General features: G+C 71.9%; 94 protein-coding genes and 1 pseudogene (2 of these 95 cut by a window edge). 44 read left to right on the forward strand and 51 right to left on the reverse strand.

All coding sequences use genetic code 11. The annotated features are described in order from the left end of the window. From J5X75_RS15525 to J5X75_RS15550, 6 genes are all read right to left on the reverse strand, one after another. A protein-coding gene (locus J5X75_RS15525) for a DUF881 domain-containing protein (RefSeq protein ID WP_208468105.1) crosses the window boundary here: on the reverse strand, positions 1 to 560 show its beginning. Its footprint begins 931 nt before the window's first position; only the first 560 of its 1491 coding nucleotides appear in the window; the start codon lies at positions 558 to 560; the stop codon falls past the left edge of the window. A 7-nt stretch (positions 561 to 567) separates the two neighbouring features. Next, the gene (locus J5X75_RS15530) at positions 568 to 900 is read right to left on the reverse strand and encodes a small basic family protein (RefSeq protein WP_183219036.1); all 333 of its coding nucleotides are present in this window, start codon (positions 898 to 900) and stop codon (positions 568 to 570) included. Next, on the reverse strand, positions 897 to 1850 hold the full coding sequence (locus J5X75_RS15535; RefSeq protein WP_208468106.1) for a DUF881 domain-containing protein: 954 nt from the start codon (positions 1848 to 1850) through the stop codon (positions 897 to 899). The genes J5X75_RS15530 and J5X75_RS15535 overlap by 4 nt, the downstream gene beginning before the upstream one ends. 172 nt (positions 1851 to 2022) lie before the next feature. Next, positions 2023 to 2625, reverse strand: coding sequence for a cardiolipin synthase ClsA (gene clsA / locus J5X75_RS15540; RefSeq protein WP_208468107.1), 603 nt, complete (start codon positions 2623 to 2625; stop codon positions 2023 to 2025). A 1123-nt stretch (positions 2626 to 3748) separates the two neighbouring features. Beyond that, the gene (locus J5X75_RS15545) at positions 3749 to 5707 is read right to left on the reverse strand and encodes a VWA domain-containing protein (protein ID WP_208468108.1); all 1959 of its coding nucleotides are present in this window, start codon (positions 5705 to 5707) and stop codon (positions 3749 to 3751) included. Between the two features lie 5 nt (positions 5708 to 5712). Continuing rightward, complete coding sequence (locus J5X75_RS15550) at positions 5713 to 7143, reverse strand: sigma 54-interacting transcriptional regulator (RefSeq protein WP_208468109.1); 1431 nt, start codon at positions 7141 to 7143, stop codon at positions 5713 to 5715. Between the two features lie 78 nt (positions 7144 to 7221). Between J5X75_RS15550 and J5X75_RS15555 the strand changes: the two genes are divergently transcribed. Beyond that, on the forward strand, positions 7222 to 8037 hold the full coding sequence (locus tag J5X75_RS15555) for a PhzF family phenazine biosynthesis protein (RefSeq protein ID WP_208468110.1): 816 nt from the start codon (positions 7222 to 7224) through the stop codon (positions 8035 to 8037). Here the strand turns inward: J5X75_RS15555 and J5X75_RS15560 are convergent. After that, positions 8030 to 9796: a Xaa-Pro dipeptidyl-peptidase gene (locus J5X75_RS15560; protein WP_208468111.1), complete on the reverse strand. Its 1767-nt coding sequence runs from the start codon at positions 9794 to 9796 to the stop codon at positions 8030 to 8032. The two genes, J5X75_RS15555 and J5X75_RS15560, sit on opposite strands and share 8 nt — an antisense overlap. A gap of 54 nt (positions 9797 to 9850) precedes the next feature. On the opposite strand from J5X75_RS15560, the gene J5X75_RS15565 reads away from it, so the two are divergent. Next, the gene (locus J5X75_RS15565; protein ID WP_208468112.1) at positions 9851 to 11473 is read left to right on the forward strand and encodes an ABC-F family ATP-binding cassette domain-containing protein; all 1623 of its coding nucleotides are present in this window, start codon (positions 9851 to 9853) and stop codon (positions 11471 to 11473) included. A gap of 108 nt (positions 11474 to 11581) precedes the next feature. Here the strand turns inward: J5X75_RS15565 and J5X75_RS15570 are convergent, their stop codons facing one another. From J5X75_RS15570 to glgA, 5 genes are all read right to left on the reverse strand, one after another. Next, positions 11582 to 12118, reverse strand: coding sequence for a P-loop nucleotide/nucleoside kinase family protein (locus J5X75_RS15570; protein WP_208468113.1), 537 nt, complete (start codon positions 12116 to 12118; stop codon positions 11582 to 11584). A 739-nt stretch (positions 12119 to 12857) separates the two neighbouring features. Beyond that, on the reverse strand, positions 12858 to 13238 hold the full coding sequence (locus tag J5X75_RS15575) for a hypothetical protein (RefSeq protein WP_238488115.1): 381 nt from the start codon (positions 13236 to 13238) through the stop codon (positions 12858 to 12860). Between the two features lie 1187 nt (positions 13239 to 14425). Next, positions 14426 to 14773: a hypothetical protein gene (locus J5X75_RS15580; RefSeq protein ID WP_208468115.1), complete on the reverse strand. Its 348-nt coding sequence runs from the start codon at positions 14771 to 14773 to the stop codon at positions 14426 to 14428. A 982-nt stretch (positions 14774 to 15755) separates the two neighbouring features. Further along, on the reverse strand, positions 15756 to 17369 hold the full coding sequence (locus J5X75_RS15585) for a glycoside hydrolase family 10-like protein (protein WP_208468116.1): 1614 nt from the start codon (positions 17367 to 17369) through the stop codon (positions 15756 to 15758). Further along, entirely contained in the window at positions 17366 to 18574 is a 1209-nt protein-coding gene (gene glgA / locus J5X75_RS15590; protein ID WP_307798098.1) for a glycogen synthase, read from the reverse strand. The genes J5X75_RS15585 and glgA overlap by 4 nt, the downstream gene beginning before the upstream one ends. A gap of 74 nt (positions 18575 to 18648) precedes the next feature. Here glgA and J5X75_RS45455 point away from each other — a divergent pair, with 74 nt between their 5' ends. Both J5X75_RS45455 and glgC read left to right on the forward strand, forming a co-directional pair. Further along, on the forward strand, positions 18649 to 20856 hold the full coding sequence (locus J5X75_RS45455) for a putative bifunctional diguanylate cyclase/phosphodiesterase (protein WP_208468117.1): 2208 nt from the start codon (positions 18649 to 18651) through the stop codon (positions 20854 to 20856). 87 nt (positions 20857 to 20943) lie between these two features. Beyond that, entirely contained in the window at positions 20944 to 22176 is a 1233-nt protein-coding gene (glgC, locus tag J5X75_RS15600) for a glucose-1-phosphate adenylyltransferase (RefSeq protein ID WP_208468118.1), read from the forward strand. Here glgC and J5X75_RS15605 read toward each other — a convergent pair. From J5X75_RS15605 to J5X75_RS15630, 6 genes are all read right to left on the reverse strand, one after another. Next, positions 22173 to 22679, reverse strand: a complete 507-nt coding sequence (locus J5X75_RS15605; RefSeq protein WP_208468119.1) for a hypothetical protein — start codon at positions 22677 to 22679, stop codon at positions 22173 to 22175. The two genes, glgC and J5X75_RS15605, sit on opposite strands and share 4 nt — an antisense overlap. A gap of 335 nt (positions 22680 to 23014) precedes the next feature. Continuing rightward, positions 23015 to 24028 carry an AraC family transcriptional regulator gene (locus J5X75_RS15610; protein WP_208468120.1) on the reverse strand — a complete coding sequence of 338 codons (1014 nt, stop codon included), beginning with the start codon at positions 24026 to 24028 and terminating at the stop codon, positions 23015 to 23017. A 10-nt stretch (positions 24029 to 24038) separates the two neighbouring features. After that, positions 24039 to 24410: a phospholipase gene (locus J5X75_RS15615; protein WP_208468121.1), complete on the reverse strand. Its 372-nt coding sequence runs from the start codon at positions 24408 to 24410 to the stop codon at positions 24039 to 24041. Next, positions 24407 to 25798 (reverse strand): DUF4331 domain-containing protein, encoded by a 1392-nt coding sequence (locus J5X75_RS15620; RefSeq protein WP_208468122.1) that lies wholly within the window; start codon positions 25796 to 25798, stop codon positions 24407 to 24409. The genes J5X75_RS15615 and J5X75_RS15620 overlap by 4 nt, the downstream gene beginning before the upstream one ends. 33 nt (positions 25799 to 25831) lie before the next feature. After that, positions 25832 to 26113 carry a hypothetical protein gene (locus J5X75_RS15625; protein ID WP_208468123.1) on the reverse strand — a complete coding sequence of 94 codons (282 nt, stop codon included), beginning with the start codon at positions 26111 to 26113 and terminating at the stop codon, positions 25832 to 25834. Between the two features lie 103 nt (positions 26114 to 26216). Beyond that, positions 26217 to 27101 (reverse strand): lytic polysaccharide monooxygenase, encoded by an 885-nt coding sequence (locus J5X75_RS15630; protein ID WP_208468124.1) that lies wholly within the window; start codon positions 27099 to 27101, stop codon positions 26217 to 26219. Positions 27102 to 27222: 121 nt separating this feature from the next. On the opposite strand from J5X75_RS15630, the gene J5X75_RS15635 reads away from it, so the two are divergent. Further along, positions 27223 to 27591 carry an FKBP-type peptidyl-prolyl cis-trans isomerase gene (locus J5X75_RS15635; RefSeq protein WP_208468125.1) on the forward strand — a complete coding sequence of 123 codons (369 nt, stop codon included), beginning with the start codon at positions 27223 to 27225 and terminating at the stop codon, positions 27589 to 27591. A gap of 184 nt (positions 27592 to 27775) precedes the next feature. Here J5X75_RS15635 and J5X75_RS15640 read toward each other — a convergent pair whose 3' ends face one another. Together J5X75_RS15640 and J5X75_RS15645 are read right to left on the reverse strand one after the other, a co-directional pair. Next, positions 27776 to 28657 carry a hypothetical protein gene (locus J5X75_RS15640; RefSeq protein ID WP_208468126.1) on the reverse strand — a complete coding sequence of 294 codons (882 nt, stop codon included), beginning with the start codon at positions 28655 to 28657 and terminating at the stop codon, positions 27776 to 27778. A gap of 43 nt (positions 28658 to 28700) precedes the next feature. After that, entirely contained in the window at positions 28701 to 28910 is a 210-nt protein-coding gene (locus J5X75_RS15645) for an RNA-binding S4 domain-containing protein (protein ID WP_183219058.1), read from the reverse strand. Positions 28911 to 29009: 99 nt separating this feature from the next. On the opposite strand from J5X75_RS15645, the gene J5X75_RS15650 reads away from it, so the two are divergent. After that, on the forward strand, positions 29010 to 29801 hold the full coding sequence (locus J5X75_RS15650) for a DUF1775 domain-containing protein (RefSeq protein WP_208468127.1): 792 nt from the start codon (positions 29010 to 29012) through the stop codon (positions 29799 to 29801). A gap of 252 nt (positions 29802 to 30053) precedes the next feature. Here the strand turns inward: J5X75_RS15650 and J5X75_RS15655 are convergent, their stop codons facing one another. Next, the gene (locus tag J5X75_RS15655; protein ID WP_307798099.1) at positions 30054 to 30977 is read right to left on the reverse strand and encodes a DHH family phosphoesterase; all 924 of its coding nucleotides are present in this window, start codon (positions 30975 to 30977) and stop codon (positions 30054 to 30056) included. Positions 30978 to 31184: 207 nt separating this feature from the next. Between J5X75_RS15655 and zwf the strand changes: the two genes are divergently transcribed. Together zwf and J5X75_RS15665 are read left to right on the forward strand one after the other, a co-directional pair. Beyond that, positions 31185 to 32678, forward strand: coding sequence for a glucose-6-phosphate dehydrogenase (gene zwf, locus J5X75_RS15660; protein WP_208468129.1), 1494 nt, complete (start codon positions 31185 to 31187; stop codon positions 32676 to 32678). Positions 32679 to 32836: 158 nt separating this feature from the next. After that, positions 32837 to 33190: an STAS domain-containing protein gene (locus J5X75_RS15665; protein WP_229806805.1), complete on the forward strand. Its 354-nt coding sequence runs from the start codon at positions 32837 to 32839 to the stop codon at positions 33188 to 33190. Between the two features lie 7 nt (positions 33191 to 33197). Here the strand turns inward: J5X75_RS15665 and J5X75_RS15670 are convergent, their stop codons facing one another. From J5X75_RS15670 to J5X75_RS15695, 6 genes are all read right to left on the reverse strand, one after another. Then, a complete protein-coding gene (locus tag J5X75_RS15670; protein ID WP_208468130.1) occupies positions 33198 to 34241 on the reverse strand; it encodes an ROK family protein in 1044 nt (347 codons plus the stop codon). A 127-nt stretch (positions 34242 to 34368) separates the two neighbouring features. Then, positions 34369 to 35613 (reverse strand): multiple monosaccharide ABC transporter permease, encoded by a 1245-nt coding sequence (gene mmsB, locus J5X75_RS15675; RefSeq protein WP_208468131.1) that lies wholly within the window; start codon positions 35611 to 35613, stop codon positions 34369 to 34371. Beyond that, entirely contained in the window at positions 35610 to 37145 is a 1536-nt protein-coding gene (gene mmsA / locus J5X75_RS15680) for a multiple monosaccharide ABC transporter ATP-binding protein (RefSeq protein WP_208468132.1), read from the reverse strand. The genes mmsB and mmsA overlap by 4 nt, the downstream gene beginning before the upstream one ends. A 73-nt stretch (positions 37146 to 37218) precedes the next feature. Then, the gene (chvE, locus tag J5X75_RS15685) at positions 37219 to 38346 is read right to left on the reverse strand and encodes a multiple monosaccharide ABC transporter substrate-binding protein (RefSeq protein WP_372450886.1); all 1128 of its coding nucleotides are present in this window, start codon (positions 38344 to 38346) and stop codon (positions 37219 to 37221) included. Between the two features lie 25 nt (positions 38347 to 38371). Beyond that, the gene (gene araA / locus J5X75_RS15690; RefSeq protein WP_208468133.1) at positions 38372 to 39856 is read right to left on the reverse strand and encodes an L-arabinose isomerase; all 1485 of its coding nucleotides are present in this window, start codon (positions 39854 to 39856) and stop codon (positions 38372 to 38374) included. A 357-nt stretch (positions 39857 to 40213) separates the two neighbouring features. Beyond that, positions 40214 to 41197 (reverse strand): LacI family DNA-binding transcriptional regulator, encoded by a 984-nt coding sequence (locus J5X75_RS15695; RefSeq protein WP_208468253.1) that lies wholly within the window; start codon positions 41195 to 41197, stop codon positions 40214 to 40216. 168 nt (positions 41198 to 41365) lie between these two features. Here J5X75_RS15695 and J5X75_RS15700 point away from each other — a divergent pair, with 168 nt between their 5' ends. The 6 genes from J5X75_RS15700 to J5X75_RS15725 all read left to right on the forward strand — a co-directional run bounded on the left by J5X75_RS15700 (position 41366) and on the right by J5X75_RS15725 (position 45899). Beyond that, positions 41366 to 42787: a DUF2252 domain-containing protein gene (locus J5X75_RS15700; RefSeq protein ID WP_208468134.1), complete on the forward strand. Its 1422-nt coding sequence runs from the start codon at positions 41366 to 41368 to the stop codon at positions 42785 to 42787. A gap of 25 nt (positions 42788 to 42812) precedes the next feature. Next, on the forward strand, positions 42813 to 43220 hold the full coding sequence (locus J5X75_RS15705; protein ID WP_208468135.1) for a pyridoxamine 5'-phosphate oxidase family protein: 408 nt from the start codon (positions 42813 to 42815) through the stop codon (positions 43218 to 43220). 3 nt (positions 43221 to 43223) lie between these two features. After that, positions 43224 to 44186, forward strand: coding sequence for a pirin family protein (locus J5X75_RS15710; RefSeq protein ID WP_208468136.1), 963 nt, complete (start codon positions 43224 to 43226; stop codon positions 44184 to 44186). Positions 44187 to 44223: 37 nt separating this feature from the next. Then, entirely contained in the window at positions 44224 to 44727 is a 504-nt protein-coding gene (locus J5X75_RS15715; RefSeq protein ID WP_208468137.1) for a hypothetical protein, read from the forward strand. Positions 44728 to 44817: 90 nt separating this feature from the next. After that, the gene (locus tag J5X75_RS15720; protein WP_208468138.1) at positions 44818 to 45435 is read left to right on the forward strand and encodes a DUF6292 family protein; all 618 of its coding nucleotides are present in this window, start codon (positions 44818 to 44820) and stop codon (positions 45433 to 45435) included. A 26-nt stretch (positions 45436 to 45461) separates the two neighbouring features. Beyond that, positions 45462 to 45899 (forward strand): hypothetical protein, encoded by a 438-nt coding sequence (locus tag J5X75_RS15725; RefSeq protein WP_238488118.1) that lies wholly within the window; start codon positions 45462 to 45464, stop codon positions 45897 to 45899. Positions 45900 to 48422: 2523 nt separating this feature from the next. On the opposite strand, the gene J5X75_RS15730 is transcribed toward J5X75_RS15725, so the two are convergent. Further along, positions 48423 to 49922 (reverse strand): hypothetical protein, encoded by a 1500-nt coding sequence (locus J5X75_RS15730; protein ID WP_208468139.1) that lies wholly within the window; start codon positions 49920 to 49922, stop codon positions 48423 to 48425. 2895 nt (positions 49923 to 52817) lie between these two features. Between J5X75_RS15730 and J5X75_RS15735 the strand changes: the two genes are divergently transcribed. Continuing rightward, positions 52818 to 54125 carry a hypothetical protein gene (locus tag J5X75_RS15735; RefSeq protein ID WP_208468140.1) on the forward strand — a complete coding sequence of 436 codons (1308 nt, stop codon included), beginning with the start codon at positions 52818 to 52820 and terminating at the stop codon, positions 54123 to 54125. Here the strand turns inward: J5X75_RS15735 and J5X75_RS15740 are convergent, their stop codons facing one another. The 8 genes and pseudogenes from J5X75_RS15740 to J5X75_RS15775 all read right to left on the reverse strand — a co-directional run bounded on the left by J5X75_RS15740 (position 54126) and on the right by J5X75_RS15775 (position 63928). Next, on the reverse strand, positions 54126 to 55148 hold the full coding sequence (locus J5X75_RS15740) for a GGDEF domain-containing protein (RefSeq protein WP_208468141.1): 1023 nt from the start codon (positions 55146 to 55148) through the stop codon (positions 54126 to 54128). It lies immediately after the preceding gene. Positions 55149 to 55213: 65 nt separating this feature from the next. Further along, complete coding sequence (locus tag J5X75_RS15745) at positions 55214 to 56398, reverse strand: ABC transporter permease (RefSeq protein WP_208468142.1); 1185 nt, start codon at positions 56396 to 56398, stop codon at positions 55214 to 55216. Continuing rightward, positions 56394 to 57065 (reverse strand): annotated as a pseudogene (locus tag J5X75_RS15750) (ABC transporter ATP-binding protein); the annotation flags it as partial. The gene J5X75_RS15745 and the pseudogene J5X75_RS15750, both read right to left, overlap by 5 nt. After that, the gene (locus J5X75_RS15755; protein WP_208468144.1) at positions 57062 to 58444 is read right to left on the reverse strand and encodes an efflux RND transporter periplasmic adaptor subunit; all 1383 of its coding nucleotides are present in this window, start codon (positions 58442 to 58444) and stop codon (positions 57062 to 57064) included. The pseudogene J5X75_RS15750 and the gene J5X75_RS15755, both read right to left, overlap by 4 nt. A gap of 312 nt (positions 58445 to 58756) precedes the next feature. After that, the gene (locus J5X75_RS15760) at positions 58757 to 61597 is read right to left on the reverse strand and encodes an AAA family ATPase (protein ID WP_238488120.1); all 2841 of its coding nucleotides are present in this window, start codon (positions 61595 to 61597) and stop codon (positions 58757 to 58759) included. Continuing rightward, complete coding sequence (locus tag J5X75_RS15765) at positions 61594 to 62265, reverse strand: hypothetical protein (protein ID WP_208468145.1); 672 nt, start codon at positions 62263 to 62265, stop codon at positions 61594 to 61596. Before J5X75_RS15765 ends, J5X75_RS15760 begins: the two co-directional genes overlap by 4 nt. Positions 62266 to 62442: 177 nt before the next feature. Then, positions 62443 to 63198: a L,D-transpeptidase family protein gene (locus J5X75_RS15770; RefSeq protein WP_238488122.1), complete on the reverse strand. Its 756-nt coding sequence runs from the start codon at positions 63196 to 63198 to the stop codon at positions 62443 to 62445. A 154-nt stretch (positions 63199 to 63352) separates the two neighbouring features. Continuing rightward, on the reverse strand, positions 63353 to 63928 hold the full coding sequence (locus J5X75_RS15775) for a CAP domain-containing protein (RefSeq protein WP_208468146.1): 576 nt from the start codon (positions 63926 to 63928) through the stop codon (positions 63353 to 63355). A gap of 301 nt (positions 63929 to 64229) precedes the next feature. On the opposite strand from J5X75_RS15775, the gene J5X75_RS15780 reads away from it, so the two are divergent. From J5X75_RS15780 to J5X75_RS15815, 8 genes are all read left to right on the forward strand, one after another. Then, positions 64230 to 64607, forward strand: a complete 378-nt coding sequence (locus tag J5X75_RS15780; protein ID WP_208468147.1) for a hypothetical protein — start codon at positions 64230 to 64232, stop codon at positions 64605 to 64607. A gap of 169 nt (positions 64608 to 64776) precedes the next feature. Then, positions 64777 to 65247, forward strand: coding sequence for a chemotaxis protein CheW (locus J5X75_RS15785; RefSeq protein ID WP_208468148.1), 471 nt, complete (start codon positions 64777 to 64779; stop codon positions 65245 to 65247). Continuing rightward, complete coding sequence (locus J5X75_RS15790; protein WP_208468149.1) at positions 65244 to 66608, forward strand: CheR family methyltransferase; 1365 nt, start codon at positions 65244 to 65246, stop codon at positions 66606 to 66608. The genes J5X75_RS15785 and J5X75_RS15790 overlap by 4 nt, the downstream gene beginning before the upstream one ends. Further along, a complete protein-coding gene (locus tag J5X75_RS15795; protein ID WP_208468150.1) occupies positions 66605 to 67126 on the forward strand; it encodes a chemotaxis protein CheW in 522 nt (173 codons plus the stop codon). Before J5X75_RS15790 ends, J5X75_RS15795 begins: the two co-directional genes overlap by 4 nt. Continuing rightward, a complete protein-coding gene (locus J5X75_RS15800; protein ID WP_208468151.1) occupies positions 67123 to 68592 on the forward strand; it encodes a methyl-accepting chemotaxis protein in 1470 nt (489 codons plus the stop codon). The genes J5X75_RS15795 and J5X75_RS15800 overlap by 4 nt, the downstream gene beginning before the upstream one ends. Next, complete coding sequence (locus tag J5X75_RS15805) at positions 68592 to 70652, forward strand: hybrid sensor histidine kinase/response regulator (RefSeq protein ID WP_208468152.1); 2061 nt, start codon at positions 68592 to 68594, stop codon at positions 70650 to 70652. The genes J5X75_RS15800 and J5X75_RS15805 overlap by 1 nt, the downstream gene beginning before the upstream one ends. A gap of 73 nt (positions 70653 to 70725) precedes the next feature. Continuing rightward, positions 70726 to 71793, forward strand: a complete 1068-nt coding sequence (gene cheB / locus J5X75_RS15810) for a chemotaxis-specific protein-glutamate methyltransferase CheB (protein WP_208468153.1) — start codon at positions 70726 to 70728, stop codon at positions 71791 to 71793. Then, entirely contained in the window at positions 71790 to 73766 is a 1977-nt protein-coding gene (locus tag J5X75_RS15815; protein WP_208468154.1) for a response regulator, read from the forward strand. Before cheB ends, J5X75_RS15815 begins: the two co-directional genes overlap by 4 nt. Positions 73767 to 73769: 3 nt before the next feature. Here the strand turns inward: J5X75_RS15815 and J5X75_RS15820 are convergent, their stop codons facing one another. The 3 genes from J5X75_RS15820 to J5X75_RS15830 all read right to left on the reverse strand — a co-directional run bounded on the left by J5X75_RS15820 (position 73770) and on the right by J5X75_RS15830 (position 79533). After that, the gene (locus J5X75_RS15820) at positions 73770 to 76121 is read right to left on the reverse strand and encodes an N-acetylmuramoyl-L-alanine amidase (protein WP_208468155.1); all 2352 of its coding nucleotides are present in this window, start codon (positions 76119 to 76121) and stop codon (positions 73770 to 73772) included. A gap of 149 nt (positions 76122 to 76270) precedes the next feature. Next, a complete protein-coding gene (locus J5X75_RS15825) occupies positions 76271 to 78769 on the reverse strand; it encodes an FtsX-like permease family protein (RefSeq protein WP_208468156.1) in 2499 nt (832 codons plus the stop codon). Continuing rightward, positions 78766 to 79533 (reverse strand): ABC transporter ATP-binding protein, encoded by a 768-nt coding sequence (locus tag J5X75_RS15830; protein ID WP_208468157.1) that lies wholly within the window; start codon positions 79531 to 79533, stop codon positions 78766 to 78768. The genes J5X75_RS15825 and J5X75_RS15830 overlap by 4 nt, the downstream gene beginning before the upstream one ends. Positions 79534 to 79672: 139 nt before the next feature. Between J5X75_RS15830 and J5X75_RS15835 the strand changes: the two genes are divergently transcribed. Both J5X75_RS15835 and J5X75_RS15840 read left to right on the forward strand, forming a co-directional pair. Then, positions 79673 to 80839 carry a sensor histidine kinase gene (locus J5X75_RS15835; protein WP_208468158.1) on the forward strand — a complete coding sequence of 389 codons (1167 nt, stop codon included), beginning with the start codon at positions 79673 to 79675 and terminating at the stop codon, positions 80837 to 80839. After that, entirely contained in the window at positions 80836 to 81474 is a 639-nt protein-coding gene (locus J5X75_RS15840; protein ID WP_208468159.1) for a response regulator, read from the forward strand. Before J5X75_RS15835 ends, J5X75_RS15840 begins: the two co-directional genes overlap by 4 nt. 6 nt (positions 81475 to 81480) lie before the next feature. Here J5X75_RS15840 and J5X75_RS15845 read toward each other — a convergent pair whose 3' ends face one another. Continuing rightward, complete coding sequence (locus J5X75_RS15845; protein ID WP_208468160.1) at positions 81481 to 82479, reverse strand: sulfotransferase family protein; 999 nt, start codon at positions 82477 to 82479, stop codon at positions 81481 to 81483. A gap of 226 nt (positions 82480 to 82705) precedes the next feature. After that, positions 82706 to 83617: a DMT family transporter gene (locus tag J5X75_RS15850; RefSeq protein ID WP_208468161.1), complete on the reverse strand. Its 912-nt coding sequence runs from the start codon at positions 83615 to 83617 to the stop codon at positions 82706 to 82708. A 70-nt stretch (positions 83618 to 83687) separates the two neighbouring features. Here J5X75_RS15850 and J5X75_RS15855 point away from each other — a divergent pair, with 70 nt between their 5' ends. Beyond that, positions 83688 to 84602, forward strand: coding sequence for a LysR family transcriptional regulator (locus J5X75_RS15855; RefSeq protein ID WP_208468162.1), 915 nt, complete (start codon positions 83688 to 83690; stop codon positions 84600 to 84602). Here the strand turns inward: J5X75_RS15855 and J5X75_RS15860 are convergent. Genes J5X75_RS15860 through J5X75_RS15870 form a run of 3 tightly spaced genes read right to left on the reverse strand, consistent with a single transcriptional unit; the run spans position 84592 to position 86458 of the window. Beyond that, positions 84592 to 85107 carry a GNAT family N-acetyltransferase gene (locus tag J5X75_RS15860; RefSeq protein ID WP_208468163.1) on the reverse strand — a complete coding sequence of 172 codons (516 nt, stop codon included), beginning with the start codon at positions 85105 to 85107 and terminating at the stop codon, positions 84592 to 84594. The two genes, J5X75_RS15855 and J5X75_RS15860, sit on opposite strands and share 11 nt — an antisense overlap. A 56-nt stretch (positions 85108 to 85163) precedes the next feature. After that, positions 85164 to 85700, reverse strand: a complete 537-nt coding sequence (locus tag J5X75_RS15865; RefSeq protein WP_307798101.1) for a DUF305 domain-containing protein — start codon at positions 85698 to 85700, stop codon at positions 85164 to 85166. Between the two features lie 17 nt (positions 85701 to 85717). Continuing rightward, a complete protein-coding gene (locus J5X75_RS15870) occupies positions 85718 to 86458 on the reverse strand; it encodes a lytic polysaccharide monooxygenase (protein WP_208468164.1) in 741 nt (246 codons plus the stop codon). A 101-nt stretch (positions 86459 to 86559) separates the two neighbouring features. Here J5X75_RS15870 and J5X75_RS15875 point away from each other — a divergent pair, with 101 nt between their 5' ends. The 3 genes from J5X75_RS15875 to J5X75_RS15885 are packed head-to-tail and all read left to right on the forward strand — an operon-like array spanning position 86560 to position 87629. Then, positions 86560 to 86901: a VOC family protein gene (locus J5X75_RS15875; RefSeq protein ID WP_208468165.1), complete on the forward strand. Its 342-nt coding sequence runs from the start codon at positions 86560 to 86562 to the stop codon at positions 86899 to 86901. Positions 86902 to 86930: 29 nt separating this feature from the next. Then, positions 86931 to 87233, forward strand: a complete 303-nt coding sequence (locus J5X75_RS15880; protein ID WP_208468166.1) for a DUF1905 domain-containing protein — start codon at positions 86931 to 86933, stop codon at positions 87231 to 87233. A 9-nt stretch (positions 87234 to 87242) separates the two neighbouring features. Further along, a complete protein-coding gene (locus J5X75_RS15885) occupies positions 87243 to 87629 on the forward strand; it encodes a RidA family protein (protein WP_208468167.1) in 387 nt (128 codons plus the stop codon). A 1215-nt stretch (positions 87630 to 88844) separates the two neighbouring features. Here the strand turns inward: J5X75_RS15885 and J5X75_RS15890 are convergent. Then, positions 88845 to 90293 (reverse strand): helix-turn-helix domain-containing protein, encoded by a 1449-nt coding sequence (locus J5X75_RS15890; protein WP_208468168.1) that lies wholly within the window; start codon positions 90291 to 90293, stop codon positions 88845 to 88847. Between the two features lie 128 nt (positions 90294 to 90421). On the opposite strand from J5X75_RS15890, the gene aceA reads away from it, so the two are divergent. Together aceA and aceB are read left to right on the forward strand one after the other, a co-directional pair. Next, positions 90422 to 91705 carry an isocitrate lyase gene (gene aceA, locus J5X75_RS15895; RefSeq protein ID WP_208468169.1) on the forward strand — a complete coding sequence of 428 codons (1284 nt, stop codon included), beginning with the start codon at positions 90422 to 90424 and terminating at the stop codon, positions 91703 to 91705. A 28-nt stretch (positions 91706 to 91733) separates the two neighbouring features. Continuing rightward, positions 91734 to 93359: a malate synthase A gene (gene aceB / locus J5X75_RS15900; RefSeq protein ID WP_208468170.1), complete on the forward strand. Its 1626-nt coding sequence runs from the start codon at positions 91734 to 91736 to the stop codon at positions 93357 to 93359. Between the two features lie 58 nt (positions 93360 to 93417). Here aceB and J5X75_RS15905 read toward each other — a convergent pair whose 3' ends face one another. Next, positions 93418 to 94059, reverse strand: coding sequence for a 4a-hydroxytetrahydrobiopterin dehydratase (locus J5X75_RS15905; protein WP_208468171.1), 642 nt, complete (start codon positions 94057 to 94059; stop codon positions 93418 to 93420). A gap of 33 nt (positions 94060 to 94092) precedes the next feature. Between J5X75_RS15905 and J5X75_RS15910 the strand changes: the two genes are divergently transcribed. Genes J5X75_RS15910 through J5X75_RS15920 form a run of 3 tightly spaced genes read left to right on the forward strand, consistent with a single transcriptional unit; the run spans position 94093 to position 97482 of the window. Continuing rightward, positions 94093 to 94380, forward strand: coding sequence for a hypothetical protein (locus tag J5X75_RS15910; protein ID WP_208468172.1), 288 nt, complete (start codon positions 94093 to 94095; stop codon positions 94378 to 94380). 46 nt (positions 94381 to 94426) lie between these two features. Beyond that, positions 94427 to 96169, forward strand: coding sequence for a HEAT repeat domain-containing protein (locus J5X75_RS15915; protein ID WP_208468173.1), 1743 nt, complete (start codon positions 94427 to 94429; stop codon positions 96167 to 96169). Then, the gene (locus tag J5X75_RS15920) at positions 96166 to 97482 is read left to right on the forward strand and encodes a hypothetical protein (protein WP_208468174.1); all 1317 of its coding nucleotides are present in this window, start codon (positions 96166 to 96168) and stop codon (positions 97480 to 97482) included. The genes J5X75_RS15915 and J5X75_RS15920 overlap by 4 nt, the downstream gene beginning before the upstream one ends. 86 nt (positions 97483 to 97568) lie before the next feature. Here J5X75_RS15920 and J5X75_RS15925 read toward each other — a convergent pair whose 3' ends face one another. From J5X75_RS15925 to J5X75_RS15935, 3 genes are all read right to left on the reverse strand, one after another. Then, positions 97569 to 101084 carry a hypothetical protein gene (locus J5X75_RS15925; RefSeq protein ID WP_208468175.1) on the reverse strand — a complete coding sequence of 1172 codons (3516 nt, stop codon included), beginning with the start codon at positions 101082 to 101084 and terminating at the stop codon, positions 97569 to 97571. 171 nt (positions 101085 to 101255) lie between these two features. Next, positions 101256 to 101975 carry a phosphatase PAP2 family protein gene (locus tag J5X75_RS15930; protein WP_307798102.1) on the reverse strand — a complete coding sequence of 240 codons (720 nt, stop codon included), beginning with the start codon at positions 101973 to 101975 and terminating at the stop codon, positions 101256 to 101258. A 10-nt stretch (positions 101976 to 101985) separates the two neighbouring features. Continuing rightward, a complete protein-coding gene (locus J5X75_RS15935) occupies positions 101986 to 102666 on the reverse strand; it encodes a phosphatase PAP2 family protein (protein WP_208468176.1) in 681 nt (226 codons plus the stop codon). A 112-nt stretch (positions 102667 to 102778) separates the two neighbouring features. On the opposite strand from J5X75_RS15935, the gene J5X75_RS15940 reads away from it, so the two are divergent. Further along, positions 102779 to 104986, forward strand: a complete 2208-nt coding sequence (locus J5X75_RS15940) for a putative bifunctional diguanylate cyclase/phosphodiesterase (protein ID WP_307798103.1) — start codon at positions 102779 to 102781, stop codon at positions 104984 to 104986. A gap of 376 nt (positions 104987 to 105362) precedes the next feature. On the opposite strand, the gene J5X75_RS15945 is transcribed toward J5X75_RS15940, so the two are convergent. Next, a complete protein-coding gene (locus J5X75_RS15945; RefSeq protein ID WP_208468177.1) occupies positions 105363 to 106808 on the reverse strand; it encodes an ATP-binding protein in 1446 nt (481 codons plus the stop codon). Between the two features lie 92 nt (positions 106809 to 106900). Here J5X75_RS15945 and J5X75_RS15950 point away from each other — a divergent pair, with 92 nt between their 5' ends. Together J5X75_RS15950 and J5X75_RS15955 are read left to right on the forward strand one after the other, a co-directional pair. Beyond that, a complete protein-coding gene (locus tag J5X75_RS15950) occupies positions 106901 to 107086 on the forward strand; it encodes an antitoxin (protein ID WP_208468178.1) in 186 nt (61 codons plus the stop codon). Between the two features lie 116 nt (positions 107087 to 107202). Beyond that, positions 107203 to 107760 carry a hypothetical protein gene (locus J5X75_RS15955; RefSeq protein WP_208468179.1) on the forward strand — a complete coding sequence of 186 codons (558 nt, stop codon included), beginning with the start codon at positions 107203 to 107205 and terminating at the stop codon, positions 107758 to 107760. Between the two features lie 36 nt (positions 107761 to 107796). Here J5X75_RS15955 and J5X75_RS15960 read toward each other — a convergent pair whose 3' ends face one another. After that, positions 107797 to 108720: an alpha/beta hydrolase family protein gene (locus tag J5X75_RS15960; protein ID WP_208468180.1), complete on the reverse strand. Its 924-nt coding sequence runs from the start codon at positions 108718 to 108720 to the stop codon at positions 107797 to 107799. Between the two features lie 314 nt (positions 108721 to 109034). On the opposite strand from J5X75_RS15960, the gene J5X75_RS15965 reads away from it, so the two are divergent. The 7 genes from J5X75_RS15965 to J5X75_RS15995 all read left to right on the forward strand — a co-directional run. Next, entirely contained in the window at positions 109035 to 110156 is a 1122-nt protein-coding gene (locus tag J5X75_RS15965) for an ABC transporter substrate-binding protein (RefSeq protein WP_208468181.1), read from the forward strand. A gap of 25 nt (positions 110157 to 110181) precedes the next feature. Continuing rightward, positions 110182 to 111045 (forward strand): ABC transporter permease, encoded by an 864-nt coding sequence (locus J5X75_RS15970; RefSeq protein ID WP_307798104.1) that lies wholly within the window; start codon positions 110182 to 110184, stop codon positions 111043 to 111045. Further along, on the forward strand, positions 111033 to 111800 hold the full coding sequence (locus J5X75_RS15975) for an ABC transporter permease (protein WP_307798105.1): 768 nt from the start codon (positions 111033 to 111035) through the stop codon (positions 111798 to 111800). Before J5X75_RS15970 ends, J5X75_RS15975 begins: the two co-directional genes overlap by 13 nt. Further along, positions 111797 to 112810: an ABC transporter ATP-binding protein gene (locus tag J5X75_RS15980; protein ID WP_208468183.1), complete on the forward strand. Its 1014-nt coding sequence runs from the start codon at positions 111797 to 111799 to the stop codon at positions 112808 to 112810. Before J5X75_RS15975 ends, J5X75_RS15980 begins: the two co-directional genes overlap by 4 nt. A gap of 114 nt (positions 112811 to 112924) precedes the next feature. Beyond that, complete coding sequence (locus J5X75_RS15985; RefSeq protein WP_208468184.1) at positions 112925 to 114325, forward strand: cellulase family glycosylhydrolase; 1401 nt, start codon at positions 112925 to 112927, stop codon at positions 114323 to 114325. A 171-nt stretch (positions 114326 to 114496) separates the two neighbouring features. Next, on the forward strand, positions 114497 to 114865 hold the full coding sequence (locus J5X75_RS15990; RefSeq protein ID WP_188126094.1) for an ArsR/SmtB family transcription factor: 369 nt from the start codon (positions 114497 to 114499) through the stop codon (positions 114863 to 114865). Further along, positions 114862 to 115343, forward strand: the 5' portion of a protein-coding gene (locus J5X75_RS15995) for an SRPBCC family protein (protein WP_208468185.1). The gene runs 157 nt beyond the window's last position; 482 of the gene's 639 nt are visible here — the first part of the coding sequence; the start codon lies at positions 114862 to 114864; its stop codon lies beyond the right edge, outside the window. Before J5X75_RS15990 ends, J5X75_RS15995 begins: the two co-directional genes overlap by 4 nt.

Here is a 115343-nt window from a genome sequence, read left to right on the forward strand (position 1 = left end):
GCGTCCACCGGCGCCGTCGTGAACTCGTCCCCCCACGCGGTCGTCGCCGTGGTCGTCGTGGGCTCGTCGCCCGGCGCGGTCAGCGCTGTCGTGGGCTCGTCGCCCGGCGCGGCCAGCGTTCTTGTGGGCTCCACCGGCGCGGCCAGCGGTCTCGTGGGCTCGTCGCCCGGCGTGGTTCGCGCTGTCGTGGGCTCGTCGCCCGGCGCGGCCAGCGTTCTTGCGGGCTCCACCGGCGCGGCCAGCGGTCTCGTGGGCTCGTCGCCCGGCGTGGTTCGCGCCGTCGTGAACGCGTCCACCGGCGCGGTCGACGCCGTTGTGGGCTCGTCGCCCGGCGCGGTCAGCGCCGTCGTGGGCTCGTCCACCGGCGCGGTCGGCGCCGCCGTGGTCGTCGTCAGCTCGTCGCCCGGCGCGGTCAGCGCTCTCGTGGGCTCGTCGCCCGGCGCGGTCGGCGCGTCGTCGCCCGCCGGGGACGGCCGGGTGGCCGGATCGTCCTCCGTGACGGGCACGGTGGAAGCGGCCGCGGTCTGCGCCCGCGACCGGGTCTCATCAGGCTCGATCATCTAATTCCTATGCCCGGAACAGGTGACGTCGGATCGCCGCGACATTACCGAAGATCCGCACGCCGAGCACGACCACGACACCCGTCGACAGCTGACCGCCCACACCGAGCTGGTCACCGACGTACACGATCAGGGCGGACACCAGCACGTTGGAGATGAACGAGACCACGAACTGCTTGTCGTCGAAGATCCCGTCGAGCTTGGCCCGCACCCCGCCGAACACCGCGTCCAGCGCCGCCACCACCGCGATCGGCAGGTACGGCACCAGTTCCAGCGGCACCGACGGCTCGTACAGGATGCCCAGGAGAACACCGGCGAGCAGAGCGAGTACGGCGATCATCGGCCGCCTTCCGTGGAGGAACCCGGCGCCGGCGACCCCGGCCCGGACGACGAAGCGGAGCCCGACGGCGCGGGCGCGATGCTGGGCACGGCCGAACGGAGCTGGAACTCGGTCGCCGCCTCCAAGGTCACGTCCTTCACCTCGGCGGCCTTGAACGAGATCCCGTACCGCCCGGACAGCGTCTCGAAGAACTGCCCGGCATAGCCCGCGCGGAAGTCGTCGGCGAGCTCGTCCGGCCCGATCGCGACCACCTCGTACGGTGACGCCACCGGCCGGATGTCGACCAGGATCGCCTCGCCCGCCTGCCGGATCCGGGACGTCGCGGTCAGCCGCTGCCCGTTGATCATGATGGCCTCGGCGCCGGCCTCCCACAGCGCGTTCGCCGCCAGCTGCAGATCGGTGTCCTTCACCTGGCCCTCGGTACGCCGTTCCCCGGTCACCGCGTCCACCGACGTCGGCCCGTCCACCAGCGTGATCTTCGCCCCCGAGCCGCGCACCCGCGACATCCCGGTGACCGCCTCCAGATCGCGCAGCTCGGCCAGCGCCGCACCGCCCAGAGCCCGGTCCCGCAGCGCGGCGACCTCGTCCGCGAGCCGGTCGGCCTGCTCCCGCAGCCGATCGGTCTCCTCCCGGCGCTTCTGCACCTGGGCGATCAGCGAGTCCCGCGCCACGGTCCGGGCCGGCTCCTCGGCGACCGTCTGCCGGTAGGCCACCACCAGCAGAAACCCGATCACCACGAGGGTCAGCGCCGACGACCCACCGGCCAGCGAGCGCCGCCAGCCACGCCGCCCACCCTCGGCGGCCCGCCGCGCGGCGGCGTCCTGATACCCCGGATCGAGCGGATTCTGGAACAGCGCCGTGAGAAAGTCCGGTCCGTAGGTCCGCTTCCCCGCCGACGCACCGTCCGGATCCGGGCCACCCGCCGGAAGATACGAGGGCGGGAGGCTCACGACACGCCCTCGACGCCGCACCTCACGACGCGTCCTCCCCGTCGGCGCGCAGCAGGCGCACAGCCAGCACGGCCGCGCTCGAACTCGGCGCCGCACCTCACGACGCGTCGTCCACGTCGGCGCGCAGCAGGCGCACAACCAGCACGGCCGCGCTCGAGCTCGGCGCCGCACCTCACGACTCGTCCTCCGCGTCGGCGCGCAGCAGGCGCACGGCCTGGATCAGGTAGAGCACGGCCGCGCACCAGTAGAGTCCCAGCGCCCACCAGGCCAGCCCCCAGCCCACCGGGGTCGCCCACCAGGCCAGCCCCGGCGACGCCTTGCCCAGCAGAATGATGGGGAACGCCGCGAGCAGTAGGAACGTCCCGGTCTTGCCCACGTAGTGCACCGGCGGCGGACCGAAACCGTGCCGCCGCAGGATGAGCAGCGCCACCCCGAGCACGGCCTCACGCATCAGAAGCGCGATGGTGAACCACAGCGGCACCACCTCACGCACGGTGAACCCGATCAGGGTGGCCAGGATGTACAGCCGGTCCGCGAACGGGTCCAGCAGCTCCCCGAGCCGGCTCACCGAGTTCATCCGGCGGGCGACGTATCCGTCCACCCAGTCGGTGGATCCGCCCACGGCGAGCACGACCACCGCCGCCAGGTCCTGCTCGGCCACGAGCAGCAGATAGAGGAAGAGCGGCACCCCGAGCAGCCGGATGAAGCTGATCACATTGGGCAGGGTCCAGATGCGGTTGGAGGTCTCGATGGACGGCGCAGGCTGCTGCGACATCGCGACTTCCTCTCCCCCTCGGCCGAGGCCCCCGCCCTGGCTCGCGCACAAGCCCCGAACGCACGAACGGGCCGCTCGCCGAGCAACTATAACCAGCCGCGTTCCCCAACCCGACACGCAGTCACGCTGGCCACACCCGCTAACCCATCCTAGGAGGCTAGCTCATTGCCTTCCACCATCTCGGCCGGACACCCCGCCCATCCCCTACGCAATCTCAGAAGAGCCATCCACCCTCAATTCGCACAGCCTGACTCGCCGTGTTTCCGCCATGCCGCGTGCTTTGCTGCTCGGCACCCCTCCCTCCTCGATCTTGGACGTTTCACCACCCGCGGCGGTGTGCACCCGTCCAAGATCGCACCGACAGGCGGTGGCGCCCATCGGAATTGCAGAGGGGTGGCGGGTGCCCTGCGACGTTGCGGAGCAATGGGTGCCCATCCGAGATTGCGGAGGGGCGGTAAATGCCTGCCCAAGGCGCTTTGCTGCTCGGCACCCCTCCCTCCTCGATCTTGGACGTTTCACCACCCGCGGCGGCGTACACCCGTCCAAGATCGCGCCGACAGGCGGTGGCGCCCGCCCGAATTGCAGAGGGGTGGCGGGTGCCCTGCGAAGTTGCGAAGTGATGAGTGCCCGTCCGAGATTGCGGAGGGGCGGTGAGTGGCCTGTCCGAGATTGCGGAGGGGCGGTGAATGCCTGCCCAAGGTGCTTTGCTGCTCGACACCCCTCCCTCCTCGATCTTGGACGTTTCACCACCCGCGGCGGTGTGCACCCGTCCAAGATCGCGCCGACAGGCGGTGGCGCCCGTCCGAATTGCGGAGGGGTGGCGGGTGCCCTGCGAAGTTGCGGAGCAATGGGTACCCGTCCGAGATTGCGGAGGGGCGGTGAATGCCTGTCCGAGGCGCTTTACTGCTCAACACCCCTCCCTCCTCGATCTTGGACGTTTCACCACCTGCGGCGGTGTGCACCCGTCCAAGATCGCGCCGACAGGCGGTGACGCCCGTCCGAATTGCGGAGGGGTGGCGGGTGCCCTGCGAAGTTGCGGAGCAATGGGTGCCCGTCCGAGATTGCGGAGGGGCGGTTGGTGGCCTGTCCGAAATTGCGGAGGGGCGGTGGGTGCCCCGCCGGGTCAGTGGGAGTGGCGGCCGCGGCGGGCGCGGACGTAGTCGTCGATCACGTAGCGGCCCAGGTCGGCGGCGTCGGGGCTGAAGACGCGGCCGCCGTTGCGCTGGGCGATCGCGCCGACGAAGCGGCGCAGGCCGTCGTCCTCGCCGAGCATGAAGACGTTGAGGGTGGCGCCGTACCGGGTCAGCTGGTCGACCTCGCGGACGGTGGCCTGGACGGTCTCCGGCAGCGGCGGCCACCAGAACACCGCCTCGCCGTCCTCCTCCAGGTGGGCGGTGGGTTCACCGTCGGTGACGACCAGGACGACCGGTTCGGCGCCGGGGTGGCGGCGCAGGTGGCGGCCGGCGATCTTGAGGGCGTGCTGGAGGTTGGTGCCCTTCTCGATGGTCGGCTCGATGGCGGCCAGCTCGCCCTGGGAGAGGGTCTGCGCATACTTCCCGAAGCCGACGATCTGGAGCGCGTCCTGCGGGAACCGGGTGGCGACCAGGTGGGACAGGGCCAGGGCGGTCTGTTTCATCGGGCCCCAGCGGCCGTCGGCGTACATCGAATAGGAGAGGTCGACGCAGAGGGCGACCGCCGCGGAGGCCCGGCGTTCGGTCTCGGCGATCTCGAAGTCTTCCGGCTCCAGGCGGACCGGAAGGGTCGCCGCGGAGGCCGAGGCGGCCCGGCGGCGGACCGCGTTGCCGATGGTCCGCACCACGTCGAGGGGCTGATCGTCGCCGAACTCCCAGCGGCGCGAGGAGCCGATCAGGTCACCGGCGGCGCCGGCGTCGCGCATGTCGTGTTCGCCGCGCCGGCCGGCGATGTCGGAGAAGATCGCCGAGAGGGCGGTCTGGCCGAGGCGGCGCAGCGCCTTCGGGGAGAGGGTGAGGCCGTCCGCGTCGCGCTGGACCCAGCCCTGGCGGCGCAGTTCGCGTTCCAGTTCGCGGAGCCGCCGCAGGTCGTCGGCGGCGCCCCGGCCGAGTTGGCGTTCGACCGCCTCGACGTCGACGTCGTCGAGGGTGGCGCCGGGATGGTCCTGGCCGAGTTGCTCGATCAGCTCGTCCAGGTCGGCGATCTCGCCGAGCGCCGACGCCGCGTCGCCGTAGCCGAGGTCGCCGGGGCCGCGCATGCGTTCGCCGCGGCCCCAGTTTAAGTTCGGCCGCAGGGTGCGCAGGTTGTCGGTGAGCTGGGCGAGCTGCCCGTGCAGCGGTCCGTCGCCGAGGGCCTGCCGCATCAGCTGCTCCAGCTCCTCGCGCTGTTGCGGGCTGAGCGAGCGCATCAGGCGTTCCGCGGCGGCGGCCTGCCGGGCCAGCGAGTCGATCAGCTCGTCGACGTTGCGGGGATCGTCCGGGAAGAACCGGCCGTGGCGGTCCATGAAGTCCCGGAACGCGTCGGTGGTGTCCTCGCCGCGGGCGTGCCGGCCGAGCAGGTCGTTGAGGTCGTCGAGCATGGCCGAGACGTCGGTGAGGTCGCCCTCCTGGAGGGCCTGTTTCATGCCGGCGAAGCGCTGGGCGACGACCTCCTGCCGCAGTCCGGCGAGGATCTGCTGGTAGATCTGCCGCGCTTCGGGTGACGCCCACTGATAGTCCGACAGTTCGGAGACCGCCTGCGACACCGAGCGGGGCAGGCTGTCCAGCATCGCCTCGTTGAAGCGGGCCTCGTCGTCGTCGCGGGCGGCGAGCGCGTCGCGTTCGGCGGCGAGGGCCTGGTCCAGCGCCTGCCGGGCCCGGGTGACGGTGCCGTCGAGGTTGCCGCGGCGCAGCGCCTCCCGCCGCAGCCGGCGGGCCCGGTCCATCAGGGAGTCGAGCCCGCGGCCGTCGCGCGGGCCGCTGCGGATGAGGTCACGCAGCGCGTCCCGCAGGCTGTCGCCGCGCAGGACCCGCTCGCCCATGGCGTCGACCGCCGCCCGTACGTCGTACGGCGGCGCGAGCGGATCGGGCCCGTCCCGCCAGGCCCCGTAGCGGAAGACATTGCCGGGCACGGACCTCAGCTCCCGTAGATGGTGCGGCCGTCGTCGGTCAGCTCCTTGGCGAGCCGGCGGGTCAGGTGCAGCCCTTCCAGCGCGAACTCGATGCCGGACGCCGCCTGCCCGGGGCTCGGCGCGTCGCCCAGCCCGAGCCGGGCGAGCACCTTGGCCAGCCCCGGCACCGTCCCGATCTGCCCGAGCAGCTCCTCGGCGCTGACCAGGTCACCGGTCTCGATGAGGGCGCCCTCGGCGACCAGGTCGGTGAAGCCGGACAGGTCGAGACCGGCGAGCCGGGCCCGGAACGTCTCGGCGGTGGCGACCCGCAGCAGGTGGCCGAGGATCTCGGTCTCCCGGCCCTCCTCGCCGCTCTCGAACTCGACCTTGCCGCGCAGCGTGGAGGTGACCGACACGGCGTCGCAGATCCGGGCGACCGCCTCGCGTTCGCCGCGCAGCCCGGCCCGGCGCAGCGCGGACGCCGCCACGGTCTCGGCCGCGGCGATCGCGAACCGGGCCGACACACCGGATCGCGCGTCCACCGACGGCGACTCGCGGACCGCCCGGGTGTAGCGGGCCAGCACCTCGACGAGGTGGTCGGGCAGGGACGCGACGAGTGCCGCCTCCTGCCGGATCAGGGCGGTCTCCAGCTCCAGGTCGACCGGGTAGTGGGTGCGGATCTCCGCGCCGAACCGGTCCTTGAGCGGGGTGATGATGCGGCCGCGGTTGGTGTAGTCCTCCGGGTTGGCCGACGCCACCAGCAGCAGGTCGAGCGGCAGCCGCAGTTGGTAGCCGCGGACTTGGATGTCGCGTTCCTCCAGCACGTTGAGCAGCGACACCTGGATCCGCTCGGCCAGGTCGGGCAGCTCGTTGACGGCGAAGATGCCCCGGTTGGTGCGCGGCACGAGGCCGAAGTGGATGGTCTCCGGGTCGCCCAGGGCGCGGCCCTCGGCCACCTTGATCGGGTCGACGTCGCCGATCAGGTCGCCGACGCTGGTGTCCGGGGTGGCGAGCTTCTCCCCGTACCGTTCGGAGCGGTGCAGCCAGGCGACCGGCAGGAGGTCGCCGGCCTCGGCGGCCAGCCGCCGGGAGGCGGGGGTGACCGGATGGTACGGATGCTCGTGCAACTCGGATCCGGCGATGTAGGGCGTCCACTCGTCGAGCAGGCCCACGAGCGCCCGGATGAGACGGGTCTTGCCCTGGCCGCGCTCGCCGAGCAGGACCATGTCGTGCCCGGCCAGCAGCGCGCGCTCGACCTCGGGCAGAACGGTGTCGTCATAGCCGACGATGCCGGGGAAGCGCGGCTCGCCGGAACGCAGCCGGGCCAGCAGGTTGTCGCGGAGCTCTTCTTTCACCGGACGGAACTGGTGGCCGGTGGCACGCAGCTCGCCCACGGTGCTGGGCAGATCGGCGGGTGAGGTCACCGAACGAACGCTACTCCGGAGATCCGACGGCATCGACTGTGCGCGCCGACACATCCAGGCGCGCGCGATTGGCTCTGGTCACCGTCGGCTGCCGCGCGGCAGGCTCGTCGCATGACGGAGATCCTTCGGTACGCGGCCTTCACCCTCGATCCGGCCGGCGGCAACCCGGCCGGGGTGGTCCTGGACGCGAGCACGCTCAGTGACGCCCGGATGCAGCGGATCGCGGCCGAGGTCGGGTTCTCGGAGACGGCGTTCGTGACCGCGGCCGACGGCGACCGCTACCGGGTGCGCTATTTCAGCCCGCTCGCCGAGGTGCCGTTCTGCGGGCACGCCACGGTGGCGACCGCGGTGGCGCTCGGCCCCGGCGAGCACGTCTTCACGACCAACGCGGGTGACGTGCCGGTCTCCGTCGACGAGGCCGGGGTGGCGACCCTGAGCAGCGTCCGGCCGCGGGTCGCCGACCTGAGCGGGGCGGATCTGGCGGCGCTGCTCACGGCGTTGCGCTGGGACGCCGGCGACCTTGATCCGGCGCTGCCGCCGCGGGTGGCGTACGCGGGGGCGTACCATCCGATTCTGGCCGTGACCAGCCGCGAGCGCCTCGCCGAGCTGGACTACGACGTGCCGGCGCTGACCGCGCTGATGACCGCGCGCGACTGGACCACGGTGCAGCTGGTGTTCCGCGACTCCACGGAGACGTTCGACGTGCGCGACCCGTTCCCGGTCGGCGGGGTGTACGAGGACCCGGCCACCGGCGCGGCGGCCGCGGCCCTCGGTGGCTATCTGCGGGAGCTGGAGCTGGTTCCGGCCGCCGCCGAGCTGCTGCTGCGGCAGGGCGACGACATGGGCCGGCCGAGCCGCGTCACCGTGCGCCTGGTTCCCGGGAACGAGGCGGTCCTGGTGAGCGGCCCGGCCGTCCCGATCAGCTGATCCGCAGGCCGGCGCCGGAGACGCCGACCACGGTTCCGGACGGGTACCGCAGGGTGTGGTCACGGTCGGTGGAGATCAGCACGAGGCCGATCCGGTGCCCGGCCGCGAACACGTGGTCGGTGGTCTGCAGGTCCCAGCGGAAGGTGTAGGTCTTCCCGGGGCGGATCGGTGTGGTGTGCGCCGGCGAGAACCGGTTACGCACATCGATCCAGCCACGGGTGACGATCTCGTACGGGGTCGTCGCCGTCACGTACTCCCGTTTGGCGAAACACCCGGGATCGCCCTCGATGCCCGGCCCGATGCAGTCGGTCTCGGCGAGCGTCCGGGTGCGGACGAACCGTTCCGCCTCCCCGTAGTCGACGAGCAGCGCGGTCAGGTACGGGCTGTCGCCGTCCAGCGAGGCCCGGACCGTGACCTCCGGGGTGCCGGTGAGCCGGGTCTCCGCGGCGAGTGGCCCGGTCAGGTAGGCGATGCGGTTCGGGTCGGCGGCGTCCGGCGCGTCCGCCAGGCTCTCGGCGGTCCGGGACGTGTCGTCGGTGAACGTCTGCCGCTCGCCCGTTCCGAAGTGGAACGAGGTGGGCCGCAGCGGCCAGGTCCGCGAGGTCACCCAGTGGTTCGGCGCGGTCTCCACGTCGGCGACCGGCTCCCGCATGATCCCGGTGTCGATCCGGTAGAGCCACTGGTCGAACCACCGGTGCAGGGTGGACAGCCACTCGGTGCGCCGGATGTTGAACGGGTCGGTGTGCGCGGCCTGGTGCAGCCAGATCTTGCGGGGAACGTTCCGCTTCGACAGCGCGTCCCACCACTGGCCGGCCTGCCCGGTCCGTACGTTGAAGTCGTGCAGCCCGTGCACCAGCAGCACACTGGCCCGCACCTTGTGCACGTCCCGCAGGTAGTCCCGCTCGGCCCAGTAGGCGCTGTAGTCGCCGGTCTCCCGGTCCTGCTCCCGTTCGATGTCCGCCATGACGTCCGCGCAGACCTCGGGATTCTCCCTGGTCAGCACGGCCTTGGCCAGAACGTCGGTGTCCTCGCCCTGGAATCCGCCGGGCGCCACCACCCCGCCGTTGCCGCGGTAGTAGTCGTACCAGCTGGAGATCGCGGCGATCGGCACGATCGTCTCCAGGCCGCGTACGCCGGTGGCGGCGACCGCGTTCGGCAGGGTGCCGTTGTAGGAGACGCCGATCATGCCGGTCCGGCCGGTGGTCCAGCCGGCCGTCACCGGGGCGCCGGCCGCGTCGAACGCCGGGGCCCGGCCGTTCAGCCAGTCGATCACGGCCTTCATGCCGAGCGTCTCGTTCCGGCCGCCCGATGTGGGGCAGCCGGTCGAGCCGCCGCTGCCCAGGCTGTCGGCGAACACCACGGCGTAGCCGCGCGGCACGAAGTAGTTGTCCAGATAACCGGCGAAGGTGATGGTCTCCGCCCGGTTCGCGTCGATCGATCGCTGCGACGACAGGCTGCCGTCGCGGTCGATGTCGTCGTGGTTGGGCACGTCGTTGAGGCCCGCGTAGTACGGGCTCGGCTGGAAGATCACCGGCACCTTCGTGCCGGTGGCGGGCCGGATGATCCGCACGGCGACCCGGTCCGGTTGCCCGTCCGAGTCGCTGTCGACCGGGGCCTGCACCCAAACCTGCTCCCGGATCGCGGTGGCGTAGTCGTGGACCGGTCGGGTGCCGGTCGCGGCGTGGGCCGGGGTCGCGGCGATGACCGCCGACCCGGCGAGAACGACGAGGAGCGCGAGGCTCCTGGCAAGCAGTCGCATCGCCACACCGTATCGCCATCCGTCGATTTCCAGGAGGGCCTAGAATCGTGCCTGATGAGCGCCACAATGATCGCCCGCGACCTCGCCGCGGGACACGGGGACCGCACCCTCTTCGACGCACTCGACCTCGTGGTCGCGCCCGGTGACGTGATCGGGCTCGTCGGCGTCAACGGGGCGGGGAAGACCACGCTCCTTCGTACCCTCGCGGGTTTGATCGCCACCGAGAGCGGAAGCGTCTCGCTCAGCCCGCCCACCGCCAACGTCGGATATCTGCCGCAGGAACGGGAACGGCGCGCCGGCGAGACCGTGCGGGAATTCCTGGGCCGGCGCACCGGGGTGTCCGCCGCGCACGCGGCGATGGACGCCGCCGCCGCCGAACTCGCCGAGGGAGAACCCGGCGCCGACGACCGGTACTCGGCCGCGCTCGAACGCTGGCTGGATCTCGGCGGCGCCGACCTCGAGGACCGGATCGCCGAGACCGACCTCGGCTTCAGCGCGGACCTGCCGATGACCGCCCTCTCCGGCGGCCAGGCGGCCCGCGCCGGCATGGCGTCGCTGCTGCTCAGCCGCTACGACGTCTACCTGCTCGACGAGCCGACCAACGACCTCGACCTGGACGGCCTGGCCCGTCTCGAATCGTTCGTGGCCGGGCTGCGCGCGGGAGTCGTGGTGGTCAGCCACGACCGCGAATTCCTCACCCGGACCGTCACCAAGGTCCTCGAACTCGACCTGGCCCAGCGGCAGGTCCGCCTCTACGGCGGCGGCTACGCCTCCTACCTCGACGAGCGCGAGCGGGCCCGGCGGCACGCCCGCGACCAGTACGAGGAGTACGCCGACAAGAAGGAGGACCTGCTCGAACGCGCCCGCACCCAGCGCGCCTGGATGGACAAGGGCGTGCGCAACGCCCGCCGCAAGGCCACCGACAACGACAAGCACGTCAAGGCGTTCCGCGGCGAGACCAGCGAGAAACAGGCGGCCAAGGCCCGCCAGACGGAACGCCTGATCGAGCGGCTCGAGGTGGTCGAGGAACCCCGCAAGGAGTGGGAGCTGCGCATGGAGATCGCCGCGGCGCCACGCGCGGGCGCCGTCGTGGCCACCCTTCGCGAGGCGATCGTACGACGGGGAGCGTTCACTCTCGGCCCGGTCACACTCCAGATCGACTGGGCCGACCGGGTCGCCATCACCGGTGCCAACGGCTCCGGCAAATCCACGCTGCTGGCCACCCTGCTGGGCCGGATCCCCCTCGACACCGGCGACCGCCACCTCGGCCCCGGTGTGGTGATCGGCGAAGTCGACCAGGCCCGCGGCCTGTTCCTCGGCGACGAACCCCTGGCGGTCGCGTTCGGCGCGGCCGTACCCACCTGGCCGGACGCCGACGTCCGCACCCTTCTGGCCAAGTTCGGCCTCCGCTCCGGCCACGTGCTGCGCCCGGCCGCCACCCTCTCCCCCGGCGAACGCACCCGGGCCGCGCTGGCCCTGCTCCAGGCGCGCGGCGTGAACCTGCTGGTCCTCGACGAGCCCACCAACCACCTGGACCTGCCGGCCATCGAACAGCTGGAGTCGGCGCTGGCCTCCTACACCGGCACCCTGCTACTGGTCACCCACGACCGCCGCATGCTGGAGGCGGTGGCCACCAACCGCCACATCGAGGTCACCGACGGCAAGGTCACCGCCTGACCCCTCCCGTAGCGGCCGGTCATGTCGCTCAGGTGGCCGGCCCGCCGGCCGGTGATCAGGCCCTCCTGCTCGCCGCCGTTGCCGCCCTCCATGTCGCGCCGCCCTTCTTCACGGCGCCTTCCGGGGGACGACGGCGGCGTCGAGCACTCCGGCCAGCACCGCGGTCACCGGCCCGGTGGCGTCGATGATCGTCGCCCCGTAGGGCTGGTAGAGCTCCGTCATGCGCGGATTCCAGTCCAGCGCCGCCCGGAGCTCCTCGGGATGCCGTCCGAAGCTGTTCGTCGTACGGGTGGCGAGCCGATGGCGGAGGGTGGATTCGTCGATCACCAGGCAGACGATGCGGTCGAAGAGGTCACGAACGTCCGCCTCGTTCTCCGCCGATCCACACAGGAACGCGACGCCGGACCGCGACTCTTCGGCGAGGCTCTGCACGCGCTGACGGTCGATCGCCCAGCCGAACCGGTCGAGCCACCCCTCCGGAACCGGATCCGGCGGATTCACCACCACCTCGCCCGTGACCCGGTCGAACCAGCGGCAGAAGCCGTCCTCATCGGCGTCGAACGCGACGTGGCCACGCACCCGCAGCATCCCGCATATCGTCGACTTGCCGGCGCCCGAGTTGCCCGTCACCCACACCAGCGTCACGCCGCCAGCATAGATGTCGACGGATAGCCCCTCGCGTCACCTGTTTCCGAAGCTCTCCGCCCACTTCCCGGCCTCGTTCGTCAGCCACCCAGAACCTCGCCCGGCCACGGCTCGTCCGGGGACTGTCCGGACAGCCACTGACCTTGCCCAGCTGACCATCAGTGCCGACTCGGAAGTCGGCTATCGCCGCAGCTCACGCCTTGACCCGCGCACCGGCACTCAACCGCATCGATCGACGACGTCATCTCGACCGCGCCCGACAGCCGACCTCCACGCACGGCACGGGCGCCGCAAAAGGGACACGGATGGCTGGCTCGCCCGCTCCGAACAGCACCCTCAGCACCAGCCGGACAACATCAGCCGCAGCGCACAGCCAGCCTTGCCCCGCCCTCCCCGCCCGAGTGCTGAACATCCCCAAGACGGCGGGTCTCGTTTCACAGCCGAGCGGGAATGGCTGATGCCCGGTCGCTCCCATTTTTCGCCCTTCCCGCGTCGGCTCACATGGGAAAAGGCCGACGGCGGGGATTTTCTCCGCCCTTCACCGAGTTCTGGCCAGATTTCTCATTAGGAAACCACCCGGGCAGCGCGACGCCGTAACCATTTCGGCGGGCGTGCCCAACAATCCGGTTACCGTTTCGTGGACAGAGCCTTCAACGGGTGGCCATCCGCTACGGGCCATGCCGGCTGAGAACGCCCAGTGCCGTTGATGGCTACAGGCACGCCGACTGCGGCACCCACATCACGAGCGACGACGGTGACTCTGGCGTCGAGGGTTGCGGTGGATGCCGTGACGGGGGCTCTTTCCAACGCAACTGGGGACCGGGGCCGAGACCAGCTCGGGCGGAACCAGCCCGGACGGGACCAAACCGGGCGCGACCAGCCCGGACGAGACCAGCCCGGACGAGACCAGCCCGGACGAGACCAGCCCGGACGAGACCAGCCCGGACGAGACCAGCCCGGACGAGACCAGCCCGGACGAGACCAGCCCGGACGAGACCAGCCCGGACGAGACCAGCCCGGACGAGACCAGCCCGGACGAGACCAGCCCGGACGAGACCAGCCCGGACGCGACCAAACCGGGCGCGACCAGCCCGGACGGGACCAAACCGGGCGCGACCAAACCGGGCGCGACCAAACCGGGCGCGACCAAACCGGGCGCGACCAAACCGGGCGCGACCAAACCGGGCGCGACCAAACCGGGCCGGAACCAGGCCAGGGTCGGAACCGGGGCCGAAGACCGGGCCAGGGCCGGGTTTCCGGCGAGGCTCCGAAACCCACACAGGACTCCGCCCGCGACCATCGGGCCTGTGTGGATCTCTTCGGCTGGCCGCGGATGCTGAGCCAGCTCGGCCGCGACGGCTCTGATTGCCGACCGGAAACTCTCGACTGACCATGGCCGCTGCTCCAACCCGACCGCCACCGCCCTGAGGACCAGCCAGAACCCCACGACAGACCACGACCGCCGCTCCAACCCAGCCGCCACAACCCTGACGACCAACCAGAACCCCACGACAGACCACGACCGCCGCTCCAACCCGACCGCCACAACCCTGACGACCAACCAGAACCCCACGGCCAGGCGTTGACGGGTCGGCCATCGGGTGCGACGGCGAGATCACAGCGCTCGGCCTGTGGAGTGACCTCGGCCTGGGTGGTGCGGTTGCGGATGCGTGGGGGGACCTGGCTGCGGTGGACGGCCTCCGACCGTCCGGTGCGCGCCGGGCGGGAGGCTGCGGCCGCACAGCGGGAACGACCGGCTGCGCGGCGGATGCGGTAGGCACAGCGGGACGGCCCGGGCCGGCGGGGGTCGGCGAGGCGGCGTTGTTGCCGCGGAGGCGGCGAAGCTTTTCGGCGTGGCGGCGCTCGAGGCCGAAAGCGCGACGCCGCTGTTGTATGCGACGAAACTCCTCCCTCTCGGGAGAATAATTGCGCGCCTTCGCCGGATCACGCATCTCCGCGATCTGCGTCCTACTGAACAGCGATCCCTGCCCCATGAATAGATTTTTCCGCGACCCGATCGCGAAGTGTAAGCGGATGATCATGCCATCCTTTTTAACCAGCGCATTGAGAACCGTGTCACCGCGATGAATAGAATTGAAACAATAGCCGGAAACTGGCGAGAAGGGATCCATGTCGCGATTGACCCATTCGGCGCCCTGATCGAGGGCACATGGCGGTAGGGTCGAGAGGACGAGGTTGTCGTTCTCATTCTCGGTGGAGTGCGTTGATGCCCGGTCGCTGGCCGCCCGGTTCCCGCGCGGCGGTGATGCGGCCCGGCGCGGGCTCGTGCCGAGAGCGGTAGGCGGTTCAGGTCAAGAGAATCAGCGCCGCTTCTGCCAGCTTCCTGACGCGATCCCATTCCGCACGATCGGCCAGGGCATCGATGTGCCACAGACTCGCGTTCGGGTCACCGCTCATCGCACCGAGCTGATCATCGAGCAGAGTCGATGCCGGCATCGCCGTGTCGTTCAGCCAGCGGCGCTCGACGAAGGTCGGCGCCAGCCGGAAACCGTCGTCGAACTCCAGTGCGAGCTCTTCAGCCGACGGAGCGGCGCCAATATTTTCAAGCCATGCCACCTGCGCATCGGCTTCCGGGGCAAGCACGGCGACACTACGCACGAACGCGACAGCGAATCTCGGGCCCGGTTCGTTCACGAGATCATCCTAGTAATCGTGTCGGTCGATGCCGGTCTCCGATCACCGCCGAGGAGGTCCTGCCCCGGGTTCGAAGTGGACAGGATGGCGGCGGTCGACGGGCCGGAAGCGGTGAACCGGCCTGCCGCCGCTCATCGACCGGCCGCGGTGACCGACAGAGCGCATGCCGTCGGTGAGTCACACCGAACTCGCGGTGGACAGCCGCATGCGAGCGAACCACCGGTCATCTCGACCAAGCCAGGTCCGGCGAAATCAACCGGACGGGGAACGATGCCGCCTACCGAGGGGACGGCGTCATCGACGGGCTGACCGGGGCAGCCTACGGACGGGCGACCGACTGACCGGGGCAGCCTACGGACAGACGACCAGCTCACCGGGGCAGCCAACGGACAGACGACCAGCTCACCGCAGCAGCCAACGGACAGACGACCAGCTCACCGCAGCAGCCAACGGACAGACGACCAGCTCACCGGAGCAGCCAACGGAAGAATGACCGGCTGACCGGGGCAGCCAACGGACGGACGACCGGCCTGCGCGCTTGCAACGCCAGGGCTGTTCGGGTGAGGGCGGCGCCGAGGACGTTGTGGAATACGCCGGCGGCCTCGCGGACTCCGCTGTTCGTGATTGGTTGCGGGAGTTCGGGGGCCGGCACGACGACGATGCGGGACGAGTGTGGCGACGACCGGCCTGCGGACGGTGAACGTCAGGCCGACCGCGAATATGGGATGAAGCGGACCATGTCGAGGGTGGCCTGCGCGTCGATGGAGTACGGGTCAGGTGAGGAGGCCCGGGTTCGCCTGATGGAACTCCGGCGTCCGGCTGCGGCTGCGGCTGCGGCTGCGGCTGCGGCTGCGGCTGCGGCTGCGGAGACGGTGGTCGGCACCAGGAACGCTGTTCCGCGGAGCTGATTGAGCGCGTACGCCGTCACCACGCCGGCCGCGCCCGCAGCACCGCGGTCTCGGTGGTGAGACGTTGGAAGGGGTCAGCCGGTGGTGTGGAACGGGGCGCTCAGGGTGCCCTCGTTGGCGGATCGGTCCAGGCCGCTCAGGCAGTAGGTGACCGGGCCGGCGGGAGGTTTCGGGTCCACCACGGGGGTGCCGGCACGACCGGTCGCGATCAGGGTCGCGTCCTTGTCACCCGTACGATAAAGGGCCCAGCTCGCGCCCTCGGAGGCCGCAGCCGTCCGCAGGGTGATCCCGCCGGCGTCGCGGGTGGCCCCGGTGATGCGTGGCGCCGTGGGCGGCGAAGCCGGCAGGCGCGACATGACCGGCGGCAGGGCGGGTGACGCGTAGTGCCTGGTGGTGTACCGGGTGACCGCGCCGAGCCGGTCGGCACGGACCTGCTTGGCGTTGTAGTGGATCTGGCCCTGGACGCCGTACCGGTCGTTGAGGGTCAGTTGTTTGTCGATCTGGGCGGGGTCGCTCCAGTCGCCCTTCTCGCCGATCCGGTAGTCGGCGATCCCGATGTAGAGCTGCACACCGGTGCCCTTGACCGTTTTCGCCCACCAGGGCAGCACCTTGGCGTAGTCGGCCTTGTCGAAGCCGATGGTCCAGTAGAGCTGCGGGACGATGTAGTCGAGCCAGCCCTCGCGCACCCATTTCCGGGTGTCGGCGTAGATGGCGCTGTAGCTCTCCAGGCCGTTGGTGTCGGAGCCCTCGCCGCCGTTGCGCCAGATGCCGAACGGGCTGATCCCGAACTTGACCCACGGTTTGATCTCGGCGATCCGCTGTTTCATCTCGCGGACCAGGGTGTCGACGTTCTCCCGCCGCCAGTCGGCCCGGCTCATGCCGTTGCCGTACTTCGCGTAGGAGGCGCCGTCGGGGAAGTCGGCGCCGCCGCCGTCGCCCGGGTACGGGTAGAAGAAGTCGTCGAAGTGGACGCCGTCGACGTCGTACTTCTGGACGGCCTCCAGCATCGCGTCCTCGACGAACCGGCGGGCCTCCGGGTTGCCCGGGTCGTAGTAGAAGCGGCCCTTGGCGCCGGCCGGATGCGCGATCCGCCACTCCGGGTGGACCACCAGCGGATGGTCGGCGGGCAGCTTGGTCAGGTCGGTGCCGGCGCCGGACGGGGCGAACTGGGTGCCCCGGTACGGGTTGAACCAGGCGTGGAACTCCAGGTTGCGGGCGTGCGCCTCGTCGACCATGAACGCCATCGGGTCCCAGCCGGGATCGCTGTCGTCCAGCTTGCCGGTCAGCCAGTTCGACCAGGGGGCGTACGCGGACGGCCAGAACGCGTCACCGCTGGGCCGGACGTGCACGAAGATCGCGTTGTGGTGTTTCGCCGCGGCCAGGTCGAGCCATTGCCGGTACTCGGCCTTCACCTGCTCCTGCGGGAGGCCCGGCCGGCTGGGGAAGTCGATGTTGTAGACCGTGGTGAGCCACATGCCGCGCAGCTCACGCGGCGCGCTGACCGGAAGGGTGCCGCAGCGGCCGGCCTGGACCGGGGCGGGCGCCTGCGCCACGGCGACCGGGTCCCCGGCCTCGGGTGCCTGGTAGAAGGCGGCCCGGACCAGGCCGAGACCGAGGACGGCGACCGCGAACAGGACGGTGGCGGACAGCAGCGCCACCCAGACGGGTGGCCGGCGGAGCAGGCTCACCGCACCGACCGGTAGATCTCGAGGGTGTCCTCGGCTATCCGGGACCAGCTGAACCTCTCCACGGCGCGGCGGCGCCCGGCCTTGCCCATCCGCTCGGCCAGCGCCGGGTCGGTCAGCAGCCGGGTCAGGGTGGCGGCCAGGTCGGCGACGAATCGCTCCGGGTCGACGGGCGTGCCGGTACCGTCTTCGAGCTGCTGGATCGGCACCAGCAGGCCGGTCTCGCCGTCGGCCACCACCTCGGGGATGCCGCCGGTCGCGGTGGCGACCACCGCGGTCTCGCAGGCCATCGCCTCCAGGTTGACGATGCCCATCGGCTCGTAGATCGACGGGCAGACGAACACGGTGGCGTGCGTGAGGACCTGGACGACCTCCTGCTTGGGCAGCATCTCCTGCACCCAGACCACCCCGTGCGGGTCGCGGACCGCCCGCAGCTCGCGCGCCAGGTCGGCGACCTCGGCGGCGATCTCCGGGGTGTCCGGCGCGCCGGCCAGCAGGATGATCTGCGCCTCGGCGGGCAGCTCACGGCAGGCCCGCATCAGGTACGGAAGGCCCTTCTGCCGGGTGATCCGCCCGACGAACACGACGCTCGGCCGGCCGCGGTCGATGCCCAGCCGGTCGACCACGTCGGTCCCGGAAGACGGCGCGTAGAGGTCGGTGTCGATGCCGTTGTAGACCACATGGATGCGGTCCGGATCAACCGAGGGGTACGCCTTGAGCACGTCCCGCCGCATTCCGCCGGACACCGCGATGACGGCGTCGGCGTTCTCGATGGCGGTGCGTTCGCAGTACGAGGACAGCGCGTACCCTCCGCCCAGCTGTTCGGCCTTCCACGGGCGCAGCGGCTCCAGACTGTGCGTGGTCAGCACGTGCGGCACGCCGTGCAGCAGCTTGGCGGTGTGGCCGGCGAAGTTCGCATACCAGGTGTGGCTGTGCACCACGTCGGCGCCCTCGCAGCCGGATGCCATCGCCAGGTTGACGCCCATGGTGCGCAGCGCCGCGTTGGCGCCGGACAGTTCGGCGGGTTCCGGGTAGGCGGTGACGCCCGGCTCGTCGCGCGGCCCACCGAAGCAGTGCACCCGCACGTCGGCGAGCCGGCGCAGGTCACGGGTCAGGTATTCGAGGTGGACCCCGGCGCCCCCGTAGACCTCCGGCGGGTACTCACGGGTGAGCAGGTCAGCACGCAGGCGGGTCGAGGAGTCCGTCACGAGTCGCAAGCTTAGCGCCCGGATTGGACCGGGGCCGCACCCGAACGGCAACCGCGCGCGGGTGCACTGGCCCGATGCCCATCCGGTCCCCCCACCGTCGTCAGGCCTGGCAGTACCTGCTGGCCGGCGGCCTCGCGACGGTGCTCGCCCTGCATCTGCTGGGCGTCGGCGCCGCCTGGCTGATCCCGCAGGCGGCCGGAACCGTGATCCTCTGCCGGGCCGCCCGCCGGCACCGTTGCGGCTGGTGGCTGATCGCCGCGGCCGGCATCGCGGGTCTGCTGACCTCCGCCTGGTGGACGGTCCGGGCGGCGACCGGCGCCCCGCCGCCGCACACCACCCCGATGGGCCTGTCGCTCGCCCTCCAGTACGCCCTGCACGCGGCCGGGGCCGTGCAGCTCACCCGCGGCAAACGACCGGGATCGGCCGCCGAGTCCGGCGCCGTGGTCCTCTGCCTGGCGATGATGGCCTGGTCGTTCATCGTCCTGCCGTACCTGGGGGAACCCGGCTACCAGCAGGTCGACAACGCCCTGGTGATCCTCTACGGGGTGCTCGACCTGGGGATCCTGGCGGCCCTGCCGCTGACCGCGCGCCGGCGGCCGCTGCTCGCCGCCGGCGGTGCCGTGCTGCTCGCCGCGCACCTGGTCTACGCGGCTTCCGGCGGCCAGGGCACGCCGCCGCTGCTGCCGGGCGGGTGGCCGCACCTGGTCCAGCAACTGTGGTGGGTGCTGACGGCGGCCGCCGCGCTGCACCCGGCGGCGGCCCAGCCGGCCGTCACCGGGGAACGGGCCGGGCGGGCCGGGCTGATCGGCATGTACGTGACGGTGGTGGCCGCCCCGCTGCTGCCGGCCGTCGCGAACCCGAGCGCCGTCGTGGTGGTCCCGGCGGTGCTGACGGCCGCGCTGTGCGGGCTGCTGATGCTGCGGGTCGGCCTGTCCAGCCGGCTGGCCGAGCGGCGGGCCCGGCAGATCGGGGCGGCCCTGCACGAGCAGCGGGTCCTGCAACAGCGCCTGGCGTACCGGGCCGGGCACGACGCGCTGACCGGGCTGGCCAACCGGGATCTGCTGCTCGATCACCTGGGCCGGGCCGCCGCCGGGGACCACCCGTACACCCTGATTCTCTGTGGGCTGGACGGGTTCAAGGAGGTCAACGACACGTACGGGCACGCGGTCGGTGACACCGTGCTGCGCCAGGCGGCCGGCCGGCTGCTGCTGTTCGCCCCCGAGGTGGACCTGGTGGCCCGGCTCGGCGGCGACGAGTTCGGCCTGCTGGTGACCGAGCCGGTGGACACCGGCGAGCTGGCGGGCCGGGTGATGGCGGCGATCGCCTCGGCGCCGTTCGTGGTCGGCGAGCGGTGGATCCCGTTGACCGCCCGGGCCGGGGTCGCGGACGGCGTACCGGGAAACGACGCCGTGCTGGGCGACGCCGACCTGGCCCTGCGCGCCGCGAAGCAGGCGGGCGGCGCGCGGCTGGCGCGGTTCGACGAGACGCTGCGCGCCGAGCAGAGCGAGCGCGCCCGGATCGCCGCCGGCCTGCGGCAGGCGCTGGCCGACGACGGCCTGTTCATGCACTACCAGCCGGTGGTGGACACCGCGACCGGCCGGATCCAGGGGGTGGAGGCGCTGATGCGCTGGCGCCGCGGCGACGAGATCGTCCCGCCCGGCGTGTTCATCCCGGTGGCCGAGCAGACCGGGCTGATCGGCGCGCTCGGCACCCGGGCGCTGCGGCTGGCCTGTGCCCGCGCCGCCGGATGGTACCGGGAGCACGGCCTCTATCTGACCGTGAACGTCTCCACCCACCAGCTGCGCGACCCGGGCTTCGCCGCCGGGGTGCGGGAAATCCTGGCGGAGACCGGACTGCCGCCGACCGCGCTGGTGCTGGAGATCACCGAATCGGTGCTCATCGACGCCGCGGACACCTCGGTGCTGTCGGCGCTGCGCGTGGACGGGGTCCGGATCGCCATCGACGACTTCGGCACCGGGTACTCGTCACTGGCCTACCTGCACACCCTGCCGGTCGACATTCTCAAGATCGACCAGTCCTTCATCCGCCGGCACGGTGACCCGCCACAGCCCCAGGACGTGAGCCTGACCAGGGCGATCCTGGAGCTGGCCCGCAGCCGGGGACTGATCGCGGTGGCCGAGGGGGTGGAGACCGCGGTGCAGGCGAACCTGCTCCGGGAGCTGCGCTGCCCGCTCGTGCAGGGCTTCCACTTCGCCCGGCCCTGCGCCGCCGAGGGGATCGACGCGCTCCTCCGGGAGGCGGCCCGGGTCCCGGCGGCCTGACCGGCAAGCCGATTGCAGCGGGCGCAAGATATTTCGAACCGCCCTTTCGGGTGGCGCGGGGGCGGCCGGAATATTAGCGTCCTTCCCATGGCTGTCAAGGTGCTTGCGATCGTCCTGGCCGGTGGTGAAGGCAAGCGCCTGATGCCCCTCACGGCGGACCGCGCCAAGCCCGGAGTGCCCTTCGGCGGCATCTACCGCATGATCGACTTCGTGTTGTCCAACCTCGCGAACGCGGGGTATCTGAGGATCGTCGTGCTGACCCAGTACAAGTCGCACTCCCTGGACCGGCACATCTCCAAGACCTGGCGGATGTCCACGCTGCTCGGCAACTACGTCACCCCGGTCCCGGCCCAGCAGCGGCTCGGCCCGCGCTGGTTCGCCGGCTCCGCGGACGCGATCTACCAGAGCCTCAACCTGATCAACGACGAGTCGCCGGACTACGTGATCGTCTTCGGCGCCGACCACATCTACCGGATGGACCCGAAGCAGATGGTCAACGACCACATCGCCTCGGGCGCCGCGGTCACCGTCGCCGGGATCCGTCAGCCGCTGTCGCTCGCCGACCAGTTCGGCGTGATCGACGTCGGCGCGGACGGCAAGCGCATCCGCGCCTTCCGGGAGAAGCCGAAGGACGCGCAGGGCCTGCCCGACTCGCCCGGCGAGGTGTACGCGTCGATGGGCAACTACGTCTTCACCACCCGGGCCCTGTGCGAGGCCGTCACCGCCGACGCGCAGAACCCGGACAGCAAGCACGACATGGGCGGCAACATCATCCCGATGCTGGTGGAGCGCGGCGAGGCGAACGTCTACGACTTCCGCGACAACGACGTGCCCGGCTCCACCGAGCGGGACCGCGGCTACTGGCGCGACGTGGGGACGCTCGACTCGTTCTACGAGGCCCACACCGACCTGATCGCCACCCTGCCGATCTTCAACCTCTACAACCACGACTGGCCGATCTTCACGAACTACGGCTCCTGGCCGCCGGCGAAGTTCGTGCACGGCTACGACGACCGTCAGGGCCGCGCCCTCGACTCGATGATCTCGCCCGGCGTGGTGATCTCCGGCGCCCTGGTCGAACGCTCGGTGATCTCACCGAACGTCCGGGTCAACTCGTGGGCCCACGTCGACGGGGCGGTCATCATGGAGGGCGTCTCGGTGGGCCGGCGCGCGGTGATCCGCAACGCGATCATCGACAAGAACGTCGTCATTCCGGAGGGCGCCCAGATCGGCGTCGACCTCGACCGCGACCGCAAGCTCTACACGGTCAGCGACAACGGCGTGGTGGTCATCGGCAAGGGCCAGCGCGTGGAGCTCTAGGCGGTCCTCGAGTAGCGGTAGCACTGCCAGAGGCCGCCGACCTCCTCGGCTTCCAGCCGGCTGTCGTTGTACCGTCCGATGCAGAGGGCTTTGACGTCCAGCTTCTCGCGGCACTGCCAGGTGTCGCCACGAAGCTCGGCGGCGGCCTTCGCCCGGTCACCCTTCGCATGCGTTTCCGCGCAATAACCGAGCATGTCGCTGATGCCGCCGAGCTGCTTCCGGCCACTGATACATAACCCGCTCTTGGGATTTCCCAGGTCCTGGAGCACGAGTTTCGGATCACTTTCTTCCGGAAATTCCCTCTTGCAGGCGGCGTCCAGGTCCACTTCCGAACGACAGCTTCCGCCGGTCGGACTTTCGTCGAATTTCCGGTCGCCGCAGTGGCTCTGGAAGTCGACACCCCCGACGATCACCTTGCCGAGCGGTTGCTCCTCGTCATCGCTACAGCCTGAGACACCGAACAGCGAAAGTGTCAGAACAACTCCGGACAGAGCAGTTTTCACAAATGTGTGCCGTGGCTTCACGTGATTTCTCTCCCCATTGCCGCCGCCGGAACAGGCGGCTCAGCCCGGACGTCAGAATGGCCCGGCGAATCCCGCAACGGCAATAGCGGAAAGGAGAATCACCCGATCTCACGACCCCCGCACGGGGTGGTCGGGAAAAGCATTTTAAAGGATGCCGTCAACCAGTGAATCCTCGCAACGGGTGGAAGGCCGACCCGCGCATCAGCCCGGCGGTCGCCTCGCTGCCGGGAGTGGGCAGACGGTCGCGCGGCTCGGCGGAACGGGGAGGATTCGGCGGGGACGCTCCACCCCGTACCGGAAAATGGTTTGAAGGGTCAGCGGCGGTCGCGGAGCGTTTGGGAGGGGGTCTCGCCGAAGCGGGTGCGGTAGGCGCCGGCGAAGCGGCCCAGGTGGGTGAAGCCGTAGCGGTAGGCGACCTCGCTGACGCTGACCTGGCCGGGGTCGGAGCGGCACAGTTCGGCGTGGACCGCGTCGAGGCGCAGGCGGCGCAGGTAGGTGAGCGGCGGCATGCCGACGTGCTGGCGGAACGACTCCTGCAGGACCCGGACGCCGACGCCGGCCAGCGCCGCCAGATCATGGATCGTGTAGGCCCGCCACGGCTCGGCGTGCATGGCGTCGAGGGCCCGTTTCACCGTGCGTGGCCGGTGCGGGCCCCGGAATCCGGCGGGCTCCTCGCCGTAGGGATGTTCGACGGTGAGCGCCAGGCCGCTGACCACCATGTCCCGCCAGCGGGCGGCCATCCGCGGACGGCTGGCCAGGGTGTCCGGTTCGCGTAGCTCGGTGAGCAGCAGCCGGACCATCGCCGCCCAGGTCCGGCCCGGGCCGTCGACCAGGTCGAAGGTGGCGCCCAGCGGAAGCGGGGAGATCATCCGCTGGTCGAGGGCGGCGTCCACCTCGCGTTCCAGGGCGGCCCGCTCCACCTTGACGCTGATCAGCCGGCAGGAGCCGGGCCAGTCGACCTCGATGTCACCGGTCGGCCGGAACACCACGGCCCTGGTCGGATCGGCCAGGACCACGGCGCCGCGATGCCGGGTGCGCAGCATGCCGGTCAGCGGGACGAGCACGTGGTACGCCGTCTCGAGCGCCGCGATCGAGATCCGGATGTCGGTGCCGTAGCCGACCTCGCCGAGCGTGATCGGGCCGAGCACCGCCACATCGGCCTGAAACTGGAACCGGCCGGGGTCACCGACCGGTTCGATCCGCAGCGGTCCGTAGTACAGGTTCCGGCAGAAGGCGCTGGCCTCGTCCACATCGGTGGTGCGCAGGCTGATGTGAACCGGGACGTCCGCGCCCGGTGCCGCCGGGCCCGGAGACCGACCGCCTGCCATGGCGTCCAGATTAGACCGCCACCGGCCTCCGACCGGGAACCAGATTCGCCGGCCAGGTGACCTCGGCGACCGCGCCGCCACGGACTTCTACCTGGGTGAGCGGGGTGTCGTCGTCTTGCCAGACCACGTAACGGCCCTCCGGCAGGCTGTCGATCACCACACAGAAGGTGACACCGGAGCTGACATAACGGGCGCGGACCGCGGCATGCGTACGGGCGCCGGTGTCCCCCACCGGCGACACCTCGATCTCGTGGCCGAGCAGCTGGGCCGGCGTGTGGATGATCATCGCGCCGATCCCGCCGCCGATGTTCAGCATCACGGTGCCCTGCCCGGACGGCGCGTACGTGTGGTGGTGGTGCGGGTGCCCGTGGCCGTGGCTCATGAGGGGTTTCCGAATCCGTCGAAGGGGGTGCCGAGGAAGGGGAACTTCTTGAGCAGGCCGGCGCTGGCGTCCTTGATGCTCAGGCCCTGTTCGACCAGAGCGGCCGCGGCGTCCGGCTTGAAGTCGGCGTTCACCAGCGGGACGGTGACGCCGGCGATGGCGCGCAGCGAGATGGAGACGACGTCGTCGGCGATCCGGCGGCCGTTGGGGAAGCCGGCCAGGTCACCGCCGAGCAGGCCGAACTTGTTCTCCTTGGCGGCCGGTTCGATGGCCGTGTTCAGCCGCAGCATGTCGGCCTGGAGCGCGCCGGTGTTGTTCTGGAAGCCGTCGATCAGGCCGTCCGGGATACCGGTGAGCAGGATGGCCAGCAGGTCGGCGCGCGGCTCCTTGGTCTTGTTGAGCTCGGCCAGCTTGTCGAACAGGCCGGGGTAGAGCACCGGCAGGAGCGCTCCCAGCTCCGGCGTGGCGACGAACTCGGCGAACCGCTTGTCCTCGCTCGGCGGCAGGCTGTTCCACTTGTCCTTCTCCGCCATCGGCACGATGACCTCGTTGAACAGCGGGTTGCCGAGCCGGGAGACCTGCACCTGCGGGCCGACCACCACGTCGCCGTCGCCCTTGTTGCCGCGGACCTCCACCTGGCGGCGGCTGGCCGACGTCCACACGCCGATGACCGCGCCGGCGTCCTTGGCCCGGACCCGCTTCTTGCCGTCCCGGCGGACCATGTGCAGCGGGATCTGCAGCGCGATGCTGTGCACGTTGGTCTTGTCGGTGGCGTTGACCGCCTTGCCGGCGTAGTTGAACAGCTGCGAGCCGACCAGGTGCTTGTCCTGGAACGGGCGCAGCGTGCCCAGGTCGAAGATGGCGCCCAGGTCGACGAAGAACGCGTCGGCGCGCTGGCCGGCGAAGACCTTCTCGCCGGACTTCAGCTTGTGGACCGCGTCCTCGGCGAGCTTCTCGTAGTCCGGGATGGAGATCTTGCCGACGTTGCAGGGCGGGCACGGGAGCTTGCCGGCCAGCACCGTGCTCTTGCCGTGCTTGTCCACCTTGGTGACCGAGTAGAACTGGCGGCGGTTCCAGTTCTCGTCGTCCAGCGACTTGATCTGGCCGGTGTTGTAGAGGAACGTCTTGTCGTTGCGCAGTTCGGTACGGAACCGGAACTGGTAGGTGATGTCCGGGCGGGCGTCACCGTTCGCGTCGATGTGGATCTCGTACAGCACGTCGTCGCCGAACTCGAAGAAGTTCGGGCCACTGGCGGGGATCTGCAGCGGCACGTAGTTGGCGATGATCGTGACCGTGTCCGGATCGTCGGGGCTGACGAACGCGTACAGGTCGGAGCTGTCGGCGACCGGGTCCTTGCTGATCTCCGGCGCTTCGCGGTGGGAAGACATGTTCGGGGAATCTCCTGTCGAAACGGCGGAAGGTCAGCGTCCGGCGGCCTTGAGCAGGCTCTTCGCGAGGCTCTTGTCGGTGATCGTCTTGCGCTTCTCACCGGTGAAGACGTCGATCGTGCCCTTCTTCGCGTCGACCAGCGACAGGATCAGCGGCGAACCGTCGCCGTCGCCGCCGCTCGAGGACTCGCCGGCGAGGCTCAGCCCGGCCACCGAGACGGCGGAGACGCCGACGCCGGTGGCGGCGAGGGCCAGGACCCGGCGACGCGACAGCCACGAGGTACGGGACTGCGCGCGGTAACGAACACGACTCATGCTTGGCCTTTCGTCGTTGGGGGGCCTGACAGGCGGTGCATCGTCGACGCCCGTCAGTACGAGATCCACGAGCGGGCGGTTCAAACCTTTTTGACGAAACGGCTCAATGGATCTCCCGGCGGCGCGGGCGGCGGACGACGGCGACGAGAACGACCAGGAAGATCGCCAGGAGGGCACCGCCGATGAGCCAGTGGCCGAGTGTGCGGCGGCCGTCGGTGGGTTGATCGGCGGTCAGGACCAGTGGTGTGGCCGACGGCTCGGCAGGCGCTTCCACCGTCGCCTCGGCCGAGGGCTCGACCGACGGCTCCACCGAGGACTTTATGTCCGCTTTTTTCGTGACTTTTGCGGATGGGGTGGCGGACGGGGACGGGGCCGCCGCCACCGGGAAGGCCAGGTCGGAACACGAGTAATAGGTGTCCGGAGTGCTGCTCGTCTCCCACACCACGTAGAGGATGTGCCGCCCGCTGCGCCGGGGCAGCGTCACCCGCATCCGGTACGACCCTCCGGTCAGCGGCGGATCCTTGATCTCGGTCAGCTCGGTGAGGTCGGCCCACGTCAGCTTCCGCTCCGGCGAGTACCCCGGCCGGGTGAGATAGAGACGGAACGAGCCCTCGTGCGGAATGGTTCCCCGGTACGAGATCCGGAGCTTCTCCCCCGAGCGCACCGCCGTCGACGGGAAGTCGTCGCGGGCCAGGTCGAGCCCGCGGTAGGCGTCGATCCCGCCGCTGCACAGCTTCCCGTCCGGCACCCGCTCACGGTCGTCGTCCACGTTCGCGAGCCGCAGGTTGTCGTACGCCCCGAGGAACCCGCCGGTGGCCTTGAGCGCGGCCTTGCAGGCCGCGGTGTCGCGTTTCGTCCCGTTCCCGGCGCACGCGGCGCTGCGGCTGATCGGTGTGATCGGCGACCCGTGCGCCAGCGCGGGCGCCGGCACGAACGGCACGGACACGACGGTGAGCAGGCCGGCGAGGGCGAGACGGCGGACGAACATCAGATCTCCCGGGTACGGCGGGGACGGTGCCACCCGGGAGTACGGCTTTCGGGCACTGCTCGTTCAGCGGTGATCGACCTGTGATTGCATGGCCGAGTCCGGTAAGACATCTGGAGGATTCATGAGCAAGCCCGACGTCGGCCCCGTCCCCGACTCCCCCGCCACCGAACTGGTGATCGAGGACATCGTCGAGGGCACCGGCCCGGAGGCGAAGCCCGGCGAGTTCGTCAGCGTCCACTACGTGGGTGTCGCGCAGTCCACGGGCAAGGAGTTCGACGCCTCCTGGAACCGCGGTGAGCCGTTCGGCTTCCGGGTCGGTGGCCAGCAGGTCATCGCCGGCTGGGACCAGGGTGTGGCCGGCATGAAGGTGGGCGGCCGCCGTCGCCTGGTGATCCCGCCGCACCTGGGTTACGGGGCGAACGGCGCGGGCGGCGTGATCAAGCCGAACGAGACCCTCGTCTTCCTGGTGGACCTGCTCCAGGTCCACTGACCCGGTCTCGCTCGCCGGCGGCCGCCTCCCGGTGGCCGCCGGCGAGTGTCGTCTCAGGCCCTCGGCGCTCGCGGGGCGTCGCGCTCGGGCGCCGGGGCGGGTTCGTCACGGCGGGGCTCGTCACGGGGGTCACGGGAGGGCACGCCACCGGTCCGCACGACCTCCACGCCCTCCTCGATCGGGGTCATGCCTGCCTCAGCAGGGAATCGCAGCCGGTCTCCTCGGGCAGCAGCGGCCGGAACCGGACCTGCCACTTCTTTCCGGCGGACTCCCACGGCGTACGCTCGTTGGCCTTGTCCGCGGCGGCCCAGACGGCGTCCTTCGCCGCACCCTCGACGGTCAGGCAGTTGATCTTGAGTTGTTCGTTGAGGTAGCCGCCGGGCAGATCGGGGCCGGGCCAGCGGACCGGGGAACCGCCCGCGCCGTCGCCGGTGTCCTGGTAGGGCTGGGCCAGCACCGCCACCCGCTCCGCCCGGTACGGCTTCGGCGCCGGGCCGGTCGAGCCGGCGAACTCGGCGTCCAGCTTCTCGAGGAAGCCGGCCAGCCGTTTGCGGGCGGCGTTCTGCTCCTTCGTCAGCGCCCCGTCGTCGGGACGGGCCTCGCTGAGGGCCATCACGTCGACCACCTGCTCGCCGCCCGCGGTGACGACGCTGATCCGGGTGCTCGGCGCGTCGGCGACGCCCGGCATGCCGAAGTCGGTGCCGGTCTTCACGCCGGCCGCGACCGCCTCGGCGATCAGCTCACGCAACCGCTCCGGGCCGAGCCGGACCTCCTGGAGGTTGGGCAGCGCCTGACCGGGATAGATGAGCGGAGCCGGGCCCTCGCTCAGCAACCGTCCGTCGGCGTAGGCGGTGAACCGCGGAAGGCGGGAGGGGATGGTCTCGGCGGGCACGAAGCCGCCGCGGTACTCCACACGCAACGCCACCTGCTTGGAGTCGGCGGAGGCGGCGGTGCTCTCGACGACCGGCGCGCCGGCGGTCGTGTCGCCGGCGGCACCGGGCTGGGCGCACGCGCCCAGCAGCAGAAGGGGAACGGCGGCGGTCAGCAGGCCGCGGTTTCTGTTCATGACGGGTACGACGAGGCGCACGCCGTCCGGGTTCCGGCCCCGCTCAGGAAACCACCCGCGCCCGGCGGCCGAGCACCTCGACCACGTCACCCGGATGAAGCTGCCGGCCCCGCCGCAGGTCGACCTCGCCGTTGACGGTCACGTCCCCGGAGGCGATCAGGACCTTGCCCTCCCCACCGGTGTCGATGAGATCGGCCAGCTTGAGGAACTGGCCGAGCCGGATCATGTCGCCGTCGATGGGCACGTCACGCATACCTTCATCATCCACCGGCCGAGATCGCGGAAAACTCTTGGGTGGGCGTTGAACCATCGGGGCCGGTGATCCGAACTACATGTCGTGAGGCTTATCCGGATGGCCCGCCGTGCGGGCGCGCTGACCACTGTGACCACCGCCGGTGTGCTGGCGCTCGCCGGCCCGGCCGCGGCCGACGTGACGGTGAGCCCGCCCAGCGTGCCGCAGGGCGCGGGGGCGAACCTCAGCTTCCACGTGACCAACGAGGGCACCGCGCCGGTGACCGAGGTGACGCTGAAGATACCGGCGGACACCCCGGTGGCCGAGGTGTACCCGCTGTCGGTGAACGACTGGGCGCCACGGATCACGTACCGGAAACTGAGCCAGCCGCTGACCACGATCCACGGCGGCACCCCGGTGTCCGAGGCCGCCGACACGATCGTCTGGCTCGCGGTGAACGGCACGAGGATCGAGCCGGGCAAGTCCGCCGACCTGACCGTGGCGCTGGGCCCGATGCCGGCGCTGAGCTCGATGCGGTTCACCGTGGCGACGAAGTACGCCGACGGCAAGGCCGGTCCGGTCATGCCGGGCACGGTGACGCTCACCCCGAACGACGGGACCACCCCGGTGTCGCACCACGATCAGGGTTCCGGCGCGACCGGGACCTCGGACACCGAGGAAGCCCTGTTCCGGCAGCTCGCCGAGCAGGCGCAGGCGGGCCCGTCCTGGGTCACCGTCTCCGGCTGGCTGGTGGCCGGGCTGGTGCTGCTCGGCGCCGGATGGGTGCTGCTGCGCAACCGGCACCGGGCCACCGAGGACGAGCCGGGCGAGCCCGACGAGACGCCTTCCGGTGACGACGAGTCCGCCGAGAAGGAGCCGGTCGCGGCCGGAAAGTGGAGTTACAAGGGCTGAGACTCCCACCAGCAGGCCGGGCCTGCGGTTTGGGAAGATGAGGATTGTTCACGACGGCGGAGACGACGTGGGCCGCTCGCGGGCCGCGGAACTCGAGGCAGGTCGTGAACAGTCCTCACCTCACGCGGGTGGGCGTGAGGTTCGTCGTGGCTAGCGCGTGGGGCGCGGAAACCACGACCGGCGGGTGGGGCCCGGGCAAGGCCCGTGATCCGCGTGCTGTACGGGCGGGGCCTCGCGGCCCCGCCCGTACGGTCAGACCGGCACCACCCGCTCCGTGCGCAGCGCGTCGATGATCTCGCGTTCCACCCGTTCCGACTCGTCGTGCGGGACCTGGCAGGTGCCGGCCGCGAGGTGCCCGCCGCCGCCGTAGCGCAGCATCACCGAGCCGATGTCCACCGGGGAGCTGCGGTCCAGGATCGACTTGCCGCAGGCGAAGACGGTGTTGAGCTTCTGCCGGCCCCAGATGATGTGCACCGAGACCCGGGCCTCCGGGAAGAGCGCGTAGACCATGAACCGGTTGCCCGCCTCGATCACCTCCTCGTCGCGCAGGTCGACGACGACCACGTCGCCGTCCAGGCGGCAGACCCGGTGCAGCTGTTCGACGAAGCGGGCCGAGCACTCGTGGAAGAGCTGCGCCCGCTCCACCACGTCCGGCAGGGCCAGGATCTCGTGCACCTCGTTGTGCTCGATGCAGGCGTCGATGAGCTGCATCATCAGCTGGTAGTTGGAGATCCGGAAATGGCGGAACCGGCCCAGACCGGTCCGGCTGTCCATCAGGAAGTTGAGCAGCGTCCAGCCGGTCGGGCTGAGGATGTCGGTGAGCGAGTAGTCGGCCGAGTCGGCCTGGTCCACCGCGCGCATCAGCTCGTCCGACACCTTCGGGAACCGCTCCCGCCCGCCGAAGTGGTCGTAGATCACCCGGGCCGCGGACGGCGCCTCCGCGTCGATGACGTGGTTGCCCAGGCCCTTGGTGTTGCGCAGGGTCTCGGAGTGGTGGTGATCGAAGACCATGCTCGCGCGGGCGTCGTACGGCAGGTTCGTCAGGATGTCCCGGTCGGTGACGTCGACGACGCCGTCCTGCACGTCCTTGGGGTGCACGAAGAGGATGTCGTCGATCATGTCGAGATGGCGGAGCAGGACGGCGCACACGAGCCCGTCGAAGTCGCTTCTGGTCACCAGCCGGTACTTCACAGGGTCCCCCTCGGTTGCCAGACCATTGGCACCAGTTTGCCACTTTTTTCGCTATCGCCCTCCCGGCATCGACGTACGGACGTGTTCACCGCCACGTTGTCCCGCTTTCCAGGAAGCGAATGAACCCTGCGAGGGCCCTCGGCCGTAAGGTTCAGTCGGACGGTTACGACCCGGTCGGAGGACTCGCAGAAGATGGACCACGCACCTCAGCTCATCCAGGAGCGCAGCGCGCCGCCAGCCACGCTGGTGATCTTCGGCGCCTCCGGCGACCTGACCCGCCGCAAGCTGCTGCCGGCGGTCGAGAATCTGGCCCGCCACGGCCGCCTGCCCGACCAGTTCGCCCTGGTCGGCGTCGCGCGTACGCCGATGACCGACGACCAGTTCGCGGAGAGCGCGCTGGGTGGCCGCAGCCTCGCCGACAAGCGCCAGCTCGCCGGCGGCGTGCGCTACGTGGCCGGCGGCTACGACGACCCGGAGACCTACAAGCGGCTCGCCGAGACGCTGGACGAGCTGGACGCGGTCCGCGGCACCGCCGGCAACCGGCTGTTCTACCTGTCCACCCCGGCGGGCGCGTTCGAGCCGGTGATCAACGGGCTGGCCGGCGCCGGGCTCAACCAGCCGCGCGAGGGCTCGTTCTCCCGCCTGGTCATCGAGAAGCCGTACGGGCGGGACCTGGCCACCGCCCGCGAGCTGGACGGCGTGGTGCACAGCGCGTTCGAGGAGCACCAGGTCTTCCGGATCGACCACTACCTGGGCAAGGACACCGTCCAGAACGTTCTGGCGCTGCGCTTCGCCAACTCGATCTTCCAGCCCATCTGGGACCGCTCCTGGGTCGACCACGTGCAGATCACCGTGGCCGAGACCCTCGGCGTCGGCACCCGCGGCGGCTTCTACGAGCACGCCGGCGCGATGCGCGACATCGTGCAGAACCACGTGCTCCAGGTCCTGGCCCTGGCGCTCATGGAGCCGCCCGCGTCGTTCGAGGCCGAGGGCCTGCGCAACGAGAAGGTGAAGCTGCTCCAGGCGATCCGGCTGCCCACCGACCGGGACATCGCCGACGCCGCCGTCCGCGGCCAGTACACCCGCGGTGGCACCCGTGAAGAGCTGATGGCCGGCTACCGCGAGGAGGTCGGCGTCGACCCGCTGTCGCGCACCGAGACGTACGCGGCGATGCGCCTGAACGTGGACAACTGGCGCTGGGCCGGGGTGCCGTTCTACGTGCGTACCGGCAAGCGGCTGCCGGCCCGGCTCACCGAGGTGGCGCTGCAGTTCCAGCGGCCGCCGCACCTGCCGATCCCGGACGACCAGCTGACCGGCCTCGAGGCGGACGCGCTGATCCTGCGCATCCAGCCCAACGAGGGCATCTCGCTGCGCTTCGGCGCCAAGGTGCCGGGTCACTCCTTCCGGGTCCGCACGGCGAGCATGGACTTCTCGTACGACCAGACGTTCGTCGAGGAGTCCCCGGAGGCGTACGAACGACTGCTGCTGGACGCGCTGATCGGTGACGCGTCGCTGTTCATCCGCAGCGACGAGGTGCAGCAGTGCTGGCGGATCGTCGACCCGATCATCGAGCACTGGGCGAAGGACAACTCGCCGATCCCGACGTACGAGGCGGCGTCCTGGGGCCCGACCGACGCGGACCGGCTGATCGGCCGCAACGGGCGCAAGTGGCGAAACGCCGCCTGACCGGCGGAACCTGCGGGTGACGGCGGGCTCGCATAGGGTGGTCATCATCCTCGATCGCTGAGCCCGCTCCAGGAGGGTCATGCAGAACCCACATCGAGTTGCAGGGGCCGCAGCTCAGCGCCCTGGCCTCAACCGTTCTGAATGATCCTCCTGGCCCGATGGAAAGACAGACGCATATGCAGGTCTCGGTCGCGCACCATCCACCGAACACGGCCGTGCTCGTCCTGCGCGGATCGCTCGACATCGACACCGCGCCGGCCCTCAAGGCGAACCTCAGCCGTCTCGTCGAGCGCCCCGCCCCACGGGTCGTCGTGGACGTCTCCGGTCTCGACTTCTGTGACTCGATGGGCGTGGGCGTCCTGGTCACCGCGCACGGGCGAGCCGCCGAACGGGGTGGCTGGGTCCGTCTGGCCTCCCCGTCCGGTTTCCTTCGCAGGCTCTTCGACACCCTCGGGCTCAGCGACTACCTGCCGATGTTCCCCGACGTCGCGGCCGCCCTGAAGGAGGAGTGAACCGGGCCTATCCGGCGATCACCGCGTTGAGGGCGGCCACCGCGGCGCCCCGGGAGCCGGCCATGTCCCGGTCCGGGACCAGGGCGAAGGTGGCCACCGCCTTCTGCTCGTCACGCAGGCTGGTGCTCTCCCGCACGGTGTTGAGGAACCACTGCCGGAAGTGCGGGGCCGCCTCGACCACACCACCGCCCAGGAAGTAGGCGGCCGGGTCGGTGAAGTTCGCCGCGATGGTGAACAGCTTGCCGATCGCCTTGGCCTGCTGCCCGAACACCGCGAGCGCCATGGCGTCGTCCTTCTCGGCGTACCCCCGCAGGGCCTTGGCGGCGGCGCTGATCGGCTCGCTCGCCAGCGGGTGCTCCGGGAACCGGGTCAGCCAGTAGGGCAGCAGGTTGTTCTTGATGCCGGTCAGCGAGGCGACGCTCTCCACGTCGCCCTCGAAGCCGCAGTTGCACCGCGGGACCGGCTGGTCGTCCTCGAGGACGCCGTGCAGCGGGATCTGCACGTGGCCCAGCTCGCCGGCCATCCCGGCGGCGCCGCGGACCACCGCGCCGGCCTCGACCACACCGCCGCCCAGACCGGTGCCGACGATCGCGGAGACCGACGAGTTCGCCGCCGCGGCGGCGCCGAAGTGCTGGTGGTGGGCGTAGAGGGCGGCCGCGTTGCCGTCGTTGTTGTAGACCACCGGCAGCCCGAGCCGGGCCTCCAGGGCGCCGCGGATGTCGAAGCCGTGCCAGGACACGTGGTTGAAGTTGGTGGCGCCCTTCGACGAGATCACGCCGTTGGCGCTGGCCGGGCCCGGGGTGTCCAGGCCGACCGCGCGAATTAGCGAACGCGGTGTCCTGGTCAGCTCGAGGATGCCGGTGAACGCGTCGGCGAGCGCCTCGACGGCCGACTCCGGGCCGTCCAGCACCCGGCTCGGGTTCTCCACCAGGTGGTCGACGAGGAACTGCCCCGTGGCGTCGAGCACGGTGGCGTTGTTGCAGGTGCCGCCGTTGTCCAGCCCGACGACGGCCCAGGAGGACGGAGTGCGTACCGATTCAGCCTGATCCACGGTCCTGAGCCTAGGGCCTGGCCGGGGATCACCCAAGCATCAAAGGAGGCCGGCGCTTCTCCCAGGAAGCGCCGGCCTCTCATCCGTCCCGGTTCAAGGCCCTGCACCGGGACGGCGTGTATCTACCTCAGCGGGCGCCCGCCGTGCGGCGCTTCGACCAGACGTCGAAGGCGACCGCGGCCAGCAGCACCGCGCCCTTGACGAACATGACCGTCTCGGTCTGCCAGCCGAGCAGGCCGGCGCCGTTGTTGATCACACCCATGATCAGGCCGCCGGTGATGGCGCCGACCACCTTGCCGACACCGCCCTGGACCGCGGCGCCGCCGATGAACGCGGCCGCGATGGCGTCCAGCTCGAAGCTGTTGCCCGCGGTCGGGCCGGCCAGGTTGAGCCGGCCGGCGAAGATCAGGCCGGCCAGAGCGGCGAGCACACCCATGTTGACGAACAGCCAGAACACCACCGACTTGACCTTGACGCCGGAGAGCGTCGCGGCCTGGAGGTTGCCACCGACCGCGTAGATCTGGCGGCCGAAGACGGCCCGGTTGGTGATCAGGGTGTAGCCGACCACCAGCAGTGCCAGCAGGACGAGCACCCAGGGCAGGTTGCGGAACCGGGCGAGCTGGATGACCAGGAACATCACCAGCGCGGCCGGGACGACGACCTTGACCGAGAACAGCCACGCCGGGTCGACGACCTGGTTGTAGCGGATCCGGCCGGCGCGGGCCCGGTACTGCACGATCGCGATACCGGCGACGACGGCCACGCCGACGATGATGCTGAACAGGTCGGCGCCGCCCAGTGGGCCGAGGCCGATGTTGCCGAGGAAACCGGGGATGAAACCGTTGGCCAGCGTCCGGATCTCGTCCGGGAACGGGCCGATGCCCTTGTTGCCGAGGATCATGTACGTGACGGCGCGGAACAGCAGCATGCCGGCGAGCGTGACGATGAACGCGGGGATGCCGAAGTACGCCACCCAGTAGCCCTGCCAGGCGCCGATCAGCGCGCCGAAGATCAGCGTCGCCAGGATGGCGAACGGCCAGGGCACATCCCATTCCACCATCAGGACCGCGGCGAACGCGCCGGTGGCCGCCACCACCGAGCCGACCGACAGGTCGATGTGGCCGGCGATGATGATCAGCACCATGCCGATCGCGAGCACCAGGATGTACGAGTACTGCACGATGATGTTGCTGAGGTTCTGCGGCGCCAGCAGGTCGCCCTCGGTCGCCACGGTGAAGGCGACGACGATCAGCGCGAGCGCGATGTAGATGCCGCTCTGCTTCAGGTCGAAGTTGACCTTGCGGGGCGCCTGCCCCTGGGGAGAGGGCCCCTTGCCTGGCTGCACGCCGGTGCTGGTGGGTGCGGCGGTCACGGCGCCACCTCCTGTACTTCCTTCGTCATCAGGGTCATCAGGCTTTCCTGCGTGGCTTCGGCGCGCGGCACCTCGCCGGTGATCCGGCCGGCCGAGAGGGTGTAGATGCGGTCACAGATCCCGAGCAGCTCGGGCAGCTCGGACGAGATGACCAGGATGGCCTTCCCCTCGTCGGCGAGCCGGTTGATGATCGTGTAGATCTCGTACTTCGCGCCGACGTCGATGCCGCGGGTCGGCTCGTCGAGGATCAGCACGTCCGGATCCGTGAAGATCCACTTGGAGAGCACGACCTTCTGCTGGTTGCCGCCGGAGAGCTTGCCGGTGATCGCCTCGACGCTGGGGGCCTTGATGTTCATGCTGGCCCGGAACTCGTCGGCGACCTTGTACTCCTCGTTGCCGTCGACCCAGCCGGCCTTGGCCAGCTTGCCGAGCGCGGCTGCGGAGACGTTGCGCTTGATGTCCTCGATCAGGTTCAGGCCGAAGCGCTTGCGGTCCTCGGTGGCGTACGCCAGCCCGTGGTCGATCGCCTCGCGCACGCTACGGGCCTGGATCTCCTTACCGTCCTTGATCAGGCGGCCGGAGATGTTGACGCCGTAGGAGCGGCCGAAGACGCTCATCGCCAGCTCGGTACGGCCGGCGCCCATCAGTCCGGCCAGGCCGACGATCTCGCCGCGGCGCAGCGTCAGGTTGGCTCTGCGGACCAGGGCCCGGTCGGGCTGGGTGGGACTGTAGACGGTCCAGTCCTCGATCCGCAGCGCCTCGGGGCCGATGGTCGGCTCGTGCTCCGGGTAGCGGTGCTCCATGTCGCGGCCCACCATGCCCGAGATGATCTTGTCCTCGGTGAGGTCCGCGGTCTCCGCGGTCCAGATGGTCTTGCCGTCCCGCAGGATGGTGACCCGGTCCGAGATGCTCATGACCTCGTTGAGCTTGTGCGAGATGATCACACAGGTGATGCCCTCGTCACGCAGGCCGCGCAGCAGGTCGAGCAGGTGTGCCGAGTCCTCGTCGTTGAGCGCCGCGGTGGGCTCGTCGAGGATCAGCAGCTTGACCTCTTTGGACAGTGCTTTGGCGATCTCCACGAGCTGCTGCTTGCCGACGCCGAGCTGAACGACGGGCGTGACCGCGGTCTCCGAGAGACCGACCCGGCGCAGCAGCTGGTCGGCCGCCGCGTTGGTCCGGTTCCAGTTGATCCAGCCGTTCTTGGCCTGCTCGTTTCCGAGAAAAATGTTCTCGGCGATGGAAAGATTCGACGCGAGCGCCAGTTCCTGGTGAATGATGACGATGCCGCGGTGCTCGCTGTCGCGGATCCCGGAGAACTGGCAAGGCTCGTTCTCGAACGAAATGTCGCCCTCATAGGTGCCGTGCGGATAGACGCCGGACAGCACCTTCATCAGGGTCGACTTGCCGGCCCCGTTCTCCCCGCAGATGGAGTGGATCTCTCCCCTGCGTACTTCCAGGTTGACGTCCTGCAGCGCCTTGACGCCCGGGAACGTCTTGGTGATGCCGCTCATCCGCAGGATCGTGTCGGTCATGGGGACCCTCCTATTGGGCCGCGGGGGAGGCCGCGCCCCGCCCGCTGGGGTCGGGCGGAGCGCGGAGCCCGGATCACTTCAGCTGGTCGGCCGTGTAGTAGCCGCTGTCGACCAGTTCCTTCTGGTAGTTGTCCTTGGTCACGATGACCGACTCCAGAAGCATCGCCGGAACGACCTTGACGCCGTTGTTGTAGTCCGTGGTGTTGTTGGTCTCCGGGGTCTTGCCCTTGAGGATGTCGTCCGCCATCTTGCCGGTGGTCTCCGCCAGCTTGCGGGTGTCCTTGTAGATGGTGGAGTACTGCTCACCCGCGATGATGGACTTGACCGAGGCGAGCTCGGCGTCCTGGCCGGTCACGATCGGGTAGGGCTGCGACGCGGTGCCGTAGCCGCCCGACTTCAGGGCCGACAGGATACCGATCGAGATGCCGTCGTAGGGCGAGAGAACGCCGTCGACCTTCGCACCGCCCTTGTAGGTGGAGGTGAGAAGGTTCTCCATGCGCTTCTGAGCGGTCTCCGGGTCCCAGCGCAGGGTCGCGACGGTCTCGAAGTCCTTCTGGCCGCTCTTGACGACGAGGACGCCCTTGTCGATGTACGGCTGGAGGATGCTCATCGCGCCGTTGAAGAAGAACGTCGCGTTGTTGTCGTCCGGCGAACCGGCGAACAGCTCGATGTTCAGCGGGCCCTTGGCGCCGGCGTCGGAGCCGTCCGCGTTGACGACCTTGAGGCCGGTCAGCAGAGAGGTGGCCTGCTGAACGCCCACCTTGAAGTTGTCGAACGTGGCGTAGTAGTCCACGTTCGGGCTCTTGCGGATGAGGCGGTCGTACGCGATGACCTTGATGCCCGCCTGGGCGGCGTTCTCCAGCTGGCTGGTGATCGCCTCGCCGTCGATGGACGCGATGATCAGCAGCTTGGAGCCCTTGGTGATCTGGCTGTCCAGCTGCTGGGTCTGGGTCGGGATGTCGTTCTCGGCGTACTGCAGGTCGACCTTGTAGCCGAGGCCCTCGAGCTGCGACTTGAGGTTGTCGCCGTCGTGGATCCAGCGCTCCGACGACCGGGTCGGCATGGTGATGCCGACCAGGGCGCCCGCGTTGTCACCGCTGGAGGCCTGCTTGTCGGTGGTCTTCTCGGCGTCGCCGCAGGCCGCCATGGTGGCGGTCAGCGCGGCGGCGGTGAGAACAGCCGCAATCCGGGTTAATTTCACGGTGGATCTCCTCTTTGAGACGGTGTTACAGGGGGCGAGCCAGGCGGTGGTACGCCTGGTTCCAGCGCACCCGGTCGAGAAAATCGGCCGGGGTGGTGCGCTCATCGATCAGCAGAAGCTCGGTCTGCGCCATTTCGGCGAAGTCACGCAGGGTCTCCGCGCCGACCGCCTGCGTCAGCACGGTGTGGTGCGGTCCGCCGGCCGTGATCCAGCACTCGGCGGAGGTGGACAGCGAGGGCGCGGGCTTCCACACGGCGCGCGCCACCGGCAGGTGGGGCAGCGGCTCGTCCGGAGCGATCACCTCGATCTCGTTCGCGACCAGGCGGAACCGGTCACCCATGTCGGCCATGCCCATGACCACCGCCGGGCCGGGGGCCGCGTCGAAGACCAGGCGCACGGGGTCCTCCCGGCCGCCGATCCCCAGCGGATGGATCTCGGCACGCGGCTTGGCCGACGCGATGGACGGGCAGACCTCGAGCATGTGCGCGCCGAGGATCTTAGGCTCACCCGGACCGAAGTGGTAGGTGTAATCCTCCATGAATGAGGTACCACGTCCGGTTCCGGAACCCATCGCCTTCACCGTGGCGACGAGCACCGAGGTCTTCCAGTCGCCCTCGCCGCCGAAGCCGTACCCGTCCGCCATCAACCGCTGCACGGCCAGGCCGGGGAGCTGGCGCAGACCGCCGAGGTCCTCGAAGTTGGTGGTGAAGGCGCCGAAGCCGCCCTCGGTGAGGAACTGCCGCAGGCCGGCCTCGATCCGGGCGGCGTAGCGGAACGACTCCAGACGCTCGCCGAGCAGCTCGGGCGCGATCTCGAAGGCGTCGCGGTACTCGGCGATCAGCTTGTCGATCTCCGCGTCCGCCACCCGGTCCACGACCGCGACCAGGTCGTTCACCCCGTACGTGTTGACCGAGACCCCGAAGCGCAACTCGGCCTCGACCTTGTCGCCCTCGGTGACCGCGACGTCGCGCATGTTGTCGCCGAAGCGGGCCAGGCGCAGACCGCGCAGGTGCTGCAGACCGGTGGCGGCGCGGGCCCAGGCCTCGACGCGCTCGACCACGGCCGGGTCGGACACGTGCCCGGCGATCACCTTACGCGGCACACCGAGGCGGGCCTGGATGAACCCGAACTCCCGGTCGCCGTGGGCGGCCTGGTTGAGGTTCATGAAGTCCATGTCGATGGTCGACCACGGCAGCGACACGTTGTGCTGGGTGTGCAGGTGCAGCAGCGGCTTGCGCAGCGCGTCCAGCCCGCCGATCCACATCTTGGCCGGGGAGAACGTGTGCATCCAGGCGATGATGCCGATGCAGTCACGATCCGCGTTCGCCTCGAGCATGACCTGCTTGATGGCGCCGGAGTCGGTGAGCACCGGCTTGCCCACGATCTCGGCGCTGACGCCGGCCGCGGCCAGGGTCCGCTGGATCTCAGCGGACTGGTCGGCGACCTGCTGGAGGGTCTCCGGGCCGTAGAGATGCTGGCTGCCGGTCAGGAACCAGATCTGCGGGTTCATCGTGTTTCCTCGGTTCTCTCGAAATTCAGCGGGCCTCGGGCACGCCGCAGGCATCACGCTGAGTATTTGTCACACAGGGACCGCCGCACGCTGAACGCGTCAATGATCTTAGCCGGGCAGGGCAGGCCTCACGGCGGAGTCTGTCACCGAGAGTGGGCGACACCGCACAACCTGTACGGTCTGTGGACATTGCCTGTACCTCCGATGGGCGGCCGGCGCGGTGGCGGCGGCCACATCCCGGCGGAGAATCCCAGTGTTATCGCTAACAAAAGACCTGTCAACGGCGCTCGGCAACAACGAGGTAACAGCTCGGCAATCAGGCCGGACGGCCGCCGGAAACAGGGGCCGGACGACCCCTCAGGCAGGGCGCGACACGCTCTCCCGGACGATCAGCTGAGGCGGTACGACGATCTGGTGCGCCGTGCCGGCGTCGTCCCGCATCTGGCCCAGGAGCAGGCTCAACGCGGCTCTCGCCACGTCTCCGAAGGCCTGCCGGACGGTGGTCAGCGGCGGGATGAAGTAGGCGGCCTCGGGCACGTCGTCGAAACCCACGATGCTGACGTCGTGCGGCACCCGGCGGCCCCGCTCGTGCAGCGCCCGCAGGATGCCCAGGGCCAGGTGATCGTTCGCCGTGAAGATGGCCGTGACCTCGGGCATCCGGGCCAGCATCTGGCCGGTGCGGTAGCCCTCGGCGGCGGACCAGTCGGCCGACAGCAGCGGCGGCACCTCGGCGCCCGCCTCCAGCAGCGTCTGCTTCCACCCCTGGATGCGGCCGGCCGAGTCGAACCAGTCGGTCGGGCCGGACACGTGCCACACCGTCTCGTGACCGGCGTCCAGCAGGTGCCGGGTCGCCGCCCGGGCCCCGGCCACCTGGTCGACGGTGACCAGCGGTCGGCCGCTGGCCGGGTCGCCGTCGATGAACACCACCGGCACGTCGCCGGGGATCTCGGCCAGCGCCTCGGCGGCCGACGCCACGTTGGCGATCACCACCAGCCCGGCCACCCGCTGGTCCAGATGCCGGTCCACCACCGCGGAGATCGAGGAGCGGTCCAGCTCCCGGACGCTGCCCACGCTCACCGCGAAACCGGCGTCCGCGGCGGCCTGCTCGAACTCGGTCAGCATCGAGGCCGGCCCGTACAGCGTGCTGTTGCGGGCGACCACGCCGATCAGCTGGGACCGGCCGGTGACCAGGGCCCGGGCCGCGCGGTTGGGCCGGTAGCCGAGCTCGGCGATGGCGGCGCGGACCCGGATGCGGGTCTGCTCCTTGACATTGGGATGATCGTTGAGGACACGCGAGACGGTCTGATGGGAGACACCGGCCAACCGGGCCACATCCGTCATCGCCGGGCTACGGCTGGCCTTGTCCACTTGCGCACCTCGTCCGATCCGGTTCTGATGGAGCGTAACGCCGAACCGCCACTGGCCCGCGTCGCAGAAATGTTATCGATAACATCCGCTTTTCACGAGCCCCACGCGGACGATCTTCGCCGACACGTACGCTCGGCAGCGATGGAACCAGCAGTGACGATCAACGGGCCGGGTGTGCTCGGCAGCCTAGCGGACGAGGGATTCACCTCACTTCGCCGGGCCGCCGCCCCGCGCGCCGAACGCTACGAGACAGGCCGCGGCCTGCGCGAACGCTCACCCCGCTCGGAGATGGCCCACTGGCGGGCGCCCGACCGCCGCCCCGATCCGGTACGCCAGGTGATCGCCTCCCACGAGGGCCGGCTCGACCACCTCGTCCCGGTGCGGATCGGGCGCATGATCGTCTCCCCGTACTCCTTCCTGCGCGGCACCGCCGGCCTGATGGCCGACGACTTCGCCGCGCTCCCCTCGACCGGCATCGCCCCGGTCATCTGCGGCGACGCCCACCTCGGCAACTTCGGCTTCTACGCCTCGCCGGAGCGCGAACTGGTGTTCGACCTCAACGACTTCGACGAGGCGCACACCGGCCCGTGGGAGTGGGACCTGCGCCGGCTCGCGGTGAGCGTGCACGTCGCCGGCCGGGTCAACGGCTTCCGGGAGAGCTCCTGTTCGGACGCCGTGGCGCACTGCGTCGAACAGTACCGTGAGCAGATCGGATATCTCGCCGATCAGCCGTTGCTGGCCCGCTCGTTCGACCAGCTGGACGTCGACGGGATGCGCTCGCACGCCAGCCGGGCCAGCTTCCGCGACGAGATCGAGCGCGCCGCCCGGCGGGCCCGGCGGCGCACCAGCGACCGGGCGCTGCCCCGCTTCACCGAGCGGCACGACGGCACCGCCCGCCTGGTCGAGGAGCCGCCGCTGATCACCCGGCTGCCGGAGCGGGAGCACGAGCAGCTCGCCGAGGCGCTCGACGGCTACCTCAACACCCTCAAACCGCACTGGGCCCGGATCCTCGGCGGCTACCGGATCGTCGACATCGCGCACAAGGTGGTCGGCGTCGGATCGGTCGGGCTGCGGGCCTACGTCGCCCTGTGCGAGGGCAGCAGCAGCGACGACGTGGTCTTCCTCCAGCTCAAGCAGGCCCGCCGGTCGGTCGTGGCGAAACACCAGCACGGCGACCTGGCCTGGCACCGGCACCAGGGCCAGCGGGTGGTCGAGTACCAGCAGGCGCTCCAGACGGTCAGCGACCCGCTGCTCGGCTGGACCACGGTCGGTGAGCACCAGTACTACGTGCGCCAGTTCCGCGACATGAAGGGCGCCATCCTGATCGAGGACATCAACGCCGGGGCGCTCGCCGACTACGCGGGCATCTGCGGTTCACTGCTGGCCAAGTCGCACGCCCGGACCAGCGGGGCGTCGATGATCGCCGGCTACGTCGGCAGCGGTGACAAGCTCGACGAATCGCTCAGCCGGTTCGCGAAGGCGTACGCCGATCAGGTCGAGGCGGATCACGCGGCGCTCACCCAGGCGGTCCGCCGCGGCCAATTGCCGGCGGAGCCGGCATGACGATCGACTTCTTGGAGGTACGCCCGTGAGCGGCTCGATTCCGATCGGCTCCCCCGCACTGGCCGAATTCTGGACCGAGCGGCACCTGTGCACCCTCACCACCCTGCGCGCCGACGGATCACCGCACGTGGTGGCGGTCGGCGCCACCCTCGACCCGGGCGCCGGGCTCGCCCGGGTGATCTCCTTCGACACCTCCACCAAGGTGCGCAACGTCCGGCGCGGGCAGCGCCGGGTGGCGATCTGCCAGGTCGACGGCCGCCGCTGGAGCACGATCGAGGGCCTGGCCGTGGTCCGCGACGACCCGTCCTCGGTCGCCGAAGCCGAACGCCGGTACGCCGGCCGCTACCGCGTCCCCCGGCCCAATCCGTCCCGGGTCGTCATCGAGGTGGCGATCACCCGCATTCTCGGGTCGGCGTCGCTACTACCCTCGTAAGGCATGAGCACCTCGCTGTACGCCGCGGAACCCAGCCCGGTCGGTGAGCCGGACAGCGTGCTGCTGCCCGGCCACGACGTGCCGCTCGGGCGGTACACGACGGTGCGCCGCCTGCTCCCGCACCGGGAACGGCGGATGATCGGCGCCTGGTGCTTCGTCGACCACTTCGGGCCCGACGACGTCAGCGGCCGCCCCGGCATGCAGGTCCCGCCACACCCGCACACCGGTCTGCAGACCGTCACCTGGCTGGTCGAGGGCCTCATCGAGCACCGTGACAGCCTCGGCAGCCACCAGTTCATCGCGCCCGGCCAGCTCAACCTGATGACCTCCGGGCACGGCATCGCCCACTCCGAGTACACGCCACCCGACCACCCCGACGGCATGCACGGGCTGCAACTGTGGCTCGCCCTGCCGGAGGAGGCCCGGCACGGCGCCGCCCGCTTCGAACACCACGAGAACCTGCCCACCCACCGCGACGGCCCGATCACCGTGACCGTCGTGATCGGACGATTCGGCGACCTGACCTCGCCCGCCCACGTGCACTCGCCGCTGACCGGGGCCGAGCTGCACTACGCGGCCGCGGCCACGCACACGGTCGGCCTGGAGCCGTCCTTCGAGCACGGGGTGCTGGTGATGTCCGGGACGGCCACCGTCGACGGGACGGTCCTCGAACCCGGGTCGCTGCTCTGTCTCGGCTCCGGGCGTACCTCGCTGGATCTCGACGTTTCCGGGCCGGCGCGGCTGTTCCTGCTCGGCGGCGAGCCGTTCGACGAGCCGCTGGTCATGTGGTGGAACTTCGTCGGCCGCAGCCACGAGGACATCGTCCGGGCGCGGGAGCAGTGGATGGCCGGTCTCGGCGCCGAGCGCTTCGGCTTCGTGGGTGGTTGCGCGGCCGATCCGCTTCCGGCTCCCGAGCTTCCGACGGTACGGCTGAAGGCGCGCGACCGGCACGGCCGGACCCACTGAGCTTTACTCTCCGGCGGGACGTTGCCATGATCACCCGATGACGCCCGCCCGACTCCTCACGGCGCTGGCCGGCGTCCCCGGTCTGCACCCGCGCGCCGACCAGCGGGTCCCCCCGATCATCACCTGGGACGACGGGCCCTGCGGACGGACCGCCACGGCCGCCCTCACCGCCGCCGGCTTCCGGGTGAGCGAGCCGTTCTGGGCCGGCGGGCTGGTCGACACCCGCGACCCGGAACCCTGCGTCTTCCAGCGGGTGCTGCGCCCGGAGACGGCCGCGCTGCTCTACCTGCACGGCGCCGAACCGGACACACCGGACGGTGACCGCGCCCTGGCGCTGCGGGTCTTCGCCACCGACCTGCCCGGCGGGGGCCACCTGCCCGGCGACCCGTCCGAACAGCTCGCCGTCCACCTGCTGGTCGGCGAGGCGGGTGACGCCGACTACGGCGGGGACGCGCTGTTCACGCGGATGGGCGAGGCGGTGCGGGCCACTTTCGGCGGCCGCGCCGGCCTGCTCGACATCGTCCGCCGGGCCGCGATCTGATGCCACCCTCGCCCACCCGGCCGCAAACCGCGGCCGTTCTCACCCGCCCGGCCGGGATCTGATGCCGCCCGTCGCCCGCCCGGCCCTGCGATGAGCGGGCTGGCGCACGCCGGTTACATCCGGGCGGTGGCCGCGGCGCTGGAGGCCGCCGGGGTGCCGGTCGCTGACTGGCGTGCCGACGACGGCGTGCCGCGCGACGGCTGGATCCCCTTCGATCTGGCCCGGCAGGTCCAGCTGCACGGACGGCCGGTCTGGGACCACGACGAGGCCGGGGCCGGATGGTCCGAGGAGGATGGTTGGCATCTACTCACCGTCGACGACCCCGGTGGCCGCGACATCCGGGTGGATCGTCCGCTGAACGTGGCCACGGTCGCCGCGCCGTCCTCGGTGGCCCGGGCCGTGACCGAGCTGGCCGGCATTCGGACCGGCGGGCCGGGTGGCATTCAAACCGGCGGGCCGGGCGGCATTCGGACCGGCGGGCCGGGCGGCATTCGGAGCGGCGGGCCGGGCGGCATTCGGACCGGTGGGCATTCCGCCCACGGGAGCCCGGAGGGCGGTGATCCCGGAATGCGGGAGGTGGACGCCGACTTCCCGGGCCGGCGGGCGGGCACCGGGGATCCCGCCTTCGAGGCGGCTCTGCGCCGATATTCGGCGGGTCGCACAAAGTGCGTTGACGGGTGGCCGGACGCGGCGGAAGGTCGAGGGTAGAACGACGACCTCCGACGGAGGACCCCGTGACTCTCGTCGACGCCAGCCGGATCATCCTCATCTTCGCCGCCCCGGCCGTCGTGGTGGCCGCGGTGCGTCATGTGCCCCGAGGCTGCGCCGTCCTCGCCGACCGCTGGCGACAGCGGCGACCGGCCGAACCGGCGCCCTACGGCCCACCGATCGAACGGCTCGCCGCCGACCTGCGGCGCCTGCTGCGCCTGCACGGGGAACTCGCCGCGTCGGCGCACGCCGCGATGTCCGCGCATCGGGTGTGGGCGGTGGAAGCGGCCATCGGCGCCCGCGCGATCGAGGCGGCCACCGCGCTCGGGGTGCCCCATCCGCATCCGTCCCGGGCGGCGGCGCTCACCCGTACCGAATTGTCGTCGATCTTGACCCTTTTGGCCGAGGCCGGCCTGGTGTTGCCGGCCCGGGTGGGCGGATTCACCACCGACGGGCGGTTCTGAAAGCAGGGGCGGCGGCGGGCCTGCACCCACCGCCGCCTCCGTCCCGGCCGGCCTGGGAAGGAGAAGACCACCGGCCGGGAATCCCGGGAACGAAGCACTCAGGGGCGGGGGGGGGGGGGGGGGCGGGCGAGGACCCCCCCCCCCCCCCCCCCCCCCCCCCCACCCACCCCCCCCCCCCCCCCGGGGGGGGGGGGGGGGGCCCCCCCCCCCCCCCCCCCCCCCACCCCTCAGCCCGGCAGGCGAAGTCACCGGCCGGAGGACGGAAGGGGGCGCCATCCATGGGCCGGTCTTGGGGGCGACAGTCGCCGACCGGGAGATCTCGGTGGTGATCGGGGACGGTGGCAGGCAGGGAGGAGACCCGCCACCGTCCGCCGGCCCGTCGGCCCCGGTCCGTGCGGACCCACGGACCGGGCGCCGGGCATGCGGCGGCCACCCGCATCGGGGGGAGAGGAGTGGCCGCCTGCCGGAGAAGGTCTGACCGGTGTGCGCCGGGGAGGACGGCGACGGGAGATGGGCTCCCGCCGCCGCCTCCTGCCCGGCCCCGTGCCGAACCGCCAACCGCGGAGGAGACGAGGGGGGCGTCGTCTCCGCGGAGATCGCTCACGGGCAACGGTGCGGCCGCCAGACTGGGGGGCGGCGGCCGCCGGCCGGGAGGCCGAGGGAACTCGGGCCCGGGCGGTGGCCCGGGAGATCAGGTCGTGGAAAAACCGCCGAGGACGTCGTTGGCCGCAGCGGGTCGCCCGGCAGAACCGGGCGCCCCACAACCGTGCCAGGCGGAAAGTCCTTGATCCGCGAAAGTCCAGAGTGGCCTTCGACACTTCGGGGTCACCTGTTCAGGGTCAACCACAAGTTCTTAGCTCTCCTGAAAGGGAGCTTAAAAGGTTCTTAAGTCGTCACGCGCGCCGTCACCCCTCAGGAGCGACCCCCGTTGATAGCGGCAGGCCCCGCCGAGCGCTTCCGAACAACCTGATAGTCACTGCTCAAACCGTTGAACCGGGCAGGTCCGCGAGACGTATACCCCGGTGATCGCACTATCCCGGCGGGCTGCGGCGCCGGGGCGGTCAACGCTCGCGGGCCGTCCGCGAGGCCGGTGACGGGGCTCCGCAGAGCGGTGGCGCACTTCGCAAATCCGTGGTTAACCTTCCACATCCACCACGTGGCAGGCGTTGATCGCGGAGGGCGAGGGGCGGGCACCGGGGTGCGGAGGTGGGACAGCATGAGGACGGTGGCACGGATGCGGTGTCGGGGCGAGGGGACCCTCCCCAGCCGATCTGGGACCGCGTCATGAGCTTCGAAGACGACGAGTACTGGGAGGACGAGTACAGCGAGTACTCGTTCATGCCCAGTTCCGCGGTCATGCAGGAGAAGCACTACACCAAACGTACGGTCCCCGACCCGGTCATGCCGACCCGCCGCCGGCCCGGAGGCGCCGACGAGGTCGCCGCACAGCGGGCGAAACGGACCGCCTTCGACAGCGAACGGCCGAGCTGGCTCAACGATCCCGACTTCGAGCCGATCGACACCTCCGTCGACAACCTGGTCGGCGACGACTTCGACGACGTCGACTTCAACCGCCCCGAACTCGGCGTCGACTTCGACAAACCGGACTTTCCGATCATCGACCCGGCGGCCCGGCCCGATCTGCGCCGCGGCGCCGCCCCGCAACGCCGTGGGCCCGACCGTTACGACCGCACCGCGGACGAGCGCCGCGACCGGCGCGCCGATGACCGTGAGCCGGGGCGGCCTTCGGGTGGTCGCTCCGATGAGCGGCCGGGCGGTCGTTCGGAACGGCGCCCGGACGGGCGTTCTGGACAGCGCTCCATGGGTGGTTCTGAGCAGCGTTCTGACCAGCGTTTGGATGGGCGCTCGGACCAGCGTTCGGACGGACGCTCGGACCAGCGTTTGGATGGGCGCCCGGAGCGGCGCGACGGCCGGTATGCCGAGCCGCGTTACCGAGACGAGGCGCCCGGCGGCCGGGACGGCTACGAGCGTGGATACCGGGATGAATGGGATGAGCGCAGGCAGCCCTCCCGCCGGGATCGCGACGACCGCCGTGAGCCCGCCCGCGCTGACTGGAACGAGCCGGGACGCGACGACCGCCGGGACCCCCGGGCCGATCGGGCGGGTTCGCGCGACGGCCGGGACCCCCGCGACCTGCGCGATTCTCCCGACGTCCGCGGCACACGGGACCCCCGCGACCTCCGCGATTCTCCCGACGTCCGCGGTACACGGGACCCCCGCGACCTCCGCGATTCTCCCGACGCCCGCGGTACACGGGACCCCCGCGACCTCCGTGACTCCCCCGACCTCCGCGGGTCACGAGACTCCCGCGAACTGCGCGACTCCCCCGACATCCGGGGCGCGCGCGACGCTCGGGATACATCGAACATTCGTGGCGAACAGGACACTCGCGACCTCCGGGACTCGCGCGATCCGCGGCGTGGCGAAGGTCGCGAGCCGGTCCGTGCGGACTGGGCGGATCCCGCTCGCCGCGAAGGCGGCCGTTCCGAGTGGGCCGAGCCGTCACGGGACGAGCGCCGCGACAGCCGTCCGCCGCGCGACGACCGGCGCGGCCGGCGGGCCGTCGAGATCGGACCGAACGAGCTGTGGGGCGACGACGGCGACCTCGGCCGGGAGCGTGCCGCCGAGCCGGTCCTCGAGGACGGGCGGCCGGGCGTCGGACGGACCATCGAGCTGGGCGCCGACGAGTACTGGGAGGAGCCCGCGGCCTCGCGGGGCAACGTCACCGAGATCGACCCGGAGCGACGGCGCGGGCCGGCTCCGGCGTCTCGCAACGATCGTGGACGCGCCGCCCAGACCTGGGACGACGACGACTTCGGGCCGATCCGGCCGCCCGGCGGACGGCGCCCGCGGCGCGACGAGGCGCCGCACCGCGACGACCTCGCGGTCACCGGGCGTGCGCAGGTGCCGGCTGCGGGTGCGGAGGATCCGTACGAGTCCTACCGGCCGGACGGGGAGCGCCACGGCGCCCTCACGGCAGGCACGGAGGGCCGCCCCGCCCTCGCACCGGACCAGCGTCCCGCCGCCCGCGATTCGGGCGACCGCCGCCGTCCCGACAGCCAGGACTCGGGCAACCGCCAGCGTCCCGAAACGCAGGCACCGGGCGACCGCCAGCATCCCGGCACACAAGCTGCCGGCGACCGGACACGCTCCGGCATGCAGGGACCCGGCGACCACACACGTCCCGGCGTGCAGCAACCCGGCGACCACACACGTCCCGGCGTGCAGCAACCCGGCGACCACACACGTCCCGGCGCGCAGCAACCCGGCGACCACACACGTCCCGGCGCGCAGCAACCCGGCGACCACACACGTCCCGGCGCGCAGCAACCCGGCGACCACACACGTCCCGGCGCGCAGCAACCCGGCGACCGGACACGTCCCGGCGTGCAGCAACCCGGCGACCGCCAGCATCCCCACACACACGCGGCCGGCGACCGGACACATTCCGGCATGCAGGAACCCGGCGACCGCCAGCATCCCGGCACGCAAGCGGCTGGCGACCGGGCGCATTCCGGCACGCCAGCGGCCGATGGGGCACGTCCCGGTGTGCAGGAGGCCGGTGACCGGCAGGGTTCGGGGGCGCAGGGGTCCGGAGACCTCCGGCAGTCCGGGACCGGGGACGCCGGCGATCCGCAGCGGGCCGCCGGGCTGGAAGTGGGCGACGGGCAGCGTTCCGGGAGTTGGGACGCGGACGGTCAGCGTCTGGCGGGTGGAGCCTGGGCGAACGGTCTCGGCGCTGCCGCCCCGGGTGTGAGTGGGAACGAGACGTCCGGATCCGGCGCGGGCCGGGCGGACGATGGGCGCGGGCAGGTTGGGTCCGGGGTTCCCGCGCAGGGCGCCGGGGCCGAAACCGGGCGTGGCCTGCCGCCGGCCGCCAGCGAAGCTACGGTGCGTGACGGTCGGAATGCCCGGTCGTACCCGGCGGAGTCCTACCCGGACGATTCCGGTCCGATCCCGGCAGGGGCTCGCGGGCAGGCGCCTTCGGAGTCGGGTGGTCAAGCTGCGACGGCCGGTTCCGGCGACACGGGCTCCGCGGACGCGCCGCGCGAAGGCAACGAACGGCGGGGCGAATCCTGGCGGTCGAAGGTGGTTCGTCTTCTGCCCGGTCAGCGCCGGGCGGCCGCGAACAACCCCACCGAGCCGACAGCCGACCTGACCGACCGCGGGCGCGGCCCGAACGGGTCCGCCGCCGCACCGGCCCAGGAGCCGCACGCTCACGGTGCCGGGCAGGCCCCGCGGGTTCCGGCCGCCGAACAGGGTCAGCCGGCCTACGGCACGGTGCCGGGCGTTGAGCGCCACGGCTCCGGGGACCAGATCCGCTCCGGCATGGAGGACGGCGGGAACCAGCCGGGGGCCGGAAGCGGACGGGACACGGACCGGCCGGATTCGAACAGCGGGCACGGCATGGGCCAGCCGGGTCCGGGCAACGGGCGCGTGGGAGGGGTGCCGGAAAGCGGGTACCCCGCGGGGCAGCCCGGTTCAGCCGGTGGACGGCCCGGTTCAGCCGGTGGGCAGCCCGGTTCAACTAGTGGGCAACCCGGTTCAGCCGGTGGGCGGCCCGCGGGTCGGCCGCCCGTGGGTCACGGTCCGGGTGGGCATCGCGCGGACTCCGGAAACGGGCGGGGAGCCGGCGAAGTCGGTTCGGACGCGATGGGCGCCGGGGCCGAGGAGACCAGGGACCTGCGGGAAACCGGGTCCTGGCCGGCGCCGGACGGCGGGAACGGTCCTCGTGTGGTGCGGCGGGAGGAGCCGCCCGTACCGCCGAAGGTCGTCAGCAGGACCACTCCGCCGCCCGCGCCGCGCGTGATCAAGGCTGACCCGCCGGTTACGCCGCGGGTTGTCGCGGCGCCGACGCCGGTGCCGCCGGCCCGCGTGATCGGGCCGAACGGGCCGCAACCAACCGTCGAACCCGCCCGGCCGGCAGCCGGGACGGATGCCACATATCGCCCGCACGATCCCGCCCCGGCACAATGGGGCGGCCCGGATGCCGCCGCGCGTCCGCACGACCCGGCCGTGGCACAACGGGGTGGCGCGGACACCGGCCCTCGGGGCGCGGCCGCACCACCCGACCCCGCCACGGCGCAGTGGGCCGAGAGCGTGGGCGCGCCCGGTGATCCCGCCGGTGGCCGGTGGGGTGCCGGAGCCGGTGAGGGGTGGCAGACGAACAACCCCTACGTGACCGGGGAGATCCGGCGGCCGGACGAGGCTCAGCCGGAGGTTCCGCAGCAGCGTTCCCGGCGGTCGCCCCGGGCGGCGCACGTCTTCCTCGCCGAAGGTGACGGGCCGTGGGCGATCGTTCCGGACGAGGCTCAGCCGCCCGCCGGGTCGCGGCCGGTGTCACCGGCGCGGCCGCCGGAGGTTCCCGGGGCGGACACCGTGGGCCAGCCTGGCGCGGTCCCGAGCGGTCAGCCGGGTCCGATTCCGGGTGGTCAGCCCGGTGCGATTCTGGGTGGTCAGCCCGGTGCGATTCCGGGTGGTCAGCCCGGTGCGATTCCGGGTGGTCAGCCCAGTGGAACTCCGGGTGGTCAGCCTTCTCCCGCGTCGGCGTGGCCGCCAGCGGTTCGACCGGAGGCGAGCCGCCCTGTTTCGGCAGCTCCCGCCGCGCCGCGGCCGGAGAGTGCTTGGCCGCCGGCGATTCAGCAGGGTCCGGGTGGCGACGGACAGGCGTGGCCGGTTCCCGGCCAGCAGCCGCCCTCGACCGGGTGGCCCACGCCTCCGGTCGAGGGATCGAGTCCGGTTCGGACGGGCCCGCAGCCCTCGTCTCCTGCCGGACCGAACGCGACGCCCACGGGCCCGACGCCGCTCGCCACGAACCAGGGCGGGAACGGACCGAACGCGAACTACGCAGGCCCGGCACCGCACGCCACGAGCCAGCCGGGGAACGGACCGAACGCGACTCACGCAGGCCCGGCACCGCACGCCACCAGCCAGGGCGGGAACGGACCGAACGCGACTCACGCAGGCCCGGTGCCGCTCGCCGCGGACCAGGGTGGGGCCCGGCGGCCCAGCCCGAAGGCGCCCAAGGCGGTTCCGCCGCCGCCCGGATGGACCGAGACGCGGCCCGCAGCCGATGGTCTCGCTCCCCGTTCGGCGCCTCCCGCCGCGGCATGGCGGGAAGCGGGGCAGACCCCGACCTCCGGCGAACGGAGCGACGGCACACCGCCCGCCACGGCGTGGGGAGCGGACGGACAGCCCGGACGCGTGCCTCACTCGCCCGCGCCGGATCGGTCGGGCTGGAATGCCGCGACGCCCATCTCGGTGCCTCCGGTGAACGGGGCGGACGGCGGCCAGAACCGGTCGGCCGGTCCGGTGCCGGCGCCGCCGGTGGACGGCTTCGGTGGGCCGGGGCGGCCGACGAGTCCCGCAGCGCCCGGGGTGGCTCGTGCGGAGTCGCTTGGCGACCTTCCGGGTCCTCAGGGACGCGGGCCGGGCGGTTCGCCGGGTTCTCGTCAGGCGGCGCATCCGGGTGGCCGCGTGGAAGGGCCGCACAACGAGCAGGTCGGCAGCGCTTCCGGTGGCCGCTCCCCGGACGCGGTTCGCCGGGACGAGCTGGCGAGTGGCCAGCAGGTCGGCCAAGACGGCGCGCCGACCGGGCCAGCGATGCCGAACGGAACACAGGCCGGGCACGCCGTCCCGAACGGAACACAGACCGGGCCAGCGCTCCCGAACGGAACGCAGACCGGGCACGCCGTCCCGAACGGAACACAGACCGGGCCAGCGCTCCCGAACGGAACGCAGACCGGGCACGCCGTCCCGAACGGAACACAGACCGGGCCAGCGCTCCCGAACGGAGCGCAGACCGGGCAGGCCGTCCCGAACGGCACGCACAGCGAGCCGGCACCGGCCGTAAGTGCCGGACCGATCGCGGGTGGGACGACCGGTGAGCGGCCGACGGTGGCGTTGCCGCGTCCGGCCGCGGGAACCGACCGCGGTGACACCGCGGCCCGCGAGCGGATCGGATTCCCGCTGGCGCGTCCGGGCCAGGACGGCACGGACGCCGCGCAGACCGGCCCCCGAACCGCGGCCACACCGCCGCCGGTTCACGGCGATGCGGCACCGGCGGAGCCGGGTGCGGTGCCGGCCCACGGCGGGACGGCGGCAGGCCCGGCCGGCACGGTGCCGGGCCGGCCCACGGCTGACGGCGACCGGCCCGCGGCATCGGCGCAGCCCGAAAAAGCGCGGGACCTGGCCGATGTGACACCGGACCGGGCCGGCGCGGTGCGGGACCGGGCCGATGTGGTGCGCGACTGGGCCGATATGGATCAGCCGTACATGGATGCGGACGGGACGCTGCACAACCTGCGGCCGATCGCCCGCCTGGAGACCTCCGGGCCGGACACCGAGCCGCGGCGGTACTCGGACACCGCTCTCGGCAGCGGCTGGTTCGTCAGCAAGACGCCGGCGAAGGCCGAGGACGGCGAGGCCGCGGAGGCGACGCCCGGGGAGGGCGAGACCCCGGACGCCGCGGCTGCGGAGACGGCGGCCGAGGGCGAGCAGCCGCAGGGCCCGGAACTGGCCCCGCACCTGCCGCTGACCGCCGCCGACCTGTCCGCGATCCGCTGGCGGCTGGACGGCGCCAGCCTCCGCGAGGTGGTCGACGACCGGAACGCGCTGCGCGAGCTGGGTGAACGCCTGGACGGCCCGCTGGCCGACGAGGCCGACAACATCGTCAAGGCGGGGCTGCTGAGCGTACGCGCGGAGGTGTACCGCCTTCTGGGTGAGCTGGGCATGGCCGCGGCCGCCGCCCGGCTGGCCCTGGCGCACGCCGAGTCGGCGCAGGACCTTCAGTCGCAGGTGATCGCGCAGGCCGAGCTGGCCCACGTGCTGCGGTTGCGGGGCGACTACATGGAGGCGGACCGGCTGTTCCAGCGGGCGGTGGACGCGGATGTTCCGGCCGCTGTGCGCAGCGTGGTTCACGAGAACGCCGGGCGCAGCTGTTTCGACCAGAACCGGCACATGGAGGCGCTGGACCACTTCGCGCGCGCGATCCGGTTGGGTTCGCCGGAGGACACCGATCTGGTGGAGCGCATCGGGGTGTGCCTGGAAGCCGTCTACATCCATGTGCTGCGGGACGGTTGGGGCCCGTACCCGAGGAAGTCTCCGGAGATCAGGGCACCGCTCGGCGCGCGCCCGGCCGCCGAGGGTGAGGAGGCGCTCACCGAGTCGACGGCCGAGCATCCGGTGGTGGATCCGCGGCGGTAGTCAGGCTGTGAGGCGGGCCGGGCCGGCCATCATGCTGCGCCCGCGCCCGCCCTCCTTGGCCCGGTAGAGCGCGGCGTCGGCGGCCCGTTGGAGGTCGTCGGGGCCGGTGGCGTGGTCGGGTGCGACGGCGATGCCGATGCTGATTCGGGGCGGCCCGCACGGCAGGTCGGTGGCGCCCGAGACCCGGGTCCGTACCTGCTCGATGTACCGGAGCGCGCCGTACGGGGCAGCCTGGAGGAGGACGGCGAACTCGTCCCCGCCGAGCCGGGCGACCATGTGCCCACGGTCCTCGGCGGCGTCCCGCAGGGCGTCGGCGACGGCGCGCAGTGCCTGGTCCCCGGTGGCGTGCCCCCAGGTGTCGTTGATCGTCTTGAAGTGATCGACGTCGATCATCACGAGGGCGAGGGGGTGGTGCGGCCCGGCCCGGGTGACGGCGCGGCCGATGGCGGCGTCGAAGGCGCGCCGGTTGGCGGCGCCGGTGAGCGGGTCCGAGGTGGCCTGGTTCTCCAGGACGTCGCGGAGCCGGTCGTTGCGTTCGCGGAGACCGGCCACGACGATCGCGGTCATCGACATGGCGACGGTGATGGCGATCCAGTCGTGGAGCGCGTGGGTGCCGTCGGTGTACTGGAAGGCGACCAGGGCGTGCCCGGCGGAGACGGCCGCGACGACGAGGCCGGTGAGGATCCGGCCGAGGAACGACGCGGCGTAGAGCAGCGGCCACAGGTAGAACATCTGCGGGCCCAGGCTGGCGTCCTCGGTGGCGACGTTCAGCCCGGTGATCACGGCGATCCCGAGGAACGGCACGGCCGGCCAGAAGAGGACCGGCAGGTGTTCCGGGTGGCGCAGGCTGACCAGGCCGATCACGAGGACGACGGCCGAGGTGACACCGAGGGCGATCAGCCGGGGCGGCGGATCACCGAGTTCCATGAGGACGCCGGTGATCAGGTTGTAGGGTCCGGCCGCCAGCATCAGGTAGGCGACGGCACGGGCGGCGCCGTGCGAGTCACGTAACTGGACGGACAATGCGGTTCTCCTCCGGGGGTCGGATTCAGAACCACGTTCGGTACGGTCGGCGAATTACTGAGTGCCTACTCGGTACGCAGGGCGACGACCGGGTCGAGCCGGCCGGCCCGCTGCGCCGGCACCACCCCGAAGACGATGCCGACGGCCGCCGACACCCCGAAGGCCAGCGCCATGGACCACCAGGTCAGGGCGGCCGGGACCGGGCTGAGCCGGTCGACGAGCAGGGCCGCGGACCCGCCCAGCAGCATGCCGAGCACACCGCCGGTGGTGGTGAGCAGGACGGCCTCGAGCAGGAACTGGACGCCGATGTCGCGGGGGCGGGCGCCGACCGCCTTGCGCAGGCCGATCTCCTTCGTCCGTTCGCGTACCGAGACGAGCATGATGTTGGAGACGCCGACGCCGCCGACGAGCAGGCTGATCCCGGCGATGGCGGCGAGCACCCCGGTCAGCACCCCGAGGATGTCGCCGAGCACGCCGAGAATCTGCTCCTGGGTGACGGCGGAGAAGTCGGTGTCGGGGTGCCGTTCGGCGAGTGCCGCGACGACCGCGTCGGAGAGTTCGCCGATGCGTTCCCGGTCGGGGGCGCGGATCGCGATGCCGTCGATGCGTTCCGTGCCGAGCAGGCGCTGCGCGGCGGTGACCGGTACGTGCACCTCGCTGTCCCGGTCGACGCCGAGGCTCTGCCCGAGCGGCTCGAACACGCCGATCACCCGGAACCGGACCCCGCCGATGGTGATCTGCCGGCCGATCGGGTCCCGGTCGGCGAACAGGTCCCGGGCCGTCCCGGCGCCCAGCACCGCGACCCGGCGGCCGGTGCTCACATCGGTCCTGGTCAGGTAACTGCCCCGGTCGAGGCGGCGGACGAAGACGGTCGGCGTGGTCTCGAGGACGCCCTGCATGCTGGAGAAGCCGGTACGCGAGCCGGCGCGTACCGTCTCGCCGGAGGCGATGGTGACCGCGACCCGCGTCCGATCGCCGACCACCCGGTTGATCGCGTCGATGTCGTCGAGGGTGAGCGGCGAGGACGTGGGCGCCGAGCCCGCCTCGATCCGGCCGGGCACGACCAGCAGCAGGTTGGAGCCGAGCCCTTCGACCTGGCGCTCGATCTGTTCTTTGGTACCGGTGCCGATGGCGACGAGGGCGACCACGGCGGCCACCCCGATGACCACGCCGAGCATGGTGAGCAGGCTGCGCAGCCGGTTGGCGCGCAGCGCGTCGAGGGCGACCCGCCACGCCTCAGCGAGTCGCACTGATCAGCCCGTCCCTCATCACGATCTGCCGCCGGGCCCGGGCCGCGACCTCCCGGTCGTGGGTGACCAGCACGACCGCCACGCCGTCGTCGTTGAGCGATTCGAGCAGGGCGAGGACGGACTGCCCGGTGGCCGAGTCGAGGTTGCCGGTGGGTTCGTCGGCGAGCAGCACCGACGGCCCGGTGACCAGGGCCCGGGCGATGGCGACACGCTGCTGTTCACCGCCGGACATCTGGTTGGGCCGGTGGGTGATCCGGTGGGCGAGGCCGACGCGGTCCAGCATGGCGGCGGCGCGTTCCCGGCGTTCGCGGCGGCCGATGCCGCGGTAGACCAGCGGCAGGCCGACGTTGTCCTGGGCGGTGGTCCGGGCGAGCAGGTGGAACGACTGGAACACGAACCCGATCGTGGTGTTGCGCAGTTCGGCGAGCTCGTTGGGGGTGAGCCGGGCGACGTCGCGGCCGCCGATCAGCAGGGTGCCGCCGGTGGGCCGGTCCAGGCCGCCGAGCAGGTGCATGAGCGTCGACTTGCCGGAGCCGGAGGTGCCGACGATGGCCACGTAGTCGCCGGGTTCGACGGTGAGCGACACGCCGCGCAGCGCCGGCACCGACAGGCCGTCGAGCTGGTAGGTGCGGCTCACGTCCTCCGCGACGATGGCCGGGGTGTTCACGGCGCCTCGTCGCCGGCGCTCACCTGGTCGGCGCCGGCGATCACCACCCGCTCCCCCGCGCCGACGCCGGACAGGATCTGCACGATGTCCTCGCCCTGGACGCCGAGCCGCACCGGGACGGCCGCGTATCTCCCGTCGCGCACGGTCCAGACGGTGTCCCGGCCGTCGGCGGCGACCACCGCCGAGGCGGGCACGGTGACCGCGCCGGCGGCCTGCCGCACCTTGAGACGGATCACGGCGCTCATCCCGGGCCGTGGGACGGGCGCGGCCTCGCCGCTGTCCGGGTAGTCGCCCTCGGCGAGTTCCAGGCGGACCCGGTAGGAGACGCCACCGCGCGCCGAGGTGGTGGGCAGCAGATCGACGGCACGGACGGTCGCCGGGTAGCGGGCGCCGGGCGCGGCGTCGAGCTCCACCTCCGCCTTGACACCCTCCTCGACCAGCAGCACGTCGGTCTCGTCGACCTCGGCGGAGAGACCGAGCCGGCCGGTGTCGACCACGGTGATCACCGGGGTGCCGGCGGCCACGTAGCCGCCCTCCGGCACGGCGGCGTCCACACCGGACGACACCATCCCGGCGGTCGACGGAACCTGGCCGCTCTCCAGCAGCCCGGCCAGGGAGCCGCTGCCGCTGGCCGGGGCCGGCCCGCCGTACTGGACCACCCCGGCGACCGGGGCTTTCAGGGTGAGGGCGTCGACGGCCGCGTCGGCCAGCTGGTACGCCTGCTCGGCCTGCATCCGCTGCGCCGCGGCGAGCGAGCCCATGGCCCGCCCGAGCGACGCCACGCCACGCTGCACCGACCGCAGCGCCGCGGCCGAGGCGGCCGACGCCGTCTCGTACTGTTTCTCGGCGGCGTCCACCTGATGCAGCAGCGCCGCGCGCGCCCGCGGGTCGGCGATCTGCCCGGCCGCGTCCCGGGCCTGCTCGAACGCGGCCGCCGCCTGCCGGTCGGTCCGCTTCCGCACCGCCGTGAACTCTGCGGTGCCGCCGACCGGGACGCTTCCTCCGGACGGCGCCTGATCGAGCGCCTCGCGCGCCGCGTCCCGCCGCCGCTCCAGCTCCGGTGACTCGATCACGGCGAGCACGTCGCCTTTCGCCACCCGCTCCCCCGGCTCGGCGCGCAGTTCACGCAGCGTGCCGGCGGCCGGGGCGGTCAGCGTGGCGGCGGTCCGGGCGGTCACCGTCCCGGGCGCCTCGACGATCTCGTCGACCGTCCCGACCTCGGCGGACCCCAGCCGGACGGCGCTCGCCTCGTCGTCACAGGACGCGCCGGTCTGCGACAGCAGCAGGACACCGAGAAGCATGATCACGGCACGTGAGCGGGCGCGAGACACAGAGGCCACTCTATGCCGAGAACGCGCCACCGGCTTTCCCCCAAACATCAAAACCCTTCTCTGTTACGGGCTACGCGCACCCGATCGTCCAGGGGGGCGATCATCTGCCCACACCGGGCCGTTGGGCCGCTGCGGGCGTGAGCGCGGCGCAAGCAACGACACGGGTCTCCGACCCGTCAGGCCGGCCGCGGGCCTGAGTGCGGCGCAAACAGCAACACGGGTCTCCGACCCGTCAGGCCGGCCGCGGGCCTGAGTGCGGCGCAAACAGCAACACGGGCCTCCGGCCCGTCGGGCCTGAGGGCGGCCCAAGCAGCGGCACGGGCTCCAGCCATTGGGCCGCTGACAGCCGGCTGAAGGGGTTTACGAGTCCGCCGGGTCCGGGTTGCGCTGGGTGGGGATGACGCCGTGGCCCGGCCGCGCGGCCGGTGGCGCGGCCCCGTTCTCCGGCACCGTGCCGTCGGCCGGGCTCGCCCCGTTCGCCGCCGGCCCGTCCGGGGATCCGGAATCCGGGGATCCGGAATCCAGGGAGCCAGGATCCGGGGAGGCGAAGCCCGGGGGAACGCCGTCCGGGGAGCCGGGATCCAGGGAGCCGGGATCCAGGAAGGCGGGATCCAGGAAGGCGAAGCCTGGGGAGACGCCGTCCGGGGAGCCGGGATCCGCGGCCGCGCCGTCCGGGGAGCCGGGATCCAGGGAGCCGGGATCCGGGGAGGCGAAGCCCGGGGAGGCGGGGTCCGGGGAGGCGGGCTCCGAGGCCGTGGTGCCGTTGGGGGACGGCGGGTCGGGGCGCCGCCAGATGGACGAGTCCGGGGTGGTGGCGGCCGGGATCGGGGCGGGCTCGGGTTCGGCCGCCGGCTCTGGGACGGGCTCGGCGCCCGGCCGGGACGGCAGCGCGACGGTGACCCCGGTGTGGTCGCGGTGCGCGGCGAGGGCGGCCCGGTGGTACTCCTCCAGTTCGGCGATGAACGCGGCGTCGGCGTAGACCGAACCGTCGATCAGTGGTCCCGGCCGGCCCTCCAGGACGGCGATGACGTCCTCGCCGGTGAGGGTCTTGTGCGTCTCCAGGGCGTGCGCGAGGGCGAGCACCTCCCGCCGGTTCTCCTCGAGCAGCGCGGCGGTGCGCCGCAGCATCTCGCCGAGGTTGTCCTCGATCCGGTCGGCCAGCGCGCGGCGGGCGCTGATCTCGGGTTTCTCGCTCTTGCCGGGGCCGCCGGGGGTGCCGGTGCCGAGGCGGCTGGAGTAGGAGTACGACGACACGGTGGAGCCCATGCCCCAGACGCCCTCCATGTGGGTGGCGACCGCGGTCGCCGACTCGAGGTCGCCGGAGACGCCGGAGGAGCTGTCGCCGTCGAAGAACATCCGTTCCCCGGCGAGCGACGCGAGCGACACGTAGATGTCCGACTCGTAGTGGCTGCGCCAGGTGGTGAACTGGTCCTCCGGAGGGATGCTGGCGACCATGCCGAGGTAGCCGCTGCCCTTCTCGATGGTCGCGATGTCGATCTCGAGATGGTGCCGGGTGCGGTAGGCGATGACGGCGTGGCAGGCCTCGTGCACCGCGACGGCGTGCCGTTCCCGTTCGATGTACTCGACGTTCTCCGCCGGGCCGAGCTCCTTGAGCTGCTTGGCGCGGATGATGTCCCGCCAGGTGATGGTGTCCCGGCCGCCGCGGATGGCGGTGATCAGCGCCTCGTTGACGGTGTCCTTGATGGTGGCGCCGGTCGCGTACGGCGTGATCGTGGCCAGCTTGTCGATCTGCTCCTCGGTCAGTTCGTGCTGCACCTTGTCCAGATAGCCCTGATAGGTGCGCACCCGCCCGGCCTTGGTGGGGTAGCCGACCTTGTAGATGCGGTCGATCCGGCCGGGCCGCAGCAGTGCCTCGTCGAGGGCTTCGGGCAGGTTGGTGGCCATCATGACGAGGATCCGGTACTTGGGCGGCGGCTTGGGCCGCATGCCGAGCGCCCGGCGGACGTGCCGGTTGATGAAGCCGCGCGGCTTCTTCAGCCCGGACAGTTCGGTGAGCAGGGCTTCCAGCGTGCCCATGCCGCCGCCACCGCCCATGCCCCCGCCGTACATCATCTTGGTCTTGCGGGTTTCCGGAAGGTCGTGCCGCATGGCCTCGCGGGTGAGCAGGAGCCGGGAGTCTCCGGACAGGTAGGTGAAGCCCTGGCAGCCGTCGGCGAACGGCGCGGGGGTCATGCCGCCGCGCGGGAAGCCGGGCCCGCCCTGGGCGAGGGCGCCGCGGTTGCCGAGGGAGTCGGCCTCGTCGAAGAAGACGATGACGCCGCCGTAGCGGAGGGCGAGTTTGCGCAGCTTGCGGAAGAGCGACTTGACCTTGAGCACGCCGACGCCGAAGAACATGTTGATGAAGGCGCCCGGGTCGACGAACACGTACGGTTTGCCGGTCTCGCCGGCCACCGCCTCGGCCATCAGCGTCTTGCCGGTGCCGGGCGGGCCCCAGAGCAGGATGCCGCCGGGAACGTACCCGCCCTTGGTCTCGATGGCCTCCGGGTTCTCCAGGTAGACGATGTTCTCCTTGACGCGTTCCAGCACGTGGTCCTGGCCCCACACGTCGGCGAACCGGGTCTTCACGTCGTCCGGGTAGTAGACCTCGACGCCGCCCCGGGACAGGAACCAGAAGATCGCGACGAACTGGCCGACCGCGATGAACAGGATGAAGATGACCTGGAGGAACATCGGCGCGACGGCCCACAGCAGGGCGGGCAGTTCGAAGAGCGCGAGGGCCGGCGAGGTGTCCAGTACGGACGCGAGCACCAGCGACACCAGGCCGATGAAGAGCAGCCACTTGAAGATGCGGACCAGCCGGAACCGGGTCCAGTCGGAGAACATCCGGTGGGTGAGCCGCTCGAAGCCGCCGAAGATGCCCTTGGTCCACAGTCGGTGGTAGCCGGCCGAGTGCTCACTGATCAGGAAATGGATCTGGCGCAGCACCTCGACGCCGAACAGCACCAGGACGGTGATGCCCTTGCCGCCGGCCGCGAGCTCGCGCATCGCGTCCTCGAACGGCAGGATCGGGTTGTCCGCCATCGCGGCCCAGACCAGGGCGAACCACACCACGACGAAGAGCAGCAGGAACTTGATCCGGTCCCAGAACGGCAGCCTCTTGCGGGTCGGGCGGACCTGTTCGCCGGGTCCCTCGTCGGGTGGGCGCAGGCCTTCGACGGGGTGGCCGATGGGCGCGGTCATTTGTCACTCCTCACCGTGAAGGAGGTGGCGATCGTCTCGATCTCGCCGGACCGCTCGGCGTAGCAGCTGGTGGTGCACCGGATCAGCAGCAGGTAGAGCTTGCTGCCGTCGTTGTTCACCAGGGCGGTCTGGTCGAAGGTGTGCAGGACGCCGAGCCCGAGGTCGTAGTTGTAGACGACGCGGACGCCGTGCAGCCCGTTCTCCGGGGTGAGCACCTCGTCCTGGAGCAGCTCGAACCCGGTCAGGGTGGTGGTCTCGGCGACCGACTTGCGGGCCTCCTCGGTGACCGGGAGGAAGAAGTTGCGCAGGATGTCGAGCGAGATCGCGTCCCGTTGCGCCTCGGTGGTCCGGGCGACCCGCGCGTACAGGATCGGTTCGGTGGTGATGCCCGCGGTCATCAGATGGTCGGCGCTGGGGTCCGCGGCGGCGTCGTACGCCACCGACCACCACAGCCGCTGGCGCAGGCTCGCGGCGGCCGAGTCGGAGTTGAGCCCGGTGAGCGCGTCGTCCAGCGACTTGGTGCCGACCTCGTGCCACTCGTGGGGCACCTTGAAGTAGGTCTGTTCGCCCGAGTTCTTCACGTAGGTGAACTCGGAGGTCCCGCATCCGGCGAAAAGGGTCAGAGCGGCGACGGCCGCCGCTGGAAGAGAGGTCGCTCGTTTCAGCATGGGCGGCTCCACTGCCTGACGGGTGAGTCCGTCTCCGCAGTGTCCCCCGGAATTGTTACGAAAACGCTATCCGGAATTCAGCTCCATCAGTGAGATCAGGCGGATCCTCCCAGGCCACCGCGCGTGTGAGTTTCGGGTGCGTATCGCACCCGAAACCCACACATCACGGGTTACCGATCAGGTGCCGGGACGCCGCCCGAACACCTTCACCGTCATACCGATCTTGCCGATGCCGTAGTAGAGCTTGGCGTCGGACTGCAGCAGGTTCACGCAGCCGTGCGACCCGCGCCACTTGTCGTGGATGTAGGTCGTGGTCTGGTGGAAGCCCCGCCCGCCGATGAAGCGCTGCCAGTACGGCAGCCACACCTCGTACGGGTCGGACCACTCCTTCTTCGTCCGCTTGTTGATCGAGAAGGTGCCCGCCGGGGTCCGGTATCCCGCGTACCCGGTACGGGTGACGGTCGGCTTGGTGTGCAGCTTCCCGTTCTTCATCACCCACGTCGTCTGATGGGTCAGGTCGACGCAGAAGGTGATGCCCTTCTTCTTCGGCTTGCAGGCCGACGTCTTCGTCGCCGCCAGTCGCTTGGCGACGTCGTAGGTGGTCGGGCCGGCGAGCCCCTTGGCCGGCTGGATACCGAACCGCTTCTGGAACTTCACGATCGCGGCACAGTCGGCGGTGGACTGCTTACCGTCGACCGTGACCGTGCCGTATCCGCCCAGCTGCTTGAGGTAGCCCTCGACCTGCTTCTGGTACTTGCCGGTCGCGCACGACGCGGCAGCCGCCTTGGTGACCACCGACGTGGTCACGGCCGCGGCGACCGGCACGGCCGCACCGGCGCCCGCCGGTGTCAGCGCGACAGCGCCGAGACCGCCACCCACCAGAGCCGCCAAAACGGCCCCGGTGAGGCGGGCGGAAACCCGTCTCGTTGCCAATCTGATCCCTCCCCAGGGATGTGGTGTCCGCACATCGAAGCACAGCCGTCCCACCGGTGACCTGTGGGGAAGGACGGTGACATGAAACCGGTATGCCATCGGCACACCGCATGCCCGCTTGAGGCGAACTCCGCTCCGGGGAGTCAGCGGTCGATCAACGGGGAGTGGCGAGCTCCTGCACCCAGTACGGGGTGCCGCCGGACGCCAGCGCCAGGCCCACCCCCATCTGATCGAAGCGGCAGTCCAGGATGTTGCGCCGGTGGCCGGGACTCTCCATCCAGTCGGCCATCACCCGGTACGGGCTGTCCTGCCCCCGGGCGATGTTCTCCCCGTAACGGCTCCACGTGTAGCCGGCGTCGGTCACCCGCGATCCGGCCATCTCGCCGCGCGGTGACTCGTGGTCGAAGTAGCCACGCCGGGCCATGTCGGCGGCGTGCCGGTTGGCCGCCTCGATCAGCCGCCGGTCCAGGCTGAGCGGCTCGCAGCCGGCGCCCCGCCGGTGCTGGTTGGCCAGCGCCAGGACCTGCTGCTGCACCGGGGCCTGCGGACTGGACGAGACGGACGCCGCGGTGACCACGGTCCGGGACGCCGAGATCGGGTCGCCGGCCGGGAGGGCCACCCGCCGCATCGGCTCCCGGGGAGGCTCCCCGTGCACCGGCGCCCGTGCCGCGAGCCCTCCCGCGACCAGCGCCAAGGCACCCACACCGAGCACCACCGAAGGCTTCCGCATACCCCGTCGATCCCCTCGTCTCCGTGCGCTCCGGCCGCTCCGCCGGTGCTGCCCGGATGACCAACTCCGGTCGTCGGCGACCGGTCACTGTGCCGTTTGCGCGCCGGAGCGCCACCGGAACCCGCCCGGACCCCCGGGAACCCCGCTGAGCTGCGCGGACACCGAGAGCCGGGAGGCACATCCGTCGCACAACCGCACCGGAGTCCGGCATTCTTCCCCCTACCGGGGTAACCCGCTCAGGCCTTGTTGCCGACCGGCCGGAGGGTCCCGGCCGGGCGCGCGCCGCCGCTACGGTTTCGCGGTGCGCAATCGGTATCCGGGCATGTTTCGTGCCGCCGCGATCGTCTACCGGGCGGCCCGCCGGCTCCGGTGGCGGCCGGCCGGCGAGCCGGGCCGGTCCACCCCAGCGGCCGAACCGGTGGCCGGGCCGATCCCGGCGGGCTGGCCCGAGGTGGCGCGCGACCAGCCCGCCCCGCCGGATCCGCTGGCCGACGCGGTCACCCGGCGGATCACCGCGGCTCAGCGGGCCGATCTGCCGGTCGCCGGGCGCCCGGTGCCCGGCTACGGGCCGGCCCGCGACGCGGGGGCGCCCCGGTCCGCGCCACGGCACGCCGCCGAGGAGCAGCCCCTGTCGCTGCCGCTGTCGCTGCGGTTCCGGGGACCGGACGGCCGCGCCTGAGCAGGCCGGTCCCGGCGTACGGAGGGCGGCCGCGCGCCGGGACCGGCCGAAAAGGCGCCGCTCCCGCCCGTACTGGAAAAATGTCGGTAAAGAACGGGCAAAATCGGAATAAGGGCCAACGTCGAAGGAAGGTGAGCGAAGCTCACAAAAACCCGACTAGCCTGGGGCCGTGGGAGGGCAGCACGGCGACGCATCGGCCCCGGCGCTGGAGGGCGGAGTCCTCGCGCTGGTCTTCCGGGCCGGGCCGCTGCTCTGCGCGCTGCCGCTGAACGAGGTCGTCGAGACCATGCGGCCGCTGGCGACGCGGCCGCTCGCCGGAACGGCACCCCACGTCCTCGGCCTGACCGTCCTGCGCGGCGAACCGGCGCCGGTGATCGACGTGACCCGGCTTCTCACCGGCGCCGACGGCCGGATCGACCGGTACGTGGCGGTGCGGGCCGGCCGGGGTCCGGTCGCCTGCGCCACCGGCCCGGTGCTCGGCGTCCGGGAGATCCGGGTCTCTCCGCCGGAGGGGCCGTCGCCGCTGATCGCGGGAGTCGGCACGGTCGGCGCCGATCCACTGCTGCTGTTGCGCGGCTTCCGTGCCGTGCCGGACGCGGTGTGGGAGGCCGCCGGGCACGCACCGGAGCCGGTCTCATGAGCGGCGCGATGTCGCTGACCCGGTTCCGGGAGCTGCTGCAACGGCGGCTGGGATGGACGTTCGCCGACAACGACCCGGGACAGACCGCCGCCGTGCTGGCCGCCCGGGCGAAGGCGCACGGGCTGACCGAGCGGGAGTATCTGGACCGGCTGGCCGGCCGGCGCTGGACCGCGGAGATCGCCGAGCTGGCGCAGGCGCTGAGCATCACCGAGACCTACTTCTTCCGGCACGGCGAGCAGTTCCGGGTGCTGCGGGACACGGTGCTGCCGGACCTGATCCGGAGGCGGGCCGGGCAACGGGTGCTGCGGCTGCTCTCGGTGGGCTGCTCGTCCGGCGAGGAGGCCTACTCCCTGGCCATCACCGCCTGGCCGGCCCGGCCCACCCCGGACTGGATCGTCTCGGTCCTGGGCGTCGACGCCAACCGGGAGATGCTGCACCGGGCGCGTGCCGCGACCTACTCACCGTGGTCGCTGCGGGACACCCCCGAGGAGGTACGGCGGCGCTGGTTCCGGGAGACCGGCGACGACGGGTTCGCGGTGCACCCGGACATCGCGGCGACGGTGCGGTTCGCCGAGCACAACGTGGCCGACGACGACCCGCAGCTGTGGCACCCGGCCCGCTACGACGTGATCTTCTGCCGCAATCTGCTGATGTACCTGACCGGGGAGGTCGCGGCCGGCCTGGTGCACCGGATGACCCGGGCGTTGACCGACGGCGGCTACCTGTTCCTCGGGCACACCGACTCGCTCGGCAGCCACCCGAAGGGCCTGGAGCTGTGCCACCGCGGCGGCACCGTCTACTACCGGCGGCAGAGCGCGGCCCCGCCCGTACCGGCGCCGGAGCCCGCCCCGGCCCGCGAACGTCCGCCGGCCCGTCCGGCGCCCACCGTCGACACCCGGTCCCGGGCCCTCGGGCTGCTGCGCGACGACCGGTTCGCCGAGGCCCTCGACGTGCTCGGGCCGGACGACGCGCTGCTGCGCGGGGTGCTGCTGGCCCAGCTCGGCCGGGTCGCCGAGGCCCGGGACACCGTGCACCGGCTGATCGACGTCGGCGGGCCGCACCCCGACGCGCACCACCTGCTCGGCGTCTGCCACGAGCTGGACTGCGCGGATCAGGCGGCCGGGCAGTACCGGCTGGCGGCGTACCTGGATCCGGAATTCGCCATGCCCCGGCTGCGGATGGGACTGCTGGCCCGGCGGCGCGGCGACCACCGGGGCGCGGCCGCGAACCTGGCGGCGGCCCTGGAGCTGCTGCCCCACGAGGACGAGGAGCGGGTCGTGCTGTTCGGCGGCGGGTTCGGGCGGCTGACGCTGACCACCCTGTGCCGTACCGAGCTGGAGGCGTGCGAGGTGCGGCGATGACGGTGGCCGGCCGGGTGACCCGGTTGCGGGAGGAGTTCGACAGGTCGTTCGCCGAGCCGGCCCGCGTCCTCGAGTGCGAGACCGTCGAGCTGCTCGCGGTCGGCGCCGGTGACCGGCCGTACGCGCTGCGGCTCACCGAGGCGTCCGGGGTGCACCCGGACCGGCCGGTCACGCCGCTGCCCACCTCGATCCGGGCGCTGCTCGGGGTGGCCGGGTTCGCCGGCGCGGTGATTCCGGTCTACGACCTGGCGGCTCTGCTCGGCCACCCGGTCCCCCGGCGGCCACGCTGGCTGCTGCTCGCGAAGGGCACACCGCCGCTGGCGCTCGCCTTCCACGAGCTGGACCGGCACCTGCGGGTGCCGCTCGCCGACGTGGTCGACGGCGCCGACCCGCGCGGCTGCCTGCGCGGGATGGTACGGCTGCCGGACGGCCACCGGCCGATCGTCGACGTGCCGGCCGTCCGGGAGCTCGTGCACCGCCTGGCCGGGTACCGGTCCGTTCCCGAGGAGGCCCGATGACGGCCGGACGCACGTACGGCGGCAAGCTGGCGATCGGTGTCGCCCTCACCGTCCTGCTCACCCTGCTCCTGGTCGGCACCGCGGTGGTCGGCCTGATGTTCGTGGTCACCGCGAAGGACGCCGCCATCACCGCGGCGACGGAGGACCTGACCGGCACGGAGAACCTGAGCCGGACCATGGAGGCGCGGATCGCGGACTACCGGGCCTACCTGCTGGACGCGTCGGCCGAGAACGCCCGGCTCACCGAGGAGAACCACCAGCAGTTCCGGCAACGCCTCGACCAGCTGCGCGCCCACGTCACCGACACGCCGACCCAGCAGGCGCTGGACCGGATCGCCGCCCTCGACGAGAAGCACGCGGCGGCGAGCGCCGAGGTGATGCGGGCCCGCGCCGACAACGCCGACATCCCGGCCATCACCCGGCTCAACGATTCCCTGGTCGCACCGGTCCGCGGGCAGCTGGAGGCGGCGCTCGCCGACGTGATCGACCGGGTCCGGGTGAACGTCGACGCCGATCGCGAGGCCGCGTCGGACCGGGCCGAGCAGGCCATCCTGCTGATCGTCGGGCTGGGCGTGCTCATCACCATCTGCGCCGTGCTGGTGGCCCTGCGGCTCAACCGTGACCTGCGCCGCGAGGTGGGCACCGCGGTGGGGCACATCCAGAGCTCCTCGGCCCAGCTGGAGGCCGCCGCCGCGCAGCAGGTCAACGGCGGCCGGGACCAGGCCAGCGCGATGAGCGAGATCACCACGACGATCAGCGAGCTGCTGATCACCTCGCGGCAGATCGCGGACAACGCCCAGCGGGTCTCCAAGATCGCCGAGGAGACCGAGGCGGCGGCCCGCGCCGGGGACGCCACCATCGACCAGACCCGGGCCTCGATCATCGCGATCCGCACCCAGGTCGACCAGATCGTCCAGCACATGCTGGCGCTCGGCGAGAAGTCGCAGCAGATCGGGCTGGTCGTGGACCTGGTGTCGGAGCTGGCCGAACAGACCAACATCCTGGCCATCAACGCCACCATCGAGGCCAGCGGCGCCGGTGAATGGGGCCGCCGGTTCGCCGTGGTGGCCGAGGAGATCCGCAAGCTGGCGGACCGGACGGCGGCGTCGGCCAAGGAGATCCGGGCGCTGATCGACGACGTCCGCGGCGCGGTCAACACCACGGTGATGGCCACCGAGATCGGGTCGAAGGCGGTCGACACCGGGGCCCGGCAGTTCGACGACGCCACCGACTCGTTCCGGGAGATCGCGCGGCTGGTCTCCACCACCAACGACGCCACCCGGGAGATCGAGCTGTCCACCAAGCAGCAGACCACCGCGGTGGAACAGGTCAACGTCGCCGCGTCGGAGACCGCCCGGGTGTCCCGGGAGACCGAGGAGAGCGCCGTGCAGACCAGGCAGACCGCGGCGCACCTCTCCTCGCTCTCCGGTGAGCTGCTGAACCTCGTCGGGAGCGGGCGCCACTGATGGCCGAGGGCAAGGATCCGCTGCGCTATTTCCGGATCGAGGCGCGGGAGCTGGTCGACCAGATCAGCGCCGGTGTCCTCGACCTGGATCAGGGCGGCGGCCCGGAACCGGTGGCCCGGCTGCTGCGGGTGGCGCACACCCTCAAGGGCGCGGCCCGGGTGGTCCGGCAGAAGGAGATCGCCGACCGGGCGCACGCCTTCGAGGAGGTGCTGATCCCCTACCGGGGCGTGGACGTGCCGCCGGCCGCCGACGCGATGCGGGAGCTACTGCGGCTCAACGACGAGATCGCCGCGCGGGTGGCCGAACTCGAGGACCGGCCGAAGCCACCGGTGGCCAGCGGGCCGGACGAGCCCGCCCCGGCGCCGGCCCCGGCCGAGGTGGTGGTGAACCCGCGGGCGGTCACCGCCGACCTGGACGAGCTGCTCGACGCCGTCGGCGAGACCACCGCCCGGATGGCGCCGCTACGTGCCGGATGCGCCACCCTGGAGCGGCTGCACCGGGCCGCGGAGACGCTCGCCGACCAGTTGCGGACCGGCCGCGGCACCACCCCGGCGACGGCCCGGTCGGCGGCCGAGCGGCTGGCCGGAAAACTGGGATCGGCCGGCCGCCGGTTCACCGACGCGGTCGACCAGATGCAGCGGGAGCTGGACGAGGTACGGGCCAGGGCGGAGAGTCTGCGGCTGGTGCCGGCCGGTTCGATGTTCACCGCCATGCGCCGGGCGGTCCGCGACGCCGCCGACGCCGAGGGCAAGCGGGTCCGGTTCGAGGCCCGGGGCGCCGGGGTCCGGATGGGCGCGCACCTGCTCGGCCCGGTCAGCGGCGCCTTCCTGCACCTGGTGCGCAACGCGGTGGTGCACGGCATCGAACCGGAGCCGCAGCGGCTGTCGGCGGGCAAACCCGCCGAGGGGACGGTCACCGTCGAGGTGGAGCGGCGTGGCCGGCACGCGGCGTTCCGGTGCCTCGACGACGGGCGCGGCTTCGACCTGGACGCGCTGCGCGACACCGCCCGCGACCGCGGTCTGCTGCCGTCCGGCGCCGGGCCGCCGGACGACGCCGGCCTGCTCGACCTGGTGCTGCGCGGCGGGATCAGCACCTCGCCGTCGGTGACCGAGGTGGCCGGGCGGGGCATCGGCATGGACGCGGTCCGCGAGGTGGCGGCCCGGCTGCACGGCGACGTACGGGTGAGCAGCACCCCGGGCGCCGGAGCCCGCGTGGAGCTGGTGATCCCGCTGGCCCTGCTCAGCATGACCGGCCTGAACGTGGAGTCCGCCGGCATGACCAGCACCCTGCCGCTGGACGCCGTACGCGCCTGTGTGCGGCTGTCCGCCCAGGACGCCACCACCGCCGCGGTGACCGGCCGGATCGTCTACGACGGCGGCGCGGCCCCGTTCCTGCCGCTGGCCGAGGCCCTGTACGCGGGCACGCCCGTCCCCGAGTCCACCGGCGTCGGCGCGGCTGTCGTGGTGAAGGGCGAGGCCGGCCTGTTCGCGATCGGTGTCGACCGGCTGGCCGGCACGTCCGCCCTGGTCGCCCGCCCGCTGCCGGATCTGGCCCGGGCATCGCCGGTGGTCGGCAGCGTCACGGTCGACGCCGAGGGCAATCCGCGCCTGGTGCTGGACCCGGACGGCCTGGCCGCCGAGGTGGCCGGCGGGCGCCCGGCCGGAGCCGGCCCGGCGGCGGCCGTCGCGCCGCTGCCGATCCTGGTGGTCGACGACTCGCTCACCACCCGGATGCTGGAGCGCAGCATCCTGGAGTCGGCCGGGTACGAGGTGGATCTGGCCGCCTCCGGCGAGGAGGCCCTGGAGATGGCCCGCGCCCGCCGGTACGGCCTGTTCCTCACCGACATCGACATGCCCGGCATCGACGGGTTCACCTTCGTCGAGCGGACCCGCGCCGACCCGCGGCTGGCCGGGGTGCCGGCGATCCTGGTCAGCTCCCGGGCCGGCGCCGCCGACCGGGAGCGCGGCCGGGCCGCCGGGGCCGACGCCTACGTCGCGAAGGGCGAGTTCGACCAGGAGCGGTTGCTGGGCCACATCCGGCGGCTGGTGGTGCGCTCATGAGCGGGCGTGCGAGCGCGGCATCGAGCTCGGTCCCGAAGGCATGCCGGCGCCGAAGCGCAGCGGAGGTGGCGGCATGACCCGGGTGCTGATCGTCGACGACTCCCTGACCATGCGGCACCACCTGCGGGAGGCGCTCGCACCGGACCCGGACCTGGAGATCGTCGGCGAGGCCCCGGACGGCGAACGGGCCGTGGAGATGACCGCCCGGCTGCGCCCGGACGTGATCACGATGGACATGATGCTGCCCGGGATCAGCGGGCTGGCCGCCACCGAGCAGATCATGGCGCAGCACCCGACGCCGATCCTGGTGGTGTCGTCGGCCGACCGGGAGGAGCTGTTCAGCACGTACAACGCCCTGGCCGCGGGCGCCGTCGAGGTGCTGGAGAAGCCGCGCGGCGACGACTCCGACGCGGACTGGCCGCTGCGGTTGCGGGCCACCCTGCGCCTGGTGTCCCGGATCCGGGTGATCACCCATCCCCGGGCCCGGCTGGACGGCCGGGTCGCCGCCCCACCGCCGCCGCCCGCGCCCCCGCCCGCGCCGAGCCCGCACGGCGGCGGTCTCACCGTGGTGGCGGTGGGCGCCTCCACCGGCGGTCCCGCCGCGCTCACCGAGTTCCTGCGCGGGCTGCCCACCGGGTTCCCGGTCCCGGTGCTCTGCGTGCAGCACATCGCGGCCGGCGAGCAGTTCGCGGTCGCCTTCTCCGACTGGCTGGCCGGGCAGACCGGGCGCGACATCCGATACGCCGACGACGGCGCCCCGGTCGGCCGGCTCGGCGGGCGGGTGCTGCTCGCTCCCCCGGACCGGCATCTGCTGATCCGCGACCGGACACTGCGGCTCAGCACCGGTCCGCCCCGGCACTCCTGCCGCCCGTCGGTGGACGTGCTGTTCGAGTCGGTGGCCGAGGAACTCGGGCCGCAGGCGGCCGGGTGCCTGCTCACCGGGATGGGCCGGGACGGCGCGGCCGGGTTGCTGCGGATGCGCGACCGGGGCGCGGTCACCTTCGCCCAGGACGAGGGCAGCTGCACGGTGTACGGCATGCCCCGGGAGGCGGTGCTGATCGGCGCGGCGGCGCACGTGCTGCCGCCCGGCCGGATGGCCGCCCGGCTCGGCGGGCTCCCGGCCACGGTGGTGCGCCGATGACCCCGACCGTGCTGATCGTCGATGACAGCCTGACCGTACGGATGGACCTGCACGAGGCGTTCGCCGAGGACGGGTTCGCCACCATCCTGTGCGCCACCGGGGCGGAGGCGCGGCGCGCGTTCACCGAGGCCTCGTTCGACGCGGCGGTGCTGGACGTGCTGCTGCCCGACGCCGACGGTCTGGAGTTGCTCACCGAGCTGCGGCGGACGCCGGGCCGGTCGGGCGTGGTGACGATGCTGCTGTCCAGCGCGAGCGAGGTGTCCGACCGGCTGGCCGGGCTGCGCATCGGCGCCGACGAGTACGTGGGCAAACCCTACGACGCCGGGTACGTGGTCGCCCGTACCCGGCAGTTGCTCGGTGAGCTCCCGGACTACGACGGTGACCGGACCGCCGTGCTGGTGATCGACGACAGCATGACGTTCCGGGAGGAGCTGCGCGGGCTGCTCGAATCGGAGGGGTACGCGGTGATGACCGCGACCGGCGGTGAGGAGGGCCTGCGGATGGCCGCCGACCGCCGCCCGAACGCGGTGATCGTCGACGGGGTGATGCCGGACCTGGACGGCGCCACGGTGATCCGCCGGATCCGCCTGGACCCGGCGCTGCGCGACACCCCCTGCCTGCTGATGACGGCCGCCGACGACTACGCCACCGAGATGCAGATCCTGGACGCCGGCGCCGACGCGTTCATCCGCAAGCAGCAGAACCTGAAGGTGGTGCTGGCGAAGCTGTCCGCGGTCCTGCGGCACAGCGCCGAGCAGCTGCCGATCGAGGCGCCCGGCGGAGGGCCGGGCAAGGTGCTGATCGCCGGCCCGGACCGCGACGAGCTGGAGCTGTGGGCCGACACGTTACGGGCCGACGGCTACGACGTCGTCCAGGCCACCGACATCGACGCCATCATGGAGATGCTCACCGTCCAGCCGGTCGACTGCATCGTGCTCGGCTTCGACGACGACATGGACCGGGCCCGGGAGTCGTGCCGCCGGCTGCGCGAGGCGCCGCCGGTCGGGGACACGCCGCTGGTGATGACCGGTGACGAGGAGCGGATGCTGGAGTGCCTGGCCGCGGGCGCCGACGACTACGTCCGGCGGGCCGACGTGCTGGCGGGGCTGCGGGTGCACGTACGGGCCCAGATCCGCCGCAAGCAGGCACACGACGAGGCCCGCCGGATCCGTGAGGAGCTGATGCGCCGCGAGCTGGACGCGGCCGAGGAGCGGGCGGCCCGGCAGCTGGCCGAGACCCGGGCGGCCCTGGTCGAGGAGCTGGAGTGGCGCAACCGGGAGCTGGAGGCGTTCTCCGGGTCGGTCTCCCACGACCTGCGCGGCCCGTTGCAGGTGATCAGCAGTTTCGCCGAGCACATGCTGGACGAGGAGGAGGAGCGGCTCGGCGAGCGGACCCGGCACCGGCTGACCCGCATCCACGCGGCCGCGCTGCGGATGGCCGACCTGGTGGAGTCGCTGTTGATCCTGGCCCGGGCCAGCCGGGGCGAGCTGCGCCGGGAACGGTTCGACCTGACCGCGACGGCACGCCAGGTGATCGGTGACGTCACGGCCCGGGAGCCGGACGGGCGGACGACCTTCCGGGTGTACGAGGAGATGGTCGCCGACGCCGACGAGGGCCTGGTCCGGGTGGTTCTGGAGAACCTGATCGCCAACGCGGTGAAGTTCAGCCGGAAGGTCGAGCGGCCGGTCGTCGAGGTGGGCTGCGAGAACGGCCGCTACTTCGTCCGCGACAACGGCGCCGGGTTCCCGGCCGAGCAGGCCGGTGACCTGTTCCGCCCGTTCGCCCGGCTGCACGACGCCCGGGAGTTCCCGGGCACCGGGATCGGGCTGACCACCGTGCACCGGGCGGTGGAGCGGCACGGCGGGGAGATCTGGGCGGAGAGCGCCGAGGGCCGGGGCGCGACCTTCTGGTTCACGCTGCCCCCGGCCCCCGACGGACCGGAGCGGCACGGGACCTCGCGCCGCTCCGGTTGAGGATCACCGGACGTACGCGAGCCCGTCCGACACCACGGTCGGGCGGCCGGAGGTGCCCTGCACCACGATCGCCACGGTGTGCTTTCCGTAGGCGAGGTTCCGGGTCCACACCGCCTGCCGGTACAGCGACCGGCTCGACTTGAGGTCGATGGTGGTGACCTTCTTGCCGTCCACGTAGACGGCCACCTTGCCGGACTTGGCGGCGCGGGAGAACAGCAGGGACGCGTACCGGCCGGTGAAGGTCCAGGTCAGCTTGGTGTTCTTTGTCGTCGCGGAGAGCGCCTTGCCGCCGAGGTAGGCGCCGCCGGTCTTCTTCGTCCAGGTGCCGCTCTTCTTGGCGGCGGTCTCCGGGGAGAGCACGACGGCCCGGGTGATCGTCGCGCCGCGGGTGTTGCCGGCCTGGTCCCGGGCGGTGACCGTCCAGGTGGCGGTGCCCGGCCGGACGCTGGTCGCCCAGCTCGTGACCGGCCCCAGGTTGCCGGAGACCGGCCGGCTGACCGTGTAGCCGGCCAGCCGCAGGTTGTCGGCGCCGTTCGGGTAGAACGTCACCGGCACCGCGCCGGTGCTGTACGTGCCGGTGCGCAGCGCCACCGCCGGAATGCCGCGGAAGGTGGGCGCCGTGGTGTCGCCGTAGACCCACACGCCGAACCGGGCGGTGCTGCCGGACGTGTGCCGGGCCACGACGGTGATCCCGTGCCTGCCGGCCGGGACGCTGACCGTGGCGCCGCGGGCGGTGCCCGGGACGGTGGTGGCGACCGCGCCGTCGACCAGCACGTCGAACTGGGCGATCTCGGCGGAGTCGTTGCCCACGGTCCAGCTGACGGTGGCGGCGTTCTTCACGTACCAGGCGCCGGCCGCGTACTGGCCGCCGGTGACCGACTTGAGGGCCAGGCCGGTGACCATGAGCTGGGCCTTGGCCCGCATGCCGGGCAGCGCGTCGTACAGGTTGTCGCCGGGGCAGGCGGTCGCGTCGGCGTCCCGGTGCGCGGCCAGCCGGGCCACCGTGATCTTGTCGCCGGCGGCGAGCTTGCTGTTGGCCGATCCGGCGGTGAGCGTCACCGTCGACGCCGGGTTGTAGCCGTACCGGCCGAGCCGGGCGGCCGCGACCTGCGCGATGATCGTCTCGATGGCGGCGGTGGACTCGGCGTACCGGTAGTCGCCGAGCACCGCGATCGAGGCGTAACCGGTGTTGAAGCCCTTCACCGCGGCCGGGACCACGGCGTTCTCCACCCCGCCGGTACGGCCCTCGTAGAGGCGCCCGCACTTGTCGACCAGGTAGTTGTAGCCGATGTCGGAGAAGCCGTCGCTCTTGATGTCGTAGGCCTGGATGGCCCGGATGATGGCCGGGGCGTCCGCGCACTCGTAGGCGTTGGAGTCGTCCCCCGCGTGGTAGGTGTGGTGCAGCCAGACCGTCTGGACCTGGCTGGCCACCGAGATCTCGGTGCGCCGGGTGATGGTCTCGTCCGCGCTCCACGCCTTGCGCGAGTAGTAGCTCGGGAACTGCGCCTGGATCGGCGCCGTGGTCCCCGCGGTGACCGCCGCGATCCCGGCGTCGCCCGTCGGGGTGACGACCGGCTCGTCCAGCGAGTCGACCTTGGTGGCGTCGTCGGCGCTGGGCGACGGCTCGGCCGTCGGCTCCGGCGCGGCCGGCTCCTCGGTGGCGGCGCCGGTCTCACCGGGAGCCGGCTCCTCGACCACCGGCTCGGTCGGCTCCGCGGTCGGCTCGGCCGTGGGCTCCGTGACGGTCTCGGTGGGCGTGGGCTCCACCGGGGCGGAGACGGACGGGGAAGCGGAGGCGCTGGGCGCCGGCTCGCCGCCGCCACGGCCACCGCTCTCGCTGCCCGGGTCGATCAGGTCGACCCGCAGCCCGGCCGGCAGCCCGGCGCCCTTGCCGGCGACGCGGGCGGCGACGCCGTCCGACGGACCGACCCAGAGCGGCGCGGTGGCGCCCCGGCCGAGATCACCGGCCTCCACACCGGACGGCGCGTCGTCGCGCATCGCCAGCTTCCGCCAGTCCGACCACCTACCGGTCGCGACGCTGCGGGTGCGCACCTCGATGGTGCCGTCCGGGGCGGCCGCGCCGTCGTTCCAGGTGACGCCGAGCAGGCTGAACCGCTTGGTCCGCTGCTGCGCCAGGTCCGCCTTCGCCCCAGCGGCCCGCAGGTCGACGGTGTTCAGCGCCGTCTTGACCCGCGGCGGTTCGGGGTTCGGCTCCGCGGCCAGCGTGCCGGTCACCGTGACCGGCTCAGCCGCCTCCGCCTCCGATGTGGACGGCCAGGCCAGGGCGGTGACGCCCCCGCCCGCCGCGAGCACGGCGACCGCCGTGCCGATACCGATAGCCAGCCTTCGCTGCATTCCCCGTGTCCCCCGCGGTGATCGCCAACCTTCGCGGGCGTGAACCTTACCGGACGATCCGGGCGCGTCCCGTCCCCCGTCCGGCCTTCGTCATCGGTGATCGGACGACGGCGCGGGCCGTGTCGCCACGGCCCGCGCATCGAGAGCGGTCAGTCGGCGCCCAGGGCGGTCACCGGGCTGACCCGGGCGGCCCGGCGGGCCGGCAGCACTCCGGCCAGCGCGGTCAGCGCCACGAGGATGCCGAAGACCGCGGCCAGCTGCCACCCGGGCAGGGTGAGCGGCGCCTCCAGGCCGATGGCGGAGACCGCGAGCCAGGCGTACGGGACACCGAGCAGCAATCCGAGCACCGCCCCGATCACGCCGTACAGCGCGGATTCGGTGGTGAGCATCCCGTGCAGAGCGCCGCGGGACATCCCGACGGCACGCAGCAGCCCGGACTCGCGGACCCGTTCCACCACCGAGAGGGCGGTGGTGGAGCCGACGCCGACGATCGCGATCAGCACGGTCAGGCCGATCAGGGCGAGCGCGATCACCATCAGCACGCCGAGCGCCTCGGTGATCTGGTCGCGCTGGTCGGCCAGGACGTTGACCCCCAGGTCCGGCTGCGCGGCGGCGACCGTCCGCAGCGCGCGCAGCCCCTTGGTACGGCCGTCCTCGCCGGACTGGGCGGCGTCGGCGAGCAGCCCGGTCGGCGCGGCGGCCACCCCGAGGGCGGTCAGGTCGGCCGGGTCGAGCAGGATCTGGCTGTGCAGCGGGGCCTCGCCGCCGAGCACGGCCGCGATCGTCACCCGTACCTCTTTACCGTTGCTCCGGACCGTCACCGGATCGCCCAGGGTGAGCCCGTCCATCTCGGCGACGTAGCCCGCGATCGCCGCCCGGCCGGGGGCCACGTCGGTGAGCGCGCCCGCCGAGGTGTCCAGTTCGGCGAGGCGGGGCACGGCCTTCGCGGACACGTCGGTGACGGCCGCCTCGGTGAAGGTGCCGACCTGGGCGCCGCCGATCCAGCGGTAGGTGGCGACCCGGCTCAGGTCGGCGCTCTGCGCGGCCCGTTCCGCGACGCCGGCCGGAAGGGTGCTGCCGTTCGGCCCCCGGACCTCGAAGTCGGTGGGCGCCGCGGCCACCGTCTCCCGTTCGGAGAGGACCCGGATCGAGTCGCCGCCGACCAGCACCCCGGCGATCAGGGTGACGCCGAGCGCGACCACCACCGACACCGCGGCCGCCCGCCGGGAGCTGCCGCCGACGCCGCCGACGGCGAGGCGGCCGACCGGCCCGGACCGGCGCAGCGGCCAGCCGGCGATCGTGAGGACCGGGCGGACCAGGACCGGGCCGAGGGCGATCAGGGCGAGGTACGCGAGCAGGCCCGACCCGACGACGGCCAGCATCATGGTCTCGGCGTCGTAGTCCTGCTCCTGCGGGCCGGGCAGGTTGATCGTGACCAGGGCGGCGATCCCGGCCGCGGCCGCCGCGAGCAGCAGCCCGGTGATCGCCCGCAGCACGCCGATACCCTGCCGGGCGCCGGTGGTGGCGGCCGAGCGGAGCGCCTCGAGCGGCGCCACCCGGGCCGCGGAGAGCGCCGGAGCGAGCACCGCGACGATCGTGATCAGCACCGCCAGCAGGACCGTTCCGGCCGCCTGGACCAGCGGGAACCCGGGCCGGGACACCGCCACGCCGAAGGCGCTGAGCAGCGGCGGGATCAGGTGGCCGACGGCGAGCGCGGCCAGCACCCCGGTGACGCCGGCGACCAGCCCGGTGAGCGCGCCCTCGGCGGCGAGCGCCCGGGCCAGGGCCCCGCGGCCGGCGCCGACCGCGCGCAGCAGGGCCAGCTGCCGCATCCGCTGGGCGAACACGATCCGGAAGGTGGAGGCGGCGATCAGCACGGCCGCGGCCACCGCCACCGCCACGAACACGCGGACCACGATGAACAGCTGGTCGATCTCGGCGGCCGCCTCACGGGCCTCGGAGAGCCGGACCTCGGCGCCTCCGGCCACCTCCGGCGCGGCCTCGCCGGCCACCTGGGCGACGATCCTCTCCCGTACGGCGCCGGCGTCCGCGCCGCCGTCGAAGCGCACGTCGACGCGGTCGAGCTGGTCGAACCCGTTGATCTGGACGACCGTGGACAGCGGCGCGTACGCCAGGAAGCCGATGTCCTCGCGCGGGGTCAGCACGCCGACCACGGTGAGCGGCACCGGCTTGCCCTCGGCGGGCTGGGCCGCGGTGGTCGCGCCGATCCCGAGCCCCATCCGCTCGACGGTCCGCGGGGTGACCGCGATCTCGCCGGGCGCCGTCGGGAAGCGGCCCTCGGTGACCTCGACGGTGCTGAGCGGGCCGCTGCCCGGGTCGGTGGCGACGATCAGGTCACCGGCCGGGGTCCGGGCGTAGGCCTCGGTGCGGACGGCGGCCTCGGCGACCCCGGGCATCTTGCCGATCGCGGTGAGATCCCCCGTGGTGATCTCACCGTTCTGGACCACCAGGTCGACGGTCTCCGGGGTGCCACTCAGGCCGTTGAGCACGCTGCGCTCGGTGATCTGCTGGGCCAGCACGGTCGCGTAGACGACGAACGAGGCGACCAGCACGGCCAGGCCGGTGAGCAGCAGCCGGGACGGGCGTTTGGCCACCCCCACCAGTTGCGTACGCAGTACGACGCTCACCGGCCCGCCGCCAGGTTGCGCAGGGACTCGGTGACGGCGGCGACGTCCGGCGCGTGGATCTCGCCGGCCAGCTGCCCGTCGGCGAGCAGGACGACCCGGTCGGCGTAGGCGGCGGCGACCGGGTCGTGGGTGACCATGACGATGGTCTGCCCCAGATCGTGGGCCGAGTCGCGCAGCAGGCCCAGCACCTCCGCGCCGGAGCGGGAGTCCAGGTTGCCGGTCGGCTCGTCGGCGAAGACCACCTCGGGGCGGGAGACCAGCGCCCGGGCCAGGGCGACCCGCTGCTGCTGGCCGCCGGACAGTTCGGCGGGCAGGTGCCCGAGCCGCCCGGCCAGGCCGAGCGTGGTGATCAGCCGGTCGTGGAACTCCGCGTCCGGCTTCCGGCCGGCCAGGTCGAGCGGCAGGGTGATGTTGGCCGCCGCGGTGAGCTGCGGGAGCAGGTTGAACGACTGGAAGACGAAGCCGATCCGCTCCCGGCGGGCCCGGGTCAGCACCCGGTCCGGCTGGCTGGTGAGGTCGGTGCCGCCGAGCAGCACCTGGCCGGAGGTGGCGGTGTCCAGGCCGGCGAGGCAGTGCATGAGGGTCGACTTGCCGGAGCCGGACGGTCCCATGATCGCGGTGAACCGGCCCCGCTCGAAGCCGACGGTCACGCCGTCGAGGGCGCGCACCGCGGTGTCGCCGGCGCCGTACACCTTCACCAGGTCCACGGCCGCGACCGCCGCGAGGCTGTCGCGGCCGGCGACGGGTGAGGACTGCGTCTGCATGAGAGCTCCAAGGTCGCTGGGAACGGACAGAGGGATCCTGGTCGATCGGCGCAACCCGGCACATCGGCCCGCTGTCAGACCGCGGACTCTTACTTTCGGCCGATGGGACGCGTCCGGCCGCCGCCTACTCTGGGTCACGATGATGAACCACACCCTGTTCCGGTTGGGCCAGCTCACCGCCCTCGGGACGCTGGCGCTGCTCGGCATCCTCGACGTGAACGGCGGCATCGCCTCCAGCGGCCTGATGTACGGCCTGTGGCGGGTGGCCGCCGCGATCGCGGCGGCCGCCGTCTGGCTGCCCGCCCACCGGCCGGACTCGGTGTTCCTGCCCCGGATCGCGACCCTGCTGGGCCTCCAGTCGCTGCTGCTGACCGCCCTGCTGGCCGGGCGGTCGGACTACGCGTCGATCTGGGGCCTGGCCGAGTCGGCGGCGCTGCTCGGGGTGCTGATGGTGGTCGCCCGCCGGGGCCGGGCGGTCTGGGCCGTCCCCGCGGTGGCGGTGCTGCTGCTGGCCGTGGCCGTGGTGCCGCTGCGGTCCGGGGACCTCGGCGGTTTCATCACGTTCAGCCTGGTCCAGGCGCTGGCCGGGGCGGCGGCCATCGGTGTCGGCGTCTACCTGCGCACGCTGGAGGGCAACCGGCAGCGGGCGGTCGACGCGGTCCGCGCCGAGCAGCGTGCCGAGTTCGCCCGCGACCTGCACGACTTCATCGCCCACCACGTCACCGGGATCGTGGTCCAGGCGCAGGGCGCCCGGTTCGTCGCCGAGCAGGACCCGCAACGGGTGCTGCTGGCCCTGGAGCAGATCGAGCAGGCCGGCGCCGAGACCATGGCGTCGATGCGGCGGATGGTCGGCGTGCTGCGGGACCAGCGGTCCCGGCCGGACGCGCCGCTCGCCCCGGTCGCCGGGGTGCCGGAGCTGGCGGCGCTGGTCGAGCAGTTCACCGCGGCCGGTGGGCCGGTGGCCCGGCTGGACGTCGAGGGCGACGTGTCGGGGCTGCCGGTGGAGGTGTCGACGTCGGCCTACCGGGTCGTGATGGAGGCGCTGACCAACGCCCGGCAGCACGCGCCGGGCGCCTCGTCGGTGGCGGTGCAGCTCACCCGTACCCCGAAGCAGTTGCTGGTGAGGGTGAGCAACGACGGCCCGGCGCCGAGGCATCCGGCGCCGCGTGATCGCCCGGGGTACGGTCTCGTCGGCCTGGCCGAACGGGTCCGCGCGGTGGGTGGGCGGATCACGGCCGGGCCCGGCATCGGCGGCGGCTGGATCGTCGACGCCGTGCTACCCCTGGAGTGGAGCGTGCAGCAGTGATCCGGGTCCTGATCGCGGACGACCAGGCGATGGTCCGCACCGGCTTCGGCATGATCATCGGCGCGCAGCCGGACATGGAGGTGGTCGGTGAGGCCGCCGACGGCGTCGAGGCGGTGGCCGAGGCGCGCCGGCTGCGGCCGGACGTGGCGCTGATGGACATCCGGATGCCGCGGATGGACGGCCTCCAGGCGCTGCGGCTGCTGGCCGGGCCGGAGGTGGCCGACCCGGTGAAGGTGGTCGTGGTGACCACCTTCGACCTGGACGAGTACGTGCATCAGGCGCTGCTCGGCGGCGCGGCCGGGTTCCTGCTGAAGGACTCCGGCCCGGCGCTGCTGGTGGAGGCGGTCCGGGCCGCCGCCTCCGGGGACGCGCTGGTCAGCCCGTCGATCACGGTGCGCCTGCTGCGGCACCTGGCCGCCCCGATGGCCCCGTCCGGTGACGGCGGCCTCTCCCCGCGTGAGCTGGAGGTGGTCCGCCTCACCGCCCGGGGCCAGACCAACGCGGAGATCGCCGGCGAGCTGTTCATCTCGGTCGGCACCGTGAAGACCCATCTCGGCAGCATTCACGCCAAGCTGGGCACCCGGAACCGGGTGGAGATCGCCGCGTGGGCCTGGGAACGGCGGCTGGTGGGCTGACCCGGGTCAGCGCACCTGCCGGATGGTGAGCCGGGCCGCGACCGGCGGTTCGGTCTGCTCGGAGGAGCGGATCTGCGTCCACAGGTTGCGGGCGGCCTGCTTGGCCGGGCCGAGCCGGTGCTTGGCGATCAGCTTGGCGTCGGCCCGCATCTTGGCGCTACGCGGGATCGGGATCGACGGCTCGTAGCCGAACCGGGCCAGCCGATCGCCGAACGCCGCCTCGCACTTGCGCACCTCCTCGTCGGTGAGCCGGTTGCGCCAGCTCGCGATCCGCTCGGTGGTGGGCGCCTGGTGGGTCAGGGTGTGCCAGGTCTTGTACTCCGGCACGGCGACCGAGGCGAGCTTGTTCGGCGCGGTCATCGCCGGATCGAAGTCCTCCTCGAGGAAGGCGCAGAGCCGGCGCAGATGCGGTTCCGGGTCGGCGACCAGGTCCTCGTAGCGCACCTGGTGGTAGACGTCCTTCGGGTAGCGCCGCTGGGCCAGCAGCGACGCGTCCGCCGACTTCGCCCAGTAGTCGATGAGCGTGTCGAACTCGGACGGCTTCCACGGCGTCTCCTTGAGCGACGCCACGCAGTCCCGGCCGTCCCGCATGATGTTGATGATCTGCGCGTCCGGGAACAGCCGCAGGATGGTCGGCAGGTGCCGCAGGTAGAGCGGCCGCTTGTCGCCCCAGCGCGCCTTGCCGAACCGCTCCGAGTACATCCGGAAGACGATCCCGAAGGCGGAACCCAGGGTCGGCGGGCCGGCCACGACCGCCTCCACCGTCTTCTCCGGGTCCAGCCCGAGGTCCTCGAACTGTGACGATTCAACGATGAACTGCCCGAGTTCGCGGCGGTTGGCCGGATCGCCGAGATCGCCGAACTCCGCGCGCTTCTGGTACGCCGCCAACAGGAAACGAGTCTCCGGCGGCAGCGCGATGCGCGGGTGCGCGTGCAGCATGAGCTGCAACATCGTCGTTCCGGACCGGGGACAGCCGACGACGAAGATCGGGCGATCAGAGGACATGCCGACCACCGTAGATTGCTGCCACCGGGCTTGTCGCCCCCGTTGCTGTCATGACGCTCCCTTCCAGGTCTTCCCCATGATCTTGAAGACTTGGCAAAGATTTCGCAAAAGTCGTATGCATCCAACCCGCGAGAGCTGTCATGTAGCTGTGAGTTAACTGATAGTTCTCCTTTCTTATCAACTCAAAGTACACAGAAGATATACAAATGGTAATGGTCAGAGCCGATCACCGGGCGGGCCGGTCCGCAGTCGCGGGTCGGCCCGCCCGCGTCTCCACCGGCACCCGCGGCGGCCGAGTCGACAGCCAGCAACCCGCCACCACCAGGGCGAACCCGGCGGCCGTGCCGGCACCGACCGGCTCGTTCAGCAGCAGCACGCCGAGCAGCACCGCCACCACCGGGTTCACATAGGTGACCAGCCCGGCCCGGTTCGAACCGGCCAGCGCGATGAGCCGGTAGAACGACAGCAGCGCGACCGCCGTGCAGAACACGCCGAGCGCCACCAGCGCGGCCCACGAGTCGGCGCCGACCGGGCCGGACGGACGGGCCAGGAAGGCGAACGGCAGCAGCACCACCGTGGTGATCGCGGTCGTGCCCACGGTCAGCGACTCCGGTGGGATGTCCGAGGCCCGGCGCTGCACCAGCACGGTCGCCACCGCGTAGCTGACCGTCGCCAGCAGCACCATGGCCGCACCGAGCAGGCCCTGCCCGCCACCGTCGCCGGAGACGTCCAGGCCGACCAGCACCGCCACCCCGGCGAAGCCGAGCACCAGGCCGGCGAGGCGGATCGGGGTGATCGGCTCGGAGCCGGACAGCAGCAGGGCGATCACCACCGGCTCGACCGCGATCAGCAGGCCGGTCAGCGACGACGTGATGTGCTGCTCGCCGTACGTGATCAGCAGGAACGGCCCGACGATGTGCACCATCGCGATCAGCGCCACCACCCGGAACCGGCCACGCAGGGCGCCCAGGGTGCCGCGCAGCACGGCCACCGGGATCAGCACGGCGGCGGCGATGGCGGCCCGGCCGGCCACCACGTAGACCGGTGACAGGTCCTCGATCGAGATCTTGATGAGGAGGTAGGGGATGCCCCAGAGGAACGAGACCAGGACGAACAGAAACCAGGCGAGACGATTCACGCTGTCAGCCTGAACCCGTACGGTAGTAAGCGGAAGTGGTCACTTACTGATGCCGTGTTAAGGAAAACTGATGATCGACACGCGCCGCCTCCAGATCCTCACCGAGGTCGCCCGGCACGGCAGCTTCAACCGGGCCGCCGCCGAGCTGCGGCTCACCCCGTCCGCCGTGTCCCAGCAGATCGCCGCCCTGGAGCGGACGGTCGGCACCCCGGTGGTCCGGCGCAGCACCCGCGGCGTCGAGCTGACCGAGGCGGGCCGGGTCCTCACCGAGACCGCCGCCGCCATCGCCGCCGAACTGCTCACCGCCGAACGCGAGATCGAGCGCCTCACCACCACCCGGCCCGAGCGGCTCACCGTTGCCACCTTCACCAGCGGCGGGCAGCGGATCCTGCCGCACGCGCTGACCAGGTTCGCCGCGGACCACCCCGGCGTCGAGCTGACCGTCATCGAGAGCGAGCCCGAGGACAGCATCCCGGTGGTCCGGGCCGGCGCCGCCGATCTGGCGCTGGTCTACCACTTCGACGGGCAGCCGCCGTCGCCGAGCGGGCTGGACTACGAGCCGCTGCTCGACGACCCGATGTGGATCGTGCTGCCGGCCGGGCACCGGTTCGCCGGGCGGACCGGGCTGGCCATCGCCGAGCTCGCCGGGGAACGCTGGGTGCACGGCTGCCTGTCGGTCGGCGAGATGCTCGACCACTACGCCGCGATGGCCGGCTTCGAGGTGCTGACCGCCTGCCGGGGCACCGACTACCAGTTCGCGCAGTCGCTGGTCCGCGCCGGGGTGGGCATCGCCATGATTCCGGAGGTGGCGCTCACCGCCGACCCGGCCGGGCTGACCGCGGCCCGGCTCGTCCCGCCCGGGCCGTGCCGCTTCGTCGGCGTGGTCACCGCCCGCCGGCGGACCGGCCCGCTGGTCACCGGCCTGCTGCGGACCCTGCGCGCGACGGTCTCGGCACTGCCCGCCACCCCCCTGGCTACAGCGTGATCCAGTAACGCCTGAGGGTGCCCAGCTCGGTGTCCCGGACGTCCTCCAGGACGCCACCGGCACGCTCGATGGTCCGGGCCGAGGCCGGATTGCTCACCTTGCACGTCAGCAGCACCCGCGCCAGCCCGAGCTTGCGGGCCTCCGGCAGGATCCCGGCGAGAGCCCACCCGGCCAGGCCACGGCCACGCGCCGACGGGCGGACGCCGTAACCGATGTGGCCGCCCGCGTCGAGCAGGAAGTCGTTGAGCTCGTGGCGCAGCGCGATCGCGCCCAGGTACCGGTCGCCCTCGACGATCCAGCGGAAGGTGCACGGCACCCAGCCGTCGAACGCGGTGCCCTCCGCCTCGTGCAGGCGAGCCACCCACCGGGCGAAACCGTCCGGCGTGTCCACCTCGTCGACGGCGCGCAGGCCCGCGCCGTCCTGGTGGACGCCGCGGCCCCACTCGTCACGGGACGCGATCCAGGAGGCGTGCAGGCGGGTGGTCGGTGCGATGAGTTCGGGCACGCGTCGACCGTACCGTCATCGCTCGATCTTTTTTGCCCTTGCCTTCTTCCTCTGCCTCAACCCGCGGCCATCGCGAGCAGGCGCTGGATCTGCCGCTGCCGCGACTCCGTCATGCGTTTCGCAAGATCGACAGCTTCCGGGTACGAACCTGAGGCGGCCTCCATCCGCATCGTCTCCATCGCGTTGTGCAGGTTGCCGAGCAGCAGTGCCACCGCGCCGCGATCCAGGTCGGCGCCGTCGAGCGCGTCCAGCCCGGTGAAGTCCTCCTCGCGCAGCGAGTGCAGCGCGCCGTGGCCCGCGTGTGCCCCGGCCGACGGGTCCGCCGCGTGCGGCCGCGCCCAGTCGTCCAGCCAGCCCCGCAGCGTCTCGCCCTCGGTGCGCCACTGGCCGCGCAGCTCAGCGGCGACGGCCCGCAGCTCCGGGTTCGCGGCCCGCTGCTCGGCGATCGCCGCGACCCGGTCCCCCTCGGTGATCTGCGCGAGCCCCATCTGCGCGAACATCACGTCGGTGTCGCTGAACGCCGGCCTCCGCTCCCGGCCGCACCCGGCGGCGAGAAGCCCCAGGAGCAGCACGGCGAGGGCGGCCCGGAGCACCGGGCCGCCCGTGGCAGCTAGACGGCGGCCCACAGCGCCGCGGTGTGCGGGGGTTCCCAGCCGGCCAGCGCGGTGTGCGCCTGCCGGCACTGGTAGGTGACGCCGTTGTAGGTGACCCGGTCACCCACCCGGTACGCCGTGCCGGCCGCCCACGTGGTCGTCCCGGACGTGGCCGTCGGGGTCGGCGTCGGTGTCGGGCTGGTGGTCGGCGTGGCCGTGGGGGTGGGCGTCGGGTTCGTGGTGCCGCCGCCGATGTTCAGGTCCACGCACGAGTAGAAGGCGTTGACCGTGTCCGAGATGTTCCACCGGGCCAGCACGGTCTGCCGTCCGCTGTAGCCGGACAGGTTCACCGTGTGCGACTTGGTGGCGCCGGGCTGCGCGCCGCCGTCGTTGAAGGACGCCACCAGCTTGTTGCCGATGAAGTACTCCCAGGTGGCGGTCGAGTGCCGGGCGGTGAGCACCCAGTTGAAGGTGACGCTGGTGCCGACGGTGGCGGCCGGCCAGCTCTTGGAGTTGTCGTTGAGGACGGTGAACCGGCTCCCGCTGCCGTTGCACTGCATCGAGCCCTTGGGGGCTTCGACGCTCTGCGGCTCGTACACGATGTCGCCGCAGCCGGAGACCGCGCCGCTCGCGCAGTTGGCCTGCCGGCTGGGCGGGGACGAGATGTAGCCGTGGGCCGACGCCGGGGACGCGGCGACCAGGAGGGAGCCACCGACCGTCGCGACGGTCAGCAGGGGAAGGGCGAACCTACGTTTCATGAACTGCTCCTCATCCAGGGGAACGTGTTCATCAACGTAAATTAAAGACACCTAACAGTAAACACTGTTAAGGGTTCTTTATGGTTGCCTACGCTGGAGGTATGTCCGTTGACCTGTTCGCCGGGATCTCCGTACGCGACTACCCGGCCGCCCTCGACTGGTACGAGAAGCTGTTCGGCGGCCCGCCCGCCTTCTCCCCCAACGACGTCGAATCCGTGTGGGAGGTGGCCGAACACCGGTACGTCTACGTCGAGCACCGGCCGGAACACGCCGGGCACGCGCTGATCACCCTCTTCGTCGCCGACTTCGAGGACCGGATCGCCGGGATCACCGCCCGCGGCCTCGCCCCCGGCAAGGAGGAGACCTACGACAACGGCGTCCGCAAGACCACCTACATCGACGCGGACGGCAACGAGATCGGGTTCGGCGGCGCTCCGCTCTGAATGTCGTACCCGCGTGGGATGCTGCGGGCGTGCGGGTGGAGTTCGAGAGCGAGTTGTGGATCTGGGATGCGCGCAAGGCCGACAGCTGGACCTTCGTGAGCCTGCCGGTGGCCGTCTCCGAGGAGATCCGGGAGCGGGCCGGCGGCCTGACCCGCGGTTTCGGGTCGCTGCGCGTGCGAGCCACGCTGGGCGGCAGCTCGTGGACCACCTCGGTGTTCCCCGACAGCGGCCGCGGCGCCTACGTGCTACCGGTGAAGAAGGCGATCCGCACGGCCGAGTCGCTGACCGCCGGCGACGTGACCACCGTGACCGTGGACCTGCTCGATCTCTAAGGTGGACGGATGCCGACCATCGACTTCCCCGGCCCACCCACGGCCAACGGGTTCAGCCACGCCGCCGTCGTCGCACCCGGCAGCCGCCTCGTCCACACGTCCGGCCAGGTGGCGATCGACGCCGACGGCACGATCCCGGAAGGCTGGGAGGCACAGACCCGGCTGGTCTTCCACAACCTGGGCGAGGTGCTCGCCTCGGCCGGGGCGACCTGGGCCGACGTGGTCAAGCTGACCTGGTTCGTCACGGACACCAGCGACCTCGCCACCATCCGGAGGGTGCGCGACGAGTTCGTCGACGTGACCCGCCCGCCGGCCAGCTCCCTGATCCGGGTGGCCGGCCTGTTCCGCCCCGGCCTGCTGGTCGAGGTCGAGGCCGTGGCAGCGGTGCCGGCGTGATCCAGACACGGTCACCAAGCCGGGCGGCCATCCCCTCACCTGCCGCCGGTCACGCTCGGCGTTCGGTCACCCTCTTGCTTCCCATGCACCCGACCTGCCCACCCCCGCCCGCAACGCCAGTCACGCCCAGCGGCCGGTCACCGTCATGCCCACCGACGGCCGCGCCCCACCGACCGCACTCCTCAACACGTCGATCTTGGACGGTTGACCACCGCCCCCGGTGGTAAAACGCCCAAGAACACGCGGCCTCCCGGACACGAGAGACCCAGCACACCACCCACACCCCACACCACGCCGACCTTGGACGGTTGACCACCGCCTCCGGTGGTAAAACGCCCAAGAACACGCGGCCTCCCAGACACGAGACACCCCGCACACCACCCACACCCCACACCACGCCGACCTTGAACGATTCACCACCGCCCCCGGTGGTAAAACGCCCAAGAACACCCGGCCTCCCAGACACGAGACACCCCGCACACCACCCACACCCCACACCACGCCGACCTTGAACGATTCACCACCGCCCCCGGTGGCAAAACGCCCACGAACACACGGCCTCCCAGACACGAGACACCCAGCACACCACCCACACCCCACACCACGCCGACCTTGGACGATTCACCACCGCCCCCGGTGGCAAAACGCCCAAGAACACGCGGCCTGGTGGGTGGGCGATGGCACGCGAAGGCTGTCGGGTGCGCGGCCGCCAGAGCGGTGGGCGGTGGGCGGCGCACACGACCTGGCGCGGACGTAGCGCCAACCGCGCTCCCACCTATCGCGACCGGCGCTACGGCCAGGAGTGGGCAGGCCGGACGCTTGGGAAGCAAGAGGGTGACCAACGGCCGAGCGGCACCGGCGGCAAGAACCGGAAGCAGGCAAGCCGCACGCCTCAAAAGCAAGGGGTGACCAACGGCCGAGCGGCACCGGCGGCAGAGACCAAAGCAGGCGAGCCGCACGCCAAAGGGAGCAAGACAACGGCCCGGCGAGACCGGCGGCAGAGACCGGAAGCAGGCCAGCCGCGCGCCGGGGAAGGGACGGCGTGACCGGGAGCGGCGGCAGGTGGGTGAGGGGACGCCCGCGCCGGCCCGCCCGGGCACCGATCTGAGCCCGGCGGGCGCGGCACAGGCGGGACCACCCGGAAGGCGTGCGCGGCGCGGACGGGACGGCCGGAACAGGGCGGGGCGAGGTCACGCGTACCGGAGAAAGGGAAGTTCAGGCGCGGCGCTCGAGGAAGTCGTAGACGTCGCGGTTGTCGACGCCCGGGAAGGTGCCCGGTGGCAGGGCGGCGAGCAGGTGGGAGTGGACCCGGGCGCTGGGCCAGGCGTTGCCGGACCAGCGGTCCACCAGCTGGGCCGGTGGGCGGCGGCAGCAGTCCGGGTCGGGGCAGTGGGAGACGGTGCGGCCGGTGACGTCGCCGCCGCGGAACCAGCGGGAGTGTTCGTAGGGCGTGCCGACGGTCACCGAGAACAGGCCGGAGCTGGTCGCCTCCACGTGCACGGTGCACCAGTACGTTCCGGCGGTCGTGTCGGTGAACTGGTAGAACGACGAGTACGGGTCGTCGGCCTCGAACACCGTCCGCGACGCCCACTTGCGGCACACCGGTTGTCCTTCGATCGCCCCGGTGACGTCGGACGGGAAGCGCACGTTGTCGTTCTCGTAGGCCTTGTAGACGATGCCGCTCTCGTGGACCCGCGCGAAGTGCACCGGAATGCCGAGGTGGTGGGTCGCGAGGTTGGTGAACCGGTGGGCCGCCGTCTCGTAGGACACTCCGAACGCGTCCCGGAAGTCGTCGATGGCGAGTGCCCGGTCGGCTTTGGCTTCGGCGAGGAAGTCGACGGCGAACTTCTCCGGCATGAGCAGGGCCGCCGCGAAGTAGTTGACCTCGACTCGCTGGCGCAGGAAGTCGCCGTAGTCGGCCGGGTCGTTGTGCCCGAGCACGAAGTGGCCGAGCGTCTGGAGGACGACGGCGCGCGGGTCGTGGCCTTTTCCGCTGGCCACCTGTGGGAGATAAATTCTGCGGTTCTTCAGATCGGTGACCGACCGGGTGGAGCTGGGCAGGTCGTTGACGTAGTGCAGGGTGAAGCCGATCTGGGCGGCGATGTCGAGGATGCCCCGCTGTGACAGTGGGCCGGTCGTGTGCCGTACCGATTGGAGGACCCGCGCCGCCGCCTGCTCGATCTCGGCGAAGTAGTTGTCGCGCCGGCGCATGTCGGCGCGCAGCTGCGCGTTGGCGCGCCGTGCCACCTCAGGTGTGGCGGTCTGTTCGGTGAGCACCCGGTTGAGTTCGCGGTGCATGCCGATGAGTGCTTCCAGCGCGTCGGCCGGCAGCCGCCGCCCGGCGCGCACCGCCGGCAGGCCGAGGGCCTGGTAGGCCGGGTTCTGCTGGAAGTGGGCGAGTTCGATCTCCAGCCCGGCGCGCCGGCTCGGCGCCTCCGGGCGGAGAAGATCCTGCATCGGTACGCCGAGAGCGCCCGCGATGGCCTGGAGCACCGAGAGTTTGGGCTCGCGTTTCCCGTTCTCGATCAGTGACAGCTGGGACGGGGCCCGGCCGACGGCGGCGCTGAGCTGGTCGAGCGTCATGCCCCGGGTGCGGCGCAGATGGCGCAGGCGCTGGCCGAGCGTCACCAGGTCTACGGAGGGGTCGGAAGGTGAAGCGGTCACGGGTTTCACCTTAACAGAATTTTTTCACTTCTTTCCGAGGGAAGAGGCTTCAAAGGGGCTGGTGTGATCCCTGAGAGTGAAGTTCTTCCACGAGGAAGAACGCGACAGGGCACGAAAGGGATTTTCTGATGACTGAGTTCGAGAACCGGGGCGGTACCGCTGAGGACCTCACCCGGGAGTGGGCGAACAACCCCCGCTGGGCCGGCATCAAGCGTGACTACACCGCGCAGGACGTCGTGAAGCTGCGGGGCACCCTGCAGGAGCGGCACACCCTGGCCGAGCGCGGCGCCGCCAAGCTGTGGGAGCTTCTGCACACCGAGGACTACATCAACGCCCTCGGCTCGCTGACCGGTGGCCAGGCGACCCAGATGGTGCGCGCCGGCCTCAAGGCGATCTACCTGTCCGGCTGGCAGGTCGCCGCGGACGCGAACCTCTCCGGCCACACCTACCCGGACCAGTCGCTCTACCCGGCGAACTCGGTGCCCGCGGTGGTCCGGCGGATCAACAACGCGCTGCTGCGCGCCGACCAGATCGACACCTCGAACGGCCGGTACGAGCGTGACTGGTTCGCCCCGATCGTCGCCGACGCGGAGGCCGGCTTCGGTGGCCCGCTCAACGCGTTCGAGCTGATGAAGGGCATGATCGCGGCCGGCGCCGCGGGTGTGCACTGGGAGGACCAGCTGGCCAGCGAGAAGAAGTGCGGCCACCTGGGCGGCAAGGTGCTCATCCCGACCCAGCAGCACATCCGCACCCTGAACGCCGCTCGCCTCGCGGCCGACGTGGCCGGTGTGCCGACGCTGGTCATCGCCCGTACCGACGCGCTCGCCGCGGACCTGCTCACCACCGACGTGGACGACCGCGACAAGCCGTTCGTGACCGGCGAGCGCACCTCGGAGGGCTTCTTCCGGGTCACGCCGGGCGACGACGCCGCGATCGCCCGCGGTATCGCCTACGCCGACTACGCCGACATGCTGTGGGTCGAGACCGGCAAGCCGGACCTCGAGTTCGCCCGCAAGTTCGCCGAGGCGGTGCACGCCAAGCACCCGGGCAAGCTGCTGTCGTACAACTGCTCGCCGTCGTTCAACTGGAAGAAGAACCTGGACGACGACACCATCGCGCGTTTCCAGAAGGAGCTCGGCGCGATGGGCTACAAGTTCCAGTTCGTCACCCTGGCCGGCTTCCACGCGCTCAACCACTCGATGTTCGAGCTGGCCCGCGGCTACGCCCAGACCGGCATGAGCGCCTACGTGAAGCTCCAGGAGGCCGAGTTCGCGGCCGAGGCCGACGGCTACACCGCCACCAAGCACCAGGCCGAGGTCGGCACCGGCTACTTCGACGCCGTCTCCACCGCTCTCAACCCGGACAGCTCCACCACGGCGCTGTCGGGTTCCACCGAGGCCGAGCAGTTCTGACAAGCGACAGCGACAGGTAGGTAGAGACATGGGCGCCGAAGAGATCACCATCACCGGTACGACCGCAGGCCGTTACTCCGAGATCCTGACCCCTGAGGCCGTCGAGTTCATCGTGGCGCTCGACCGCGAGTTCGGCGCCCGCCGGGTTCAGCTGCTGGAGCGCCGCCGGCGCCGCCGGGCCACCCGTACCACCGACCTGAACTTCCTGACCTCCACCCAGCACATCCGGGACGACCTGTCGTGGCAGGTCGCCCCGGCCGTGCCGGATCTCACCGACCGGCGGGTCGAGATCACCGGCCCGCCGGAGCGGAAGATGACCATCAACGCCCTCAACTCGGGCGCCAAGGTCTGGATGGCCGACTTCGAGGACGCGACGTCGCCCACCTGGGACAACGTGATCCTCGGACAGCTCAACCTGCGTGACGCGCTGGACGGGACGCTGGACTTCACCGCGGCCGACGGCAAGCGTTACGAGATCGGCTCCTCGGTGCCGACGATCATGGTCCGGCCGCGGGGCTGGCACCTGCCGGAGTGCCACCTGCGCATCGGCGGCCGGGCCGTCTCGGCCTCGCTGTTCGACTTCGGTCTCTACCTGTTCCACTGTGGGCGCAGGCAGATCGAGCGGGGCAGCGGACCGTACTTCTACCTGCCGAAGATGGAGTCGCACCTGGAGGCCCGCCTCTGGAACGACGTCTTCGTCTTCGCCCAGGAGTACCTCGGCATCCCGCGCGGCACGATCCGGGCCACCGTCCTGATCGAGACGATCAACGCGGCGTTCGAGATGGAAGAGATCCTGTACGAACTGCGCGAGCACTCGGCCGGCCTGAACGCGGGCCGCTGGGACTACCTGTTCAGCATGATCAAGAACCGTCCGGACGTGGTCCTGCCCGAACGTTCGCAGGTCACCATGACCGCGCCGTTCATGCGGGCCTACACCGAGCTGCTGGTCCGTACGTGCCACAAGCGCGGTGCCCACGCGATCGGCGGGATGGCCGCGGTCGTCCCGAGCCGTGACCCGGTCGCCGCGAAGCGGGCCCTCAACCAGGTGCGCCAGGACAAGCGCCGCGAGGTCGGCGACGGCTTCGACGGCTCCTGGGTCGCGCACCCGGGCCTCGTCGAGACCTGCCGCGAGGTGTTCGACCAGTGGCTCGGCGACGAGCCGCACCAGATCGTGCGCAAGCGCGAGGACGTGCGGGTCACCGCCGCGGAACTGCTGGACGTCAAGTCCACCGCGGTCACGGTCAGCGAGGTCGCGCTGCGCACCAACGTGAGTGTCGCGCTGCGGTACATCGCGGCGTGGCTGGGCGGCCGGGGCGCGGTGGCGCTCGGCGGCCTGATGGAGGACGCGGCGACCGCCGAGATCTGCCGGGCACAGCTCTGGCAGTGGATCTCGTCGGGCACCCCGACCGATTACGGTGTGCCGGTCACGGCCACCCTGGTCACCCGGATGCTGCGTGAGGAACTCGACGTGCTCAGCGAGACCGGCGCCCTGGACGAGGAAGGGGCCCGCTGCTTCGGCCAGGCCCGGACGCTGCTCTCGGTGCTGCTCACCGAGCGGACCTGCCCGGAGTTCCTGACCCTGCCGGCCTACCTTCGGCACCTGTCCGGCGGGACGGCGGCTCCGGTCACCGATCAGGCTCCTGTCGCGGCCTGATCGGTGCAGGGCGGGGCGGGGATGGTCTCGGTCCATCCCCGCCCCGTCGTTCTTCTGTTCAGCCCCGCTCCTGCCAGGTGCAGAGGCAGACCTTGTTGCCCTCCGGGTCGGCCAGCACCCAGAAACTCGGCGCCTCGGCATCGCTGACCAGGGTGCCGCCGGCCGCCAGCGCCCGGTCGATCCGCGGCTGCACCTCGGCCGGGTCCACCCACAGGTCCGGGTGCCAGCGCTGCCGCGGCTCCTCGCTTCCGGACCGTTGGAACCAGATCAACGGCACCTTCCCGTACGGGTCGCGCAGATCCCCTTCGGCGTCCCGCGGATAGCCCAGCACCGCCTCCCAGAAGTCCAGCTGGTCCGGGAACCCGGGGCTGTCCAGCGCCAGCTCCAGGACGGCCAGACCGTTCGCGTCCGCCGCCACCCCGGCCGAGTCGGCCAGCTCGCTGATCGTCGCCGCGAGCCGCAGGTCCCGCCCGGTCACCGCGCCCACGTCGTGGCTGCTCAGCACCACGTCCAGGTGGGTGTACCGCAGATCCAGGTCCGGGTGGTGGTCGGCCGCCTCGGCCGCCGCGCCGATCGTGTTCACCAGCGCCAGCCCGGTCGCGAAGTCGCCGGTCCGCAGCCGGGTCCGCAGCGCCCCGAGCAGGTAGACCCACCCCTGCGGCGCCCGTTCGGTGATCTCGCGCCCACTCAGCTTCGTCATGGTCCCCATGCTCGCATCGCGTACCGTGATCCGATGCTCGACGGGCTCGACGACATCGACTGGTCCGCGCTGGACGGCGCCTACGGCCCGTGCACCGCGGCCCCGGACATCCTGCGCGCCATCGCCTCCGGAGATCCGGAGGCCGCCGGGGAGGGGCGCTACGAGTTCGCCTCCAGCATCTGGCATCAGGGCACCGTCTATCCGGCGACCGCCGAGGTGATCCCGTTCCTGGTGGAGCTGGCGATCACGCCCGGCGTCCACCGGCGGGACCACCTGCTGCGGACCCTCGGCGCTCTGCGACCCCGAGCAGGCCGACGGTGAGGCGCAACCGCTGGTCCGGGCGTCGGTCGCGGTGCACAGTGGCCCGTTGCTGCCGCTGCTCGCCGACCCGGATCCGGAGATCCGGCGGCATGCCGCCTACGCGGCCGCGTGGAGCGGTCCGCATGCCACCTCCGCTCTGCGTGACCTCTGGGTCTCCGAAACCCATGCGGGGGTACGCGCGACGCTGCTCCCCGGTCTGGCCATGCTGGATCCGGACGGAGCCGGGCCGCTGCTGGAGGCCGCCCTGCACGACTCCGCCCCGCAGGTCGTGGCCGCCGCCGCGGTGGCTCTCACCCGGGCCGGGCGGCCTCTCCCCGCCACCGCCCTGGAGCCGGTGGGTGACGCCTTCGCCGCGGCCGACCCGAACGAGAGCCTCTGGTCGGGTGACCGCCCCGGCTGGCAGCCGGTGTTCCGGGCGGCGGACATCGCATCCGCCCGGGTGCTGGCCGGCCGGATGGCCGCGGCCGTCGACCCGGCGGCCCGGGTCCGGCTGGCGCACATCCTGGCCGACCGTTTCCACGGCTCCCGGTCGGCGCCGGCCGATCTGCTGCCGGTGGTCCGCGACCTGTTCACCGACCCGGACCCGAAGGTGCGCGAGGCCGCGGGCTTCGCCGTCGTGGCCGCCGGGGAGGCCGCCGCCGGGCTCGCCGACGTGCTGATCGCCGACGGCGGCCACGACGCGCTGGACGTCCTGGTCCGCCTCGGCCACCCCGGATACGCGCCGCCGCTGCTCGCCGCCTGGGCGGCCGGCGAGTCGCCGCGGGTCCTGGACACGTTCACCCACCCGGAATCGCCACCGTTCGATCCGGCGGTGCTCGACGCCATCCGCGAACGCCTCACCCGGCCGCCGGTCCGGCACTCCTCGCTCTTCGCGGCGTCCATGGCCGGCGACCCGGTCGGCGACCTGCTCCACGTGCTGCGTTCCTGGGGCCCGGCCGCCGCCGGCGCCGTACCGGAGATCGTCGCGTGCCTGCCCCACCACGCGGCCGCCGCCGCCCCCGCCCTGGCCGCGATCGGTCCCCGTGCGCTTTTCGAGGAGAACCCGGCCGCGGGTCCGGTCGTGCCCGCCGCCGTCGCGGCCCTGACCGCCCGGGCCGAGGCCGGCGACGTCCGCTGCGGGCACGCCGTGCTCCGGCTGACCGGCGACGCGGGCCCGCTGGTCACCGCCGCGGCACACCTGCTCGGCACCGATTCCGGATCCGCCTTCGAGCTGGACCTCGTCGCCGACGCCGGCCCGGCGGCCGCACCGCTGCTGCCGCTGCTCACCCGCTGGTTCACCGGCGCGGCGGAACCGGAACACGGGCAGCGCCGCGCCCAGGTGGCCGCCGCCCGGGTGGCCTGGCGGGCCACCGGCGACACCGGACCGTTCCTGCCCACGCTGCGCGCGCTGGTCCGGGCCGGTTTCGGCCCCGGCGGCCTGGCCGCCGACCTCCTGACGGAGACCGGCGAGGGCGCGGACCTCACCCACGAGATCCGGCGGCTGCTCCATTCCGACGGGTACGCCCGCAGCCGCGCCGCCCGCGCCCTGCACCGCCTGGGCGTCCCCGCCGAGGAACTGGTCCCCGCCCTGCTGACCGCCGTCGCCTCCGGCCACCGGGACGCCCACGACGCCCTGACCACGCTGGTGACCATCCGGGCGGTGACCGCGGTCCCGGCCCTGACCGCCATGGCCGACCGCGACGAACGCCTCCCGGCGAGCACCCCCGGCGACCTCTCCTGGAACGACGACCTGTTCCGCCGCCACCTCCGCACCACGATCGTCGCCCTCACCCCCGTGACCGGGCGGTGACCATGTTGTGGGGCGAGATCGAAGTCTTCCAGGGGCGGATGTTCGTGACCCGGGGGCGGTTCACCACCGGGGCGCACATCGCGGACGGCGCCTCCGACGAACAGCTCGGGCAGACGATCCTCGACGTCTACGCCATGCCCTCGGAGCCGTGGAAGAACGACCGGGGTCCGTGGCGAGACTTCTGTACCAACGTCGTCGGGATTCCCGCCGACCGGTACCAGCCCGAGAAGAGCGCCCGGGTCTTCCACTCGAACGGGCAGTGGACCTTCGGGACCTACTCCGACCCGGACGTGTCGATCCCGGGCGACGCCACGCCGGGCGAGCTCGGCGCCTTCGTCCGCCGTGAGCTCGCCGCGCTCGAACCGGACTGGCCGACGGTCCGCTGCGCGGCGATGGAGACCTCGGCGTCCGGTGGTCTGGTCGTCATGCCGGCCGTCCGAAGTAGCCTGGTCGGACCGGCCCGCCTGGTCGAGGCGGCCGCCGGGCCGTTGCTCGCCGCTGTCCGGGCCGCGCTCGCCGACTCCGATGACGAGCACCGGGACCATCGCGACTATCTGGAGGCGCTCGCCGCCGTCGGCATCGACCCGCGGCTGCTGCGGGGCGCCGCGCGGTTCGCGGTGGAGGAGCTGTCCACCGGCACGATCCGGATCATCGGCGCGGGCAGCGCGGGCAACCGACCGGTCGAGCATCAGGTCCGGCTGGGATCCGCCGACGACCTGGCCGCCGTCTGTGACGAGGTGTTGCGGATGCTTCCCGGGCTACCGGTCGAACATCTGCCGCCGGGCACGCCAACCGGCGAGAGCTTCGGCATCAAGATGTGCTGGCTGGCGGTACGGGGCGGCACCGTCGAGAAGGTGGCCGCCGCGATCAGCCTCGACGGCGCCCGGGAGGCAGGTTGGGAGGAGGGTGTGGAGGCCGCCTACCAGGACCGGGTCTTCGTCTCGCCGCCCGCCGCCGGCTGGATCTTCGTGGTGGGCCGGACGCTCGACGCGTCGATGGCCGCGGCCCTGAGCGCCCGGCTCGCCGCCGAGGTGCAGTTCTTCGGTAACCACCGCGTCGTCGACTACGCCGAGTGCGCGCTGGCCGTTGACGGACGCCTGATCCGCCACGTCTATTGCTGCGAGGGTGTCGAGGGGTGCGAGCAGCAGGGCGAACCGACGCCGGTGGAGATCGAGCTCGGCTGGTCGGACGACTGGTGGATCGATCAGGACGACGTCATGCGGATCGCCGCCGCCTGGAGCATCGATCCGCACGCCCTGGGCGTGATCGAGTCGAGCCCCCGTCCCGGCCTGCTGGGCCGGATCGACGAGTAGACCAGCAGGCCAACCTGGCAGCCAAGCAGCATGCGCTGGTCCGAGCTGCGCGCCCGCTGGGAGGAGATCGACGCGCCGCTGCTGCGTTACAGCCGACCGGAGCGCGCGGAACTGGTACGGCACACCGCCTCGATCAATGACCTCCGGTCCTGGACGACCGGGTCGTCGTGTGCGGCGAGGGTGGCCGCTGCCAGGGCCGCTGCCCCGGTCTCGCTCAGCCGTCCGGCGGCGACCAGCAACCAGTGCAGGGGTGCGTGGCGGCGGGTCAGCACCAGGCACCAGATCCGCTGAGCCGCGGTGAGGTGGCCGGCCGCTGCCAGATGGTCGGCCACCCCCATCCGCTCGCCGGTGCCGGCCTCGCGATCGGCGAGGACCGTCGCCACGAGATCCGCGCCGGGCTCGCCGTGGATCAGGACGACCGTCCTGCCGATCGCCATGACTTCGCTGTAATGGAGGACCGGAAGATCGATCAGACCGCGCGTCATGCGGTCCGCCTCGTCGAATCGGCCCTTGACGGCGAAGGCGAACGCCATCTGGGCACGTGCCTGGATCGAGATCCCGGGCAGGCCGTCGAGAGTGGCGGTGATCCGTCCGGCCTCCTCCGGGCCCCCGGCGGCCAGCCAGGCCTCGATGCAGTCGGCGGCCTCCCAGTTGTTCTGCATCAGCAGGGGCAGACTGTCCCGGGCGATCCCGATCGCGGCCTCCGGGAAGCCCGCGTCGGCGAGCGCCTCGATCAGGTTCCCGATCCACCTGGTCCGCCCCGGTCGCCGGCCGCGGATCGCTGCGAGAACCTCGTCCAGGGCGACGCCACCCTTCACCGCGAGCCACGCTCCGGCGGCCAGACCGACGGTGTAGGCGTCGGCGCCGAGGTCCGCCATCACGTCCCGTGCCAGCTCGACGGTCTCCGCCTCGCACCCGGCGTCGGCCAGGCCGCGGACCGCGTGTGCCCGTGTGCGCGGATCGCCGTGCCGGCGGATCGACACGACCGCCTCGGGAAGACGCCGGTCACCGGGCCGCAGGCAGGACGCGAGCAACGGCTGCGCCTCGTGACCGAGATCGGACGCCTCGGTGAGCACCGCGACGGCCAGGTCACCGGCTTCGTCGAGCCGGCCGATCCGGGCGAGTCCTTCCGCGACGGTGGCCCGCTGACGAGCGGAGAGCGGCGTGGCCAGCAGTTCCCTGATCGCGGCAGTCCGCTCGGCGCCCTCGGGCAGGGTGGGCAGCCAGGTCTGGAGAGCGGACCGGAGCCGCTCGGCGTCGAGGCGGCCACCGAGGGCCGACTCCCGGGCCACCCGGACCGCCGTCTCCGCGCCGCCGAGTTCCATCAGCTCGGCCGCGGCCTGCACCCGATCTATCGGCTGGACGCCGGGGTCCTGGCACAGCCGCTCCAGCAGGATCCGGCTCAACCGCCCGGAAGGTTCCAGGGCGCTCGCGGCCCGGGCCGCCTCCAGCAGGTCCGCGCCTCGCAGGGCCGGAGCCATCTCCTCCAGCCGGTCCAGCGCCCGCCCGGGGTCGGACACCCGGCCCAGCGCTCGTAACGCCGCGATGCGCAGCGGTTCGGGCAGTGCCGGCTCGGCCGCCAGCCCGGTGAGACGCTCGATGACCTCCGGGTCGTCGACGAACCCCGCCAGCACCTCGACGATCGCATCGACCTCGACCAGCGCCAGCGGGAACAGGCCGGCCGGATCGAGGTCGGTCCCCTGTTCCTCGCGGATCGAGTGGAAGTGGGCGAGAGCGAACAGCCGGTCCAGCACGCGCCGTCTGATCTCCGGCGGCGCGCCGCCCGTCTCGGCGAGCAGACGGCCGGCGAGCAGTGCCCGTTGCGGATCGCCGAGCAGGAGAGGGTCGATGATGCGGCCGACGTCGTGGGCGGGCTCGCGGCCCCAGCGGGCGAACAGGAACAGGACGAACTCGCGCTCCGCCGGCCGCATCCCTTTGGCGATCCACTCGCCCAGGCCGGTGAACTCGGGACCGACCCGGGTGGCGTGCTCCTCGGCGGCCAGGAACTCGGCGAAGGAGTGGTGCAGGAACCGCAGCCGGTCCCCTTCGTACCGCAGCAGGCCGGTGCCCACCAGGACCGCCCGGACGTCGTCCTCCCAGCCGGCGGGCGGCCGCTCGCCCGGTGACGCGTGTTCGGTGATCCATGCGAGGGCCGCCTCGATCAGACCCCGTTCGCTGTCCAGGCGGACCGCGCCGAGATGGCGCAGCAGCGTCCGCCGGCTGTCGTAGATCCATTCGGCGAAACGGCGGCGGGCCGGCCGCCCGGCGTTCATCCGGCGCAGCTCGGCGCTGGTGTGCCGTCCGCTGGTGTCGTCGTCGAGCAGGTGGTCGAAGAACCGCTCGTACAGGTCGAGCCGGCCGCTGGGCAGGGGACGGTCCGGGTACCGGGTGTAGGTGATGGCCGCGATCGTGGCCAGCAGCGGGTTCCGGACGAGCTCCCGCAGCCGCCCGTCGGCGGTCTGGTGCAGGAACCGGGCCGCGTCCCGCTCCGGCTGCCGCGACCCCTGGACGCCGAACCACTTCTCCGCGAAGATCCGCAGCTCGTCCCGCCCGAACGGCTCCACCGAGTAGGTCTCGACATGCTGGGTCCGCAGCGGCCCGAACTCGGTGTCCGGCAGCTGCCGGGTGGTCACCACGATGCGGTAGTCGCCACCGGGCCGGCACCGCGCGGCCAGGGCCTGGATCACCTCGCCGCGGGCGGACCGGTCCACGATCTCGTCCAGCCCGTCCACGATGACCAGCCAGCGGATCCCGAACGGCCGCCGTTCGAACTGGGCGGCCTGCGGTTCGGAGACCAGGCGCAACCCGAGCGCCGACTGCACGGCCGCGGCCAGCCCCGCGGTCCAGGAGCGGGCCCCGACCAGGGTGCGGGCCGGGATGCGCAGCGGGACGACCGGCTCGCTGATCGGCGGCTTCTCCCCGTTCCACTGCCGGAGCCAGAGCCGGGACAGCTGCAACGTCAGGTACTGGCCGAACGTCGACTTCCCGGCCCCCGGTTCCCCGGTGATGACCAGGTGTTCGTGCCGGTCGAGGGCCTCGGTGATCGGGATCGGCTTCTCGCCGCCGCTGTCGGCGCGTTCCCGGTCGGCGCCGTCGGCACGCGCCTCCTTGCGGTCGGCCTTCGCGGCGACCGGCTGCGTCCTGGCCCGCTGCCGGACGTAGACGGCCGACACCGGCGGGGGTTCCACCCCGAGCAGCTGGTACGGCAGCAGGTCGACCGCCTGTGCCTGAGCTTCGAGGATGTCCTGCAACGCGGCGGGCGGCCAGGGCAGCCGGTCCCAGGAGTCCACGGCCGGGGATCCCCGGTCCCGGTCCGCGGCGGTCTGCCGCTCGATGGCCTGTTTGGCGCGCCACCACAGCGGGTCCACCTCGGCGGCGCCGCGTCCCAGCGCCACCGCCAGCGCGCGGCAGGACTCCAGGGCGAGGAAGCGGCTGCCGTTCGCGAAGCCGTAGACGACGTTCTTGTCGAACGGGTGCCGTTGCACGAACGCGTTGACGCTCGGATAGCCCGCCTGGTCGAGGGCGGCCTTGAACCAGGCGGCGATCTCCTCCAGCTCCGGATGTGCGCCGGAGCCCGGACCGGCGGGGCGGCCTCCCGGCATGGGCACTCCCGACCTCGGTTTCCACGAGTTTCCCGAGCGTATCGAGAAACTCCGCGGCCCCGCCATGCTCGGTGTGCACCGGAGGGAAGGAAGGGGTGGAGCGATGAGTCCGATGGAGACACTGGTGGCCCTCGCCGGCCCGGTGGCGACCGTCGCCGCGGCGTGGCTGGGTCACCGCGCCGCCGCGCCGGGGCGGAAGGCGGCGCGGCGCGGGGATCCCCCGGCCGCCGCCGACGGCCGCCGCCAGGGGACACGGCGGTCGAGGAACGCGCGGAACATGACGTAGACGCAGGTGCAGCCGTTCACGAAGGCGGCGACCACGTCGCTGGGGTGGTGCATGCCGCGGTACATGCGGGCCAGCGCCACCCCGGCCGGGACCAGCACGAGCGCCCAGCACAGCGCTTTCAGCCAGGTCCGCCGGGCCAGCGTCGCCAGCAGCACGGCGAGGCCGAGGTAGAGGGCGACGGCGGCCGAGGTGTGCCCGGACGGGAAGCTGGAGGTGGGTGGCGACTCGTCCATCCGGGGCACGTCCGGCCGGGGCCGGTCGATGGCGACCGTGGTGAAGTAGAAGACCAGCGCCTGGGCGGTCACCGCGAGGCAGAGGAAGAGCGGCTCACGGACCCGGCGCAGGGTGAGCGCCAGCACGAGCGCGGCCACCGCGGTCACGCCGACGATCCGGGGCGTGTCGGCGACGCCGCTGGCCAGGTGTGACACGTCGCTGAGCGTCTCGGTGCGGTGCCCGGCGAAGAAGCGGTTCACCCCGTCCTCGACGGTCAGCGGCCAGAGGTGGGTGGCCGCGCGGGTCAGCAGCACCCCGATTCCGATCATGACAGCCAGCAGGGCGGCGATCGGCAGCAGCACCCGCTTGAGGGCTTGTACGACTATCGGCACGGCCGTTGCGTTACCCCAACGGGCCACTCCGGACACGCGCCGGCCGGCGACGGCGGACGCCGGCACGCCGGAAGACCAGCAGGGTGATCGCCGGGACGACCGCGCCGAGCAGCAGGCCGGCCACCACGTCGCTGGTCCAGTGCACGCCGAGGATCACCCGGCTGACCGCGGTGCCCACCGGGATCAGCACGGCCGCCACCCACAGGGCCCGGGCGCGCGGGAAGATCACCACGAAGACGGCCATGCCGAGGGCGGCGTTGAGGGCGTGGCCGGACGGGAACGCGTACCCGACGGCCCGCGCCACCGGCTCCAGCAGCTCCGGGCGGTCCCGGCCGATCAGCAGCTTGAGCAGGGCGCCGAGCAGCCCGCCGGCGGCCATCGTGACGGCCACCCAGACGGCCGGCCGGCGGGCGCCGCGGCGGACCAGCCAGATCACCAAGAGCAGCGCGGCCAGCCGGAAGACGTTCGGCTGGAAGACGTTCGTCACCCAGGTCGTCGCGGTGGTCAGAGCCGGGTTGCCCAGGGCGGCCTCGTGCAGCCGGTCGGTGACCGACCGGTCGAACGCGTGCAGCGGCTCCCAGCCGCCCACCACCAGGGCGGCGAGCAGGGCGAACGGGACGAGCGGGAGGACCGCGACGGCGGCCGCCGCGCCCGCCCGGGCTTCGAGGGAGATCTCCTGGTCCGGCTGCATGGCGACTCATTACCCCACAGTTCACCTGGATCTCACCTGTGGGGGCCCCGCCGGGCCCGGCTGTGACCGGGCACGCTCTCAGCTCGACCCGGACCGTGCCGAACACCTCGTCGTGCGAAATGGACCGGTCCGGTTCTGGGCGGGATGGCTGCTGGTGGCGGCCACCGCCGCTCTGTGCTTCCCGCTGATGCCCGACGACACGCTCGCCGCGAGGATCTACGTCAACGCGGTCGGGCTGTCGTCGGTGGCCGCGATGATCATCGGCATCCGGCGGCACCGGCCGGAGCACTGGCGGGTCTGGGCGCTGTTCGCGACCGGGCTGGCGGTGTTCATCGCGGGCGACATCACGTACGACGTGACCGAACTGCGCCTCGGCGAGTACCCGTACCCGTCGTGGGCGGACGTGTTGTACCTGTGCGCGTACCCGCTGCTGTTCACGGCGCTGGCGAAGCTGGGCCGCGGGCACGGCGACCGCGACTGGGGCGGCATCATCGACGCGGCCGTCATCTCCACCGGGATCGGCCTGGTCTACTGGGTGTTCGTGATCGGGCCCACGCTGGGCGACGTCGCCGCCCCGCCGCTGGAACGGCTGGTCACCATCGCCTACCCGCTCTCCGACGTGCTGCTGACCACGGCCACCGCCCGGTTGCTGACCCGCCCGGAGAACCGGACCACGAGCCTGCGCCTGATGGGTGTGGGCGCGGCCATCATGCTCACCGGCGACCTTTTCTACACGACGATGTCGGCCACCGCCGAGTACACCGGCGGGCTGGTCGAGTCGGGCTTCCTGGTGGCGTACGCCTGCTGGGGTGCCGCCGCCCTGCACCCGTCGATGCGGCAGCGCCCGGACACCGCCCTGGCCGCGCACCGGATCGGGAAGGGCCGCCTGGCCGTCCTGGCCATGTTCACGTTGATCGCGCCCGGCCTGCTGTTCCTCCAGGGGTTCACCGACGCCGCCGCGATCGCCTGGGGTCCGCTCGGCATCGGCGCGGTGGCGCTGTTCCTGCTCGTGGTGCTGCGCATGTGGGACCTGGTCCAGCAGCTGAGGACGCAGGCCACCCGGCTCGGTGACCTGGCCATGCACGACACGCTGACCGGGCTGGCCAACCGGCGTGCCTTCGAGGAGCGGCTCGCCGCGGCGGTCGCCGCCGGAGCCCCCTCGGTGCTGCTGCTCGACCTGAACGGCTTCAAGGCGGTCAACGACCGGTTCGGGCACGCGGTCGGCGACGACCTGCTGGCCGCGGTCGGGCGACGGATCGGCGCGGAACTGCCGGAGGGCGCGGTGGCGGCCCGGATGGGCGGCGACGAGTTCGCCGTGCTGCTGCCCGGGCCGTGCCCGGACCACTGCGAGGACCTGGCCGTGCGGCTGCGCGCGGCGATCCACCGGCCGATCCGGGCCGGCGGGCAGGACCTGCTGGTCGGCGCCAGCATCGGCATCGCCGACGGTGGTGACCCGGTGGAGATCCTGCGCCGCGCGGACGTGGCGATGTACGCCGCGAAGGCCGACGGCGGCCGGCACCGCCGGTACGACGGGGACCTGGACGACCGGGCCGGCGAGGAGGCCCGGCTCGGCGCCGAGTTGCGGACCGCGCTGGACGCCGGCGAGTTCCACCTGGTCTACCAGCCGATCGTCGAGCTCCCGTACGGCAACGTGGTCGCCGTGGAGAGCCTGGTCCGCTGGTGGAACCCGGAGCGGGGTTACGTCGGCCCGGACGTGTTCATCCCGGTCGCCGAGCGCACCGGCCTGATCGTCGAGCTGGGTGAGTGGATCCTGCGGACCGCCTGCCGCCAGTACGCGCAGTGGTGGCGCCAGGGTGTGGCGCCGCACCGGTTCGGCGTCAACGTCTCCGCACGTCAGCTCGCCGAGCCCGGTTTCGTCGACCTGGTCGCGGCGGTGCTGGCCGAGACCGGGGTGCATCCGGCGCGGCTGGTGGTCGAGGTCACCGAAACGGCCGTGTTCGGCGGCGGTGCGGCGGTGCGTGCGGTCCGGGAGCTGACCGAGCTGGGTGTGGAGATCGCCCTGGACGACTTCGGCACCGGCCACTCGTCGCTGGGCCTGCTCCAGACGCTGCCGGTCCGGGTGCTGAAGGTCGACAAGTCGTTCGTCGAGAACGTCACGATGGCCGGGCGGCACGCGGTCATCGCCACCTCGCTGATCCAGGTGGCGAACGGTCTGGGCCTGGTCGCGGTGGCCGAGGGTGTGGAGACCGCCGAGCAGGCCGCCGAGCTGTACCGGATCGGTTACCGCCGGGCGCAGGGCTACCACTTCGGCCGCCCGGCGATGGCCCAGCTCACCACGGCCGAGCAGGTGGCGGCCTAGTCGTCGTAGCCCAGCTCGTAGCGGTGGACGTCGTTGGAGACCTCGCCGTCGGTCATCGGGGTCTCCCTTGCGGTTCGGCGAGGCCGGCGCTGACGGAGGCGAAGCGGGCGGACAGCGCGGCCAGCGCGTTGCCCATCCGGATGGGCGGGCCCGGGCGCCGACCCGGGAGGCGAGGGCGGCGGCGAGCGGTTCGATGCCGACGGAGGCGCGCAGCCGGGCGGCCCGTTTCATGCCCGAGAGATGGCTGGTCACGCCGCTACGGTAAGGCCTTGAGGGTGACCACCCACGTCAGCCCGGCGGGCGCGCCGCGGCCGTGCGCCGGCAGCGCCTCGCGGGTCGCCCACGGCAGCGCGCGTAGCCCGTACCAGAGAATGATCTAGGAGTGACCCCGCAGATCCCGGACCGACGCGATCAGCTCCTCCTGGGAGATCGGGGTGACCGGGCCGCCGCGCGCCTCCTGCATGGCCTTGCCGAGCTGGAGGCGGCGCAGCACCTCCCGGATGTCCGCGCCGGTCATGCCGGTGCTGGCGACGGCCAGCGCGTTCAGGTCGAGGTCGTCGGCGAACATCCGGAAACCGGGGGTCTCGTGGGCGCTGATCAGGCCGCGGATCATCTTGCGGAAGATCTCGGCGCGGCTGGCCTCGTCCGGGCGCGGGATGCTCAGCTTCACGTCGAAGCGGCCGGACCGGGTCAGCGACTCGTCGACCCGGTGCGGGAAGTTGGTGGTGGCCACCACGATGACGTTCGGGTTCTCCTCGATCAGGTCGTTCATCTCCTGCTTGAAGATGCCGGCCACGGCGTTCAGCGCCTGGCTCGCCGCGTCGCCGCCGGCGCCCGCGTAACTGACGATCGAGTCGAACTCGTCGAAGAGCATCACCGTGGCGGTGCGGTAGCGGCGGGCGTCGCGGAAGATCTGCTTGATGTTGCGCTCCGAGCCGCCGAGCCATTTGTCCAGGATCTCCGGGGTGCGGATCTCCCGGAAGTCGGCGCCGATCTCGTTGGCCAGCGCCCGCGACAGCATGGTCTTGCCGGTGCCGGGCGGGCCGTACATCAGGATGCCCTGCGGACGGCGGGCGCCCCACCGGGCCATCGCCTCCGGATGCCGGAACGACACCGCGATCTGGCGCAACTCGGCCACCACGTCGGCCAGGCCGCCGACCATGTCCAAAGTGACCGTCTCGGTGGTCGGTGGCGCCTTCGGCACCGCCTCCCGGCTGATCACGAAACGCCGCCCGTCGAGCGAGCCCGGCCCGGCCAGGTCGGTCACCGCCTGGAGGGTGAGCGTGACGAAGGCGCGCAGGTGGGCCGGGGTGACCTCGTCACGCGGCACCCGCGCCTCGACGCGGGCGACGGTCCCGTCCGCCTCGTAGGTGACGGCCGCTTCGAGACCCGCGGCGGCGTCGGCGAGGACTTCCGGTTCCCGCTCGGCCGGTTTCTCCAGACCCAGTTTCCGGTACGCCGCCGCGGCGGCCGTCCCCACGCCCTCGACCAGCCTCGTGACCACCTGGTCGCCGGCCGCGATGCGACGGGCCAGCAGCGGGCCCAGCGGGTCGATGCTCAGCACGATGCCGCGCATCCGGTGCTCGGTGGCCAGCGGGGTGCTGAGGGTGGTGATCCGCGCGGTGAAGACGTGGTCGGCGGCGTCGGCCGCGACGGTCAGGTCGACCCGCTGGACCGGGGCCGGCCAGGCGGCCCGCCGCAGCGGCTCCACCGGGTTGACCCGCGCGGCGGCGAGCAGGGTGACCGCGTCGACCAGCTCGACGGTCGCACCGGCGAACTCGAACGTCTCGGTACGCGGGCGTGCGAAGCTCGCGTCGGTCATGGTGTCCTCCGGTCGGGTATCCGGGCACGACCATCCCAGCGTGACACGGTGACACCCGGTTTGGCCCGTCCACGGGCGGGCATGCCGCTGCCATGACCGACTTCATGGACAAGGCGCGGAAGTTCGCCGACCAGCACGACGAGCAGGTGGATCAGGGCCTGGAGAAGGCCGGCGACCAGATCGACGAGCGGACCGGGAACAGGTACTCGGACCAGATCGACCGGGGTGTCGACGAGGCGCAGAAACGCACCGGGGAGGGAGACACCGTCCCGGGCTGACGGCGCCGATGCACCCGGCCGCCCGTCAGCGCCGTCTCGGGACATTGGAGACAGCCCTGACGGCCGGCCGGGATTCGGGCGGTGACGGGGGCGGGCCGGGGTGGCAGGATGGCGGGATGCTGGTCGTGTTCGCGCACAGCAGCACCGGGTCGACCGTCGCCACCGTGCACCGGGCCGATGGGGTGGTCCTGCAACTGCCCGGGTACGACCGGAAATATCGGGTACCGCATGACCTGGCACACTTCGCGACCGAGCGGGCCCTCGACATGGCGGGCGGCGTGTTCGGTTCGATCGCGGCCGGTGGTGTCTTCACGAACATGCGCCTGATCAGTGGCCGGCCCCGCCACGACGCGTCGGCCCGCAGCAAACGGATCCTGGAGGCCAACCGGCAGACGCTCGGCCTGGCCGAGGTGCTCGCCGGGGTGATCCACCAGGTGGTCGAGACCGGCGACACGGCCCCGGTCGTCCCGATGGCCCGCAACGCCTACGCGGTGCTGGATCCGGGCGAGTTCCCGTGGAGCGACGACCAGGTCGGCACGGCGTTGGGTGACCTGACCGAGCTGGCCGCCGAATGGGAGGCGCAGGGCACGCTCCGCGTCACCTGGCCGGACCATCTGATCGCCGCCCCTCCCCCGCCCCGCGGCATCCGGCGCGGCCGCCGTGGCCGCACCTGACCCGATGGGCGGGAGAGAAGGCGGGCGTCCGGGGTCCTACCTGACGTAGGTGACGGTGACGTTCGGGTCGGCGGCGTCACCGGTGCTGTAGACGTACCTCCTGGCCGCGCTGTCGCCGGTCTGGGCCAGCAGCCACTGGGCCGACCAGCGGGCGATCGTCTCGACGCCGATCCCCTGGTCGAGGCTCTGGGCGGACGGGTCGGGGGCGGCGCCGGCCGGGTTCTGGCCGTTGGTGACGCCGTAGTGGTTGGCGCCGGTCAGGGAGATGAACGCCTTCGGGGTGCCGGCGGTCAGCTGGTAGGTGGTCTCGCCCTCGGACGGGCCGGCGACACCGTCGGCCAGGCCCTGGAGGTAGCCGACCGGAACGGTGTTGAGGACCGGCAGGACGACGTCGGTGCCGGGCAGGACGTTGTTGCCGCCGTAGGTGACGACCGCCTCGAGCTCGCTCGGCGCGGTGTTCGCGATCGCGCAGAACGGGACGACGCAGAGGCCGGTGCTGACGCTGAGCGCGGTGGCCGCGCCGAACGAGTGTCCGGAGAGGACCAGCGTGTTCTCGTCGATGCGCCGGTAGAGCGGCGAGGCGGGGTCGTCGTCCTCGGCCTCGGCCCAGTCGACGGTCCAGCCGGCCTGGGCGCCCTCGGGGTAGAGGCCGCTGACGCCGAACAGGCTGCGGGTGTGGTTGGGGACGGCGACGACGAACCCGTACGAGGCGAGGGTCTCCGCGTACGCCGAGTAGTTCGCCTTGTCGACGTTGGCGCCCTGGAGGAAGAGCGCGACCGGCAGCCGGGTGCCGGTCGCCGGGTAGTAGACGTCGGCGCTGTCGCCGTTGATCGTCGTCGGGTAGCTCGCGACCGCCGTGGCGGCGGACGCGGGCGCCGGCACGGAAAGCGTCGCGGCGAGGAGGGCGGCCGAGGCCACCACCGCCAGTCGTTTCCAAGAACGGAACAGTGTCACATTCATGGATACGGACTATGTCGACCGATCGATGCGACGTCAAGGGCCGGACCGGCCACCGACCGCGGGCGCCCCGGACGGCCGGGAGGGCGGGCAGGCCCATCCGGGCGGTGCGGTCCTGTGTGGCCGGAGGATGCGGACGATCGCGGCGTCCGCCACACGGAGGATGCCGAATCGACGCTCAGAGACCGCTTTCGATCAACGACAGCGCATGGAAAAGTGAGGACGAATTCAGGCGCTGTACGCCTGTCCTCCACCCGGCACTTCCATGATCCACCGAGCGCGCGCCGCGGTCGCGGCGCCGCAGAAGGAGGAACTCAGTGCGCATCCTTGCCCGATCCACGGCCGCCACCCTCGCGGCCGCCACGATAGTCGCGCTGACCGGCGCCTGCTCCCCGCCCGAGAAGGAGTCCGAAACGGCCGGCAGCGGCGCGGCCACCGCCACCAGCGCCGCCGGCCTGGGCGGCATGGACGACCTGATCGCGGCCGCCAAGAAGGAGGGCGCGCTCAACGTCATCGCCCTGCCACCGGACTGGGCCAACTACGGCGAGATCATCAAGGCCTTCGGCGACAAGTACGGCATCAAGGTCAACTCCGCGCAGCCGGACGGCTCCAGCCAGGACGAGATCAACGCCGCCAACCAGCTCAAGGGCCAGGACACCGCACCCGACGTGTTCGACCTCGGCGGCGCGGTGGCGAGCGCGAACACGGCGATGTTCGCGGCCTACAAGGTGGCCACGTTCGACGAGATCCCGGCCGGGCTCAAGGACGCGAACGGCGCCTGGGTCAACGACTATGGCGGCTACATGTCGATCGGCTACGACAGCGCCAAGGTGCCCGCCCCGGCGAGCGTCGACGACCTGCTGAAGGCCGAGTACAAGGGCAAGGTCGCGCTGAACGGCGACCCGACCCAGGCCGGCGCCGCGTTCGGTGGCGTGCAGATGGTCGCGGTGGCCAAGGGTGGCACGCCGGAGGACATCAAGCCCGGTGTGGCCTTCTTCGGCGCGCTGAAGAAGGCCGGCAACTTCCTGCCGGTCGACCCGACGCCGGCGACCATCGAGTCCGGCCAGACCCCGGTCGTCTTCGACTGGGACTATCTCAACGCCGCCCAGTCCAAGAAGCTGCCCAGCTGGAAGGTCGTCGTGCCGAACGGCGCCGTGCTCGGCTCCTACTACGTGCAGGCGATCAGCAAGGATGCCCCGCACCCGGCCGCGGCCCGGCTGTGGCAGGAGTTCCTCTACTCGGACGAGGGCCAGAACCTGTGGCTCAAGGGCGGCGCCCGCCCGGTCCGTGCCGACGCCATGCAGAGGGCCGGCACCATCGACGCCACCGCCTTCGCCGCGCTGCCGAAGGTCGAGGGCACCCCGGTGATCCCGACCGAGGCGCAGAGCACCAAGGCCAAGGAGTATCTGACCGCGAACTGGGCCAAGGCCATTGGCTGAGGTCGCCGAAGCCGTTCCGCGGCGCGTGGCCGGCCGGTCACGCCCGCGGGCCGGCGCCCTGCTGGGCACGGTGCCGTTCTTCGCCTTCGTGACGATCTTCCTGGTCGTCCCGACGCTGACCGTGGTGATCGGCGCGTTCACCGGTGACGGTGGGCGGGGTGTCACGCTGGAGAACGTCCGTGCCCTCGCCGACGAGTACATCCTCGCGGCGTTCGGCCGCAGCATCACCCTCTCCGCGGCCAGCGCGATCATCGGTGCGGTGCTGGGCGCCCTTCTGGCGTACGCGCTGGTCACCGCGAAACCGGACGGCCCGTTGCGGCGGGTGGTCACCGCGGCCGCCGGGGTGCTCGCGCAGTTCGGCGGCGTCACGCTCGCCTTCGCGTTCCTGGCGACGATCGGGCTGAGCGGTTTCGTCACCCTCTGGTTGCAGGAGCACGGCCTCGATCCGTACGCGAACGGCGTCTGGTTGTTCGAGCTGCCCGGACTGACGCTCGTCTACACGTACTTCCAGATCCCGCTCATGGTGATCGTGTTCCTGCCCGCGCTGGACGGCATCCGGCCACAGTGGCGGGAGGCGACCGCGAGCCTGGGCGGCAACACCTGGCACTACTGGACCCGGGTGGCCGGGCCGCTGCTCGCGCCGGCGTTCCTCGGTTCGGCGCTGCTGCTGTTCGCCAACGCCTTCTCCGCGTACGCCACCGCCGCGGCCCTGGTCAGCCAGGGCAGCCCGATCGTCCCGCTCCAGATCCGCGGCGCTCTGACCAGCGAGGTCGTCCTCGGGCAGGCGAACCTGGGCAAGGCGATGGCGCTGGGCATGGTGGTCGTGGTGGCCGTGGTGATGACCCTCTACTCGCTGCTGCAGAGACGGACCGCCAAGTGGCTAGGGTGATCTTCCGCTGGACCGTCCTGACCGTGATGGGCGTGTTCTTCCTGCTGCCGCTGGTGGCCATGGTGGAGTTCAGCACCCGCGACCCGGAGACCTGGCCGCTGCTGCTGGACTGGCCCCGGCTGGCCGGGGAGTACCCGGCCCTGGCCGAGGGCATCCTGGCCTCGCTGGCGCAGGCGGCGCTGACCTCGGTGCTGATGCTGGTGCTGCTGGTGCCGACGGCGATCTGGGTCCGGCTGCGGCTGCCCCGGCTGCGGCGGGTGGTCGAGTTCCTCTGCCTGCTGCCGCTCACCATCCCGGCGATCGTGCTGGTGGTGGGCCTGGCCCCGGTGTACGCCTGGGTCAACTACCTGATCGGCGGCTCGTCGCTGACCCTGGTGTTCGCCTACACGATCCTGGTGCTGCCGTACGCCTACCGCGCCATCGACACCGGCCTGTCCGCGATCGACGTGCGGACCCTGGCCGAGGCCGCCCGCGGTCTGGGCGCCGGCTGGACCACCGTGATCTGGCGGGTGGTGCTGCCGAACATCCGCTCGGCGGTGCTGTCCGCCGCGTTCCTGACCGTGGCCCTGGTGCTCGGCGAGTTCACCATCGCCTCGCTGCTGCACCGTACCAACCTCCAGGTGGCCATCGAGTTCCTCGGCAAGAGCAGCGCGACCGTGTCGGTGGCGGTGTCGCTGACCGCGTTGCTGCTCGCGTTCACCCTGCTGCTCGTGCTGTCCCTGGCGGGCTCGTCGTCCAAGGAGAGAAGATCATGACCGGGGTCGCCGTACGACTGGAGGGGCTGCGCCGGACCTTCGGCACCGTGCACGCCCTCGACGACCTGGACCTGGCGATCGAGCCGGGCGAGCTGGTCGCCCTGCTCGGGCCCTCCGGTTGCGGCAAGACCACCGCGCTGCGGATTCTCGCCGGGCTGGAGGAGGCCACCGCCGGCCGGGTGCTGGTGGACGGCCGCGACGTCACCCGGCTGCCGGCCAACAAGCGCGGCATGGGCATGGTGTTCCAGGCGTACAGCCTCTTCCCGCACCTCACCGCCGCGCAGAACGTGGAGTTCGGCCCGCGCCTGCGCCGGGGTTCGCTGGCCCGGGCCGCCGAGATGCTGGATCTGGTGGGCCTGTCCGGCTTCGCGAAGCGGTACCCGCACCAGCTCTCCGGCGGGCAGCAGCAGCGGGTGGCGCTGGCCCGGGCGCTGGCGATCGAGCCGCGGGTGCTGCTGCTGGACGAGCCGCTGTCCGCACTGGACGCCAAGGTACGGGTGCAGCTGCGCGACGAGATCCGCCGGATCCAGACCGAGGTCGGCACCACCACCCTGTTCGTGACCCACGACCAGGAGGAGGCGCTCGCGGTCGCCGACCGGGTCGGCGTGATGCGGGCCGGTCGGCTGGAGCAGCTGGCCACCCCGTCCGAGGTGTACCTGCGCCCGGCGACCGCGTTCGTGGCCGATTTCGTCGGTCTCAGCAACCGGCTGCCCGGCAGCGTGAACGGCGACGTGGTGGAGGTGCTCGGGGCGCGGCTGCCGCTGGTCACGCCGCACGCCGGTGGTGCGGCCACCGCGCTGGTCCGCCCGGAGGCGGTCGACGTCGTCCCGGATCCGGGCGCCACGGCGACCGTGCTGACCAGCAGCTTCCTCGGGTCGACCAGCCGGGTCACGGTGAGCGTCGGCGACCAGCTGGTGGTGGCGCAGGTGCCGAGCGGCCGGTTGCCGGATCTGTCGGCGGGCACCCGGGTCCGGGTCACGATCCAACCGGTGGCGGTCGCTCTCGAATAGACAGGTATGGGCGCTCACGTTACAGTCGGAGGCCCTGGGAGCGCTCCCAGCGCGGGTCGTCCCACCGCCGATTCCCCGCGGCGGTCCCGCGTCCATCCCCCGAGGTGATGTCTCGTGAAACGCCGTACCACAACCATTCTCGCCGCGGTGCTGGCCGTGGCCGCGACCTCGACGGCCGCCCTCTTCGCGCTCCCCGCGAGCGCCGAGACGGCGGCCTTCCGGGTGTCGAACTCCTGGAGCACCGGCTACCAGGGTGAGATCACGGTCAGCAACCAGTCCTCGTCGGCGATCAGCACCTGGAAGGTGGACCTGACCCTGCCGGCCGGGACATCGGTCACGCAGGCCTGGAGCTCTACGCTCACCAGCAGCGGCAACACCTACACCTTCACCCCGGCGGCCTGGAACGGCACGATCGCCGCCAACGCCTCGACCACCTTCGGCTTCATCGTGACCGGCACCGGCCGGCCGACCGGCTGCGTGGTCAACGGCCAGACCTGCACCGGTACGACGACACCGACGTCGTCGCCCACCACGTCGCCCAGCGCGTCGCCGAGCACCAGCACCCCGCCGGTCAACGGCACCCCGGTCGGGATCAACGGCCAGCTCAAGGTCTGCGGCACCAAGCTGTGCAACCAGTACGGCAAGCCGATCCAGCTGCGCGGCATGAGCACCCACGGCATCCAGTGGTTCCCGAGCTGCTACACCGACGCGGCGCTCGACGCGCTGGCCACCGACTGGAACTCCGACCTGTTCCGGGTCTCGATGTACGTCCAGGAGCAGGGTTACGAGACCAACCCGGCCGGCTTCACCACGCGGGTCAACAACCTGGTCGACGAGGCCGAGCAGCGGGGCATGTACGCGCTGATCGACTTCCACATCCTCACGCCGGGCGACCCGATGTACAACCTGGACCGGGCCAAGACCTTCTTCGCCCAGGTGTCGGCCCGTAACGCCGCCAAGAAGAACGTCATCTACGAGATCGCCAACGAGCCGAACGGCGTGAGCTGGGCGACCATCAAGAACTACGCCGAGCAGGTCATCCCGGTGATCCGGGCGAACGACCCGGACGCCGTCGTGGTGGTCGGCACCCGGGGCTGGTCGTCGCTGGGCGTCTCCGAGGGCGGCAACTCGTCCGAGATCGTCGCCAACCCGGTGAACGCGTCCAACGTGATGTACACGTTCCACTTCTACGCGGCGTCGCACAAGGACAACTACCGCGCCGAGGTGGAGCGGGCCGCGGCCTCGCTGCCGCTGTTCGTGACCGAGTTCGGCACGGTGACCTACACCGGTGACGGCGCGGTCGACACGGCCAGCAGCAACGCCTGGCTGGACCTGCTGGACCGGCTCCAGATCAGCTACGCGAACTGGACGTTCTCCGACGCGGGCGAGGGCAGCGCGGCGCTGAAGCCGGGCACCTGCGCGGGCGGCTCGTTCGCCGGGACCGGGGTGCTGACCGAGTCGGGCCTGCTGATGCGCTCCCGGATCCGTACCGCGGACAACTTCCCGACCACCTGAGAACCGTGTGAGCCGGCCGGGCCCCGCTCCCGCCAAAGCAGGTCCGGCCCGGCGGCCCGTACCCACGATCCGGGTCGCCGACCGCGCCGGGTCCGCCCCTCCACCGGGCGGGCCCGGCGCACCTTATTCTCATGCCGCGCTTATATAAGTCGAATCTGATAGGGTGAACCCGTGCATGCGTTCGACGTACTCGGCGATCCGGTCCGGCGCCGGATCCTCGAGCTGCTCGCCGAGGGCGAGCAGACCTCCGGAGCCGTCACCGCCATCATCCGGGCGGAGTTCGGCATCACCCAGCCCGCCGTGTCCCAGCATCTGCGGGTGCTGCGCGACAACGGCTTCGCCACCGTGCGCCCGGACGGCGCACGCCGGCTCTACGCGGTCGACGACACCGCGTTCCGGCAGGTGGACGACTGGCTGGCGCCCTTCCGGCGGTTCTGGGCGCCGCACCTCGCCGCGATGGCCACCGAGGTGGCCCGCGGCAAGCGCCTGCGGCGACTGGCCGCCGGCGAGGAACCCACCGATGCGAGGAGCACACGATGATCGACGTCAAAGAGCAGATCAGCGCGGTACGGCGGACCATCGGCAGCCGTGTCCTGGACGCCGGCGAGGCCCGGGTCATGACGATCAGCCAGGCCTACGACACCGACGTCGACGACCTGTGGGACGTGGTCACCAACCCCGAGCGGATCCCCCGCTGGTTCCTGCCGGTCTCCGGTGAGCTGCGCGAGGGCGGGAAGTACCAGTTCGAGGGCAACGCCGGAGGCACGATCACCAGGTGCGACCGGCCCCGCTCGGTCGCCGCCACCTGGGAGTTCGGCGGCGGCGTCAGCTGGGTCGAGGTCCGGCTGACCCCGGAGGCGGACGGCCGCACCCGGTTCGAGCTGGAGCACGTGGCGCACGTCGACGACGAGCACTGGGAGAAGTACGGTCCGGGCGCCGTCGGGCTCGGCTGGGAGGGCGCCTTCTGGGGCCTGGCCAACCACCTGGCCGACCCGGACGCCCCGCTCAGCCCGGAGGC

This window comes from Actinoplanes flavus, from assembly GCF_017592555.1.
Taxonomy (GTDB): Bacteria; Actinomycetota; Actinomycetes; order Mycobacteriales; family Micromonosporaceae; genus Actinoplanes; species Actinoplanes flavus.

Bases quoted from the DNA above. Each gene is read 5' to 3' on its own strand.
- J5X75_RS15935 (WP_208468176.1), bottom strand. From the start codon at position 102,666: ATGCAGCCGGACCAGGAGATCTCCCTCGAAGCCCGGGCGGGCGCGGCG.
- J5X75_RS15870 (WP_208468164.1), bottom strand. From the start codon at position 86,458: ATGAAACGTAGGTTCGCCCTTCCCCTGCTGACCGTCGCGACGGTCGGT.
- J5X75_RS15765 (WP_208468145.1), bottom strand. From the start codon at position 62,265: ATGCTGAAACGAGCGACCTCTCTTCCAGCGGCGGCCGTCGCCGCTCTG.
- J5X75_RS15945 (WP_208468177.1), bottom strand. From the start codon at position 106,808: ATGACCGACGCGAGCTTCGCACGCCCGCGTACCGAGACGTTCGAGTTC.
- J5X75_RS15795 (WP_208468150.1), top strand. From the start codon at position 66,605: ATGACGGTGGCCGGCCGGGTGACCCGGTTGCGGGAGGAGTTCGACAGG.
- J5X75_RS15805 (WP_208468152.1), top strand. From the start codon at position 68,592: ATGGCCGAGGGCAAGGATCCGCTGCGCTATTTCCGGATCGAGGCGCGG.
- glgC (WP_208468118.1), top strand. From the start codon at position 20,944: ATGGCTGTCAAGGTGCTTGCGATCGTCCTGGCCGGTGGTGAAGGCAAG.
- zwf (WP_208468129.1), top strand. From the start codon at position 31,185: ATGGACCACGCACCTCAGCTCATCCAGGAGCGCAGCGCGCCGCCAGCC.
- J5X75_RS15650 (WP_208468127.1), top strand. From the start codon at position 29,010: ATGGCCCGCCGTGCGGGCGCGCTGACCACTGTGACCACCGCCGGTGTG.
- J5X75_RS15980 (WP_208468183.1), top strand. From the start codon at position 111,797: ATGACCGGGGTCGCCGTACGACTGGAGGGGCTGCGCCGGACCTTCGGC.
- aceB (WP_208468170.1), top strand. From the start codon at position 91,734: ATGGGCGCCGAAGAGATCACCATCACCGGTACGACCGCAGGCCGTTAC.
- J5X75_RS15960 (WP_208468180.1), bottom strand. From the start codon at position 108,720: ATGAATGTGACACTGTTCCGTTCTTGGAAACGACTGGCGGTGGTGGCC.
- J5X75_RS15625 (WP_208468123.1), bottom strand. From the start codon at position 26,113: ATGAGTCGTGTTCGTTACCGCGCGCAGTCCCGTACCTCGTGGCTGTCG.
- J5X75_RS15755 (WP_208468144.1), bottom strand. From the start codon at position 58,444: ATGTTTGGGGGAAAGCCGGTGGCGCGTTCTCGGCATAGAGTGGCCTCT.
- J5X75_RS15950 (WP_208468178.1), top strand. From the start codon at position 106,901: ATGACCGACTTCATGGACAAGGCGCGGAAGTTCGCCGACCAGCACGAC.
- J5X75_RS45455 (WP_208468117.1), top strand. From the start codon at position 18,649: ATGCCCATCCGGTCCCCCCACCGTCGTCAGGCCTGGCAGTACCTGCTG.
- cheB (WP_208468153.1), top strand. From the start codon at position 70,726: ATGACCCGGGTGCTGATCGTCGACGACTCCCTGACCATGCGGCACCAC.
- J5X75_RS15530 (WP_183219036.1), bottom strand. From the start codon at position 900: ATGATCGCCGTACTCGCTCTGCTCGCCGGTGTTCTCCTGGGCATCCTG.
- J5X75_RS15560 (WP_208468111.1), bottom strand. From the start codon at position 9,796: ATGCGACTGCTTGCCAGGAGCCTCGCGCTCCTCGTCGTTCTCGCCGGG.
- J5X75_RS15760 (WP_238488120.1), bottom strand. From the start codon at position 61,597: ATGACCGCGCCCATCGGCCACCCCGTCGAAGGCCTGCGCCCACCCGAC.
- J5X75_RS15830 (WP_208468157.1), bottom strand. From the start codon at position 79,533: ATGCAGACGCAGTCCTCACCCGTCGCCGGCCGCGACAGCCTCGCGGCG.
- J5X75_RS15665 (WP_229806805.1), top strand. From the start codon at position 32,837: ATGGAAAGACAGACGCATATGCAGGTCTCGGTCGCGCACCATCCACCG.
- J5X75_RS15835 (WP_208468158.1), top strand. From the start codon at position 79,673: ATGATGAACCACACCCTGTTCCGGTTGGGCCAGCTCACCGCCCTCGGG.
- J5X75_RS15550 (WP_208468109.1), bottom strand. From the start codon at position 7,143: ATGCCGTCGGATCTCCGGAGTAGCGTTCGTTCGGTGACCTCACCCGCC.
- J5X75_RS15790 (WP_208468149.1), top strand. From the start codon at position 65,244: ATGAGCGGCGCGATGTCGCTGACCCGGTTCCGGGAGCTGCTGCAACGG.
- araA (WP_208468133.1), bottom strand. From the start codon at position 39,856: ATGAACCCGCAGATCTGGTTCCTGACCGGCAGCCAGCATCTCTACGGC.
- J5X75_RS15700 (WP_208468134.1), top strand. From the start codon at position 41,366: ATGGAACCAGCAGTGACGATCAACGGGCCGGGTGTGCTCGGCAGCCTA.
- clsA (WP_208468107.1), bottom strand. From the start codon at position 2,625: ATGTCGCAGCAGCCTGCGCCGTCCATCGAGACCTCCAACCGCATCTGG.
- J5X75_RS15630 (WP_208468124.1), bottom strand. From the start codon at position 27,101: ATGTTCGTCCGCCGTCTCGCCCTCGCCGGCCTGCTCACCGTCGTGTCC.
- J5X75_RS15720 (WP_208468138.1), top strand. From the start codon at position 44,818: ATGAGCGGGCTGGCGCACGCCGGTTACATCCGGGCGGTGGCCGCGGCG.
- J5X75_RS15855 (WP_208468162.1), top strand. From the start codon at position 83,688: ATGATCGACACGCGCCGCCTCCAGATCCTCACCGAGGTCGCCCGGCAC.
- J5X75_RS15710 (WP_208468136.1), top strand. From the start codon at position 43,224: ATGAGCACCTCGCTGTACGCCGCGGAACCCAGCCCGGTCGGTGAGCCG.
- J5X75_RS15955 (WP_208468179.1), top strand. From the start codon at position 107,203: ATGCTGGTCGTGTTCGCGCACAGCAGCACCGGGTCGACCGTCGCCACC.
- J5X75_RS15875 (WP_208468165.1), top strand. From the start codon at position 86,560: ATGTCCGTTGACCTGTTCGCCGGGATCTCCGTACGCGACTACCCGGCC.
- J5X75_RS15800 (WP_208468151.1), top strand. From the start codon at position 67,123: ATGACGGCCGGACGCACGTACGGCGGCAAGCTGGCGATCGGTGTCGCC.
- J5X75_RS15640 (WP_208468126.1), bottom strand. From the start codon at position 28,657: ATGAACAGAAACCGCGGCCTGCTGACCGCCGCCGTTCCCCTTCTGCTG.
- J5X75_RS15635 (WP_208468125.1), top strand. From the start codon at position 27,223: ATGAGCAAGCCCGACGTCGGCCCCGTCCCCGACTCCCCCGCCACCGAA.
- J5X75_RS15610 (WP_208468120.1), bottom strand. From the start codon at position 24,028: ATGGCAGGCGGTCGGTCTCCGGGCCCGGCGGCACCGGGCGCGGACGTC.
- J5X75_RS15620 (WP_208468122.1), bottom strand. From the start codon at position 25,798: ATGTCTTCCCACCGCGAAGCGCCGGAGATCAGCAAGGACCCGGTCGCC.
- J5X75_RS15565 (WP_208468112.1), top strand. From the start codon at position 9,851: ATGAGCGCCACAATGATCGCCCGCGACCTCGCCGCGGGACACGGGGAC.
- J5X75_RS15715 (WP_208468137.1), top strand. From the start codon at position 44,224: ATGACGCCCGCCCGACTCCTCACGGCGCTGGCCGGCGTCCCCGGTCTG.
- J5X75_RS15820 (WP_208468155.1), bottom strand. From the start codon at position 76,121: ATGCAGCGAAGGCTGGCTATCGGTATCGGCACGGCGGTCGCCGTGCTC.
- J5X75_RS15910 (WP_208468172.1), top strand. From the start codon at position 94,093: ATGCTCGACGGGCTCGACGACATCGACTGGTCCGCGCTGGACGGCGCC.
- mmsA (WP_208468132.1), bottom strand. From the start codon at position 37,145: ATGACCGACACGATCCTGCGGATGAGCGGCATCACCAAGACGTTCCCG.
- J5X75_RS15695 (WP_208468253.1), bottom strand. From the start codon at position 41,197: ATGACGGATGTGGCCCGGTTGGCCGGTGTCTCCCATCAGACCGTCTCG.
- J5X75_RS15645 (WP_183219058.1), bottom strand. From the start codon at position 28,910: ATGCGTGACGTGCCCATCGACGGCGACATGATCCGGCTCGGCCAGTTC.
- J5X75_RS15885 (WP_208468167.1), top strand. From the start codon at position 87,243: ATGCCGACCATCGACTTCCCCGGCCCACCCACGGCCAACGGGTTCAGC.
- J5X75_RS15905 (WP_208468171.1), bottom strand. From the start codon at position 94,059: ATGACGAAGCTGAGTGGGCGCGAGATCACCGAACGGGCGCCGCAGGGG.
- J5X75_RS15555 (WP_208468110.1), top strand. From the start codon at position 7,222: ATGACGGAGATCCTTCGGTACGCGGCCTTCACCCTCGATCCGGCCGGC.
- J5X75_RS15845 (WP_208468160.1), bottom strand. From the start codon at position 82,479: ATGTCCTCTGATCGCCCGATCTTCGTCGTCGGCTGTCCCCGGTCCGGA.
- J5X75_RS15815 (WP_208468154.1), top strand. From the start codon at position 71,790: ATGACCCCGACCGTGCTGATCGTCGATGACAGCCTGACCGTACGGATG.
- J5X75_RS15615 (WP_208468121.1), bottom strand. From the start codon at position 24,410: ATGAGCCACGGCCACGGGCACCCGCACCACCACCACACGTACGCGCCG.
- J5X75_RS15775 (WP_208468146.1), bottom strand. From the start codon at position 63,928: ATGCGGAAGCCTTCGGTGGTGCTCGGTGTGGGTGCCTTGGCGCTGGTC.
- J5X75_RS15925 (WP_208468175.1), bottom strand. From the start codon at position 101,084: ATGCCGGGAGGCCGCCCCGCCGGTCCGGGCTCCGGCGCACATCCGGAG.
- aceA (WP_208468169.1), top strand. From the start codon at position 90,422: ATGACTGAGTTCGAGAACCGGGGCGGTACCGCTGAGGACCTCACCCGG.